At 32.7% G+C, this 115,343-nt stretch carries 114 protein-coding genes, 2 tRNA genes, 1 other RNA gene and 1 pseudogene (1 of these 118 running past the window's edge); 65 read left to right on the forward strand and 53 right to left on the reverse strand.

Translation table 11 applies throughout. The annotated features are described in order from the left end of the window. Positions 1-154, forward strand: a 154-nt coding sequence (locus D9R05_RS15750) for a T9SS type B sorting domain-containing protein (RefSeq protein ID WP_162984943.1), incomplete at its 5' end; no start/stop codon positions are given. A 1,146-nt stretch (positions 155-1,300) separates the two neighbouring features. Here the strand turns inward: D9R05_RS15750 and D9R05_RS09765 are convergent. The 4 genes from D9R05_RS09765 to gldA all read right to left on the reverse strand — a co-directional run bounded on the left by D9R05_RS09765 (position 1,301) and on the right by gldA (position 6,360). After that, positions 1,301-3,145, reverse strand: a complete 1,845-nt coding sequence (locus D9R05_RS09765) for an Ig-like domain-containing protein (protein ID WP_121667049.1) — start codon at positions 3,143-3,145, stop codon at positions 1,301-1,303. Positions 3,146-3,262: 117 nt separating this feature from the next. Further along, a complete protein-coding gene (locus D9R05_RS09770) occupies positions 3,263-3,904 on the reverse strand; it encodes a MarC family protein (RefSeq protein WP_121667050.1) in 642 nt (213 codons plus the stop codon). Between the two features lie 132 nt (positions 3,905-4,036). Beyond that, positions 4,037-5,290 (reverse strand): methionine adenosyltransferase, encoded by a 1,254-nt coding sequence (metK, locus tag D9R05_RS09775; protein ID WP_121667051.1) that lies wholly within the window; start codon positions 5,288-5,290, stop codon positions 4,037-4,039. A gap of 176 nt (positions 5,291-5,466) precedes the next feature. Continuing rightward, positions 5,467-6,360, reverse strand: coding sequence for a gliding motility-associated ABC transporter ATP-binding subunit GldA (gene gldA / locus D9R05_RS09780; protein ID WP_121667052.1), 894 nt, complete (start codon positions 6,358-6,360; stop codon positions 5,467-5,469). A 143-nt stretch (positions 6,361-6,503) separates the two neighbouring features. On the opposite strand from gldA, the gene D9R05_RS09785 reads away from it, so the two are divergent. From D9R05_RS09785 to rlmN, 11 genes are all read left to right on the forward strand, one after another. Then, entirely contained in the window at positions 6,504-7,670 is a 1,167-nt protein-coding gene (locus tag D9R05_RS09785) for an aminotransferase class I/II-fold pyridoxal phosphate-dependent enzyme (protein ID WP_162984945.1), read from the forward strand. Between the two features lie 10 nt (positions 7,671-7,680). Further along, complete coding sequence (locus D9R05_RS09790) at positions 7,681-8,763, forward strand: bifunctional 3-deoxy-7-phosphoheptulonate synthase/chorismate mutase type II (protein ID WP_121667054.1); 1,083 nt, start codon at positions 7,681-7,683, stop codon at positions 8,761-8,763. Positions 8,764-8,771: 8 nt separating this feature from the next. Continuing rightward, on the forward strand, positions 8,772-9,719 hold the full coding sequence (gene rsgA, locus D9R05_RS09795) for a ribosome small subunit-dependent GTPase A (protein ID WP_121667055.1): 948 nt from the start codon (positions 8,772-8,774) through the stop codon (positions 9,717-9,719). Then, positions 9,716-10,171 (forward strand): D-aminoacyl-tRNA deacylase, encoded by a 456-nt coding sequence (gene dtd, locus D9R05_RS09800; RefSeq protein WP_121667056.1) that lies wholly within the window; start codon positions 9,716-9,718, stop codon positions 10,169-10,171. Before rsgA ends, dtd begins: the two co-directional genes overlap by 4 nt. A 51-nt stretch (positions 10,172-10,222) precedes the next feature. After that, on the forward strand, positions 10,223-12,136 hold the full coding sequence (locus D9R05_RS09805; protein WP_121667057.1) for a DUF3857 domain-containing transglutaminase family protein: 1,914 nt from the start codon (positions 10,223-10,225) through the stop codon (positions 12,134-12,136). Between the two features lie 6 nt (positions 12,137-12,142). Next, entirely contained in the window at positions 12,143-14,089 is a 1,947-nt protein-coding gene (locus D9R05_RS09810; protein WP_121667058.1) for a DUF3857 domain-containing protein, read from the forward strand. A 2-nt stretch (positions 14,090-14,091) separates the two neighbouring features. Further along, entirely contained in the window at positions 14,092-14,418 is a 327-nt protein-coding gene (locus tag D9R05_RS09815; protein WP_121667059.1) for a nucleotide pyrophosphohydrolase, read from the forward strand. After that, positions 14,418-14,687: a hypothetical protein gene (locus D9R05_RS09820; RefSeq protein ID WP_121667060.1), complete on the forward strand. Its 270-nt coding sequence runs from the start codon at positions 14,418-14,420 to the stop codon at positions 14,685-14,687. The genes D9R05_RS09815 and D9R05_RS09820 overlap by 1 nt, the downstream gene beginning before the upstream one ends. Before the next feature lie 3 nt (positions 14,688-14,690). Continuing rightward, on the forward strand, positions 14,691-15,926 hold the full coding sequence (locus D9R05_RS09825) for a 3-phosphoshikimate 1-carboxyvinyltransferase (RefSeq protein ID WP_121667061.1): 1,236 nt from the start codon (positions 14,691-14,693) through the stop codon (positions 15,924-15,926). Between the two features lie 88 nt (positions 15,927-16,014). Beyond that, entirely contained in the window at positions 16,015-17,064 is a 1,050-nt protein-coding gene (gene queA / locus D9R05_RS09830; RefSeq protein ID WP_121667205.1) for a tRNA preQ1(34) S-adenosylmethionine ribosyltransferase-isomerase QueA, read from the forward strand. 129 nt (positions 17,065-17,193) lie between these two features. Beyond that, a complete protein-coding gene (rlmN, locus tag D9R05_RS09835) occupies positions 17,194-18,240 on the forward strand; it encodes a 23S rRNA (adenine(2503)-C(2))-methyltransferase RlmN (protein WP_121667062.1) in 1,047 nt (348 codons plus the stop codon). A gap of 118 nt (positions 18,241-18,358) precedes the next feature. Here rlmN and D9R05_RS09840 read toward each other — a convergent pair whose 3' ends face one another. Together D9R05_RS09840 and D9R05_RS09845 are read right to left on the reverse strand one after the other, a co-directional pair. Further along, on the reverse strand, positions 18,359-19,420 hold the full coding sequence (locus D9R05_RS09840) for a T9SS type A sorting domain-containing protein (RefSeq protein ID WP_121667063.1): 1,062 nt from the start codon (positions 19,418-19,420) through the stop codon (positions 18,359-18,361). A 113-nt stretch (positions 19,421-19,533) separates the two neighbouring features. Then, positions 19,534-20,589 (reverse strand): T9SS type A sorting domain-containing protein, encoded by a 1,056-nt coding sequence (locus tag D9R05_RS09845; RefSeq protein WP_121667064.1) that lies wholly within the window; start codon positions 20,587-20,589, stop codon positions 19,534-19,536. Between the two features lie 121 nt (positions 20,590-20,710). On the opposite strand from D9R05_RS09845, the gene D9R05_RS09850 reads away from it, so the two are divergent. The 6 genes from D9R05_RS09850 (at position 20,711) to dnaG (ending at position 27,336) form a co-directional block, all read left to right on the forward strand. Continuing rightward, a complete protein-coding gene (locus D9R05_RS09850; RefSeq protein ID WP_121667065.1) occupies positions 20,711-21,688 on the forward strand; it encodes a polyprenyl synthetase family protein in 978 nt (325 codons plus the stop codon). Positions 21,689-21,754: 66 nt separating this feature from the next. After that, complete coding sequence (locus D9R05_RS09855; protein ID WP_121667066.1) at positions 21,755-22,321, forward strand: RNA polymerase sigma factor; 567 nt, start codon at positions 21,755-21,757, stop codon at positions 22,319-22,321. After that, a complete protein-coding gene (locus D9R05_RS09860; RefSeq protein ID WP_121667067.1) occupies positions 22,314-23,069 on the forward strand; it encodes a hypothetical protein in 756 nt (251 codons plus the stop codon). Before D9R05_RS09855 ends, D9R05_RS09860 begins: the two co-directional genes overlap by 8 nt. A 23-nt stretch (positions 23,070-23,092) precedes the next feature. Next, positions 23,093-24,136 (forward strand): hypothetical protein, encoded by a 1,044-nt coding sequence (locus tag D9R05_RS09865; RefSeq protein ID WP_121667068.1) that lies wholly within the window; start codon positions 23,093-23,095, stop codon positions 24,134-24,136. A gap of 47 nt (positions 24,137-24,183) precedes the next feature. Continuing rightward, positions 24,184-25,194 (forward strand): hypothetical protein, encoded by a 1,011-nt coding sequence (locus D9R05_RS09870; protein ID WP_121667069.1) that lies wholly within the window; start codon positions 24,184-24,186, stop codon positions 25,192-25,194. Between the two features lie 174 nt (positions 25,195-25,368). Beyond that, the gene (gene dnaG / locus D9R05_RS09875) at positions 25,369-27,336 is read left to right on the forward strand and encodes a DNA primase (protein WP_121667206.1); all 1,968 of its coding nucleotides are present in this window, start codon (positions 25,369-25,371) and stop codon (positions 27,334-27,336) included. On the opposite strand, the gene nadE is transcribed toward dnaG, so the two are convergent. Then, positions 27,329-28,117, reverse strand: coding sequence for an NAD(+) synthase (gene nadE, locus D9R05_RS09880; RefSeq protein ID WP_121667070.1), 789 nt, complete (start codon positions 28,115-28,117; stop codon positions 27,329-27,331). The two genes, dnaG and nadE, sit on opposite strands and share 8 nt — an antisense overlap. Before the next feature lie 103 nt (positions 28,118-28,220). Between nadE and gldB the strand changes: the two genes are divergently transcribed. The 3 genes from gldB (at position 28,221) to D9R05_RS09895 (ending at position 29,892) form a co-directional block, all read left to right on the forward strand. After that, entirely contained in the window at positions 28,221-29,186 is a 966-nt protein-coding gene (gldB, locus tag D9R05_RS09885) for a gliding motility lipoprotein GldB (protein WP_121667071.1), read from the forward strand. After that, positions 29,187-29,528, forward strand: a complete 342-nt coding sequence (gldC, locus tag D9R05_RS09890) for a gliding motility protein GldC (protein WP_121667072.1) — start codon at positions 29,187-29,189, stop codon at positions 29,526-29,528. A gap of 73 nt (positions 29,529-29,601) precedes the next feature. Then, the gene (locus D9R05_RS09895) at positions 29,602-29,892 is read left to right on the forward strand and encodes a GTPase (RefSeq protein WP_240463021.1); all 291 of its coding nucleotides are present in this window, start codon (positions 29,602-29,604) and stop codon (positions 29,890-29,892) included. 2 nt (positions 29,893-29,894) lie between these two features. Here D9R05_RS09895 and D9R05_RS09900 read toward each other — a convergent pair whose 3' ends face one another. The 3 genes from D9R05_RS09900 to D9R05_RS09910 all read right to left on the reverse strand — a co-directional run bounded on the left by D9R05_RS09900 (position 29,895) and on the right by D9R05_RS09910 (position 32,026). After that, positions 29,895-30,563, reverse strand: coding sequence for an RNA polymerase II subunit A C-terminal domain phosphatase SSU72 (locus D9R05_RS09900; protein WP_121667074.1), 669 nt, complete (start codon positions 30,561-30,563; stop codon positions 29,895-29,897). A 95-nt stretch (positions 30,564-30,658) separates the two neighbouring features. Further along, positions 30,659-31,258, reverse strand: coding sequence for a ribosome biogenesis GTP-binding protein YihA/YsxC (gene yihA, locus D9R05_RS09905; RefSeq protein WP_121667075.1), 600 nt, complete (start codon positions 31,256-31,258; stop codon positions 30,659-30,661). A gap of 3 nt (positions 31,259-31,261) precedes the next feature. Next, positions 31,262-32,026 (reverse strand): alpha/beta fold hydrolase, encoded by a 765-nt coding sequence (locus D9R05_RS09910; RefSeq protein ID WP_121667076.1) that lies wholly within the window; start codon positions 32,024-32,026, stop codon positions 31,262-31,264. A 290-nt stretch (positions 32,027-32,316) separates the two neighbouring features. Here D9R05_RS09910 and mraZ point away from each other — a divergent pair, with 290 nt between their 5' ends. From mraZ to D9R05_RS10015, 21 genes are all read left to right on the forward strand, one after another. Next, positions 32,317-32,787, forward strand: coding sequence for a division/cell wall cluster transcriptional repressor MraZ (gene mraZ / locus D9R05_RS09915; RefSeq protein WP_121667207.1), 471 nt, complete (start codon positions 32,317-32,319; stop codon positions 32,785-32,787). Further along, a complete protein-coding gene (gene rsmH / locus D9R05_RS09920; RefSeq protein WP_121667077.1) occupies positions 32,765-33,670 on the forward strand; it encodes a 16S rRNA (cytosine(1402)-N(4))-methyltransferase RsmH in 906 nt (301 codons plus the stop codon). Before mraZ ends, rsmH begins: the two co-directional genes overlap by 23 nt. A 2-nt stretch (positions 33,671-33,672) precedes the next feature. Further along, positions 33,673-33,984 carry an FtsL-like putative cell division protein gene (locus D9R05_RS09925; RefSeq protein WP_121667078.1) on the forward strand — a complete coding sequence of 104 codons (312 nt, stop codon included), beginning with the start codon at positions 33,673-33,675 and terminating at the stop codon, positions 33,982-33,984. Between the two features lie 6 nt (positions 33,985-33,990). Further along, on the forward strand, positions 33,991-35,958 hold the full coding sequence (locus D9R05_RS09930) for a penicillin-binding protein (RefSeq protein ID WP_121667079.1): 1,968 nt from the start codon (positions 33,991-33,993) through the stop codon (positions 35,956-35,958). Then, positions 35,955-37,421 carry a UDP-N-acetylmuramoyl-L-alanyl-D-glutamate--2,6-diaminopimelate ligase gene (locus tag D9R05_RS09935; RefSeq protein ID WP_121667080.1) on the forward strand — a complete coding sequence of 489 codons (1,467 nt, stop codon included), beginning with the start codon at positions 35,955-35,957 and terminating at the stop codon, positions 37,419-37,421. The genes D9R05_RS09930 and D9R05_RS09935 overlap by 4 nt, the downstream gene beginning before the upstream one ends. A gap of 10 nt (positions 37,422-37,431) precedes the next feature. Further along, positions 37,432-38,664, forward strand: coding sequence for a phospho-N-acetylmuramoyl-pentapeptide-transferase (mraY, locus tag D9R05_RS09940; RefSeq protein ID WP_121667081.1), 1,233 nt, complete (start codon positions 37,432-37,434; stop codon positions 38,662-38,664). After that, the gene (gene murD / locus D9R05_RS09945; RefSeq protein ID WP_121667082.1) at positions 38,664-39,995 is read left to right on the forward strand and encodes a UDP-N-acetylmuramoyl-L-alanine--D-glutamate ligase; all 1,332 of its coding nucleotides are present in this window, start codon (positions 38,664-38,666) and stop codon (positions 39,993-39,995) included. The genes mraY and murD overlap by 1 nt, the downstream gene beginning before the upstream one ends. Positions 39,996-40,003: 8 nt before the next feature. Then, entirely contained in the window at positions 40,004-41,239 is a 1,236-nt protein-coding gene (locus tag D9R05_RS09950) for an FtsW/RodA/SpoVE family cell cycle protein (protein WP_240463023.1), read from the forward strand. Continuing rightward, a complete protein-coding gene (murG, locus tag D9R05_RS09955) occupies positions 41,236-42,342 on the forward strand; it encodes an undecaprenyldiphospho-muramoylpentapeptide beta-N-acetylglucosaminyltransferase (protein WP_121667083.1) in 1,107 nt (368 codons plus the stop codon). The genes D9R05_RS09950 and murG overlap by 4 nt, the downstream gene beginning before the upstream one ends. Beyond that, complete coding sequence (gene murC, locus D9R05_RS09960) at positions 42,343-43,701, forward strand: UDP-N-acetylmuramate--L-alanine ligase (RefSeq protein ID WP_121667084.1); 1,359 nt, start codon at positions 42,343-42,345, stop codon at positions 43,699-43,701. Next, a complete protein-coding gene (locus D9R05_RS09965) occupies positions 43,691-44,407 on the forward strand; it encodes a cell division protein FtsQ/DivIB (RefSeq protein WP_121667085.1) in 717 nt (238 codons plus the stop codon). The genes murC and D9R05_RS09965 overlap by 11 nt, the downstream gene beginning before the upstream one ends. Positions 44,408-44,419: 12 nt before the next feature. Continuing rightward, on the forward strand, positions 44,420-45,787 hold the full coding sequence (gene ftsA / locus D9R05_RS09970) for a cell division protein FtsA (RefSeq protein ID WP_121667086.1): 1,368 nt from the start codon (positions 44,420-44,422) through the stop codon (positions 45,785-45,787). A gap of 48 nt (positions 45,788-45,835) precedes the next feature. Further along, on the forward strand, positions 45,836-47,857 hold the full coding sequence (ftsZ, locus tag D9R05_RS09975) for a cell division protein FtsZ (protein ID WP_121667087.1): 2,022 nt from the start codon (positions 45,836-45,838) through the stop codon (positions 47,855-47,857). Between the two features lie 95 nt (positions 47,858-47,952). Next, positions 47,953-48,402, forward strand: coding sequence for a GatB/YqeY domain-containing protein (locus D9R05_RS09980; RefSeq protein ID WP_121667209.1), 450 nt, complete (start codon positions 47,953-47,955; stop codon positions 48,400-48,402). 18 nt (positions 48,403-48,420) lie between these two features. Further along, positions 48,421-48,494: transfer RNA gene (locus D9R05_RS09985), tRNA-Arg, on the forward strand. A 208-nt stretch (positions 48,495-48,702) separates the two neighbouring features. After that, positions 48,703-49,002 (forward strand): hypothetical protein, encoded by a 300-nt coding sequence (locus tag D9R05_RS09990; RefSeq protein WP_121667088.1) that lies wholly within the window; start codon positions 48,703-48,705, stop codon positions 49,000-49,002. A gap of 7 nt (positions 49,003-49,009) precedes the next feature. Beyond that, on the forward strand, positions 49,010-50,944 hold the full coding sequence (locus D9R05_RS09995) for a tetratricopeptide repeat protein (RefSeq protein WP_121667089.1): 1,935 nt from the start codon (positions 49,010-49,012) through the stop codon (positions 50,942-50,944). Positions 50,945-51,041: 97 nt separating this feature from the next. Beyond that, positions 51,042-51,545 (forward strand): cupredoxin domain-containing protein, encoded by a 504-nt coding sequence (locus tag D9R05_RS10000; RefSeq protein WP_121667090.1) that lies wholly within the window; start codon positions 51,042-51,044, stop codon positions 51,543-51,545. Positions 51,546-51,556: 11 nt separating this feature from the next. Next, on the forward strand, positions 51,557-52,186 hold the full coding sequence (locus D9R05_RS10005; protein WP_162984946.1) for a T9SS type A sorting domain-containing protein: 630 nt from the start codon (positions 51,557-51,559) through the stop codon (positions 52,184-52,186). Between the two features lie 78 nt (positions 52,187-52,264). After that, positions 52,265-52,621: a Na(+)-translocating NADH-quinone reductase subunit F gene (locus D9R05_RS10010; RefSeq protein WP_121667092.1), complete on the forward strand. Its 357-nt coding sequence runs from the start codon at positions 52,265-52,267 to the stop codon at positions 52,619-52,621. Positions 52,622-52,625: 4 nt separating this feature from the next. After that, entirely contained in the window at positions 52,626-53,630 is a 1,005-nt protein-coding gene (locus D9R05_RS10015; RefSeq protein ID WP_121667093.1) for an FAD:protein FMN transferase, read from the forward strand. A 1-nt stretch (position 53,631) separates the two neighbouring features. Here the strand turns inward: D9R05_RS10015 and D9R05_RS10020 are convergent, their stop codons facing one another. The 9 genes from D9R05_RS10020 to D9R05_RS10060 form a co-directional block, all read right to left on the reverse strand. After that, on the reverse strand, positions 53,632-54,399 hold the full coding sequence (locus D9R05_RS10020; protein ID WP_121667210.1) for a class I SAM-dependent methyltransferase: 768 nt from the start codon (positions 54,397-54,399) through the stop codon (positions 53,632-53,634). Continuing rightward, positions 54,399-54,977: an HNH endonuclease gene (locus tag D9R05_RS10025; protein ID WP_121667094.1), complete on the reverse strand. Its 579-nt coding sequence runs from the start codon at positions 54,975-54,977 to the stop codon at positions 54,399-54,401. Before D9R05_RS10025 ends, D9R05_RS10020 begins: the two co-directional genes overlap by 1 nt. After that, positions 54,958-55,764, reverse strand: coding sequence for a type I methionyl aminopeptidase (map, locus tag D9R05_RS10030; RefSeq protein WP_121667095.1), 807 nt, complete (start codon positions 55,762-55,764; stop codon positions 54,958-54,960). Before map ends, D9R05_RS10025 begins: the two co-directional genes overlap by 20 nt. A 33-nt stretch (positions 55,765-55,797) precedes the next feature. Further along, positions 55,798-56,340, reverse strand: coding sequence for a TlpA family protein disulfide reductase (locus D9R05_RS10035; protein ID WP_121667096.1), 543 nt, complete (start codon positions 56,338-56,340; stop codon positions 55,798-55,800). Continuing rightward, on the reverse strand, positions 56,340-57,851 hold the full coding sequence (gpmI, locus tag D9R05_RS10040) for a 2,3-bisphosphoglycerate-independent phosphoglycerate mutase (RefSeq protein ID WP_121667097.1): 1,512 nt from the start codon (positions 57,849-57,851) through the stop codon (positions 56,340-56,342). Before gpmI ends, D9R05_RS10035 begins: the two co-directional genes overlap by 1 nt. A gap of 85 nt (positions 57,852-57,936) precedes the next feature. After that, the gene (locus tag D9R05_RS10045) at positions 57,937-58,671 is read right to left on the reverse strand and encodes a M15 family metallopeptidase (RefSeq protein ID WP_121667098.1); all 735 of its coding nucleotides are present in this window, start codon (positions 58,669-58,671) and stop codon (positions 57,937-57,939) included. Beyond that, positions 58,664-59,116 (reverse strand): GNAT family N-acetyltransferase, encoded by a 453-nt coding sequence (locus tag D9R05_RS10050; protein WP_121667099.1) that lies wholly within the window; start codon positions 59,114-59,116, stop codon positions 58,664-58,666. Before D9R05_RS10050 ends, D9R05_RS10045 begins: the two co-directional genes overlap by 8 nt. Continuing rightward, complete coding sequence (locus D9R05_RS10055) at positions 59,116-59,403, reverse strand: GNAT family N-acetyltransferase (protein ID WP_121667100.1); 288 nt, start codon at positions 59,401-59,403, stop codon at positions 59,116-59,118. Before D9R05_RS10055 ends, D9R05_RS10050 begins: the two co-directional genes overlap by 1 nt. A gap of 5 nt (positions 59,404-59,408) precedes the next feature. Next, positions 59,409-59,960, reverse strand: coding sequence for a ClpP family protease (locus D9R05_RS10060; RefSeq protein WP_121667101.1), 552 nt, complete (start codon positions 59,958-59,960; stop codon positions 59,409-59,411). Between the two features lie 158 nt (positions 59,961-60,118). Here D9R05_RS10060 and D9R05_RS10065 point away from each other — a divergent pair. Then, positions 60,119-60,191: transfer RNA gene (locus D9R05_RS10065), tRNA-Gly, on the forward strand. 42 nt (positions 60,192-60,233) lie between these two features. On the opposite strand, the gene D9R05_RS10070 is transcribed toward D9R05_RS10065, so the two are convergent. Next, on the reverse strand, positions 60,234-61,145 hold the full coding sequence (locus D9R05_RS10070; protein ID WP_121667102.1) for a glutaminase: 912 nt from the start codon (positions 61,143-61,145) through the stop codon (positions 60,234-60,236). Further along, the gene (gene pepE / locus D9R05_RS10075) at positions 61,145-61,849 is read right to left on the reverse strand and encodes a dipeptidase PepE (RefSeq protein ID WP_121667211.1); all 705 of its coding nucleotides are present in this window, start codon (positions 61,847-61,849) and stop codon (positions 61,145-61,147) included. Before pepE ends, D9R05_RS10070 begins: the two co-directional genes overlap by 1 nt. Before the next feature lie 113 nt (positions 61,850-61,962). Here pepE and D9R05_RS10080 point away from each other — a divergent pair, with 113 nt between their 5' ends. From D9R05_RS10080 to D9R05_RS10115, 8 genes are all read left to right on the forward strand, one after another. Continuing rightward, the gene (locus D9R05_RS10080; protein ID WP_121667103.1) at positions 61,963-62,745 is read left to right on the forward strand and encodes a carboxypeptidase-like regulatory domain-containing protein; all 783 of its coding nucleotides are present in this window, start codon (positions 61,963-61,965) and stop codon (positions 62,743-62,745) included. 34 nt (positions 62,746-62,779) lie between these two features. Further along, positions 62,780-63,526 carry a hypothetical protein gene (locus tag D9R05_RS10085; protein WP_121667104.1) on the forward strand — a complete coding sequence of 249 codons (747 nt, stop codon included), beginning with the start codon at positions 62,780-62,782 and terminating at the stop codon, positions 63,524-63,526. 56 nt (positions 63,527-63,582) lie between these two features. Beyond that, positions 63,583-64,293, forward strand: coding sequence for a hypothetical protein (locus tag D9R05_RS10090; RefSeq protein ID WP_162984947.1), 711 nt, complete (start codon positions 63,583-63,585; stop codon positions 64,291-64,293). Positions 64,294-64,426: 133 nt separating this feature from the next. Continuing rightward, positions 64,427-64,930, forward strand: a complete 504-nt coding sequence (locus D9R05_RS10095; protein WP_121667106.1) for a DUF6702 family protein — start codon at positions 64,427-64,429, stop codon at positions 64,928-64,930. Positions 64,931-64,957: 27 nt separating this feature from the next. Then, positions 64,958-67,264: a M1 family metallopeptidase gene (locus tag D9R05_RS10100; RefSeq protein ID WP_121667107.1), complete on the forward strand. Its 2,307-nt coding sequence runs from the start codon at positions 64,958-64,960 to the stop codon at positions 67,262-67,264. Between the two features lie 88 nt (positions 67,265-67,352). Beyond that, positions 67,353-67,631 (forward strand): Sec-independent protein translocase subunit TatA/TatB, encoded by a 279-nt coding sequence (locus tag D9R05_RS10105; protein WP_121667108.1) that lies wholly within the window; start codon positions 67,353-67,355, stop codon positions 67,629-67,631. Further along, entirely contained in the window at positions 67,631-68,194 is a 564-nt protein-coding gene (locus tag D9R05_RS10110) for a phosphatase PAP2 family protein (RefSeq protein WP_121667109.1), read from the forward strand. Before D9R05_RS10105 ends, D9R05_RS10110 begins: the two co-directional genes overlap by 1 nt. After that, complete coding sequence (locus D9R05_RS10115) at positions 68,181-68,696, forward strand: DinB family protein (RefSeq protein WP_121667110.1); 516 nt, start codon at positions 68,181-68,183, stop codon at positions 68,694-68,696. The genes D9R05_RS10110 and D9R05_RS10115 overlap by 14 nt, the downstream gene beginning before the upstream one ends. Here D9R05_RS10115 and D9R05_RS10120 read toward each other — a convergent pair. The 11 genes and pseudogenes from D9R05_RS10120 to D9R05_RS10170 form a co-directional block, all read right to left on the reverse strand. Further along, entirely contained in the window at positions 68,691-69,332 is a 642-nt protein-coding gene (locus tag D9R05_RS10120; RefSeq protein ID WP_121667111.1) for an O-methyltransferase, read from the reverse strand. The two genes, D9R05_RS10115 and D9R05_RS10120, sit on opposite strands and share 6 nt — an antisense overlap. Next, a complete protein-coding gene (locus D9R05_RS10125) occupies positions 69,332-70,414 on the reverse strand; it encodes an amidohydrolase family protein (RefSeq protein ID WP_121667112.1) in 1,083 nt (360 codons plus the stop codon). Before D9R05_RS10125 ends, D9R05_RS10120 begins: the two co-directional genes overlap by 1 nt. A gap of 11 nt (positions 70,415-70,425) precedes the next feature. Then, positions 70,426-71,877: an aldehyde dehydrogenase gene (locus tag D9R05_RS10130; protein ID WP_121667113.1), complete on the reverse strand. Its 1,452-nt coding sequence runs from the start codon at positions 71,875-71,877 to the stop codon at positions 70,426-70,428. 674 nt (positions 71,878-72,551) lie between these two features. Beyond that, positions 72,552-72,983, reverse strand: coding sequence for a RidA family protein (locus D9R05_RS10140; protein ID WP_121667115.1), 432 nt, complete (start codon positions 72,981-72,983; stop codon positions 72,552-72,554). 3 nt (positions 72,984-72,986) lie between these two features. Further along, positions 72,987-73,748 carry a 2-keto-4-pentenoate hydratase gene (locus D9R05_RS10145; protein ID WP_121667116.1) on the reverse strand — a complete coding sequence of 254 codons (762 nt, stop codon included), beginning with the start codon at positions 73,746-73,748 and terminating at the stop codon, positions 72,987-72,989. A 54-nt stretch (positions 73,749-73,802) separates the two neighbouring features. Further along, complete coding sequence (locus D9R05_RS10150; RefSeq protein WP_121667117.1) at positions 73,803-75,197, reverse strand: FAD-dependent oxidoreductase; 1,395 nt, start codon at positions 75,195-75,197, stop codon at positions 73,803-73,805. Further along, positions 75,197-76,468: a kynureninase gene (gene kynU, locus D9R05_RS10155; protein ID WP_121667118.1), complete on the reverse strand. Its 1,272-nt coding sequence runs from the start codon at positions 76,466-76,468 to the stop codon at positions 75,197-75,199. The genes D9R05_RS10150 and kynU overlap by 1 nt, the downstream gene beginning before the upstream one ends. Before the next feature lie 67 nt (positions 76,469-76,535). Next, positions 76,536-77,222, reverse strand: a complete 687-nt coding sequence (locus D9R05_RS10160; RefSeq protein WP_240463025.1) for a hypothetical protein — start codon at positions 77,220-77,222, stop codon at positions 76,536-76,538. Between the two features lie 120 nt (positions 77,223-77,342). After that, positions 77,343-77,486, reverse strand: a complete 144-nt coding sequence (locus D9R05_RS15515) for a hypothetical protein (RefSeq protein WP_162984948.1) — start codon at positions 77,484-77,486, stop codon at positions 77,343-77,345. A gap of 28 nt (positions 77,487-77,514) precedes the next feature. Further along, entirely contained in the window at positions 77,515-77,673 is a 159-nt protein-coding gene (locus tag D9R05_RS10165) for a lmo0937 family membrane protein (protein ID WP_121667119.1), read from the reverse strand. An 82-nt stretch (positions 77,674-77,755) separates the two neighbouring features. Further along, positions 77,756-79,290, reverse strand: a pseudogene (locus tag D9R05_RS10170) (cryptochrome/photolyase family protein). Positions 79,291-79,352: 62 nt separating this feature from the next. Here D9R05_RS10170 and D9R05_RS10175 point away from each other — a divergent pair. Then, positions 79,353-79,535 carry a hypothetical protein gene (locus tag D9R05_RS10175; RefSeq protein WP_121667120.1) on the forward strand — a complete coding sequence of 61 codons (183 nt, stop codon included), beginning with the start codon at positions 79,353-79,355 and terminating at the stop codon, positions 79,533-79,535. On the opposite strand, the gene D9R05_RS15730 is transcribed toward D9R05_RS10175, so the two are convergent. The 10 genes from D9R05_RS15730 to D9R05_RS10220 form a co-directional block, all read right to left on the reverse strand. Next, a complete protein-coding gene (locus D9R05_RS15730) occupies positions 79,532-80,347 on the reverse strand; it encodes a DASH family cryptochrome (protein ID WP_317124597.1) in 816 nt (271 codons plus the stop codon). The two genes, D9R05_RS10175 and D9R05_RS15730, sit on opposite strands and share 4 nt — an antisense overlap. Positions 80,348-80,447: 100 nt before the next feature. Next, the gene (locus D9R05_RS15735) at positions 80,448-80,858 is read right to left on the reverse strand and encodes a deoxyribodipyrimidine photo-lyase (RefSeq protein WP_317124598.1); all 411 of its coding nucleotides are present in this window, start codon (positions 80,856-80,858) and stop codon (positions 80,448-80,450) included. Beyond that, positions 80,825-80,968, reverse strand: coding sequence for a DUF2256 domain-containing protein (locus tag D9R05_RS10185; RefSeq protein ID WP_121667121.1), 144 nt, complete (start codon positions 80,966-80,968; stop codon positions 80,825-80,827). Before D9R05_RS10185 ends, D9R05_RS15735 begins: the two co-directional genes overlap by 34 nt. Continuing rightward, positions 80,943-81,602: a flavin reductase family protein gene (locus D9R05_RS10190; RefSeq protein WP_121667122.1), complete on the reverse strand. Its 660-nt coding sequence runs from the start codon at positions 81,600-81,602 to the stop codon at positions 80,943-80,945. Before D9R05_RS10190 ends, D9R05_RS10185 begins: the two co-directional genes overlap by 26 nt. An 82-nt stretch (positions 81,603-81,684) precedes the next feature. Then, positions 81,685-81,927, reverse strand: a complete 243-nt coding sequence (locus tag D9R05_RS10195; protein ID WP_121667123.1) for a hypothetical protein — start codon at positions 81,925-81,927, stop codon at positions 81,685-81,687. Between the two features lie 117 nt (positions 81,928-82,044). Then, on the reverse strand, positions 82,045-82,443 hold the full coding sequence (locus D9R05_RS10200; protein ID WP_121667124.1) for a hypothetical protein: 399 nt from the start codon (positions 82,441-82,443) through the stop codon (positions 82,045-82,047). Between the two features lie 122 nt (positions 82,444-82,565). Beyond that, complete coding sequence (locus D9R05_RS10205) at positions 82,566-83,132, reverse strand: anthranilate synthase component II (protein WP_121667125.1); 567 nt, start codon at positions 83,130-83,132, stop codon at positions 82,566-82,568. A 180-nt stretch (positions 83,133-83,312) separates the two neighbouring features. After that, positions 83,313-83,888: a YceI family protein gene (locus D9R05_RS10210; RefSeq protein ID WP_121667126.1), complete on the reverse strand. Its 576-nt coding sequence runs from the start codon at positions 83,886-83,888 to the stop codon at positions 83,313-83,315. Between the two features lie 18 nt (positions 83,889-83,906). Further along, on the reverse strand, positions 83,907-84,539 hold the full coding sequence (locus tag D9R05_RS10215; RefSeq protein WP_121667127.1) for an NAD(P)H-dependent oxidoreductase: 633 nt from the start codon (positions 84,537-84,539) through the stop codon (positions 83,907-83,909). A 35-nt stretch (positions 84,540-84,574) separates the two neighbouring features. Continuing rightward, on the reverse strand, positions 84,575-85,027 hold the full coding sequence (locus D9R05_RS10220) for a MarR family winged helix-turn-helix transcriptional regulator (protein WP_121667128.1): 453 nt from the start codon (positions 85,025-85,027) through the stop codon (positions 84,575-84,577). A 163-nt stretch (positions 85,028-85,190) separates the two neighbouring features. Here D9R05_RS10220 and D9R05_RS10225 point away from each other — a divergent pair, with 163 nt between their 5' ends. Genes D9R05_RS10225 through D9R05_RS10240 form a run of 4 tightly spaced genes read left to right on the forward strand, consistent with a single transcriptional unit; the run spans position 85,191 to position 87,108 of the window. Continuing rightward, on the forward strand, positions 85,191-85,700 hold the full coding sequence (locus D9R05_RS10225) for a TlpA disulfide reductase family protein (protein ID WP_121667129.1): 510 nt from the start codon (positions 85,191-85,193) through the stop codon (positions 85,698-85,700). A gap of 9 nt (positions 85,701-85,709) precedes the next feature. Then, positions 85,710-86,345, forward strand: a complete 636-nt coding sequence (locus D9R05_RS10230) for a thioredoxin family protein (RefSeq protein ID WP_121667130.1) — start codon at positions 85,710-85,712, stop codon at positions 86,343-86,345. 39 nt (positions 86,346-86,384) lie between these two features. Further along, on the forward strand, positions 86,385-86,699 hold the full coding sequence (locus tag D9R05_RS10235; protein ID WP_121667131.1) for a rhodanese-like domain-containing protein: 315 nt from the start codon (positions 86,385-86,387) through the stop codon (positions 86,697-86,699). A gap of 4 nt (positions 86,700-86,703) precedes the next feature. Beyond that, positions 86,704-87,108 carry a rhodanese-like domain-containing protein gene (locus D9R05_RS10240; RefSeq protein ID WP_162984949.1) on the forward strand — a complete coding sequence of 135 codons (405 nt, stop codon included), beginning with the start codon at positions 86,704-86,706 and terminating at the stop codon, positions 87,106-87,108. Here the strand turns inward: D9R05_RS10240 and D9R05_RS10245 are convergent, their stop codons facing one another. After that, positions 87,109-87,870 carry a helix-turn-helix domain-containing protein gene (locus D9R05_RS10245; protein WP_121667132.1) on the reverse strand — a complete coding sequence of 254 codons (762 nt, stop codon included), beginning with the start codon at positions 87,868-87,870 and terminating at the stop codon, positions 87,109-87,111. It abuts the gene before it with no gap. Between the two features lie 259 nt (positions 87,871-88,129). Between D9R05_RS10245 and D9R05_RS10250 the strand changes: the two genes are divergently transcribed. The 5 genes from D9R05_RS10250 (at position 88,130) to D9R05_RS10270 (ending at position 97,233) form a co-directional block, all read left to right on the forward strand. Beyond that, the gene (locus D9R05_RS10250) at positions 88,130-88,525 is read left to right on the forward strand and encodes a molecular chaperone Tir (protein ID WP_121667133.1); all 396 of its coding nucleotides are present in this window, start codon (positions 88,130-88,132) and stop codon (positions 88,523-88,525) included. An 11-nt stretch (positions 88,526-88,536) separates the two neighbouring features. Further along, entirely contained in the window at positions 88,537-89,250 is a 714-nt protein-coding gene (locus tag D9R05_RS10255; protein WP_121667134.1) for a PspA/IM30 family protein, read from the forward strand. A gap of 2 nt (positions 89,251-89,252) precedes the next feature. Beyond that, complete coding sequence (locus tag D9R05_RS10260) at positions 89,253-89,954, forward strand: OB-fold-containig protein (RefSeq protein ID WP_121667135.1); 702 nt, start codon at positions 89,253-89,255, stop codon at positions 89,952-89,954. A 16-nt stretch (positions 89,955-89,970) separates the two neighbouring features. Continuing rightward, positions 89,971-92,061: a flotillin family protein gene (locus D9R05_RS10265; RefSeq protein ID WP_121667136.1), complete on the forward strand. Its 2,091-nt coding sequence runs from the start codon at positions 89,971-89,973 to the stop codon at positions 92,059-92,061. 309 nt (positions 92,062-92,370) lie between these two features. Continuing rightward, the gene (locus D9R05_RS10270; RefSeq protein WP_121667137.1) at positions 92,371-97,233 is read left to right on the forward strand and encodes a DNA repair ATPase; all 4,863 of its coding nucleotides are present in this window, start codon (positions 92,371-92,373) and stop codon (positions 97,231-97,233) included. Positions 97,234-97,384: 151 nt separating this feature from the next. Here the strand turns inward: D9R05_RS10270 and D9R05_RS10275 are convergent, their stop codons facing one another. Next, entirely contained in the window at positions 97,385-98,785 is a 1,401-nt protein-coding gene (locus D9R05_RS10275; RefSeq protein WP_121667138.1) for an RtcB family protein, read from the reverse strand. Between the two features lie 149 nt (positions 98,786-98,934). Between D9R05_RS10275 and D9R05_RS10280 the strand changes: the two genes are divergently transcribed. Beyond that, complete coding sequence (locus D9R05_RS10280) at positions 98,935-99,951, forward strand: helix-turn-helix transcriptional regulator (protein ID WP_121667139.1); 1,017 nt, start codon at positions 98,935-98,937, stop codon at positions 99,949-99,951. Here the strand turns inward: D9R05_RS10280 and D9R05_RS10285 are convergent. Continuing rightward, positions 99,948-102,641 (reverse strand): DEAD/DEAH box helicase, encoded by a 2,694-nt coding sequence (locus D9R05_RS10285; RefSeq protein ID WP_121667140.1) that lies wholly within the window; start codon positions 102,639-102,641, stop codon positions 99,948-99,950. The genes D9R05_RS10280 and D9R05_RS10285 overlap by 4 nt on opposite strands. Positions 102,642-102,785: 144 nt before the next feature. On the opposite strand from D9R05_RS10285, the gene D9R05_RS10290 reads away from it, so the two are divergent. Then, on the forward strand, positions 102,786-103,397 hold the full coding sequence (locus tag D9R05_RS10290; RefSeq protein WP_121667141.1) for a DUF4403 family protein: 612 nt from the start codon (positions 102,786-102,788) through the stop codon (positions 103,395-103,397). 210 nt (positions 103,398-103,607) lie between these two features. Here D9R05_RS10290 and D9R05_RS10295 read toward each other — a convergent pair whose 3' ends face one another. From D9R05_RS10295 to ssrA, 4 genes are all read right to left on the reverse strand, one after another. Next, a complete protein-coding gene (locus tag D9R05_RS10295; protein ID WP_162984950.1) occupies positions 103,608-105,029 on the reverse strand; it encodes a hypothetical protein in 1,422 nt (473 codons plus the stop codon). 187 nt (positions 105,030-105,216) lie between these two features. Continuing rightward, positions 105,217-107,760 carry an excinuclease ABC subunit UvrA gene (gene uvrA / locus D9R05_RS10300; protein ID WP_121667143.1) on the reverse strand — a complete coding sequence of 848 codons (2,544 nt, stop codon included), beginning with the start codon at positions 107,758-107,760 and terminating at the stop codon, positions 105,217-105,219. A 92-nt stretch (positions 107,761-107,852) separates the two neighbouring features. Then, entirely contained in the window at positions 107,853-109,697 is a 1,845-nt protein-coding gene (locus tag D9R05_RS10305; protein ID WP_121667144.1) for a PLP-dependent aminotransferase family protein, read from the reverse strand. 220 nt (positions 109,698-109,917) lie between these two features. Beyond that, positions 109,918-110,317: a transfer-messenger RNA gene (gene ssrA, locus D9R05_RS10310) on the reverse strand. Between the two features lie 193 nt (positions 110,318-110,510). On the opposite strand from ssrA, the gene D9R05_RS10315 reads away from it, so the two are divergent. Then, positions 110,511-111,716, forward strand: a complete 1,206-nt coding sequence (locus D9R05_RS10315; RefSeq protein WP_121667145.1) for an NAD(P)-dependent oxidoreductase — start codon at positions 110,511-110,513, stop codon at positions 111,714-111,716. Between the two features lie 10 nt (positions 111,717-111,726). After that, positions 111,727-112,596 (forward strand): endonuclease/exonuclease/phosphatase family protein, encoded by an 870-nt coding sequence (locus D9R05_RS10320; RefSeq protein WP_121667146.1) that lies wholly within the window; start codon positions 111,727-111,729, stop codon positions 112,594-112,596. A gap of 42 nt (positions 112,597-112,638) precedes the next feature. On the opposite strand, the gene creD is transcribed toward D9R05_RS10320, so the two are convergent. The 4 genes in view from creD to D9R05_RS10340 are tightly spaced (at most 56 nt apart) and all read right to left on the reverse strand, a layout consistent with a single transcriptional unit that may run on beyond the window. Beyond that, positions 112,639-113,988, reverse strand: a complete 1,350-nt coding sequence (gene creD, locus D9R05_RS10325; RefSeq protein WP_121667147.1) for a cell envelope integrity protein CreD — start codon at positions 113,986-113,988, stop codon at positions 112,639-112,641. 28 nt (positions 113,989-114,016) lie between these two features. Beyond that, on the reverse strand, positions 114,017-114,493 hold the full coding sequence (locus tag D9R05_RS10330; RefSeq protein WP_121667148.1) for a Coq4 family protein: 477 nt from the start codon (positions 114,491-114,493) through the stop codon (positions 114,017-114,019). A gap of 56 nt (positions 114,494-114,549) precedes the next feature. Next, positions 114,550-114,846, reverse strand: coding sequence for a winged helix-turn-helix domain-containing protein (locus tag D9R05_RS10335; RefSeq protein ID WP_121667149.1), 297 nt, complete (start codon positions 114,844-114,846; stop codon positions 114,550-114,552). Beyond that, positions 114,846-115,343: the 3' portion of a hypothetical protein gene (locus D9R05_RS10340; RefSeq protein ID WP_121667150.1), read on the reverse strand. 120 nt of this gene lie beyond the right edge of the window; the window shows 498 of its 618 coding nt (coding positions 121-618); the start codon falls outside the window, past its right edge — the gene reads right to left on this strand; its stop codon occupies positions 114,846-114,848. The genes D9R05_RS10335 and D9R05_RS10340 overlap by 1 nt, the downstream gene beginning before the upstream one ends.

Raw genomic sequence — 115,343 nt, forward strand, 5'->3', positions numbered from 1 at the left:
GTTAAGTCCGAGTGGTCCGGGATGGGATGGAACCTATAATGGTAATCCGGTATCGTCTAATGACTATTGGTTTAGAGTAGAGTATATGGAAACCCTGCCCGATGGTAGTTTGCAACCAAGAGAGTTTAAAGCAAACTTCACTTTGAAACGATAAAAGATAAACCTATAGAGAAAATATCTAAATGAAAAAAGCCAAACAAGAAATTGTTTGGTTTTTTTGATATAAGTGTAATTGAGAAATATTCAAGCATTATTTCATTAGAAGGGGAAATAGTAAAATAACAATTGTCCCTGTTATTTTTTTAGTTTAAATTCTACACCTTATAAAAAAAGATTTATTTACTGATGAATTTTTGAAGTAGTCTAAAAGTAGAGATGAAGTCAATGATTTTTTAAAACAACTTCAAAAAACGTAACATTTAAAAAATGCTGGAAGGGGAATTTTATGTTTTTTTAGGCTATAATAGAAATCAGAGGTCTAAAAACCCATAATTGGTTTAGTAAATATTTCTTTCGATGAAGTTTAGATCCTATTTTTTAGAGATATGTAAGTTAATCAATAGCATAATATACTGCTATTACACATCGTGAGGATGAAAAAAATATTTGGTAAGATTGAATCTGAAGTCTTTCGGATGAGTATGTTTAACAATATAAATCAAGGATTACTGAACACCATCATCGATGACTTAAACGTATTTCCTGAATACAAAACCTAAATTTGTGTGGTACATTAAACACGGAATGCTTATAGTAAAGTGGTGTATAGGTGGTTTATTTTTAATATGTTACGACCTTTGTGATTCAACTTTTGATCCCGAACAATATGCTGTGTTAAAAATAGCAAAGGGTAAAAATAAAACGGTTTTAGTATTAATTGGATATAAAGATGTGTTGCAGAAAATCAATCTTGAAAGCTATTGTACTTGCCAACTTTAAAAGATTTACTTGCTGAATTAGAAAACCGGGTCTTAATATCCGGGAAGAAGCGAAAATTTTCACCTTCAATCAAACTACTAAAACGATTAAAGATTTACAAGAAGGTCGATTATTGCCAGAAATTGTAAAATAATATTACCAATTTTATTATTTTGTAGGTATTGGTATAAAAGAAAGCGGATTAATTCAAGTTTCTAATTTAGCTGATGAATTTGTAAGTGATGTAAAAGCTAATGTTAACTTTTAGCAAAAAATTATTGTTGAAGTTTTATAGATAGATATTCCACGTAAGCGTATTCAGTTAAAGTTCTATAAAAAATCCCCGCTTTTGGCGAGGATTTTTCTGAAATTAATTAAAATTTTATTCATCTCTTAAAACGTGTATAATTCCAGTAATGCTATGTTGGTTTCCTTGGTAATCTTCATAATTGCCATTAAAATTAATATCAATGTACTCTCCTACATTACCTAAATTAGTTATATTGAATATTATATCATTGTTTGTTTCAGAAATACTTGTGCATTCCGTTAAATTAAATCCAGTATCATCAGATATGTTCCAGTCATAATAGTCATACGTTCCAGTGTATTGATTGGAGTTAAGAATTCCAAACATATAAAAGCAATTTTGACTTGAACTTGCAGAAATACTTAAATAAGGAGCATTATAATTTTGGTTTATAGCTTCAAAAGAAACTTGTATATCACTGATGGCTATAAACTCTTGAGAACCTCCATCAATTGAATATTGAATTAATTCCTGGGTGTTGTTACAAGATATTAATGTTCCTAAATTAGTTTGTGATGTTGAAAATGTATAGTTAATTTCTCCAGTAGTCTGTTGATTATCATAATCAAAGCCTTCAACTGAAAAGTTGTTGTTATTATTAGAACAACGAGTCAAATTAATATCGAAATTACCGTTAGATACTATGTCAATATAATTTTGGTTTTCATAAGTTAGTTTTACATAACCATTGGTTACGGGACTATTATTACAATTTGAAAAGGTTCCGGAAATATTTTCAGTAAGCACATCAGATGTGTTAGTGATGCTGACAGTTTCATTGCTGTTTGATGCGTACGGACCTATATTTGCATTATAAATAGGTGTAGTTGTGTTGCAGAAATCAGCTTGATAAACATTGATTTCGAGACTTTCGTTAGATGGAATTAGGCCACAAACTTCTCCATTTTGATTTGTATAACCTACTGTAGTGGGAAATAGGTATGTAGAATTGTTATGTGTTAAGGTAATAGACTGGTTGGCGATAGGGTTTCCATTGCTGTCTGTTAATGTGATGCATAAATTTACTGCTGGGAAGTCTGCATCATAATTCCAAAATGAAAAATGAGAAACTTCACCAACATATGTATTACCTTCTAAGCTAGCTTGCCCTTCTTCAATCCAGTAGCCTTTTTCTTCATTAAAATGCCATAAAGGAATTGATGATGGGGCACTATTCATCAATTCTGTATCTAAGGGGATTTTTATTTCAGCGGTAGTGCCTTCTGCTAAATTTAATTCTTCGTTATTATCTCCTTTTAACTCTACAGCAAGCATACCATAACTTTGTAATAAACGTTCTTGGTTTTCGCTGTTTGCTGCATATAACATTCCTGGCATTTGATAACGCATATCTTCTTCTGTTGGGTTTAATCTTTGTAGATAAACTCGAACGTTACCATTATATTCTTCACCAGATTCTGTTATATAATTTCCAGTTAAACTTAGTGAAGTATTATCAGGTAAACTTATTGTTTCGTTGATACCGCTTTGAATAGTTTTTATGAGATTTTCTTCTAAAAGCATAATAGTTACTTTGTTTGTTCCATCAGTAGGGACCAGTGCTCTAGAACCAGGAAAATAACCATTCTTTTTTGCAGTTACATATGCAAAACGCTCATGTATAGAAGCGTTTTTTATTATAAAAACACCATTTTGGTCTGTGGTTGTAGTAGTTGTTCCTATTTTTATAGCAACATTTTCTAGCGGTTGATGATTTTCGTCTTTTACTTGTCCTAAAAAGTCACGATTAATTTCATTTCCAAAGTTATCAGATAGATCAATAGAAGTTTCAGGAGGAGTTGGTTCGGGATCAATAATTTCTTGTGGGTTTTCACCCAAATCTAAAGGTTCATTCTCACAAGCGATAATCACTAAAATTATTGTTAGGAATAAAGGTATTTTTGTAATAGTTTTCATAATCGGTAGTTTTATAAGTTTTTGATTAGTTGGTGAAGCTTCACAGAAAACAGGCTACGTTGTCTATATTTAAAACAATTAACTTTATAAAACTCCTACCTTTTAATTTTTAAACCGTTAGGTTACTACCGGGAAAATATCTTGTAAAATCGGTTTTAATCCGCTAAAAAAGAACTCCACGGCAATGACCATTACGATTAATCCCATTAAACGCATCATAACGTTGTTGCCGGTTTCTCCCAAAAGTTTAATGATTTTAGAAGAGCTAAATAGAATAACATAAGTAACAAACATTACAAGAATTATTGTAGCTATTAACACTGCTCTTTTTTCAATACTTTCTGCATCTTGCATTAAAACAATTGCGTTGGTTAATGCTCCTGGACCGCAAATCATAGGAATGGCTAACGGCGTAATAGAAATATCGTTAATATATGTTTTTACTTTGTCTTCTTGAACTTTGATACTTGCTAATCGAGCTTGAAGCATATCCATTCCCATTAGAAAGAAAATTACGCCCCCGACAATTCTAAAACTATCCACAGAGATTCCAAAAAAACTAAATAATAATTGTCCTGAAAAAGCAAAAATAATGATGGTAATGCAAGCTACAATACTTGCTTTTTTTGCGGTATGTGTTCTATCGTGTTTATTTAAATCCTTGGTCATGGTCATAAAAATTGGCATGGTTCCTAAAGGATTTATTAATGTAAAAAATGATGTAAAAGCTAACAGCCCGAATCCGAGTAACTCATTCATAATTCCTTAATTTTAAGCGGCGCAATTACGGAATTTTTTCAGGAAAGAAAAAAAGAAAAATGAGCAAATTTTAATGAAAAAATCCTTAACAATATTTGCTAAGGATTTTTTCATTAAATAGGTTGATTATACCTATATATTAAATGCTTCTTTTATTTTGTCAACGTAATCTAATTTTTCCCAAGTAAATAATTCGACTTCTCTAGTTATTTTACCAGAATAAGGGCTTTCAAAAATTTTAGTTACTTTGCGTGGTTCTTTTCCCATATGACCATAAGCAGCAGTTTCTCTGTAAATAGGATTACGTAATTTTAAACGTTCTTCTATGGCTGCGGGACGCATATCAAAAATCTCCTTTACTTTTTTAGCAATTTCGCCATTGCTCATTTCTATATTGGAAGAATTATAGGTGTCAACAGAAATTGATGTAGGTTCTGCCACCCCAATTGCATAAGATACTTGAACTAAAATTTCATCAGCAATACCGGCGGCAACCAAATTTTTAGCAATATGTCTAGAAGCATAAGCTGCAGACCGGTCTACCTTACTTGGGTCTTTTCCTGAAAACGCACCGCCACCGTGAGCACCTTTTCCGCCATAGGTGTCAACTATAATTTTTCTTCCAGTTAATCCCGCATCACCATGCGGTCCTCCAATTACAAATTTTCCTGTTGGATTGATGTGGTAAGTAATTTCATCATTAAATAATTCCTGAACTTTTTCTGGGAATTGTTTAATTACACGCGGCATTAAAATTTCTTTAATGTCTTTATGTATTTGAGTAAGCATTTTTTCATCTTCATCAAAATCATCATGTTGGGTAGATAAAACTATTGCAACAATTTTTTGAGGAACATTATCGTCGCTATATTCAATAGTAACTTGGCTCTTTGCGTCAGGTCTTAAATAAGCAATATCCTTTCCTTCGCGTCTCAATTTAGCTAACTCTATTAACATTTTATGAGAAATATCAAGCGCTAAGGGCATAAAATTTTCAGTTTCTGTTGTGGCATAACCAAACATCATTCCTTGATCGCCAGCGCCTTGCTCTTTTTTGTCTTCCTTGTCTACCCCTTGATTAATATCTGGTGATTGTTCGTGAAGTAGAGAAATAACACCGCAAGAATCTCCGCTAAATTGATAAACCCCTTTTGTGTAGCCAATATCATTAATGACATCTCTTGCAATTTGCTGAACATCAAGATAGGTATTAGATCTAACTTCTCCAGCAAGAACTACTTGTCCAGTTGTTACTAATGTTTCACAAGCAACTTTAGAATCTTCATCAAAGGCTAAGAAGTTATCTAATAAGGTATCGCTAATTTGGTCAGAAATTTTATCTGGATGTCCTTCTGAAACACTTTCTGAGGTAAATAAATAAGGCATTTAAATTTTTTTTAACGGAATTTTCTGAAGACTGCGCGCTAAAGAAGTAGAAAAAGCTGCTTTAGCATTTTTAAGGGTTGCAATCAGTCAAATTTTTCCCTGAATTAATTGAAGACAAATTTACAAAAATCTTTTTCTTCTCATTTTTTTTAACGACTTTTTAAAGATTAAAAATTTTACTTCGTAATCTCCCGAAATAATTCTTCTAAATTTTTGTGCTTTTGATGAAGTTGAAGAATCTTTAGACCGTTATCGTGTGCAAAATCAAAAACGGTTGAACGCATATCTTCTTTTGTGTTAAAAGTAAGTTCATAAGAAAATCCTGCTGTGTTTTTTACTTCTTTTAATTTTGGTAATTTTTGAATAGCTACCATTTCTATTCGATAATCAAATTCTACTTGAATGACTTGTTCATTATTTTCAGTAAGTTGATTTAAAGCTTTATCTGTTACAATTTGTCCTTTATTTATAATGATAACGCGATCGCAGATGGCTTCAACCTCTTGCATAATGTGAGTTGAAAGGAATATAGTTTTTTCTTTCGCAATTTCTTGAATCAATTTTCTGATTTCTACTAATTGATTAGGGTCTAATCCTGTTGTAGGTTCATCTAATATTAACACTTCAGGATTGTGTAATAAAGCATTCGCTAAACCTACACGTTGTCTATAGCCTTTAGAAAGTTGTTCAATTTTTTTATTTGCCTCTGGATTAAGTCCTGTTATCTTAATGACTTCTTCTACTCGTTTGTTGGTTACGTTGTGTATTTTGGCATTAAATTGTAAGTATTCTCGTACAAACATTTCTTCATAAAGCGGGTTGTGTTCCGGTAAATAGCCAATGTTTTTTTGTAGTTGTAAGGTGTTTTTTTTAATATCGGCATTATTAATATGAGCACTTCCTTCAGTTGCAGAAATAGAACCGGTTAATATTTTCATAGTTGTAGATTTTCCAGCACCATTTGGTCCTAAAAACCCTACAATTTCTCCGTTTTTGATTGAGAAACTAATATTGTCTAAAGCTTTTTGTGTTCCGTAAGTTTTAGAAAGTTGCTTTACTTCAATTCCCATGCCTTGTTAAATTTTATTCAAAAATACGGATTTTGTTTTCTGAAGATTACTTTCCTTAAAAAAACTTAAAAACCGCTTAGATTATTTTATTTAAGGAAAATAAAATTTATCTTGAGAAAAGCCAGATGCAAAATAATTTAGTGATGAAATTTCTAACTTCAATCAACAATTCAATTCCTCGAAAAGAACGTAATTCATTTTCTTTAGATCAGATCAATATGCTAAAAAATTCGAAATATTCGTTGTTGAATTTTGCCAAAGTTAAAACCGATTTGTTACCGCCTTTTCAGTCGGTTACACAAATGCAAATGGCTACTCGACAAGAAGGAGCTTATGCTTCACAAAAGGTAAGAGGTAGTTATAATTTACTTTTGGCTTATGAGAAATTTTATGAAGATATTTTTAGTCTAAAATTTGAAACTGGAAATTTCGCCAACATAAAATCAATTAAAAATGTAGCTTTTAAGCTGTTTTTCGCTGGACTCTCTGCCGGAGATGAAATTTTGTTTCCTAACCCTGGTAATAAATTGTATGCTAATATTGCCAAGCAAGTTGGTGCAAAAGTAATTTACTACACTTTAAATGAACAAGAAAAATGGTGCGTTAATTTTCAAGAATTAAAGAAAAAAGACTTAGAAAAAGTAAAAATGATGTGGGCTGATTTTCCTAAGTTTCCTGTTGGGAGTCACCATCAAATTTCAGAAATACGGCAAATTATAGAATTTTGCAAAGAAAATAATATTATTTTGATCAATAATAATTCTCATAATTTTATTTTAAATGAAAGCCCACAAAGTATTTTTAAATACGGTTCTATTAATGATCGGGTAATAGAATTGTTTTCGTTTGCTGAAACCTTTAATATTGGCGGTTGGCAGATTGGAATGATGGTAGCTAATGATTCTTTTATAAATGATTTTATTTCTTTTGAAAATCAAATTGACGAAGGAGTTTCCTTACCCTTTGAAGAAGGAGTAATCAATGCGTTAAAATATGAAATAGAACGAAATTTTATAGGTAAGAATAATTATCAATATCAAAATAGAAAAGAAAAAATGCTTCAATTTTTTGAGGCTATAGGTTGTACGTTAATAAATGAAAACTGTTCTGGTGGATTTTTATGGGCTAAAATTTTAGCAAATAAGAAAACATCTATTCGGTTTTCAGAAGAATTGCTTAAAAAGTATAGTATTTTTGTGCAACCCGGTACCGATTTTGGAAGTGCCGGTGAAGGCTATATTTTTGTTACATTATTTGAAGTGGAATCTAAAATAGAAGAAGCATTAAATCGACTTAAAATCGATCATTAAAAATAATTTCATGAAAAACACAACCGCACTAAAAAATTGGTTAACTAAATTTGGAAACGAAACGCCATTTTTAATTGCGGGTCCTTGCAGTGCAGAAACCGAAGAGCAGGTGTTAAAAACTGCACATCAGCTAAAAAATACTAAAGCAAAGGTTTTACGTGCCGGAATTTGGAAACCAAGAACGCGTCCTGGAAATTTTGAAGGAGTCGGAGCTTTGGGTTTATCTTGGTTACAAAAGGCAAAACAAGAAACAGGTTTATTAACAGCAACCGAAGTTGCCAATCCTGTACACGTAGATTTAGCGTTAAAGCATGATGTAGATATTTTGTGGATTGGCGCAAGAACTACAGTATCTCCATTTGTAGTTCAAGAAATTGCAGAAAGCTTAAAAGGAACTGATAAAACTATTTTAATTAAAAATCCGGTGAATCCAGATTTAGCCCTTTGGCTGGGTGCTGTAGAACGTTTTTATAAGCAAGATATAGAAAACTTAGGAGTTATTCATCGTGGATTTTCCAGTTATGGTGCTTCAAAATACAGAAATATTCCTGAGTGGCAAATTCCTATAGATCTGCAGCAACAATTTCCTGATTTACCATTAATTTTGGATCCTTCGCATATTTCTGGAGATCGAAAATTGATATTTGAACTCTGTCAAACGGCTTTAGATTTAAATTATGATGGTTTCATGATAGAAACGCATCCTGAGCCTAAAAAAGCCTGGAGTGATGCCGCACAACAAATTACGCCAGCACGTTTACAAGAGATCACAGAAGCATTAACCGTTAGAAAGAAAGTTTCAGAAAGTAAAGATTTTTTAGAAGATTTAGCCACACTACGATTAAAAATAGATCGCTTAGATACAACATTAATTCAGGCCCTTATAAAAAGGATGCAAGTGGCCGATGAAATTGGTGTTTTAAAAAGAAAGCAAAATGTATCTTTGCTTCAGGCTGAACGCTGGGCAGAAATTTTAGATAAAATGATAAAAGCGGGTAATGGTAATGGATTGAGCGAAGAATTTATTTTACGCATATTTAAAGCAATTCATCAAGAATCTTTAGAACATCAACATAAAAAAATTCAGGAATAAATACACTTATGAATGGAATAGTATACAAATCAACGGGAAGTTGGTATTCGGTAAAAGGCGAAGACCAACAGTTTTATAAGTGTAGAATTAAGGGTAAATTTAGAATAAAAGGAATAAAGAGTACCAATCCTGTTGCGGTTGGAGATAAGGTTGTATTTGAAAAAGAAAATAATAGCGACGAAATTACAGGCGTTATAAAAACCATACAGGAGCGAGATAATTACATTATTAGAAAATCGGTAAACTTATCAAAACAAACTCATATTATAGCTTCAAATATAGATGTAGCTTTTTTGCTGGTTACCTTAAATAATCCCCCAACTTTAACTGCTTTTATAGATCGCTTTTTGGTAACAACAGAAGCCTATAGCATACATGCAGTTTTGCTTTTTAATAAAGTTGATACTTATACTGAAGAAGAAAAAGATGAAATCCGTTTTTTAATGGGAATGTATAAGTCTATTGGGTACGAATGTATTCCAATTTCTGCAAAAACAGGAAAAAATGTAGACCGAGTAAAAGAGGCTATGATGCAAAAAACAGCAATGTTTTCTGGGCATAGCGGTACAGGGAAATCAACTCTAATTAATCAGTTGGCGCCAAGTTTAGATTTAAAAACCGCTTCCATTTCAGAGCAACATTTACAGGGGCAGCATACAACTACTTTTGCAGAAATGTACGATTTACCTTTTGATGCCCAAATTATAGACACGCCGGGTATTAAAGGATTTGGAATTGTAGATATTGAAAAAGAAGAATTAGGAGATTATTTTCCGGAATTTTTTGAATTAAAAGAGGCTTGTAAATTTAATAATTGTTTGCATATTGAAGAACCAAAATGTGCGGTAAAAAAGGCATTGGAGGAAAATGAAATTCCTTGGTCTCGTTATAAATCATACTTGCAAATTATAGAAGGAGAAGAAGAAAATTACAGAACCGATATTTATAAATCATGAGAGTTATAATTCAACGCGTTTCTGAAGCTAATGTGAAAATTAATAAGCGGACTTCAGGAGAAATAAGAAAAGGGTTAGTCATCTTGGTTGGAATAGAGCCTGAAGATACACAAGAGGATATTGATTATTTATGCCGTAAGATTATTAATATGCGGATATTTTCTGATGAAAAGGGTATTATGAATAATTCGTTGAAAGAAGAAGAAGCTGACGCGCTTGTCGTTAGTCAATTTACATTACATGCGAACAGCAAGAAAGGAAACCGTCCTAGTTTTACAAGAGCGGCAAAGCCTGAGATTGCTATTCCTCTTTATCAAGGTTTTATACAAACATTTGAACAAGAATTCGGTCAAAAAATTCAGACAGGAGAGTTTGGAGCAGATATGGAAGTTTCGCTGGTAAATGATGGTCCAGTAACAATTTTTATAGATTCTAAGCACAGAAGTTTTTAAGTATAATTTTTTTTATATTTTTAACGCTTTATTAACAAAAGCGTTCTATTTATGAAGAGCACACTTTTAAGTTTCGTGCTAATATTTTTTTATACTCAATTTTTACCAGCTCAGGAAGAACTTTTTACTGCCAATACTTTAGACTTGAGAGTAATAAGAGATGCTAATGCGGTAGTTAGACAAGATAAAGTTATTGTTGATCTGAAGAGTCAGGACAAAATGGAAGTTTTTCATTATAGAGTAATTACTGTTCTGAATGCAAAAGGGAATAAGGCAGTAGGCGCTAGTTTGTATTATGATGACGAAAAAAAAATAACAAATTTGGAGGCTGAAGTTTTTGATGCTTCCGGTAACAGAATTCATAAATATCGCGAATATGATTTTAAGGATGAATCTTACAGCGATGGTTTTAGTTTATACAATGATGCAAGGATGAAAATTTTCCCTTATCGTCCATTATCTTATCCTTATACGGTAGCGTTTACTAGTGAAATTAAAACTAGTAATACAGCCTTTATACCCAATTATTTTTTTATTAAAAATACAAATGTAAAAGTACAAGATGCGTCGTTCAAAATAAAGTATGATGAAGATGACCATAAGTTAACTTTTAATAAGAATAATTTAGAGAATTATAGCATAAGTCAACTTGAAACGGAAGAAGGTATAAGCTTTAAAGGTGAAGACTTGCCTGTTCTTGTAGGCGAAAGTATGAGTCCGCATCATTCTATTATTTTACCACATATTAGTTGTATTTCAGAAAACTTTCATCTATCAGGTTACGATGCTTCTGGTATAAAAAGTTGGAATGACTTAGGTGAATGGTATTCTAAAAATTTGTTGCCGGGTAGAGATGAACTTCCATTAGCAACAGTTAATGAAGTTAAGGAGCTGACTAAGAATATTAGCGATACGTTAGAGAAAGCAAAAAAAATCTATGAGTATGTTCAAGAAAACATGCGTTATATTAGTGTGCAGGTAGGGATTGGAGGTTTGCAGCCTATTGCAGCCGACGAAGTTGATGAAAAAAAATATGGAGATTGTAAAGGTTTAGCAAATTATACCTATGCACTTTTAAAATCAATAGGAATTCAATCAAATTTAGTAATTATTGAAGCGGGAAATGAGAAAGTAGATTTTGAAGAAAATTTCCCTAATTTTTGGCAAGGTAACCATATGATTTTAGCAATCCCAGAAGGTGATAATTATTCCTGGATAGATTGTACGAGTAAAGATAAACCATTTGGATTCTTAGGTAATTTTACCGACGACCGAAAGGCTTTTGTTATAAAACCTAATGGAGGAGAAATTGTAAATACACCTGCGTTTTTAAATAAAGATAATTATCAAAAAACAATAGCTAGTGTTCATTTTAATGAAGAAGGAAGTTTTCATGCAGATGGAACTATAATAACAAAGGGTTCTCAATATGATAATAGAAGTTATATAGAAAATCTTTCTCCTAAAGATTTAGTAAGCCGAGATCAAAGCTTTTGGGATGAAATAAAAAACATTCAAATTAAAAAGCATGAATTTTTGAATAAAAAGGATAGTTTAATTTTCACAGAGAAGTTTGAAATAGTTGGCGATAATTTCACAAAGTTATCTTCTAATCGAATTATTTTTCCTTTAAATGTTTTAAATAGAATAGATTTTATACCTAAACGATACCGAAATAGAACTTTGCCTTTTGTAATTTATCGTGGCTATTTTGATGAAGATGAAATAGAAATATATATTCCAGAAAACTATAAAATAGAAGCCCTACCGGAAAGTAAATCATTTCAAACAGAATTTGGGACATATAAACAAGAAGTTTTACTCAAAGAAAATACAATTGTGTTAAAGAAAAGCTTGCTTATAAGAGCCGGACAATATCCAAAAGATAAATATTCGGCATATAGAGATTTCAGAAAAAAAATTGCTAATGCAGAAAGTGTAAACGCTTCTATAATTAAAAAATAATACCTAATGATTAAGACGACTATTTTATTATTTTCTATTCTTTTTTCATTTCAAATGATGGCTCAAGAAATCGAGTTCGGAAAAGTTTCAAAAGATGAATTAAGGGCTGCTAAAAGTTCTATAAACCCAAATTCTGGAGCAGAAATTTTGTACATTAATAAACAAGTACATTTTGAATCAAGTCCGCATGGTTATAACATAGTGACAGAAATTCATAAGCGGATAAAGTTTTACGACGATCAATCTGAAGATTTAGAAAATGCTACCGAAAGAATTTACCTTTATGAAGGAGATCATGAAAAAGAAAAGATCTCAAAAATAAAGGGATATACTTATAATTTAGTGGATGGAAAGATAGAAAGAGTGAAACTTGATAAGAGTCAGGTTTTTGAAGAGCAATATACTGAAAATAGAGAGTTAGCCTCTTTTACAATGCCTAAAGTTGGAAAAGGATCTATAATAGATTTTAAATACAAAATAACCTCTCCTTATTTTTTTAACCTTGATGAACTCAAATTTCAATATGATATTCCTCTAAAAAAAATGGAGGCGGATATTACAATCCCTGTAAATGTTAGCTTTAATAAAATCCCAAAGGGTGGAGTTATGGCTTCTCTTAAAACAACAACGGACTTTGATCATCGTATAAACGGTAAAACAAGAACGTATTCTTATAGTGTGTCAGATATTCCAGCTTTAGTAAAAGAAAGTTATGTAGATAATATAGATAATTATAGATCGGGAATAGTCTTTGAATTAATAGCAATTCGATTTAATGACGGAAGTGTTAAAAACTATTCCAATACTTGGGGGGATGTAGCCAGAACATTAGCTTTTCATGAAGATTACGAATATGAAATAAAAAAGGATAGAATTTTCAGAGATGAATTAGATGAGTTTTTAAAAGACGAGCAAGATTCCTTACAACGTCTATATAAGGTTTATTCTTTTGCTAAAGATCATATAAAATGGAATAAGAAATATGGTAAATATTTTGATACAAGTATTCGTAATGCTTACAAAGATCAACATGGGAGTGTTGGAGATATTAATTTAACCTTAGTTTCTATGCTCCGTCATGCCGGTTTTAAAGCAGTTCCAATAGCATTATCTACAAGAGATTATATGCGCCCTGTTTTTCCGACGGTAAATCATTTAAATTATGTTATTGCCTATGTTGAATTAAATAATAAGCGGTACTATCTGGATGCTACCGATTATTATAGTGAACCTAACATAATGCCATTAAGAGTATATAATTATTTTGGCATTTTTCTAGATACTCCAAATGAACAATGGAAGCACGTAGACCTTAATCAGCCCCCAGCAGCAAAAAGCATTAATTTGGTTAATGCTACTTTAAATGAAAGTGGAACAATTAAAGGGTCTATTAAAGAGGTAGATGAAAATCATTATGCTTATGTAAAACGAAAAGAATACTTTTCTAAATCTAAGGAAGATTATTTAAGAGATAAAGAACAACGTCTTGGAAGTATAGAAATAAATAATCACAAGGTTAATCATATAGATACAATCGGTGAAGTAGTTGAAGAATTTGAATATCAAAAAGAAAATGCATTTTCAAAAATAGGAAATGAAATAATTTTTAATCCTATTCTTATAGGTCGTTATAAAGAGTCCCCTTTTCAAAAAAGTAAAAGAAATTATCCAATAGATTTTATATACCCTAGAAAAAACAAAACTGTTATAAATATTAAAATACCAGATGGTTATAAGATTAAAGAAATGCCTAAATCAGCAAAAATTAATTTTGGAACTAATATTGGTAAGTTCGAATATTTAGTTTCAGGATCTGGGCAATTTATAAGAATATCGATTAATTTTGTGATGAATGAAAGTAGAATTAGTGCAGCAGATTACGAATCACTAAAAAAGTATTTTGATAATATTATTGAATTAGAATCTAAACAGATTACTATAGAAAAAGCTTAACTATGAATATAGAAGATGCACAATTAGCCGTAGATAACTGGATAAAAGAACATGGGGTACGATATTTTAACGAGTTGACAAATATGGCGCAGCTTACGGAAGAAGTTGGAGAAGTAGCCAGAATTATTGCGCGTCGTTATGGAGAGCAAAGTGAAAAAGAGAGTGATAAAGAAAAGGACCTCGGTGAAGAGTTAGCCGATGTTATTTTTGTGGTACTTTGTCTTGCTAATCAAACCGGAATAAATTTACAAGAGGCTTTTGATAAAAAATTAGATATAAAAACTAAGCGTGACCATAATAGACATCATCAGAATAAAAAACTGCAATAATGAATGTAAAAGAAGTAACCACAACAAAAGGTTTTTGGAAATCTGTACTAATTTTAAGTTTATTATTTATTTTAATCTATAACATTATTACATGCGGATTTAATTACGATTTTAATTTTGCTGCTTTTTTTGATGCTAAATTTAACCAAGCTAGTATTTTTCGTTTTATTATCGCTAATTTAATAGGTGGTTTTTGTTACGGATTTATTATTGTTTTTCTTCAATTTAGAGGGCGATTAAAACGAGCTGAAAAAGAACGTAATTCTTAAAAAATGAATTACGCACTGTCTTCATCTTCTCAGGAAATTCATCAAAAAATAATTCTTCCCGGCTCTAAAAGTGAATCAAACAGGTTGTTGATTCTTCAATCTTTTTTACCGGAAATTTCCCTTGAAAATTTATCAGATAGTGATGATACAGAAGTTTTAAAACAGAGTTTGTCTTGCAAGCAGAGGATTATTGATGTTGGTCACGCCGGTACAGCCATGCGCTTTTTAACAGCTTATTTTTCTATTCAACAACAAAAACAATTTTTACTTACTGGAAGCAAAAGAATGCAAGAGCGGCCGATAGGTATTTTGGTAGAAGCCTTAAAAAAGTTGGGGGCAAAAATTGAATACGATAAAAATGAGGGATATCCACCCTTAAAAATTTCAGGCAAAGAAATAGTTCAATCGGAAGTAAACCTTCAAGCTAATGTAAGTAGTCAATATATAAGTGCTTTATTATTAATTGCTCCCTTTTTAGCAAACGGACTTCAATTAATATTGGAACAAAAAATCACGTCTGCTCCTTATGTAGAAATGACAGTTAATTTATTGAAAGAGCTTGGTGCGAAAATTGATTTTCAACTTGATAAAATTTCAGTTAAACCCTTAAAAAGCATACCGAAAAAAATAAACTTTCAGATAGAATCAGATTGGAGTGCGGCTTCTTATTTTTACAGTTTTTTGGCCTTAAGTAAAAAAGGATCTATTCAGCTAAGTTACTTGAAAAGAAAAAGTTTACAGGGAGATTCTTGTCTTGTTCATCTGTATAAGAGTTTTGGAGTGAAAACTTCTTTCTTGTCGAATCAACGCATTTTATTAGAGAAAATTCAAAATTTTAATCAACCAACTTTTTACGAAAAGGATTTAAGCGCTTCTCCAGATTTAGCGCAGACCATTGTAGTAACTTGTTTAGGTTTAAGTATAGGGTGCAAGATAACGGGTTTGCATACGTTGAAAATTAAAGAAACTGATCGTTTGCAAGCCTTGAAAAATGAATTAGAGAAATTTGGAGCTCAAATAAGGCTAACAGAAACTAGTTTGTTGATGCAACCTCCAAAAAACCTAAACCAAGATGTTAAAGTTCAAACCTATCAAGATCATCGTATGGCAATGTCTTTTGCACCTTTAGTCTTAAGAACTCCTTTGGTAATTCAAGATGCAGAGGTAGTTTCAAAATCTTTTCCTCAATTTTGGAATGCAATAAAAAGACTTCAAATAGAGGTCAAAAAAAGCATCTAAAAATCTATTGCTGAAATAATTGTCCATTTACTTGACAACCGGTACCCGGAGGTTGTATATTTGCGCTTCTAAAAATTTACATATGGGAATGAAACTTTCACAGTTCGATTTTGAACTGCCTAAAAAACTTCTAGCCGAATATCCATCAGAAAATCGTGACGAATCGCGTTTAATGGTGGTAAACCGTAAAGAGCAAACCATAGAACATAAACTTTTTAAAGACCTAATAGACTACTTCGAACCAGAAGATGTTATGGTTTTAAACAATACAAAAGTTTTTCCGGCTAGACTTTTTGGAAATAAAGAAAAAACCGGAGCACGTATTGAAGTTTTTTTATTGCGTGAATTAAATTCTGAAACTCGTCTTTGGGATGTGTTAGTAGATCCCGCAAGAAAAATTAGAATAGGAAATAAACTTTATTTTGGCGAAGATGAAAGTTTAGTAGCTGAGGTTATTGATAATACCACCTCAAGAGGAAGAACCTTGCGTTTTCTTTATGATGGTTCTTATGAAGAATTCAGAAAAAAATTAAATGAATTAGGAGAAACACCGCTTCCTAAATACATAAAACGGGATGTAGAAGAAGAAGATGCAGAACGTTATCAAACCATTTATGCAAAACAGGAGGGAGCTGTAGCTGCGCCAACTGCCGGTTTACATTTTTCTAAACACTTATTAAAGCGATTGGAAATTAAAGGAGTAAACCTTACAGAAGTTACCTTGCACGTTGGTTTAGGTACTTTTACTCCGGTAGAGGTAGAAGATCTTTCTAAACATAAAATGGATAGCGAGGAAGCTGAAATTGAACAGAAAGCAGTAGATATTATCAATAAAGGAATTGATGATAAGCGTAGAATTTGTGCAGTAGGAACAACTGTAATGCGTTCTTTAGAAAGTTCGGTTTCTTCAAACCACAGACTAAATGAATTTAAAGGATGGACCAATAAGTTTATTTTTCCTCCTTATGATTTTAGCATTGCAAATTGTATGATTACGAATTTTCATACCCCAAAATCAACGTTGTTAATGATGATTTCTGCCTTTGCAGGTCACGATTTAATGAAGCGGGCGTACGAAGAAGCAATTAAGGAAGAATACAAATTTTATTCTTACGGAGATGCTATGCTTATTATTTAAGTAAGAATTTAGATTATTATAGCAGAAGGCTGTTTGGTTTAATTACTCAAGCAGCCTTTTTTTTAGCTATTTCAATAGGAATTAGTAAATTAAAAAAGCTATTTCAGCTTTAGTTTATACATTTGCATTGTGAAAGAAAAGAAAAAAGACATACGTGCATTAAACAAAAAGGAGTTACAAGATTTTTTTGTTTCTATAGGAGATAAAAGTTTTAGAGGAACACAAGTTTATGAGTGGTTGTGGAGCAAAGGAGCTCACAGTTTCGAAGCAATGACTAATATCTCTAAATCTACACGTCAGCTTTTGGAAGATAATTTCGTGATCAATCATATAGAAGTTGACGAAATGCAAAGAAGCAAAGACGGAACCATAAAGAACGCTGTTAAATTACATGATGGTTTTACGGTAGAATCTGTCTTAATACCTACATACTCTAGAACTACTGCCTGTGTATCATCTCAGGTGGGCTGTAGTTTAGATTGTAAATTTTGTGCTACTGCAAAGCTTAAAAGAATGCGTAATCTAAACCCTGATGAGATTTACGATCAAGTGGTTGCTATAGATCAAGAAAGCAGGTTGTACAATAATAGACCCCTTTCTAATATTGTTTTTATGGGAATGGGAGAACCTTTAATGAATTATAATAATGTTTTAAAATCTATAGAAAAAATAACCTCTCCAGAAGGCCTAGGTATGTCGCCAAAACGAATTACAGTTTCTACTTCTGGCGTTCCTAAGATGATCAAAAAGTTAGCTGATGACGAGGTGAAATTCAATTTGGCTTTGTCTCTACATTCAGCTATAGATGAGGTAAGAACTTCTATAATGCCTTTTAATAAGAATTTTCCTTTAGAAGATTTAAAAGATTCTTTAGTACATTGGTATTTTAAAACTAAAAAAAGGGTAACCTACGAATATTTAATTTGGAAAGACATTAATGATCGTCAAAAAGACATAGATGCATTAGTTGAGTTTTGTAAAATAATTCCTTGTAAAGTAAATATTATAGAATATAACCCTATCGATGACGGGATTTTTCAACAAGCCAATTCTCAAATAACGGATCGTTATCAAGATGCTTTAGAAAAAAACGGGATAACTGTTACGGTACGTCGTTCACGGGGAAAAGATATTGATGCTGCGTGTGGACAATTGGCAAATAAATCTTCTAAATAAAAAAGGTTGAGAAATATTTAAATAATTAATTAATAAATCCAATTACTTGATAAATAAAAAAAGCTCCGAAAATTTCGGAGCTTTTTTTTATTCAAAAATAGTTTCTTATTGCTAAGAATTATTTCTTGATAAACTTGAAAGTTTGAGTTTTTCCTGCAATTTGTACTTGTGCTAAATAAACACCAGCTTTAAAAGAAGAAACATTTACTTCAGTTTGCTGAGCCGAAATATCTTGCGTTGCTACTTGCTGCCCAAGGATGTTAAAAATTCTTATATTTTCGATAGCTGTGTTTGCTTCAATAGTTAATACGTTATTATTTATATAATGCTTAAATGTATTTTCTGTAACATTGTTAACACTAGCGTCTGGTTCAGTTGTAAATGACCAAACTGGACTATCTGGGGCATCTCCAGCATTATTTTTAGCAACAAGTTTCCAATAATATGTAGTATTGTACTGAGCTCCGAAAAAATATCTAATTAATCCAGGTGCTTCACCAGCGGATTGAAGATCAGTTTCGCTAGTACCAATAAATAACTCGTAAGATGTTGCAGGAGCTCCCGTTTGTGCGGCAGAATAAGCCATTAATACTGCGGGTTCTGGGGTTCCATTGTTATCAACACTTTCAATAGCTACATCTGTAGCAGTGTCTTCTGGTACAATTGCTTCAGTTACAGCTTCAGGTGCTACACTAATATCTTCTTCTGTAATTACTGTGAAACTCCATTCTTCCGAGCCTGTAGCGCTACCATCTGCATTTTTAGCGATTATTTGCCATGTGTTTTCTGATCCAAGCCCAACACCAGTAATATTAACACTAGTAGGAGGTGTGGTTTCACCTTCATTTGGGTTTAAAGTTCCTAATACATTTCCATTAAAAACAACATCATATGCGGTAGGTTCATCTCCAGATGTTGCAGCCTCCCAAGAAAGAGCTACAGCATAAGTAGAAACAGGTTGACCTTGTTGATTTTGGCCAATAGTTCCAAAAACATAAACGTCTGTTGCTCCATCGGCAGGAGTAGGGTTTGCTGTAGGGTTAGGAACTGCCATTGTTACATTTCCGCCATTGTTAGATTGTGGAGTAAAATTGTATCCTCCATTGGCATCTAAAAATTGCTGCGCATTCATTGTAAATACAGCTGCGATTGCTGCGATAGTTAGTGTAATTTTTTTCATTACTATAGATTTTGTTATTTATATATAAATATAAGTTATTTATGAATATAAAAGAAAAAAAAGCTCCGAAAATTTCGGAGCTTTTTTTAAAAATAATTTCTTATAATTAAAAATTATTTTTTAACAAATTTGAAAGTTTTTACCTTTCCTTCTACTTGTACTTGTGCTAAATAAACACCTGGTTTGAAAGAAGCAACATTAACTTCAGTTTGTTGAGCAGCAATTTTCTGAGTAGCTACTTGTTGACCAAGAATGTTAAAAATTCTTATATTTTCGATAGCTGTGTTTGCTTCAACAGTTAAGACGTTGTTATTTATATAATGCTTAAATGTGTTTTCATTAACAGCATCGACTCCTGCTGTACTTTCAGTTGTGAAAGACCAAACTTGTACGTTTTCTTGATCTGCAGTTCCTGCTACATTTTGAGGAACAATGGCCCAGAAATATTCTGTGTCATAGTCACCTCCAGTAACAGTTAATGCTGTATTTGATGTTGTTGTAATAAGGTTTAATTGTTCTGGACTTGCGCCAAAGAAAACCTGATATGAACTAACTTCACCACCTGTAGTTGGTGCTTCCCATGAAACTGAAATACCATTTTCGTTTTGGGCATCTACTGCTACATCTGTCGCTCCATCTTCAGGCATTGGGTTAGTAACTACACCAGGTACTTCAGGTACATCTTCTGTAGAGCTAACCTCAAAATCAAAGCCATCAGCACTCCACATATTATCAAACATAACATAATATGTTTCTCCAGCCGTAGCTAAAAACTGAACTTCTGAAAGAAGATTATTTTCAGGACTACCTTCTCCTACATAGTTAACATCATCGCTTCCAGCAGTACAAGTTAGTTCTGAACATGATCCAGAATAAATAGCAACTCTAGTATCTCCACCTTCATTTGCTACTAAGTCAGTAGTAACAGTTACCACTACATCATTAGCACCAGCAGTGTAAGAAAACCATTCAGCGAAATAATCTCCTTGAGGGATTACAGGCTGACCTTGGTTCGTAAAACAAACATCACCGGGAACTGGAGCAGTACCATCAATAGTCGTAACTGTATAAGATCCGTCAGTAATTGTTTGTGCGTCTGCACAAGTATCCTGTGCGTTCATTGTAAATGCTGCAAATATAGCAGCAATAGTTAATGTAATTTTTCTCATAAGAAAATGTTTTAAATAATTTTATTATTTGATAATGTGGTGTAAAGATAAAAAAACTATTTATTCTTAAAACCCATTTAACAAATTATTTGCAGTAACTTATTTCCTATATTTGCCAACCATGAAACCAATAGCGCAAATAAAACAGCCAATTGATTTTGAAATGGAACTCTTTGAAAAAAAGTTTTCCCTTTCAATGTCATCCAAAGTGGCTTTGCTTAATAAAATAACCCATTATGTAGTAAACCGTAAAGGAAAACAAATGCGTCCGATGTTTGTTTTCCTGGTTTCTAAAATGGTTTCAGGCGGTGAAGTTAACGAACGTACATATAGAGGCGCTTCGGTTATCGAATTAATCCATACTGCTACTTTAGTGCACGACGATGTTGTTGATGATAGCAATAGGCGTCGTGGTTTTTTTTCGATCAATGCACTATGGAAAAATAAAATTGCCGTTTTAGTAGGCGATTATTTGCTTTCTAAAGGATTGTTACTTTCTATAGACAATAATGATTTTGATTTGCTCAAAATTATTTCAGTAGCGGTTCGAGAAATGAGTGAAGGCGAATTGTTACAAATAGAAAAAGCTAGGAAATTAGATATTACCGAAGCTGTTTATTACGATATTATTAGGCAAAAAACAGCTACCTTAATTGCGGCTTGTTGCAGTCTGGGTGCCGCTTCGGTTAAACCTGATTCTGAACACGTAGAGCGAATGCGCAAATTTGGAGAGCTAATAGGGATGGCTTTTCAGATAAAAGATGATTTGTTTGATTATGGGGATGATAAAATAGGGAAGCCTACCGGAATAGATATTAAAGAGCAAAAAATGACGCTTCCCTTAATTTATAGCTTAGATAATGCTTCGGAAAAAGAAAGGCGCTGGTTGATCAATTCAATTAAGAACCATAATAAAGACAAAAAACGCGTCAAAGAAATTATTCAGTTTGTAAAAGATTCTGGCGGTCTAGCATATGCAGTTAAAAAAATGAAGTTTTTTCAGCAAGAAGCCTTTGAAATTTTAGAAACTTATCCTGATTCGTCTTATAAAGATTCTTTACGCTTGATGATGAATTATGTTATTGATAGAAAAAAATAATTTCAACTCCAGGCAACCTTTTTTAAAAAATTAGCGTCTATCTTTATAGAACACGTAATAAAAAAGGTGAAAGTAATACAATTACATACCAACCAAAAGCGACTTATAAAAAAGGCGCTTAAGAAAAATAAAGCCGCTCAAGAGGCTTTATATAATCATTACTCTCCTTTAATGTTAAGTGTTTGTAGAATGTATATTAAAGATCTTCATTTTGCTGAAGATGTGATGCTGAAAGGTTTTTATAAAGTTTTTACACATTTAAAAAATTTTAAACACGAAGGCAGTTTTGAAGGTTGGATTCGAAAAATAATGGTAAGAGAAGCTATTAGCTTTTTAAGAGTTCACAAAAAACTCTATTGCTCAGAGGAACTTTTAGCGGTTCATTCTATAGAAAATTCTGAACAATTTCAAACAGAATCAGAAGTAGATTACATTCAGAAAGAAATAGACAATTTACCCGAAGGTTATAAATTGGTTTTTATGATGTACGCCGTAGAAGGTTACAAACATAAAGAAATTGCAGAATTATTGAAGATAAGCGAAGGAACATCTAAATCGCAACTTTCTAAAGCGCGAAAGTTGCTGCAAGAGCGCTTAAAAACACAGATTAAAGAAGGGAATGCAGATGAATGAGTTTGATGAAAATATTAGTGATAAATTACGTAAAAGAACAATTACGCCTTCTTCAGAAAGCTGGTCTAAGCTTGCTGATAAATTAGAACAGAAGGACAAAAAATCAAACAGAAAATTTTGGTGGTTAGGTGTTGCCGCAAGTTTTCTGGCTGGAATTTTATTAAGCAGTTTGTTGTTTAAAACTGAAGAAATTATACCAGAAAAAAATGATGTTGTAATTGAAGAAAATTTGGTTTTACCGGAACAAAAAAACAAAGAAGAAATTAAATTAATTCCACTAGAAGTAGATCACGATTTGGTAAATGTAACTACCTCACCAAAAGAATTAAAATCAATTAAAAAAATACCAGCAAAAACAAAGCAGGAAGAAAATCGACCTAAAAATGTAGTTGCTTCAGCTGAAATTGATAAGTTGGCGACAGAAGAAAAAATAAATCCAGAAAAAGAACATCAATTATTTATTGCTCAAGAAATTGATAAAAAAGCGCAGGAAGTTGTAGATCGTGTAAAAGAATTAAGCGAAGTACGAGAGGTTACCGATGAAGAAATAGATCAACTTATTAGAAATGCGCAATTAGAAATTAGAACACGTAAAATTTTTGATGAACAAAAAAATAAAGTAAACGCGCAAGCTTTGCTTCAAGACGTTGAGGCAGAGTTAGATCAATCTTTTAGAGAACGAATTTTTGTTGCTATAGAAAATGGTTTTACGCAAGTGAAATCTGCCGTTAGCTTTATGAATCTATAATTAAAAATCTAAAACTATTCCATATGAAAACTGTTACCATCACTATTAGTATGCTCTTGGCTCTTTTTTGCATAAATGAAGCCGTTTCTCAAATCAGTCTAAATGTCAATGAACAATTCAATTTAAGTATAGAGAAATTAGAGCAGCAAAAAGACAATATCGAGAACCTTGAAAAAGATAAGCTCAAAAAAGAAGTTCGTGCTATAAACAAACGTTTAGAAGAAGGTGAGATTTCAGCAACAAAAGCGGCTGAATTAAAAAAGCAAGCTGCCGAAAAACGCGCGTTAAATATCGAAAATCAATTAACGATCATCGATGAAAATATTGCTTTGTTAGAACGTAATCAAGAGGAGATCACAGAAGATGACGAGGATTATTACACGAACATGGAATATATGAAAATTGAAAAAGTTGTAGTATACGATTCTGTTCCACGCCGCACAACTTCAGGAATTACTATGGCAGCAGGTTTTAACAACGCTATAATTGATGGGCAAAGTTTAGACTATTCTCCATATAAAATTGGTGGAAGTCGTTTTTTTGAAATCGGTTACGAGTTTGAGACGGTCTTGGTAGAAAGTGGTTTTGTGCGCTTTCGTTACGGAATCTCTTTTCAGTTTAATGGATTAAAAGCAGATGATAATAAATATTTTGTTGATAATGGTGATGAAACTATCTTAGAGGAATTCCCTCATAGTGTGGATAAGGCAAAATTAAGAATGGATAATTTGGTAATTCCGTTGTATTTAGAATTTGGAGGAACTGAAATTTGCTACAAAAAAGACGATTCATATTATTGGAAACCAGATAAAGTGAAATTCGGACTTGGAGGTTATGCTGGTGTAAATTTGAACACGATTCAGAAATTAAAATACACGGAAAACGGAGATGATAAAAAAGTAAAATTTTCAGAAAATTACAATACACGAAATATAATTTATGGTCTAAGCGCTTACATTGGTTATGATATGTGGTCGCTTTACGCAAAATATGACTTAAACACCATATTTAAGGACAACCCAATAGATCAACGAAACGTGGCTGTAGGAGTTAGATTTAGTAAATAGTCAAAATACAATATTCAATTTTTAAACCTATCTAAAGAATTAATAAGATGAAAAAACTACTTTTTTTATTGATTATTTTTTCCTCTATCGTAACAAGCGCACAGGAAGAAAAAACAAAAGCGCAAATTAAAATTGAAGAATTACAAGCGCAAAAACAAACTATAACAGAACTTGAAAAAGAAAAACTGAAAGAAAAAGTAGCTTCAATTAACGAGCAATTAAAAGAAGATGAGATTTCTGAAGATAAAGCAATCTCGTTAAAAGAAGAAGCGGCAGAGCAACATGCAATGAATATTGAAAATCAATTAGACTTAATCGATTTAAATATTGAATTGATCAAAAGAAACCAAACCGATTCAATTGCAAGAAATTCTTACATCGATGTCGGTGCTATTTTAACCGATACCAAACGTATGTCTGCGGTAGATTCTATCCCTCGTATTTTTTTATCAAGCCCTTATGTTGGTATTGGTGGTAATTCTGTCTTAAATCAGGCACAAGACGTTTATAAAGATATTGGGCTTTACGGTGTATTTGGTCTTCGCTTTACTACGGTTTTTTCAAGGCAGTCTCCGGAATTTCGTTTAAATTATGGAGTTGAGTTTAGTGTAAATACCTTAAGTGTAAAAGATGATCAATTATTTGCAGATGAATCTGATCAAGCTGAGTTAATTAATAGTCAATTGGATTTAGATTATTCTCGATTTACTTTAGGAAATCTAATATTCCCAGTTCATTTAGAATATGGGAAAACAAAAATTGATTATAGCGGAAGTAGAGCTGAATATTATTTATCAAGCGATTGGAGCTATGGAGTTGGAGGGTTTTTAGGCGCAAAGATGATATCTTCACAAGGATTCAAATATGAAGATGAAGGAGAGGAGGTTGTAAAAACTATTCAGCGATCTTTTAATACTGAAAACTTTTTATATGGTTTAAGCGCTTACGTAGGTTATGGCGATGCAAAGTTAAATATTCGCTATCATTTAAACTCTATTTTTAAAAGTTCTAATGCAAACGGAAATGTGTTTAGTGTAGGTTTGTTGCTAGGTTATTAACATGTCTTTTAACACTTGTTCTTTATTATGAAAGTTGAAGGTATATTTACTGATGCACTACTGCTCAAAAAATAGGAAGTTGAGTTTTTAAAGAAATTGAAAGGAAATGCTTTTTTAGTATTTCCTTTTTTATTTTATACTATTTTTGAACTTCAGAAAAACTTTCAAATTTTTATGATTAAAAAATCTACCATAGATCAAGTTTTTGAAACCGCTCGTGTTGAAGAAGTGATCGGAGATTTTGTTCAGTTAAAAAAATCAGGTAGTAATTATAAAGGTTTGAGTCCCTTTTCTGATGAGCGTACCCCAAGTTTTATGGTTTCTCCAGCCAAGCAAATCTGGAAGGATTTCTCCAGTGGAAAAGGAGGGAACGTAGTTGCTTTTGTGATGGAACATGAACATTTCAGTTATCCCGAAGCTATAAAATATTTAGCAAAAAAATACGGAATTGAAATTGAAGAAACTCAACAAACCGATGAAGAAAAGCAACAAGCAGACGAGCGGGAAAGTATGTTTCTTGTTAGTGAATTTGCAAAAGACTTTTTTAAGCGAATGTTGCACAAAACCGACCAAGGAAAGGCAATTGGTTTAAGTTATTTTAAAGAGCGCGGTTTTACGGCAGAAACTATTCAAAAATTTGAGTTAGGTTATTCGCCGGATACTTGGGATGCTTTAACGGCAGAGGCTTTAAAGAAAAGCTATAAATTAGATTATCTGGAAAAAACCGGCTTAAGTATTGTAAAAGGAGAAAAACAATTCGATCGGTTTAAAGGACGTGTTATTTTTCCTATTCAATCTATGTCCGGTAGAACCCTAGGCTTTGGCGGAAGAATTTTGACAAATGATAAAAAAGCCGCTAAATATTTAAACTCTCCCGAAAGTGATATCTACCATAAAAGTAAAGTGCTTTACGGAATTTACTTTGCAAAACAAGCAATAGCAAAAGAAGACGCCTGTTATTTGGTTGAAGGTTATACTGATGTTATTCAACTTCATCAAAGCGGAATTGAGAATGTGGTTTCTTCATCTGGAACTGCACTTACCACAGATCAAATTCGGTTAATTAGAAGATTAACTCCAAATATTACTATTCTTTTTGATGGTGATCCTGCAGGTTTACGAGCTTCTTTACGTGGTGTAGATTTGATTTTAGAACAGGGGATGAATGTGAAGGTTTGTACTTTTCCTGAAGGTGAAGATCCCGATAGTTTTGCAAAGAAAAATACGCAAGAAGATATAGCAGCGTACATCAATCAGCAAGCAAAAGACGTGATTAGTTTTAAAGCTTCGTTGTTAGTGGATGAAGCTAAAAACGATCCCATAAAAAAAGCGGAAGCCATTCGCGATATGGTGAGTAGTATTGCTAAAGTTCCAGATAATATTCAGCAGGAAATTTATTTGCAAGAATGTGCGCGGATTATGGATATTTCTGAAAATGTATTATATAGTTCTTTAGCACAACTTTCAGCAAAAAACCAACGAGATCAATCAAAAAAAAGCAGACAAAACACCAAACCGCTGCAAAAAGTAGGGGAGCAGCAAAATCAAGAAACTAGACCGAAGGTAAATCAGCAATTTCAACTAGAACGAAGTATCATTAGCTTATTATTGCGCTATGGAAATGAAGAAGATGAGTTTGAAGATTTTGTGCTAAAAGCTGATCAGGATGGAAATTTAGATCTAGAAGCAGAAACACAAAACGCAAAAGTTTATGAGAAAATTTTTCTGGATCTTCAAGAAGATGAAATTGAATTTACGCACGATGCTTTTAAAGAGTTGTATCATAAAATAATTGAAGAATATAGTACCAATGAGCAATTAAAAATAGACGCATTTATCAATAAAGTTTCACCGGAAGAAGCTTCAGAAATGACATCCATTTTAATGGAAAGCGAGCGTGACGTGCTTCACCGATGGGATGATCAAGATATTTTTGTAAAGGACAAAAATGAGCTTGAACCGAGAGAGGTAAATGAGACTATTTTAAACTTACGTCGATTTTTGATCAAGAAAAAAGTACAAGAATTAATGCAGCAAGTTTTAGAGCAGAAATCTACACATCATCACGAAATTCTGGTGGAAGTGAAAGAATATAAGAGTTTAGAAATAATTATTGCTCAAAAATTAAACCGCGTTATTTAAATTCATCAGGAATTTCGCAAACCGGAATTGGATTCATTTTATGCTGATTGGCACGGTTTAGTTTTTGATAGATTTTAAAAACTTCCGCTTCTCTACCCGAAAAATCTTTCGGTGTTTTTTCTAATTCATCCATTTGCATTGCCCATTCTAGTTCCGGATAAGAAGCGCCAATTTGGTCTTCATCGGTTCTGTCATCTCCCCATAAACCATCGGTTGGTTTTGCTTGCAGTATTTCTTGATTGATGTTGAGGTGTTTCGCGATTTCATAAACTTCGGTTTTTAACAAATCAGCAATCGGACTTAAATCAACACCACCATCACCATATTTTGTATAAAAACCGACCCCAAAATCTTCTACCTTATTACCGGTTCCGGCTACTAAAAGTTTTTCTAAAGCCGCAAAATAATAAAGCGTTGTCATTCTTAAACGGGCGCGAGTGTTCGCTAACGCCATAAACCGATCTTCCTCATTTTCTACTGAAGGTAATGAAACAATAAGCTCATCAAAAACTGGGGTTAAATGCGTTGTTGTGGTTTCTACATTATTGAAATTTTCTTGTAGCCAGTTTACATGATTCACCGCACGGTTTACTTGGTTTGCCGCTTGGTGAATTGGCATTTCTACGCATAGCAACCGTAAACCTGTTTGAGCACAAAGGGTAGAAGTTACGGCAGAATCTATACCACCACTTACGCCAATAACAAAACCTTCCATGTTATTTTTTTTGGCATAATTTCTTAGCCAATCTACAATATGTTGTACTACTTTTTCGGTTTGCATGCTGTTTGTTTTTAGTTGAATTAAATTACCTTTGCGCAAAAATAGCGCGAAAACATAATTAATAAAAGTCTTTGGCGTTAAACACTTGTAAACAAATTATAGGATGTTAAAAAAAATACTGTTCATTTTTGTTTTGATGCTTTTTTGGGCTTGCCAAAAGGAAAATAAATTAGAACAAGAAATAGCTAAAATTCCTGTTGAATTTCAAGTTGAGCGCTTTGAGGAAAAATTTGCTTCGTTAAATCAAGAAAATTTACCAGAACTTAAACGCGAATATCCTTTTTTATTTCCGCAGCAATTTGCCGATTCTATATGGATTAAGAAGAAAAATGATACGGTTCAGCAAGCCTTAAGTAGAGAGGTGAAAAAAGCATTTCCCGATTTTGTTGAACAAAAAAAAGAGCTAAAAAAATTATTTCAGCATTTAAAATTTTATTTTTCAGCTTTTGAAACACCTCGCGTAATCACCATCACTTCAGATGTAGATTATACTAATAAAATTGTGTTAGCCGATAGTCTGCTGCTTATTTCGTTAGATAATTATTTAGGTCCGGAACACCGTTTTTATACCGGAATTGCAGAATATATTCATGCCGATTTTAGAAAAGAACAACTCATTCCTGATATTGCTTTTACTTATGCAAAGCAATTGGTGCCACAAGCGCGTTCTAGAATGTTGTTAGCTTCAATGATTTATTACGGGAAAATTCATTACGTTTCACAAAAATTATTACCTAAAACTTCTAAAGCTGAAATTTTAAGCTATTCTTCTGAAGAGTTGACTTGGGCAGAAAAAAATGAAGAACAGGTTTGGCGTTATTTTATTGAACGCGAACTTCTGTACGAAACAGATGGTAAGTTAAAGCAAAACTTTATTAATATTTCTCCTTTCACAAAATTTGGCTTAGCATTAGACAGTAAAAGTCCGCCACAATTAGGACAGTATATAGGTTTTCAAATTGTTAATCAGTTTATGGAAAAAAATCCTGAAGTAAGCCTTAAAAAATTACTAAGTCTTGATGCTGAACAAATTTTTGATAAGTCTAATTACAAACCAAAACGCAATTAAATGAGCAATTCAACAAAAAAATCTGAAATAAAAATACAAGTAGAAGTAGACGAAAATAATGTGCCGGAAAATTTAAATTGGAGTGCACAAGACGGTGGAATACAAAATGAAGAAGCAAAAGCTATGCTACTTTCGTTATGGGATAATAAAGCGCAAGAAACATTACGAATTGATTTGTGGACAAAAGATATGCCTGTAGATGAAATGAAATTATTTTTTCATCAAACTTTAGTGGCGATGAGTGATACTTTTTATCGCGCCACGGAAGACGAAAAAATGATGGAAACCATGAAAGATTTTTGTGATTATTTTGCAGATAAATTAGACTTAAAAAAGCAATAGGCTGAGCGAGTTACTCTTTATATATAATGCAAGAAAAAGTGATTCTGCTTTAGCAGAAAGTCTTCATAAATTATTGAATCCAAAAAGTTATGCGTGTAATTTGTGTAGTTTAACGCATGGCTTTTTTACTGAAAAAAAGAAATGGAAAAATTTTAAGAAAGCGCATAAGTCTATAGAGATGCACTTTTTACACGCTGATGAATTTCAAAAAGAATATGCATCAAAGTTTGGTTATAAATTTGATTTTCCGATTGTATTAGAAAAAACCGGTTACGAATTGGAAGTTTTTGTTTCTACCAAAGAATTAAATGAAATTAAAAACCTAGAAGAATTAATTGAGCTGATAGAATTTCGGCTAAATTAATTTTATTGGGATTTAGGAATTAGAGAGGACCAATTTTCTGGATTTAATATACTCTTTAAAATACCTCCATATTCTCCATTTCTTATTAATGTTTTTCCACTTGGTTTAATTATAGCAAAACTGCCGCATAAAGTGGGTTTATCAAAAATGAGATTTCTGAGTATATTTGCTTTATCGCTATATAATGTAGGGAATTTACCTCTTTTTTCAAAGGTTATATTTTTATCGTAAAACATTAGAACAATTATATTAGGATTTTGTTTTTCAATTTTCTTTTTAAATCTTCTGTTTCTATTTCTCATTTCTCTGGCTCCTCTAGCACTGTAATTATTTGTAGAGCTTTTAGAGCATAAATCATTATAATAAGTGTATGAAATAAAAAAGGTAGTATTTTTAGGATATTTTTTTTGAGTTATTTTTTCAAAATGTTGCTTAAAATAATCGTAGTTAAGTTTCTTTTGTTGATACAGGCCTTTTAATAATCTGCAAACTCGAACAGTATCGGTAGAATAAAAATCCCAACGAACCAATTTATTTTCTTTATCTCGCCATCTGTGTTGAAAAACATCTTCCCTAATAGCTTCATTGTATTCATTTAAGTATAATCTTTTCTGTTGGGAAATCGCAGAAAATGAAATACAAAAGAATATTAGTAATAATGAAATTCGCATCTTATTTTTTTATATATTAAATATAGTTATAAAAAAGTAGCAATGCAAAAAGTGAGAAGGTGATATTTTTAATCCTAGATTTAAATATCAAATACCTATTCCAAACTTGTATTAATTTCTTCAATATAATTCAATACTTCGTCGCGACCTAATTCTTTGCTTGATGAGGTAATAAAATGTGGAGGAACTTCTTCCCAAGTTTCTAGTAATTTAGCAGCATATTGCTCAATATTATTTTCTAGCACTTTGGGTTTTAATTTATCTGCTTTTGTGAAAATAATGCCAAAGGGTAGCCCTTTTTCGCCTAACCATTGCATAAATTCTAAGTCAATTTTTTGTGGCTCATGCCGAGCATCTACTAGCACAAAAGCGCAAACCAATTGTGGGCGATTTAGAAAATAATCAGTGATAAATTTTTGAAAGGTTTTTTTTGCTTTCTTGCTAACTCGAGCATAACCATAACCTGGTAAATCAACTAAATGCCAATTTTTATTGATTAAAAAATGATTTATGAGTTGTGTTTTTCCTGGTCTGCCAGAAGTTTTTGCCAAACTTTTTCGTTTGGTAAGCATATTAATCAACGAAGATTTACCAACATTACTTCTACCAATAAAAGCATACTCCGGTAATTTACTTTTAGGACATTTGCTAACGTCACTATTGCTAACTACAAACTCAGCTGAATTAATTTGCATAGTTTATAATTTTCGGTTAACAAGCCATTTATATAGAAGCTCATTAAATTCTTCAGGATGCTCCATCATTGCCGCATGGCCACATTTATCTATCCAATATAAATTAGCATTGGGTAATAAACGTTCAAAGTCTTCGGCAACTTCAGGCGGAGTTACATTATCTTGTTTCCCCCATATAATACAAGTTGGGGTGTGCATTCTAGGTAAATCTTTTGCCATATTGTGCCTAATCGCACTTTTAGCAATAGCAAGTGTGCGTATTAATTTATTTCTATCGTTTACTGTTTCGTAAACATCGTCAACAATTTCTTTGGTAGCAACTTGGGGATCATAAAAAACATTTTCAGCTTTTTTTCTGATGTACTCGTAATCGCCTCGTTTAGGATAGCTTTCTCCCATAGCACTTTCATAAAGACCTGAGCTTCCTGTGATTACAAGTCCGGTGATTATTTCAGGGTAAAGTTTAGTAGTGAGAAGTGCGATATGACCTCCAAGCGAATTTCCTAATAAAATGACGCCTTTATATTGTTTATGATCTATAAACTCTTTGATGTATTTTGCAAAATTACCTACACTTGTTTTTAACAATGACATCGTGTAAAGCGGTAACTCAGGAATAACAATTTTATAGCCTTTTTCAGGAAAAAAATTTGCTACCCCGTCAAAATTACTCAAGCCACCCATCAATCCGTGCAGGATGATGATAGGAGTGCCTTCTCCTATTTCAATGTACTTGAATTTTCCGTCTTTTTTAATTTCTTTCTTCATCAATAAATCTTGCGGTTAGCAAACGCAAATATAGATATAATTGTACAAGTATAGGTATTTTTCGGCAAACCTAATTCTTAATCTATCAGCAAAGTTCAATTTTAGAGCAAATACTATTGTTGAAAACTAAAGCGCTTTTTCCTCCCACATTTAATCACCTATCCTGCAAAAGGCTTAGGGTTAATTCCTCATAATTAAAAAGTTGAGTTGGGGAAAACTTATCAACAAAGTGGAAGAATGTGGTAAAAAGTGGTAAAATTTTCAATATATTTGAACATAGAATTAAAGAGATGATTAATTTAATCGGTACATATGAATGTAAAATTGACGCAAAGGGCAGGTTGTTGTTGCCTTCAGCGTTAAAAAAGCAATTGTTGCCGATGCTTGAGAAAGGTTTTGTGTTAAAGCGAAGCGTTTTTCAAGAGTGTTTAGAGTTGTACCCAATGAGTGAATGGGAAGTGCTGATGAAAAGGGTGAATAAACTAAATCGATTTAAGAAAAAGAACAATGATTTTATACGTCGATTTACAGCTGGCGTAAAGATGATTGAAGTAGATGGGAATGGTCGCTTATTGGTGCCTAAAGACTTGTATGCTTTTGCCGGACTACAAAAAGAATTGGTGCTTTCATCGGCTATTAATATTGTTGAAATTTGGGATAAAAGTAAATATGAATCAGCTATTGAAGATGCAACAGATGATTTTGCAGAACTGGCTGAAGAAGTAATGGGAGACTTAGATGAACAATCAGAATTATCATAAACCGGTCTTGTTGAAAGAAACTGTTGAAGGTTTGGCAATCAAACCTTCAGGAGTCTATGTGGATGTGACTTTTGGTGGTGGAGGTCATTCTGCTGAAATTTTAAAACAATTAAATCCTGACGGGAAATTGTTTGCTTTTGATCAGGATAAAGATGCACAACAAAACGCATTTAAAGATGATCGTTTTACATTGATTCCTGAGAATTTTCGTTTCATTAAGCGTTTTCTTCGTTTACACGGGATAAGAAAAGTAGATGGAATCTTAGGGGATTTTGGAGTTTCTTCTCATCAGTTTGATGTGGCAGAACGTGGTTTTTCAACGCGTTTTGATGCAAAATTGGACATGCGGATGAATCAAAATGATCAATTGAGTGCTTATGAGGTGATCAATGATTATAGTGAAGCGCAATTAAAGTCGCTCTTTTATGAATATGGCGAATTGAAAAATTCTCCAAAATTGGCTAGAACAATTGTTTTAGCAAGAAAAGAATCGCCAATAAAAACAGGGGATGAATTGCAAAAATTGTTAACTCCTTTACTGTTTAAAGGGAAGGAGTTTAAAATTTTAGCGCAGATTTATCAGGCAATTCGTATTGAAGTTAATCAAGAAATAGAAGCGCTGAAATCATTTTTAATACAAACCGATCAATTATTAGAAAAAGGAGGTAGATTAAGCTTAATTTCCTATCATTCGCTAGAAGATCGTTTGGTGAAGCGCTACATAAGAAGTGGTTTGTTTGAGGGGCAACCGGAAAAGGATTTCTACGGTAATATTTCTGTTCCGTTTAAAAAAGTTGGAAAATTAATAAAGCCTACTACAGAAGAAATTAAAGAAAACAACCGCGCACGAAGTGCGAGACTTCGCGTTGCTGAAAAATTATAAAGATGAAAAAGGGAGTTTATGATTTTTTGAAGGGTAAATTTTTAATTCACGATGATGCCATGAAAAATTGGCGCTTCATTTTATTCTGCACGTTTTTGGCAATTATTATGATTGCTTGCTCTCATCAAGCAGAGCGAAAAGTTCATAAAATCGCTAAAATGAATAAAGAAGTTCGAGAGCTTAGAAGTGAGTTTGTAGATACAAAAAAACGCTTGATGCAAATGAAAATGGAGTCAAGTATCACTAAAAAATTAAGTGGCAGCGGAGTTACTCCATCAAATGTACCGCCACAAAAAATAATCATTCTTCGATAATACCATATGACTTCAGAAAAAAACATATTAAATCGCTTATATATTGTCGCAGGCTTTATGTTTCTGTTTGCTGTTGCGGTAGGCTTTAAGCTGATTAATATTCAGTTGTCTGAAGGTGAAAAATACAAAGAAATTTCTGCAAAGCGTGTTTTTAAAGATTTTACGATAGAAGCTAATCGTGGAAATTTATACGATTCTAATGGAAGTTTATTAGCTACTTCGGTACCTGAATACGATATTCGCTTTGATGCCTTAACTGTTTCTGAAGAAAACTTTCAAAAATATGTCGGTCCGCTTTCCGCTGAACTTTCAAAGCTTTTTGGGAAATCAAAAGCACATTACGAACGAAACTTAAGGAGAGCACGAGCTAATAAAAACCGCTATTATTTAGTGGCAAGAAACCTCGGTTATTCGCAATATGTAAAAGTTCGAGAATTTCCGATGTTTAATTTAGGTGCCTATAAAGGAGGTTTTATTGCAGAACAACGCACAGTAAGAGAATTACCGTTAGGAAAAATAGGAGAGCGAACAGTTGGTTACGGTCAAGCCGGTCTAGAAGGTGCTTACGATGAATATTTACGCGGAAGAAACGGACACCGATTAAAACAAAAAATAGCTCAAGGCCAGTGGAAACCCATAAGCGATGCAAATGAAGTAGAACCTGAAGATGGCTTAGACGTTGTGTCTACCATAGATGTAAATATTCAGGATATAGCACACCACGCTTTATTAGGTCAACTTGAGAAATTCAAAGCAGATCATGGAACTGTAGTGGTAATGGAAACCAAAACGGGCGAAATTAAAGCAATGGCAAATCTAGGAAGAACTTCTAGTGGAACTTACTACGAAAAAAGAAATTATGCTATTTGGGAAGCTCACGAGCCAGGTTCTACATTTAAGCTGATGGCAATGGTTGCTGCATTAGAAGATAAAGTAGTTGACACAAGTGATATTATTGATACAGAAAATGGAAAAGTGAAATATTTTGACCGAATAGTTCGTGATTCTCATCGCGGTGGATTTGGTGAGATTTCTGTGGCTAGATCTTTTGAGCTGTCCTCTAATACGGCATTTTCTAAATTTATTTATAAAGGTTACAAAGACAATCCGGAAGACTTTGTAAATAGATTAAATAATATGGGCTTAAACCAAAAAGTTGGTTTAGAAATAAAAGGAGAAGGAACACCTAAAATCCCTCATCCCGATGATGCTAATTGGTACGGAACAACCCTTCCGTGGATGTCTTTTGGATATGGAGTTTTATTAACGCCTTTACAAACTTTAAATTTTTATAATGCCATTGCTAACAATGGTATTATGATTAAGCCTCGCCTTATTAAAGAAATTAGAGATCGCAATCAGTTAGTAGAAGGTCACAACCAACCTATCGTGCAAAATTCTATCTGTTCTAAAGAGACAGCAAAAAAGGTGCGAGAAATGATGAAAAATACGGTGAAAAGAGGAACTGCTTCCAATATATATACTGAGGAGTATTCTATGGCAGGAAAAACAGGAACTTGTTTAACCGGCTACGGAAATGGGAAAGAATCCTCTAATTACATAGCTTCTTTCGCTGGTTATTTTCCGGCAGAAAACCCTAAGTATTCTTGTATTGTGGTTATTAGTGAACCGGAAAAAAGTATTGGATTTTACGGGAATATTGTTGCCGCTCCTGTTTTTCAAAAAATTGCAAAGAAAATTTATACAGATACACCGGTTACCGATGAGTTTAAAGATTTAGAAGTAACAAATCCTTCAGCAGAAAAAGACTTTCAGCAATATTTTGCGAAAGCTCAAAAATATGAAAGTCAAATTCCTAATGTTCAAGGAATGCCTGTTATGGATGCTGTTTCTTTATTAGAAAATCTCAACCTTCAAGTTCGTGTTGAAGGTAGCGGAATTGTGAAAAAACAATCTGTAAAAGCCGGAACAAAAATTAAGAAAAATCAAACCATAAGTTTATTAACAAGTTGATACAATTAAAAGACATATTATTTGGTGCTTCTATTCAAAAAGTGATAGGAAATACGCACGTAGCAATAACAAATATTAGTTTTGACTCTAGAGATATAGGTCTTAATGATGTTTTTGTAGCTATTCGCGGCGCGCTTGCAGATGGACATGAATATATAAAAACGGCAGAAGATAACGGCGCTTTGGCCATAGTTTGTGAAGAGTTACCGATAAAAAGAATTAGTGGGATTACTTATGTTCAAGTAGAAAACACAAAAAAAGCATTGGCGATTATTGCGGCTAATTTTTATGATAAACCTTCAGAGAACTTAAAATTAGTTGGTGTTACCGGTACCAATGGAAAAACAACTATTGCTTCATTATTGTATCAATTATTTACAAAAGCTGGTTTTACAGTAGGCTTAATTTCTACGGTGAAAATTTGTGTGGGTAAAAAAGAGTATGCTACAAAATTAACTACACCAGACTCAATCACCATCAATAAATATTTAAAAGAAATGAATAATGCCGGAGCAGAATTTTGCTTTATGGAAGTCAGTTCTCACGGCATAGATCAGCATAGAACTACCGGATTAAAATTTGCCGGTGGAATTTTTACAAATCTCTCGCATGATCATTTAGATTATCATAATTCTTTTGCAGAATATCGAGATGTAAAAAAGCGTTTTTTTGATGAACTGCCATCAGATGCTTTTGCTTTAACAAATTTAGATGATAAAAACGGAAGCATTATGCTTCAGAATACGAAGGCAAGTAAAAAAAACTATGCCTTAAAATCTAATGCCGATTATAAAGCAAAAATTATGGAAAATGAATTTAGTGGTTTGTTGTTGAATTTAAACGGAAATGAACTTTGGACTAAATTAATCGGAAATTTTAATGCCTATAATGTTTTGGCGATCTACGCTACAGCAGATTTGTTAGGTATTAGTGAAATAGAAAACCTTCGTATTATAAGCGAGCTGACTTCAGTAGATGGCCGTTTTGAATATTTTATTTCAGCAAAAGAAAAAATCACAGCAATTGTAGATTATGCTCATACGCCCGATGCGCTTAAAAATGTGCTGGAAACCATCAATACGATTCGATCTAAAAATGAAGAATTGATAACTGTAGTGGGTTGTGGAGGAGATCGCGATGCAACAAAGCGTCCGTTAATGGGTGAAATTGCCTCATCATTAAGTACAAAAGTGGTGTTTACAAGTGATAATCCCAGAACAGAAGATCCAGATAAAATTATTGAAGATGTTGAAGCTGGTGTAGAACCGCAACATCAAAAGAAAATATTGGCAGTAACCAATAGGAAACAAGCCATTAAAACAGCTTGTACAATGGCTCAAAACGGAGACATTATTTTAATTGCCGGCAAAGGGCATGAAACATATCAAGAGATTAACGGAGTACGTAGTGATTTTGATGATATGAAAATAGTAAAAGAGATACTTAACCAATTAGAGAAATAATAGCCAAAAAATGCTGTATTATTTATTTGATTTTTTAGAACAACAATACCAGTTGCCGGGAGCGCAGATTTTTAGATTTCTCTCCTTTAGAGCAAGTATGGCTATTATTTTATCGCTATCGCTATCAACTATTTTTGGAAAAAAAATAATCAATTATTTATTGGCAAAACAAGTTGGTGAAAGTGTGAGAGATCTTGGTTTAAAAGGTCAATCAGAAAAGGCTGGAACGCCAACAATGGGTGGGCTGATTATAATTTTTTCAACCCTTATTCCTGTTTTACTTTTTGCAAAACTAGAGAATATATACGTCATCTTGTTAATTGTGACCACACTTTGGATGGGAACAATAGGTTTTATTGATGATTACATTAAGACTTTCAAGAAAAATAAAGAAGGTTTAGAAGGGAAATTTAAAGTTATTGGGCAAATTGGTTTGGGAATTATCGTGGGAGCAACCATGTATTTTCATCCAGATATTACCATTAGACAAAAAGCTGCGCCAGATCAAATTCAGCAAGAAGAAATGATAGGTGAAAATACAGTAAATTACCAAGAGGCAGAAAAATCTACCAAAACTACCATCCCTTTTGTAAAGAATAATGAATTTAATTATTCAAGTTTGATTACTTGGATTAATCCTGATTATGCAAAATATGCTTGGCTAATTTTTATTCCTGTTGTTATTTTTATTGTAACCGCAGTTTCTAACGGAGCAAATTTAACTGATGGTATAGATGGGCTCGCCGCAGGTTCTTCCGCAATAATTGTACTCACATTAGGATTGTTTGCTTGGGTTTCAGGGAATATCATTTTTTCAGATTATTTAAATGTAATGAATATTCCCAATTCTGGTGAAATGACAATTTATATTACCGCTTTTGCTGGAGCTTTAGTTGGGTTTTTATGGTACAATACTTTTCCGGCGCAAGTATTTATGGGTGATACTGGAAGTTTAACTATCGGTGGTATAATTGCAGTGTTAGCCATTGCAACACGAAAAGAATTACTGATACCAATTTTATGCGGCATATTTTTAATGGAAAACTTATCGGTCGTAATGCAGGTTGGTTGGTTTAAATATACTAAAAAGAAATTTGGTGAAGGACGACGTATTTTCCTAATGTCGCCATTGCATCATCATTACCAAAAGCGGGGATTACATGAGAGTAAAATTGTTGTTCGTTTTTGGATTATTGGAATTTTACTAGCGCTTATAACCATCATCACCTTAAAATTACGATAATGAATTTAGTGATTTTAGGAGCGGGAGAAAGCGGTGTGGGCGCTGCTATTTTAGGAAAAAAACAAGGCTATGAAGTTTTTGTTTCAGATAAAGGAACAATAGCCGAAAAATATAAAAACGTTCTTTTACAGCAAGAAATAAATTGGGAAGAAAAACAGCATACTGAGAGCAAAATCTTTAACGCAGATGTGGTTGTGAAAAGTCCCGGAATTCCGGATAATGTTGCTATAGTTAAAAAATTAAAAGCAAAAGAAATTGATGTTATTTCTGAAATTGAATTTGCATCGCGTTATACTAAAGCAACCCTAATAGGAATTACCGGAAGCAACGGAAAAACAACAGTAACAAACTGGACGCAATTCGCTTTAAAAAATGCAGGATTTAATTCAGTAATGGCCGGAAATATTGGAGATAGTTTTGCTAGGCAAGTGGCTTCTGTGCAACCGGCAATTTATGTTTTAGAACTCAGTAGCTTTCAGCTTGACGGCATAATAGATTTTAAACCGCACATAGCTGTAATTACAAGTATTACAGAAGATCATTTAGATCGATATGACTATAAGTTTGAAAATTATATCGCTTCAAAATTTAGAATTACAGAAAATCAAACAAAAGATGATTTTTTGATTTATGATGCTGATAATAAGAATATTTCAAACTGGTTAAAAAACCACGTCATTAAAGCAAAAAAATTACCGTTAAGCTTTTCAAAACTAGCAGGCGACGGAACGTATATAGAAAACGAAGAATTAATAATAACAATAAATAATACAAGCTTTACCATGCCAACAACAAAAATAGCTTTAAAAGGAGAGCATAATACTAAGAATGCAATGGCTGCTTCTACCGTAGCGCAATTACTCCGTATTAGAAAACAGACTATTCGTGAGAGTTTAGAGAGTTTTCAAGGAGTAGAACATCGCTTAGAAAGCGTACTGAAAATTAATCAGGTACAATACATAAACGATTCTAAAGCTACCAATATTAATGCAACTTATTATGCGTTAGATAGTATGACTTCAGAAACTATTTGGATTGTTGGTGGTGTTGATAAAGGAAATGTTTACGAAGAATTATTGCCGCTAGTAAACGAAAAAGTAAAAGCCATTATCTGTCTTGGTGTTGATAATGAAAAAATAATTAATGCTTTTAAAAATTGTGTAGAACACATTGTAGAAACACAATCTATGAATGAAGCGGTAAAAGAAGCTTATAAAATAGCAGAAAAGGGAAATACGGTTTTGCTTTCTCCAGCTTGCGCAAGTTTTGATTTATTCAAAAACTACGAAGATAGAGGAAGACAATTTAAGGAAAGTGTAAGAAATCTTTAATCACACAAGTGGCAGAAAAACAAAAAAATACACGAATTAATATTTTCACATATCTCAAGGGCGATAAGTTTATTTGGGCTATAGCAGGGCTGTTGGCTGTTTTTTCTTTTATTCCTGTGTATAGTGCAAGTAGTAATATTGCTTATTTGTATGGTGATGGTAGTACGTTTCAGTATTTAGTTTCGCATTTTATTCATTTGTTTTTAGGTTTTGCCATTATTTACGCAGTTCATAGAATTCCTTATCATTATTTTCGTGGACTTTCAATTTTGATGATTCCGGTAGTTATTGTGCTATTATTTTACACCTTAGCTCAAGGAACCACTATTGATGGGGCAAATGCCAGTAGATGGATTAAAATTCCTATCATCAATAAAACCTTTCAAACTTCAACTTTAGCGGCGGTTGTTTTAATGATTTATGTGGCAAGGTATTTATCAAAAATTCATACAAAAAAAGTAAGTTTTAAAGAAACCATTTTACCATTATGGGTTCCTGTTGGATTTATTTTAGCTTTAATTTTACCGGCCAATTTTTCTACTACTGCGATTATTTTTGCAATGGTTCTTGTACTTGTTTTTTTAGGCGGTTATCCCATCAAATATTTGGGAATTATTGTCGCGTCAGGAGCATTGTTCTTATTAATTTTTGGACTTACTGCAAAAGCGTTTCCGGGCGTATTTCCTAACCGAGTAGATACGTGGATTAGTCGTGTAGAAAATTTTGCTAATAGCGAAGATACCGAAGCCGATTATCAAATAGAAAAAGCTAAAATTGCTATCGCACGAGGTGGTGTAGCAGGAACAGGAATTGGTAAAAGTGTGCAACGTAATTTTTTACCGCAATCTTCTTCAGATTTTATTTTTGCCATTATTGTTGAAGAAATGGGATTAATAGGTGGTTTGGGAGTCATGTTTGCTTACTTGCTTATTCTTTTTCGATTGGTTATCGTGTCTACAAAAGCACACACGGTTTTTGGAAAATTGCTAGTTATAGGTGTAGGTTTACCTATTATTTTTCAAGCACTCATTAATATGGCAGTGGCTGTAGAGCTATTTCCTGTTACGGGACAAACGCTCCCATTAATCAGTAGTGGAGGATCTTCTATTTGGATGACTTGTTTAGCCTTAGGAATTGTGTTGAGTGTTAGCGCTAAACGAGAAGAGATGAAAGCGCGAGAAGAGAAGGAAATAGAAGAAAGTGAATCAGAAAATCCGTTGGATGTTTTAAGTGAAGCAATATGAGAAAACTAAAATTCATATTATCGGGAGGCGGAACAGGCGGACATATTTATCCGGCGATTGCTATTGCCGATGAATTGAAAAAAAGGCATCCCGAAGCTGAATTTTTATTTGTTGGTGCAAAAGACCGCATGGAAATGCAAAAAGTTCCTAAAGCCGGTTATAAAATAAAAGGCTTGTGGATTAGTGGTTTCCAACGAAAACTTTCGCTAAAAAACGCCCTGTTTCCATTTAAGTTGATCAGTAGTATTTTAAAATCACATAAAATTTTAAATCAATTTGAACCTGATATTGTTGTTGGTACCGGAGGTTTTGCTAGCGGTCCTTTATTAAAAGCGGCAAACCAAAAAGGAATTCCTACCTTATTGCAAGAGCAAAATTCTTATGCAGGAATTACCAATAAATGGTTGGCTTCAAGTGCTAAACGTATTTGCGTAGCCTATGAAAATATGGAGCGCTATTTTCCGAAAGAAAAAATAAGCTTTACCGGAAACCCTGTACGACAAGATTTATTAGAAATAAATTCTAAAAGGGAAGAGGCAATTAATTTCTTCAATCTCGATAAAACCAAAAAAACTGTATTGGTTTTAGGCGGAAGTTTAGGAGCACGAAAAATAAACCAACATATAGAAAAACACATTCCGTATTTTGAAGATGAAAATGTGCAAGTCATTTGGCAAACCGGAAAATTATATTTCTTAGACTATAAACATTACGAAGCTAGTCCGCATTTTAAAATTTATGAATATTTAGATAAGATGGCTTTGGCTTATGCAGCGGCAGATATCATTATTTCTCGTGCAGGAGCAGGTTCAGTAAGCGAATTATGTGTAGTTGGTAAACCGGTTATTTTTATTCCTTCACCAAATGTTGCTGAAGATCATCAAACAAAAAATGCATTAGCAATTGCTCAAAAAAATGCGGCAATTTTAATACAAGAATCAAAACTCGATGAAGAATTTACAGGCAGATTTTCAAGTTTACTCAAGTCTGAAGATCAGCAAAGAGAACTGTCAGAAAATATAAAAAAAATAGCAAAGCCCATGGCAACAAAAGCTATTGTAGATGAAATAGATCGATTAATTATAGAGAAAAATAACAGTTAATTGAAGGCATTTAACAACATAACGCATATTTATTTTATCGGTATTGGTGGTATCGGGATGAGTGCGCTTGCCCGTTTTTTTAAACTAAACGGAAAAGTAGTTGCCGGATACGATAAATTAGAAACTGAAATTACGCAAAAACTTCAACAAGAAGGAATTGCTGTTTATTTTTCTAATCAATCGCAAGAGATTCCTGTGTCTTTTCAGGATAATAAAAAGACATTGGTAGTTTATACTCCCGCTGTTTCTAGGGAAAATCCGTTGTTTCAATTTTTTAATCAGAAAAACTTCTTGATTAAAAAACGTGCAGAAGTATTAGGAATGATTACTTCGGGAATTCCCACTTTAGCAGTAGCTGGTACACATGGTAAAACCACGACTACTGCCATCTTAGCACATATTTTGAAACAGTGCGGAGTAAAACTAACTGCTTTTTTAGGGGGAATTAGTGAGAATTATCAAACAAACTTTATTGCTGACGGGAACGAAGTTATTGTAGTTGAAGCCGACGAATTTGACCGTTCTTTTCTGCATCTAACACCCAGTATAGCTGCAATAACTTCTATGGATGCCGATCATCTAGATATTTATAAGGACGAAAAAACTCTGCAAGAAACCTTTCATGCTTTTGCAGCAAAAATAGCCAATGAAAATCACCTGTTTTATAAAGCAGGCCTACAAAATATAGATGGAAAAACTATTGGTGTTGAAGAAAGAGCAGATTATGCGGTAAAAAATATTCAGGTAAAAAATGGCAGGTATAATTTCAATCTAGAAACTCCAAAAAAATTAATTGAAAATATTGTTTTTTCTTTACCGGGGAGGCACAATCTTTTTAACGCAGCAACCGCTTTGGCAATGGCTATTAAATTTGGTCTAGATGAAGATAAAGCCGGTGAAACCTTAGCTTCTTTTAAAGGAGTAGATCGCCGTTTTACATATCATTTAAGAAATGAAAATCATGTATTAATTGAGGATTATGCCCATCACCCTACTGAGATAAATTCAGTTTATCAAGCAGTTGCAGAAATGCATCCTCATCAAGAAGTTTTAGCAATTTTTCAGCCTCATTTATTTAGCCGAACTAAAGATTTTATGAACGAATTTGCAGCAAGTCTTTCAAAATTTAATAAAGTGGTTTTGCTTGATATTTATCCGGCTAGAGAAGAAGCAATTCCAGAAGTTACAAGTGAAGTATTACTGAGTTTAATTTCAACTGAAGATAAACGTTTAGCCCAAAAAAGTGATTTGTCAGAAATCGTTAAAAAATCAAGTGCAAAAATTATTGTGATGATGGGTGCAGGAGATATTGGAGTAGAAGTAGAATCCATAAAAAAAGTTTTGCAAAATGAAGCTTAATTGGAATTACATAAAGGCTTTTGCACTTCTAGTGTTGGTAGTTTTTTTATACAGTTTTTCTGTAAAAAGACATGCCAAACGCAGCATAAAATCTGTTGAGGTTAATTTTTCTAACGGAGAAAACCTATATGTTACTGAAAATGCGGTTAATAAGTTGTTGATAGTAAATTCAGATTCATTGAAAAATGTAAGCAAAGAAATTTTAGTTTTGAATAAGCTAGAATCGCTGTTAGATAAGCATGAGATGATTGAGGATGCTGAAGTTTACTTAAGTGTAGATGGCACATTAGGAACGCAAATTACACAACGTAAACCCATAGCGCGCGTAGCAGGAAAAAAGCATTATTATATAGATGCTCGTGGAAAAAAAATGCCTTTGTCAACAAATTATTCAGCACGGGTTCCATGGGTAGCTAATATTTCGGAAAAAGAAATTGAAGAAATTTATCCCTTGCTTAAAAAGATTGAAGAAGATGAGTTTTTGACAAAGCATGTAACATCAATAAATCACCTGCAAAATGGTAATTATCAATTGAAGTTACGAACGTTGAATTTTGATGTACACTTCGGAAAAATAACAGCGCTCACAAAAAAGATAGACAATTTTAAAGCATTTTATAAAAAAGCCCATATCGATAAAAAACTCGATGCATACAAAAGCGTGAATTTACAATTTGAAAATCAGGTTGTTTGCACAAAAAAGTGACACTTTTTGACTATGGAAGATAAAGATATTGCAGTAGGACTAGACATAGGAACCACAAAGATTGTGGTGATGATTGGCCGTAATAATGAATACGGTAAAATGGAAATTTTAGGGATTGGTCGTTCCAAAAGTTTAGGAGTACATAGAGGTGTAGTAAATAATATTACACAAACCATACAATCTATTCAGCAAGCAGTGCAAGAAGCAGAAGCCGATTCTGGAATTAAAATAGATGCTGTAGTAGCGGGTATTGCCGGACAACACATTAGAAGTTTACAGCATAGTGATTATATCACGCGAGACAATTCTGATGAGGTTATTAGCGAAAAAGATATTTATACGCTTTGCAATCAAGTGCATAAACTAGTAATGCTTCCGGGAGAAGAAATAATTCATGTACTTCCACAAGAATTTAAAGTTGACGGACAGGCTGAAATTACAGAACCAATTGGTATGTATGGTGGCCGTTTAGAAGCAAATTTCCACGTAGTTGTAGGGCAAATTTCTTCAATCAGAAATATTGGTCGCTGTATAAAAAGTGCTGGTTTAGATCTTACAGGTGTAACCTTAGAACCCTTAGCTTCAGCTAATGCAGTTTTAAGTCAAGAGGAAAAAGAAGCCGGAGTCGCGTTAATCGATATTGGTGGCGGGACTACAGATTTAGCCATTTTTAAAGACGGTATAATTCGGCACACAGCAGTAATTCCTTTTGGAGGAAATGTTATAACAGAAGATATTAAAGAAGGTTGTTCTATCATAGAAAAACAAGCCGAGTTATTAAAAGTGAAATTTGGCTCTGCTTGGCCGGGAGAGAATAAAGATAACGAGATTGTATCTATTCCTGGTTTACGAGGAAGAGAACCTAAGGAAATTACCTTAAAAAACTTGTCTAAAATCATTCACTTTAGAGTAGTGGAAATTATTGAACAGGTTTATTTAGAAATAAAAAATTACGGTCACGAAGAACAAAAGAAAAAACTTATCGCCGGTATTGTAATCACCGGAGGTGGTGCACAATTAAAGCACCTAAAACAATTAGTAGAATATATCACTGGAATGGATACCAGAATAGGTTATCCTAATGAACATCTTGCAGGAAATAGTGATGAAGAAACCACTAGCCCGATGTACGCTACAGCAATTGGATTAGTGCTTAATAGTATAGAAAAATTAAAGAAACAAGAAGAAGAAATTGAAAAAAAGGAAGAAGATTCAGTTCCGGTGATGGAACAATCTTTTGATCAAGAAACTCCGGAAGCAGAAACGGAATTGGATAAAGACCCGGAAGCTCCAGAGGTAAAGTCAACATCTAAGAAAAGAAAAAACATCTTCGAAAAATGGTTTGAAGATTTTAAAGATTTTTTAGATAACGCAGAATAAAAATAGCTAAGAAAAAGAATACACTAAGAAACCGAAAATTATAGAATTATGAGCAGCACAGAATTCGACATTTCATTTGACCTTCCCAAAAACCAGTCCAATGTCATTAAAGTTATTGGCGTTGGTGGCGGAGGTTCTAACGCGATCAATCACATGTTTCAGCAGGGCATTAACGGAGTAGACTTTGTAGTTTGCAATACCGATTCTCAAGCCCTGGAAAATAGTCCGGTGCCTATTAAAATTCAATTAGGTGTTAATTTAACCGAAGGTTTAGGAGCTGGAGCGAATCCTGAAATTGGAGAACAAGCTGCCTTAGAGAGTTTTGAAGATTTAAAAACGATGCTGGATACCAATACAAAAATGGTATTTATTACAGCAGGAATGGGAGGTGGAACCGGAACAGGTGCTGCCCCAATTATTGCCAAGCAAGCTAAAGAAATGGATATTTTAACTGTTGGTATTGTTACCATTCCATTTCAGTTTGAAGGTAAAATGCGAAATGAACAAGCGCAGTTGGGAGTAGAAAAACTTCGTAAAAATGTTGATTCGCTAATTGTAATAAATAATAATAAGCTAAGAGAAGTTTACGGTAATTTAGGATTTAAAGCTGGTTTTTCTAAAGCAGACGAAGTCTTAGCAACCGCTTCTCGAGGTATTGCAGAGGTAATTACACATCACTACACGCAAAACATTGACTTGCGAGATGCAAAAACAGTGTTGAGTAATAGCGGAACTGCAATTATGGGGTCTGCTGCGGCTTCAGGAAGTAATCGTGCACAAGAAGCGATTATGAAAGCCTTAGATTCTCCCTTATTAAATGATAATAAAATTTCCGGAGCCAAAAATGTGTTGCTGCTAATTGTTTCTGGTTCTGAAGAAATTACCATAGATGAAATAGGTGAGATTAATGATCACATTCAGGCAGAAGCCGGACATAGTGCTAATATTATTATGGGAGTTGGGGATGACGAAAATTTAGAGGAATCTATTTCGGTAACCGTAATTGCTACGGGATTTAACATGGAGCAACAAAATGTTATTGTAAATACTGAAACAAAAAAAATAATTCACACTTTAGAAGACGAACAACGCGCGGTACAAAATCTTACCCCAAAAAATGAGGGTAACCTAAATGCAAACCCGGCACAAGCAGTTCCAAGAAAAGAAGAGCCAAAAAAGATAGTTCATACTTTGGAGGAAGAGCCGGTAAGAAAACAGGAATTACCTAAAAGAGAAAACCCTTCTAATGAAATGGAATTAATACCTACTTCAACCTTAATTAAGGATTTAGAGGTAGATTATGAAGAAGTGAAATACGACGAAGACGATTTTGTTATCATAGAAACTCAGGATCATGACGATGTCAGAAATATAGAAGTAAACGAGCCGGAAGAAGTTGTTTCCGCTTCAACAAGTACGGAGCCGGAAGAACAAGGAATGTTCACTTTCGACTTTCCGATGAAAGAAGAAAAGCAACAACCGGAATCTCATAATCAATCAGAAAATGAAGAAGAGCGAATTGTGTTTAGTCTAGATGATGATACTGCTAATATGGAGGTGAATGAGCCAGAAGATATTAGTGAAGCACATACATCAGACTCTTCCGCGCAATCTCAATCTTCAACTGAAGAAAAGCGTTATAGTTTGGAAGATTATATGGAGTTGGAAGACAGTTTACAAAGTGCAAAGCCTTCATCAAAACCAGCAGAGGTTCAAGAGGAAAAACCATCTTTTGAGGTGAAAACAACCCCAAAAAAAGAGGAAGCTAAAGCTGAAGATCTTAATGCTGAGGAAGAAATAGATCCGTTTAATAATCCTATTTCAGAAGATCTTATAGCACGTGCTGCAGAGCGTAGAGCACGTATGAAGAAATTCAATTATAAGTTTAGAAACAATTCTAATATAGACGAGATTGAAAAACAACCGGCTTATAAAAGAGCAGGAGTAGACTTAGATAAGGATCAATCGGAATCTGATAGGAAACTATCAAGAACTTCAATAAGTAAAGATAGCAATGATGAGACTACCTTTAGGAGTAATAACTCTTTTCTACACGACAATGTAGATTAATAAAGTTGTCGATAATAAACCCGAAGTTTCCTGAAAATAAACTTCGGGTTTTTCATTTAGAATATTTATCTTCGCTTTTTTTAAAGCAAATTAGGATGAGTTTAGAGAAAGAGGTAATGACCCAAATGAAAGCCGCAATGAAAGCAAAAGATAGCGCGGCATTAGAAGCATTGCGAGCAGTTAAAGGTGCAATTCTTTTAGCAAAAACAGAAAATAATCATCAAGAACTTACCGAAGAAGAGGAAATTAAACTTGTACAGAAACTTGTAAAACAACGTAAAGACAGTGCTCAAGTTTATAGAGAACAGAATAGAGAAGATTTGGCAGAACCTGAAGAAAAACAGATAGAAGTAATTGCTCAGTTTTTACCAGAACAGCTATCTGAAGTAGAAGTAGAAGCAAAAGTTGAACAAATAATTGCAGAAAGTGGAGCTGAAGGCATGAAGGATATGGGTAAAGTAATGGGGATAGCTTCTAAAGAATTGGCTGGAAAAGCCGATGGAAAAACAATTTCTACTATTGTAAAAAATAAATTATCCAATTAACATTATAATTGGTAATTAGGCTCCGTGGCGCAACTGAATAGCGCATCAGATTTCGGCTCTGAGGGTTGCAGGTTTGAATCCTGCCGGGGTCACAACAGCCTCCACATTTCGTGGAGGTTTTTTTATGCCAACACCTGATTAATTATTTAATTTAATAACTTTTATGTTGTTGATATTTAGTTTAATACGTTAAAGTTTAGTAAATTTCATATCGTAATTAATATTTTGAATAAATATTTAAAATTATTTATATTTTTATATCATGAAAAATTATATATTTATTTAAACACTTAAATTTTTATGAGATCAATAATTTTAATTCTTGTTTTTTTAGTTATAGTGGGCTGTAAGCAAAAGCAACATGAGAGATTAAGCACAGACAATGCATCGGTCAATTTTTCTAAAACTTCGGACTATATGTCAAAAGAGGATGAAATATACTCTTATCTATTGGTTAATGAAATACCGGAAGATTTTCCTAAATATATAAAAGGCGAAAATGAAACAGAATATAAAAAGAGATGTATTTTGTGGGCGAAGGAAAATTTAGAGCTTATAAAACCAAAACATAGACAAAAGGTTAGGAATTATAAAAAATAAGTGTTTTATGATATTAACTTCTAGGTCTACGGTAAAATTTCTATACTTATTTTTATTTTTTCTACCATTCTGTATTTATTTTAATGCTATAGATAATGAATATGCAATTGACGATAATATTGTAGTAGATGGAGTAGAAAAGGTTGATGAAGGTTTGTCTGGTATTTCGAAAATTTTTACAACTCATTACTCAACTGATGATAGACAAAACTATGGATATAGACCAATAACGCAAGTTACTTTTGCTTTAGAGAAAGAGTTTTTTAATAATCTTCCTGCAAATCAAACAATAGTAGAAAAAACAAGAAATAACAAATTAACTCAAGCAAATATTAGTCACTTTATTAATATTTTGCTTTATGCTATTACAGTAGTTATTTTATTTTACTTTTTGCAGTTAATTACAATTCAAAAAAATTTATTATTGGCTTTTTTAATAAGCCTTTTTTTTCTTCTACTCCCAATTCATACAGAACCTGTAAATAATATAAAAAGTCGAGATGAATTATTAGTCTTTATTTTTATTATCATATCATTGATTTTCTTTGTAAAGTATTCTTTAAAAAGAAATTTTCTTTTTGTTTTTCCTGCCTTGATTTTTGTTTTTCTAGCAGTTTTGTCAAAAAAATCTGGAATAGCTTTGTTAGGTTTAGTTCCGGTTGTTTTATTTTATATTAAGGGCTCTACAAAACAAATTATAGTAGCTTTTTTATCAATTTTAATTATGTTGTTTGGTGTTCTGTTTTTAAAAAATAATTTAATTAATGAAAACGCGATCCGACAAATGGAATATTTTGAAAATCCATTGTTTTTTGAAGGAGATTTATTTGATCGAATAGCAACAGCTTTTTATTGTGCATTTTTCTATTTAAAGATGATGATTTTCCCTCAAGAGCTTTCTTTTTATTATGGTTTTAGCAAAATCCCAATAGTAAATTGGTCTCATTTAGAGGTTTGGTTTGGAATCATAATTTTTTTTCCATTATCGTTGTTTGGCTTATGGAAATTAATGAAAAGAGATATACTTGGCCTAGGGATTGCAATTTGGTTAGGTACTATGATAGGCGTGTTAAATATTTTTGAACCTGTTGTAGGAGTTGTAGCAGATAGATTTGCTTATATATTTTCATTAGGTTTTTGTATTGTTGTTTCTGTTTTATTAATTAGAATTTTTAAAGTGGAATACACTAAAAGTAATATTGTTTTAAATAGTCCTAAACTTTTAATTGTAATTATAATTTTAATAAGCTTGCCTTATGTGTTTAAGACTATCGATAGGAATAAAGATTGGGAAAATTATTTAGTTCTTTATAGAAATGATATAAAACATTTAGAAAATTCGGCAAAAGCTAATGTAATGCTTGCTAATGAAGTTTCTGTATTAATAGAGAATACAAATAACTCTTATCATAAAAGAAAATTAATAGATGAAGCTTTAAAAAGCTATAAAACTGCTTTAAAAATTGATCCAAAATATGGCGCTGCTTTAAACAACTTAGCCTCTATACATATAAAATATTTTAATGATTATAATTCAGCTTTACCACTTCTATTAAGAGCTGAAGAAAATAATCGTGATGTTACATTTTTAAATATAGCTTTAACTTATTATAATTTAGGCGATTATGAAAAGGCAGTTCCGTATTTCACCAAAGCAATTGAAAGAAATCCTGACAATGAAATTTTGTATGATAACCTTTTTCACATGTATGATACGAGTAATTTAAAAAGTCAAATTTTATATAATATAGAACTAATTAACTCTGATATGAAAAATAAGAGTTACGATTTTAATATCAATATAGGTAAATTTTTATATCGAATTGGAGAATATAATATGGCATTAGTTTATTATGAAAATGCTTTAAAAATAGATCCTAAAAATAAAAAACTAACACTATTTATTGATCAGTTAAATTATTTTATCCTAAACAATACCTAGGTGTTTTTGTTTGTATAAATATTATATAAAAGTTAAATAATTAAAAAGTATTTGTTAAATGTGTTATTTTTATATTTAAAATATAAAAACATTAATCATGAAAAAAATTACTTTATTTTCTTTTTTACTACTTAGTAATATTATTTTTTCTCAAACCACCTATAATTTGGACTGGGAAATAGGAATGAATGGGGCAAATGCAAGTTTGACTATTGATGTTGGGGATACTGTTATCTGGACCTGGACAGATTCTTCTCCACATAGTGTGAGAACTTTACCTGAAAGTCAGGAAACCTTCGATAGCGGAATTTCATCTGGTGTAGGAACAACATTTTCATTTACATTTACTGAAGCAGGTATAAATGATTACCAATGTGGTGTACATACAACTTCAATGTTTGGAACTATTACTGTGGTTAGTGCAACACCGACTTGTGATGATCCTTCAAACTTAATGTCGATGAATTTAACCGACGATTCGGTTGATATTTCTTGGACAGAAAACGGTACAGCAACTGAATGGGAAATAGAATATGATCCAGCTGGATTTACACAAGGTAATGGGACATTACTTGTTGATAATGATGGTGTAATTCTATAACGATTAATTCGTTGAGTAGCAGCACACCTTACGATGTATACGTACGTTCTATATGTTCTAGTTCTGAAAGTAATTGGGTTGGTCCGTTCTCTTTCACAACCTTAGCAGAACCTTGCTTAGACCCTTCTAATCTTACTAGTTCAAATATAACAGAGAATTCTGCTGATCTTACTTGGACAGAAAATGGTACGGCAGATGAATGGGAAATAGAATACGGACTTAGTGGTTTTACACTTGGAAATGGGACTACAGTACTAGATGACGATGGTACTTTAGGGGAGACTATTTCTTCCTTAGATCAAGATACTCCCTATGATTATTATGTTCGTTCCTTGTGCGATGTTAACGAAAGTCTTTGGGTAGGACCATCTAGTTTTACAACATTATTTTTAGGTGTCGAAGATCGTTTATTTTCAAATTTTTCATTTTATCCTAATCCTGTAAAAAACAAGATTTTTGTGAATAATGATCAAAAAATTCAACAGGTAGAAATTTTTAATTTATTAGGTCAATTAGTTTTTGTTGAAAAACCTAGCTCTAAGTCGTTTATTTTAGATTTAGAGATGTTGAAATCTGATTTTTATTTATTAAAAGTAACTCAAAATGATAGGCAAAGAGTTTTTTCTTTTATTAAAGAATAGCTTGTATTAAATTTTTAGCCGATGATTTTTTCATCGGCTTTTTTATTTCTTGATTTAAATTTATAGTATTTTTGAACTATGAGTAAATTGAGTGAACAAGAGTTGCATAACTTAGCAATGAATACCGTTGGTAAGAAGCTTGAAGAGGATAGTTTTGAGTTTTTAGCTGTCAATAGTAAACTAAAAAAAGATCCTCAGTTTGTAGCGTTAAAAAATAAAAAGCTACACTTTATTATTGTTAGAGCAGTCCGGTATCCAGATAATCCAGAAAAATTTGATGAATCTTTTATGGATACAATTAAAGAACACGCTAACAAGTTTAATGCTAAAACTTATTATGCAGGAGTAGGTATTGCAAATTCTTCAAATTACGACTTACCAGTAGATCACCAAAATGATTATTTAATAAATTATCAAGGATTGCAAGAAATTTAGAAGTATGAAAAACTACATTTATATTTTAATCACATTTATTATTTTTTCTTCTTGTGATAAAAAAACTACTCCTAAAGTAATTACAGGAAATGCATTGGGTACCACTTATAGTATTCAGTTTTTTTCTACTAAGAAGTTTCCTGTTCAACAAAAGATAGATTCTGTTTTTGAAGTTGTAAATGCTTCTATGAGTACTTATATACCAAATTCAGATATTTCAAAAATAAACAAGGGTGAACAAGATATTCGGGTAGATGATATGTTTAAAGAGGTATTTTCTTTGTCTAAGAAAATACATAAAGAATCCAATGGTTTTTTTGATCCTACTGTTGGGAATTTGGTGAACTTTTATGGTTTTGGTGCTGATAAGTTTAATTTAGAAAAAAGTACTGAAAAGCTGGATTCGCTTATGCAATTTGTAGGCTTTGATAAAGTGAAATTGAATCATGATGGACGAATTATTAAAGAAGATCCGCGAATTTATATAGAGTTTAATGCCATTGGAAAAGGTTATGCCGTAGATAGAATATCAGCAATGCTTAATGCTAATAATATCAATAATTATTTAGTTGAAGTAGGAGGTGAGCTCAATACAAGAGGAAAAGACTTGCAGGCTGACAAAAATTGGTATGTTGGTATTGATGATCCATTGCAGAACGAGAAGCGTGATTTAGTAAAAATAATAAGCTTAAAAAATCGCGCAATGGCTACTTCAGGAAATTACAGAAAATATAGAATTGACAGCGTAACTGGACAAAAATACGTGCATACTATTAATCCTAAAAACGGGTTATCTAAAAAAAGTGATTTGTTAAGTGCTTCCGTTTTAGCTAAAACTTGTGCTGAGGCTGACGCTTATGCAACAGCTTTTATGGCTATGGGCTTTCAAAAAAGCAAACAATTAGCTAAACAACTTCCAGAAATTGATGTTTTTTTTATTTATGATGAAAAAGGAAGCCTTAAGAGTTTTTCAACTCCTGGATTTGATAAAGTAATTGTCAAAAAGTAGTTTAAATTTTATGACAAACCGGAATTATTTCACCGGAGGCTAGACAAAATTTCTCAATTTCTGAAATTGAAAGTTTACTAGTGTAGTCAATTTCATCTACTTTAAATCCGATACTACGCAATTTGCTGAAATAGTCTTTTCCGTAGATTCTTACATGATCATATTGTCCAAAAATTTTCGCACGTTCTTTGGGATCTGTAATTGAATCATCTTGAAAAGTTTTTTCACGATTTAAGTCTTGAGGAATTTGCAAAATTGCCATTCCGTTAGGAGCAAGTACTCTAAATAATTCCTGCATTGCTTTAGTGTCATTTGGAATATGTTCTAAAACGTGATTACAAAAAATAATATCGTAGGTGTTATCTTCAAAAGGGAGATTACAGATATCAGCTTTAATATCTGCTAGAGGAGAATTTAAATCTGTTGTGGTGTAATTTAAATGCTTTAAGTTCTTAAATCTTTTGTAGAAGGCTTGCTCTGGGGCAAAATGAAGCATTTTTTTTGGGGCGCTAAAAAAATCAGTTTCACGTTCTAAATAAAGCCAAAGTAACCGATGTCTTTCTAAAGATAGCGTACCCGGTGATAAGACATTTTCGCGTGTTTTTTCATACCCATACGGCAAAAACCTTCTGTAGCTTTTGCCGTCTATTGGGTCTGTGTATTTATTTCCGCGTAAAGCAAATGCTAAAGCAGGCTTTACATAATAACTCATTTTAATGAGTAGCGGACGGGGAATTGTGTTAAGAAACTTTTTGAAAACCTTCTTAATCATACTTTAATATCACCCCAGTTTTCTCCTGTTTTAATACGGTGAAGTTGCATTTCTGAAACACCAAATTGCTTTGCTAATACTTTTAAACGTGTTTTTCGATTTGGATCGAGTAATTTACGTTTTAAAATCGTGGCTTCTGCATAAGTCAGTTTCGTATACGTTCTTTTTCCGCTAGTACGCTTAGCAATTACTTTAGGGTTTTTGTCTTGGTGTTTTTCCCATTGTTTGCGGTTAACCCAAGCTAAATTATCTAAAGAATTATCTAGTTTATCATAATTTTTATGTATTACGAAAATGGCATCGTCTGGCTTTTCAAGAAAGGCTTTTGCCATAAGTTTGTGTACGTAAAAATTCTGCCTTTTGTCAGATTTTAAGCGTGTGTTAACTACTTTGTAGCCGTTTATTTGGCTTCCTTTTAAAATAGATCCATGCTTACTTTTTACATAATTCATTACTCTTCCTTTATTAGATAGAGCAAGTTCATATCCTTTTTCCCAGTTGTCTTCATAATAAAAACGCCATTCTTCAACTAGGTTGTTGTTCACGTAGAATGACTCATACTTTTTTAAACTCATTTTCTTCATCACTTTTTATTCCCAAAGATTCATAAATATAATCAAAGGTAGATAGCAATTGGGGGTTACCATCTACCAAGGCTACATCGTGTTCAAAGTGTGCACTTGGTTTTCCATCTTGTGTTAGAATAGTCCAGCCATCACGCAATTGTTTTATACGTTTTGTACCTTGATTTACCATAGGTTCTATAGCTACAACCATTCCTTCAATAAACTTTTTTCCTTTACCACGTCTTCCGTAATTTGGCATTTCAGGGTCTTCGTGCATGTTTCTTCCTAATCCGTGACCTACAAGTTCTCGAACTACGCCATAACCATTTTTCTCAGCATGATGTTGAATGGCGTGACCAACATCACCTACACGATTTCCTTTTTTAAATGCTTTTATGCCTTCGTAAAGACTTTCTTTAGTAACTTCTAAAAGTCTTTTAGTTTCTTTATTTACTTCGCCTACTTCAAATGTATAGGCATGATCGCCGTAAAATTCATTTTTTACAGCACCGCAATCTATGGATATAATATCGCCATCTTCAAGCGGTTTGTCATTAGGGATTCCATGAACTACTTGCGCATTTGGACTCATACATAACGAGTTTGGAAAATCATACATTCCTAAAAAACCCGGTACAGCATCGTGGTCTCTAATAAATTCTTCTGCCAATTTATCGAGGTGTAATGTTGTTACACCTGGTTTTACTTCTTTGGCAAGCATTCCTAATGTTTTTGATACTATGAGTGCGCTTTCGCGCATTAATTCTATTTCTTCGCTTGTTTTTGCTATAATCATTAACTTATATTATCAACGGTTCTTTGTACAGCCTTATTCTTCAGCATAAGGATTTGCATATTCTTTTTTAGATACAATCTGAAGAATATCTTCTTCAAAATTTTCTTGAGGAAACTCTACAAAACGATTTACTTCATTACCCTTTTTATCGAAAAAAATAATGGTAGGTACGCGGTGAACGTTTAATCCTTCTTCATAATTTTTATCGGTAGATTTTCTTCTGTTCATAGCGTAAACGCTAAGGTTATCTAAATCATATTCTGCAATATCTAAAAGTTTAAAGAGCTTAGGAACTTCTCTTCTGCTGTCTGGACACCAAGTGCCCATAAAAACCTTGATGGTGTACTTGTCTATTTTTCTTCCTATTTTCTTCGCTGTTTTGTCTGTAGGTTCATAACTATTATAAGCTTTAGTGAACCAAGATTCTGTATATCCACTTTCAAAATCATTCTTAGAAATTAACCCGGTATAATTTTTATCATTTGGTGTTAATTCTTTATGATCTGTTTGTGCATTTAATTGAAATACACTTGTTGATAAAGTTAACATTATCAGCAAGATAGTTATTTTTTTCATTATAATAATGATTTTTGAGTCATTAATTTAGGTTTTTCTATATCCATAAGCTCTAAAAGAGTGGGAGCAATATCACCTAAAATTCCATTATTTATTTTTTGTCGGTCTTTATCTATTAAAATTACAGGCACAGGATTCGTGGTATGGGCTGTATTCGGACTTCCGTCTGCATTACGCATGTTTTCACTATTTCCGTGGTCTGCTAAAATAATAATGCTATAATTTTTTTCTGCAGCTTCAACAATTTTTTTCACGCATTGGTCTACTGTCTCGCAGGCTTTTATGGCTGCATTAAAGCTACCCGTGTGGCCAACCATGTCTGGATTTGCATAGTTTATACAGAAAAAATCGATTGAGTTTTCTTCAATTTCAGGGACTAATTTATCTGTTAATTCTTCTGCGCTCATTTCAGGTTGCAAATCATAAGTGGCAACTTTAGGGGAATGAACTAAAATTCTTTTTTCTCCTTTAAATGGTTTTTCTCTTCCACCAGAGAAGAAAAAAGTAACGTGTGGGTATTTTTCGGTTTCCGCAGCTCTTAGTTGTGTTTTGCCTGTGTATTCTAGCACTTCACCTAATGTGGCTTTTAAATTATCTTTTCTGAAAACTACATTTATATTAGTGAAAGTTTCATCATAAGTAGTTAACGTCACAAAATACAAAGCTATTTTTTTCATGTTATACTCTGCATTATCTTCTTGTGATAATACTTGAGTCAGTTGTCTTCCACGGTCTGTTCTGAAATTAAAAAACAAAACTACATCTCCTTCATTTATAGTGGCTACAGGGAGTGAATTTTCTGTGAGCACAATAGGTTCTATAAATTCATCAGTAATATTTTTCTGATAATTATTTTCGATTGACTGAACAGCATTTTGGCTTTTATCTCCTTTCCCATGTACTAATAAGTCATAAGCTTTTTGAGTACGTTCCCAACGTCGATCTCTATCCATCGCAAAATAACGCCCAATAACCGAAGCTAGTTTGCTTTCTGTTTCCAGTAAAGTTGATTGTAAATTAGCTATAAAACCCTTGCCCGACTTCGGGTCAACATCTCTTCCATCGGTAAAAGCGTGTACATATTTTTTTTGAACACCAAATTCTTGTGCAGCTTTTAATAAGCCTTTTAAATGATTTATATGAGAATGAACTCCACCATCACTTGTAAGTCCTAAAAAGTGAATGGGTTTGTTGTTTTCTTTTGCATAATTAAAAGCTTGCTCTAAAGCAGGTTCGCTACCTAAAGCATCATTTTCTACGGCTTTATTAATTTTTGCTAAATCTTGATATACAATGCGTCCAGCACCTAAATTCATATGGCCTACTTCACTGTTTCCCATTTGTCCGTCGGGCAAACCAACATTCATACCATCTGTACGTAATTGCGCATTAGGATAGTGTTGTAAAAGTGAATCTACAAATGGAGTTTTTGCATTTGCAATTGCAGAAGCCTCCGGGTTTTGTGTAATCCCCCAGCCGTCTAGGATAAGTAGCATGGCTTTCTTTGACATATGAAAATTTTGGATGTAAAAGTATAAACTTAATTTACTTAAAATTATAATTTTATGCTAAAATTAAGGACTTGTAATTAAATTATTAAGGAAGAAGTACTGAATTAATCGAGCAAATATTTTCTGAGATATAAGTATTCAAAAATTCTTCCGTAAAATATTCATTTCCGGAAAGATTTATGTGTTGTAGTTTTTTCTTAATATCTAACTGTGAAAATTCTGCAAGCATTTTTTGGGAAGTTGGTTTATAAGAAAAATGCCAAGGTTCATGTTTAAATCCTTTTCGACTTTTTTTAGCTGTATAAACCAAATAAAATCCAAATTGTTCACTATGCTCATCCATCCAGTTTTTTAACTTAGTATAAGGACCATCATCATAAAAATTTTCGGTTTCTAAGACACTTTCGGGGTGGGTTGCATTGGCGTCAATAATATCAATATCGGTTCCCCAATGATGTCTGGAAGTACCTGGAATTGTAGAGTATTTTATTATTTCTTGAATATTTTCTCGCGGGTTTAATCCATCTTTTAAATTACTTTTATACTTGCTTTCCCAAATTCTTTTTTGATGAGAAAAGCTCCGGTAACTGGAAACTACGTAAAGATGAATATTCTCTTTTAAAGCTTCTGTTTTCATTTTTTCAAAAGCAGTAGCACATTCTTTTCTGAGTAAATAATGATCGCCAATTAATTCTGGGCGTTTCATTCCCATGAGTTCTTTTTTTGGAAATGCTGCGGAAAAATCTTTCAGAACGTGAAAGGGTAAAATACTCATAATGCCAAATGCAATAGATGATTTAATAAAATCTTCTCTATTCATAATTAAATCTTTTGAACATTAATTGATGATTACCGACCGATGGAATTAAAAAAACAGAGCCTTCTTTTTTAAAGGCATATTTTTCGTAAAAGGGGACTACTTTTTCACGTGCATTGAACCATAAAATTTCAGCTTTTTTTTGGAAGCAATATTTTTCAGCTTCCTTTAAAAGTATTGCTCCAATTTTTTTCTTTCTGAAATCTGGTAAAACCGCCATTCCGCGTAAGCGAAACTGAAATTTTTCTTGAAATGTATTTGAGTTATCCTCTAAAACAGACGCAATTCCTATTAATTGTGTGTTGTAAAAGGCACCTAAATGAAAACTTTCTAGAGCTTTATCTTTTTCAAAAAAACAAGTTTCTATAGGTTTTCCCGGTCGCAAAACTTGCTGCCGAATCTTGAAAATATTATCTACAGAAACTTGTTTGATTTCAATTTCTTGCATTAAGCTCTAACGTCTTGGTAAGATTTATTTTCGTCAAATTTTACTTCAGCAAAAGGGCATAACGGATCAATTTTAAACCCATTTTTACGCGCATAATTTACGGTATGATCCAGTATTTTTGAGGCAAGACCTTTTCCTTCTAATTCTTTTTTAGTTTGTGTGTGGTCTACCACCAAAATATTATGATCTTTTTTCACGTAGGTAAGCTCGCAAACAACGCCCTGTTCATCAGACATAAAAAACATGCCGTTGGTATGGTTTTCTTTATGCTTAATTGGGTAATCCATGGGTTTTATTTTTTATAGATGTTGTCTACAATTCCGTATTCTAAAGACTCTTGAGCGTCCATCCAATAATCTCTATTAAAATCTTTCATAACTTTTTCTACCGATTGGCCGCAATTTTCTGCAAGAATTTCAGCGCTTAACTCTTTTGTTTTTAAAATTTCCTGTGCCTGAATTTCAATATTAGAAGCTTGACCTCTAGCACCGCCGCTTGGTTGATGAATCATAACCTTTGCGTGTGGCTGAATAAAGCGTTTACCTTTTGTTCCGGCAGAAAGTAATATAGAACCCATTGAAGCTGCAAGCCCTGTACAAATAGTAGAAACATCACTATTTAAAGATTGGATGGTATCATAAATTGAAAAACCTGCCGTAACATAACCACCCGGACTATTGATGAAAAATTGAATATCCTTTTTTCCTTCAGCATCAAGAAAGAGTAGACGTTCCATCACATGTTTAGCGCTCTTATCGTCTACTTGACCCCAAAGAAAAACTTTACGCTCTTCTAAAAATTTAAGGTCGATTAGGTCTTGTGTTTTATTTGGCTTATTACTCATATAACGTTTATTCGTTTAAGGTTGAAATGAAGATAAAAATAGAACTTATTTTTTAAATCTCCATAGCTATTTAAAGAGGTTTTTAAATTGTTTTTCATAAAAAAGTGAATTTTTATTTGGAAAAGAAAAAGAAGAAGTTTTATATTTGTCGCCACAATGCGGGAGTAGCTCAGTTGGTAGAGCGTCAGCCTTCCAAGCTGAATGTCGCCGGTTCGAACCCGGTCTCCCGCTCTTAAAATCCTTGTCTTTTTTAGATAAGGATTTTTTTACTGATTAAAATATTGATAATCCTGTTAAAGTTGTCAATTCTTCTAACGCACGCATACCTTTTTCAGAATTTCCTTTTTCATTTAATAATGGGCTCCAAACAGCTACTGCATACTGTTGTGGGTGAACGGCTACAATTCCACCGCCAACACCACTTTTTCCGGGCAGGCCTACGCGAAAACTAAATTCGCCGGCTTCATCATAAAAACCGCAAGTTTGCATAATTGCATTTATTCTTTTTACACTATTGGGCTTTATTACTCGTTCATTTGTTTCTAATATTCTGCCTTCATTAGCAAAAATCATAAATGCTTTTGCTAGTTGTTCTGTAGACATACTTATGGAACATTGGTAAAAATAGAAGTCTAAAATTTCATCGGCATTATTTTCAATATTTCCGAGTGATTTCATATAGTTTACTAAAGCAATATTTCGGTAACCATGTTTTTTTTCTGAAGCCGCTACTTCTTCGTCATAATTGATTGTTTCATCTTGGGTAATAAGCTGCACGAATTCTAATAATTCTTTTTTGGGATTATCTAAATGGCTAATTAGAATATCTGCAATTACTAATGAACCAGCGTTGATAAAAGGATTACGAGGAATTCCTTTTTCTTTTTCTAACTGGGTGAGCGAATTAAATGGGTCTCCAGAAGGTTCTACATCTACCCGTCGCCAAATTTTTTTACCGTATTTTTTTGCTAAGGCAAGCGTAAAAACCTTAGATATACTTTGTATAGAAAATCGCTCTGAGCTGTCGCCAAAGAAAAAATGTTCGCCTGAAAGGCAGTATAAATGCATCCCAAATTTATCAGGAGAAACTGCAGAAAGCTCTGGAATATAATCGGGAACTTTTCCACCAGGATTAAACTGTTTTAACTCTTTTTCTATGACGTTTAAAATGGCTTGATAATCCATTATTGTAGGTTTTTTAATGAAGTTTCAGGTTCAATTTCATATGGTGTTTTATCGCATTGAAAAATTCTTGCTTTTAATTTTCCTTTTAAAACAATATCCTCATTAGTTACAACAAGCCAGCTTCCTTCACGTAAACCCACCACTGGAGTAGCGTTATATTCATGAAATTCTTTGATTCGTGTTTCGCGTGTTTCGCCTTTGTGGGTTGAAGTTGGATCTGGATCTAAATAATGCGGATTTATATTGAAAGGTAAAACTTCTAATGTGTTAAAATTGGGTGGATATACAATTGGCATGTCGTTGGTGGTGCGCATATTTACACCACAAATGTTACTTCCTGCGCTAGTGCCTAGATAAGGTGTGCCATTCTTAATGGATTCTTGCAAAGGCTCAATAAGTTGGTGCGTATACAATTGAGAAACCAGTACAAACGTATTTCCACCACCTGTAAAGATAGCTTCAGCTTCTAGAATGGCTTTTTTAAAATTTTCTTTTTCATGAATTCCAACTACTTTTTTATTTAAAAAAGCTAAGCCTTTTTTTGCTTTTTCTGTGTATTCTTCGTGAGTAATTCCGCCGGGTCTGGCAAAAGGAATAAATAAGATTTCAGATGCATTTTTAAAATGATCTTGTAAAGGTTCGGTTAAATAAGCTAAATAATCGCTTCCGTGAAGTGTTGATGTGCTGGCGATAATACAATTCATAAGTATAGTATTTTTTTGTAAATTTATTGTAAAGCTTTGCTTTAACAAAAGTTTAGTCGGCTTTTAGGTTTTTTATAAGATAAGTTATTGCTATTTTAACTAAAAATTCAACGATGAAAAATTTCCTATTTACTTTTTTACTTTTTTTATTTTCTATTTCTGTTTTTTCTCAAACTCCTCCACGAACACTTATTCAAGGAAAAGTGAATGTTGAAGCAAATGCCAGTGCAGATGGAATCAATGTATACAATCTAAATAGTTTGGAAGGAACAATTACCAATGAATATGGAGAATTCATGATCCCAGTGAAATTAAATGATAAGCTAATTTTTTCTGCTTTACAATATCAAGAATTTACGGTTATTATAGATAAAAGTGTTATTGAAAATAAACGTTTATCTGTTACTATAAATGAAGCTATAAATGAGTTAGATGAAGTAACCGTTAGGCCTTATAATCTTTCTGGTGACGTTAATGTAGATGTGAGGAAAATAAGAACGACCGATTTCAATGAAATTAATGAGAGTTCTGAAGAAATGGTTGAAACTTTTGGTTACGAAATGCGTCCCGATAAATATTCTGCAGTAGAAAATGATGCGATAGATAAAAGTTACTTAACTAATGGATTAAACTTTGCGAATATTTTTAGAGCAATTTTTAATGAAGATTCAGAAGAACCAAAGCATGTAGATGATATAGATGTAGGAGTAAGAAAAATGTACAATGATGAATTTTTTAAGGATAATTTTGATATCAAAAGAGAAAACATCAACGAATTTATATTTTATGCTGAAGAAAACGGACTAACTTCTGAAATGCTTCAAAAAGGAAATGAACTAAAATTAATTGATTTTTTATTAGAAAAAAGTAAAACCTACAAAGCGCAACAAAAATAAATTGCGAACGTCTTTTTAATAAGACTTACTTTTTATGAATAAATTTTACTTTTTTTTCTGCTTGTTTTCTCCTATTTATTTATTTGGTCAAGAAACATTTTTTAGTGGGAAAATTTATGCAGATTCTATAAACACTACACAAATAAACATTGTTAATTTAAGTCAAGAAATTGGAAGCGTAAATAAAATTGATGGAGTATTTTCTATAGCAGCTAATGCAGGTGATGAAGTTATATTTTCTTCTGTACAGTATCAGCCGTATCAACTTACAATTACCAAAGAAATGTTAGAAAAAGAAAATAAAATTTTCCTTTTTCTAGAAGTAAATCAATTAAAAGAAGTTAAATTGAGTAATATTGATTTAACCGGAGATCTAGCTTTAGACGCCAAGAATATGAATGTTTATGTTTTTGATCCTCGATCGGTTGGTTTACCCATGGCAGCACCTTCAAGAACTTTAGCAGAACGTCGCTTATATACAGCAAGAACTGCAGGTCCCTTAGGTCTTTTGATAAATGCACTTAGTGGAAGATTAGCTATGCTAAAGAGAATGCAAGAATATGAAAAGCTTGAAGCGTTAATTTATAAAGCAAAAAATATGGTTTCGGAAAAATTTTTAAAAATTGATCTGGAAATTCCTGATAATTATATTGACGATTTCTTATATTTTTGTGCTAAAGACAAAAGCTTTACTTCACTCGTGGTAAAAGCCAATGAGCTTAACTTTATTGCCTTTTTAACAACAAAAAAAGAACCTTATTTTACATATAAAGATTGGTAGTGTTTATTTATAGATTTTATTTCAGTTTAATTTTGTTGTTAAATGTTTCTGTTTGTTTGAGTCAAGAAACATTTTTTAGTGGGAAAATTTATGCAGATTCTATAAACACTACACAAATAAACATTGTTAATTTAAGTCAAGAAATTGGAAGCGTAAATAAAATTGATGGAGCATTTTCTATAGCAGCCAATACAGGTGATGAAGTTATATTTTCTTCTGTACAGTATCAGCCATATCAACTTACAATTACCAAAGAAATGTTAGAAAAAGAAAATAAAGTTTTTCTTTTTCTAGAAGTTAATCAATTAAAAGAAGTTAAATTGAGTAATATTGATTTAACTGGAGATCTTACCAAAGATGCAAAAAATGTAGACACTTATGTTTTTGATCCTCGATCGGTTGGCTTGCCTAGACCAAAACCAAAATTAACTACAGCACAAAGAAGAATAAAAACCCCCACCACCGGTTCAGGCTTAGTTTCAGTAGATCATATCATAAATAGTATTTCGGGCAGATTAGCAATGCTTTGGCGACAGCGAGAATATGAAATTGAAAAAAACTGGGTTCAAAAAGGCTTAGAGCAATTTCCACCGAGTTTTTTTACAGAAGAGCTAGAAATTCCAGCGGCATTTCATGAAGATTTCATGTATTTCTGTTTAACAAAAGAAGGTTATAAGAACTTTGTTACACACAATAAATTAGAATTAATCAAATTTTTTAAAAAGCAAACAGTTGCTTATAAGAAATTTAAAGAGTGGGATAAATAAGCTTTTCTTTTTTTAGCTTTTCAGCTATTAAATTCTGTATTATTGCATTTATTTTAAACGTTTTAGAAAAAGTAGTGTCTAAATACTAAATAACGCAAAAAAAAGCTCTACCAATAATTTGAAGCTGGCTTCTATGATGAAATCAAAAAAAATACTAATACTTTTTTTGTTAATTCCACTTTTGGCATTTCCTACAGCACATAAATTTTATTTGAGTGTAACAGAGGTAAATTATGCAGCGAAAGAAAATACTCTTCAAATTACTTCACGTTTATTTGTAGATGATTTTCAGAAATTACTCCAAAAGCGTTACGATGAAAATATCCAATTAATACGAGGAGAAAATAAAGACAAAGTAAATGCGTATATTACCAAGTATTTTCGAGAGAAATTACAACTTAGAATAAAAGATAAAACTTTAAAAATGAATTTCATAGGAAAACGCTATGAAGATGATTTGATTATTTGTTATTTTGAAGTCACTAATGTGAAAAATTTTAAAACTATATCGGTTTCAAATTCGTTATTACTAGACTTATTTGAAGAACAAAAAAATTTAGTTCATTTTTCGAAGAATGGCGATGTAAAAAGTAAAATGCTTCACAAAGACAAAATAGAAGGAAGAATAAGTTTTTAAATATATAATTATAATAGATTAGACCTCATGAGTAAATTTAAATTCAGCCTAAGTATGTTAGTTGCCTTATTTTCTTTTGCAGTTTTTGCACAAGAAGAAGAGGCAAAAGAACAAGAAAAAGGTCATGTAAATGAAAATAAGTTTCAGCAACTCTACCAAGAGTTTTCAACTCCAAACCAGTACAGAACTGCTTCTGGAGCTCCTGGTCCCGCGTATTATCAAAATACGGCAGATTATGAAATGGAGGTTACATTAGATGATAAAAAACAACGTCTTTCAGGTTATGAAACCATTACTTACACTAATAATTCACCGGAAGATTTAACCTATTTGTGGATTCAATTAGATCAAAATGTTCGTGCAAAAGACAGTAAATCTCCATTGAGAAATGGTAGTGGTGTATCACCAGTAACGCAACCGAGAACATTAGTATCAGATTATATGACAGAAGAATTTGATGGTGGTTTTAACATTCAAGAAGTTTCTAGAAAAGGGAAACCGCTAAATTACACTATTAATCAAACTATGATGCGTGTAGATTTGCCAGAACCATTAGAAAGTGGGGATGATTTTGAGTTCTCTATAAAATGGTGGTATAATATTAATGATCACGTAGTAAACAGAGGAAGATCTGGTTATGAGTATTTTCCTGAAGATGGAAATTATGCCTATGTAATTGCTCAATTTTTCCCAAGAATGGCAGTTTATAACGATGTAGAAGGTTGGCAAAATCAACAATTTTGGGGAAGCGGAGAGTTTGCTTTGCCTTTTGGAGACTATAAAGTAACAATAACTGTTCCAGCAGATCACGTGTTAGATGCTACCGGAAAATTACAAAATAGAAAAGATGTTTTTTCTGATAAAATGATGGATCGTTACGAGCAAGCGAAAGAATCTTTTGATAAGCCTGTGTTTATTGTTAATGAAGAAGAAGCTATACAGGCTGAAAAAGGAAGTTCAAACAAGACAAAAACTTGGGAGTTTGAAGCTGAAATGGTTCGTGATTTTGCTTTTACTAGTTCTAGAAAGTACATCTGGGACATGCAAAATGTAAAGATTGGCGATAGAGAAGTTATGGCGGTTTCATTATATCCAAAAGAAGGAAATCCACTTTGGGAAGAATACTCCACCAAAGCTGTTGCGCACACATTAAAATCTTATAGTGATCATACATTTGATTATCCTTATCATAAAGCAATTTCTGTTCACGCAAAAAATCAAGGAATGGAATATCCTATGATTTGCTGGAATTACGGAAGACCTAATGAAGACGGAAGTTATAATGATAGAACTAAATTTGGGATGATTAGTGTAATTATTCACGAAGTTGGACATAACTTTTTCCCAATGATTGTGAATAGTGATGAGCGCCAATGGGGTTGGATGGACGAAGGTTTAAACAGCTTTGTTGAATATATGGCTGAACAAGAATTTGGGGAAAAATATCCTGATGCAATTGCACCGCTAGACAACTATCCTTCACGTCGTGGTCCTGCTGAAAATATTACGAGTTATATGAAAGGGGAGCAAGATTTTATTGCTCCAATTATGAGTAATCCAGAAAATGTGTATCAACTAGGTAATAATGCCTATGGAAAACCGGCAACAGCACTTAATATTTTAAGAGAAACGGTAATGGGTAAAGAGCTTTTTGATCATGCTTTTAAAACTTATTCGCGTAGATGGATGTTTAAACATCCAACTCCAGAAGATTTCTTTAGAACAATGGAAGATGCTTCTGCTGTAGATTTAGATTGGTTTTGGAGAGGTTGGTTCTACACAACTGATTATGTAGATATTGGTGTAAAAGATGTAAAATCTTATTTTTTAACAGATAAGCCAACGAAAAAGGGGAAAGAAATTTTAGCTCGATATGGTATTACAGACCCAAGTCAAGTAAAAGCTGTTTATGTTGTTGAAGAAGGAAGTGATGAGTTTGATGAAGCGATGAAGAATAAATCGCCGTTAGAAAACTCACCAACTTTAAAGGAATATATGATGGATAATTTCTCTGAAACAGAACGTGCAACTATGGAAGTTCCAAAACATTTCTACGAAATTACTTTTGAAAAACCAGGTGGGTTGGTGATGCCTTTAATTGTTGAATATACTTATAAAGATGGAACTTCAGAAAGAGTTACTTATCCGGCACAAATTTGGAGAAAGAACGATCAAGAAGTTAGCAGAGTAATGGCAACTAATAAAGAGTTAGAACAAGTTACTGTAGACCCAGATCTAGAAACTGCAGATGTAAATAAATCAAATAACAATTGGCCTCAAGAAGATACGCCAAATGATTTTGAGAAATTTAAAGAACAACAAGCTAAAGATTAAGTAAGTTGTTTATAAATAAAATTCATTTTTAAGCTGACTTTAACGAGTCAGCTTTTTTTATAAAACAATTAGTAATTATATTTGTCTTATGATAACTCTTCCATTATTTATAAGCGGAACTGAAATAGGTTTTATAATCTTTATTTTAGTCATGGTTTTTGGTGCCGATAAAATCCCTGAAATTGCCAGAGGATTGGGAAAAGGCATGAAAACAATAAAAAATGCTACTAATGATATTAAGACAGAAATAACCAATAGTGCCGAAAAGCATTTAGATCACGGAGGCGGTAATAATATCAAGGAAGAAGTTAGCAAGGTAAAAGATGATATTGAAGAAATTACCGGTTCTATAAAGCGTAAACCTTAATGCTTGAACAATTAAAAGAATGGGATCGCGAACTTTTTATCTACTTGAACAGCTTAGGAGTAGAACGGTTTGATTCTTTCTGGATTTGGGTTACACAAGAAGAAAATTGGATCCTTCTTTACATTATTCTTTTTTTACTTATTATAAAAGCATATTCAAAAAAAGCTTCTTTAATTGTTTTAGGAGGTTACTTATCAAGTTTTTTAATCACTTTTGGGTTGACACGTCTAATAAAAGCTTCGGTAGCCAGAATTCGACCTAATAATGTAACAGAGTTACAAGAGGTTATTCGCATATTACAAGAGCCAACTTATTATAGCTTTGTTTCTGGTCATACTTCAACTTCTATGGCTATCTCAACATTTATTGTTCTTGTATTGCGCAAACACTTTAAATGGATTTATATTTTATATATATGGCCTATTTTATTCGCCTCTAGCCGAATTTATGTTGGTGTTCACTATCCCGCAGATATTGCAGTTGGTGCCTTACTGGGAGTGCTTGTTGCTTATATGGTTTATGTAGTTGTAAAAAAATATCTTCGGAAAAATGAGCATATTTAAACCTAAAATAGATAATAAGAATCTATTTTTTTATCCATATTTACAAGCGGCTACTGCAGACGAATTGTTGATTTCATTAAAGGAATCACGAGACAATACCAAGTCACTCCTTAAAGGGATTACAGCCGAACAAGCAAATTATAAATACTCACCCGAAAAATGGACTGTAAAACAAGTTTTGCATCACATTACTGACTGTGAGCGAATTTTATCCTATCGTTTTTTACGATTAAATAGAGGAGATGCTACAGAACTTTTAGCTTTTGACAGAGAATTGTTAGTTGAAAATGAACAAATATCACTTTCTGTAGAGGCTCTTTTAGAAGAGTTTTTTGCTGTGAGAAATGCTAGTATTCAATTAATTAAAACTTCAAATACAAGTTTACTTGATTTTAAAGCTCCTTATAAAGATATAGAATTAAGCCCTAGAATTTTAGGATGGATGATTGCTGGTCACAATCAACATCATTTAAATTTGTTAAAGGAAAAGTACAAGTTATAACACGCGTGTTAAACTCAAACCGTCTCTTATAGGTAGCAATACGGTTTCTACTCGTTTATCATCATTTATTAGACGGTTATACTCTAAAAGCATTTCGGTGTCTTTATCGCCCGGGTTTAACTTTTCAACCACTTTGCCACTCCATAGCACATTATCAGAAAGGATTAATCCGCCAGAATTCATCTTTGGGACAATGAGTTCAAAATATTTAGGATAATTTTGTTTATCAGCATCAATAAAAACAAGATCGAATTTTTCGGTTAATTCAGGAATGATTTTTAAAGCATTGCCAACTTTTTGCTGAATTTGATTCTGCCAAGACGATAAATCAAAATATTTTCGCTGAAAATCGTACAGCTCTTCATTTCTGTCTATTGTAATTAATTTTCCATTTTCTTGAAGCCCTTCAGCCAAACATAAAGCTGAATAACCAGTGTATGTGCCAATTTCTAAAATAGATTTTGGACGGGTTAATTTTGAAATCATGCTGAGCAGTCTTCCTTGAAAATGACCACTCAACATGCGTGGTTGTAAAACTTTTTGATGTGTTTCTCGACTTAATTTAGCTAATAATTCAGGTTCTTGTTGCGAATGCTGTTCAGCATAATTTTCTATTTCTTGCGGTAAAAAATCCATTATGATAAAATTCGGTTAAGCAACTTTTCCTCTTTTTGTTTATCCTCTCCACAAAGCCATCTAATGACATTATTTTCCCAAATATCATCAAATTCTTGTGGGCTAATAATATCTCGTTCTACCGCTAAATCTAAAATTTTTCCTGGATAAGAAGATTGTGGTTCATTTTCCATTTCACCTAGCGGATAAGGATCGTCTAAGCCCATGATAATTTGTTCGGGTTTTTGGTTTTCGACCAATAATTTTAAAGAACCGGTATCGTGAACCAAGGTATCGAAGAAAATATTTTTATGTCCTACTGATTTTCTCGGATGCGTTTTACCTTCAAATAAATCGGGTCTTCCATCAAAACCTTGTATTCTTCTTCCTAAATTAATTTGTGCTAATTGTCCGCCGTGCGCAAAGCAAACACGCATATCAGGATATTTATCGGGATAACCGTTTAAAGTTAAAAAGTGATAAGCATCGGCACATTGTGCCAACATCCAAATTAAATGAAAACGCCAAGCAGTATTTTCAAGATTTATAAATTTTTCGCCGTCGTACGGATGAACTTCTACGGCCAAATTGTATTTACTTGCCAATTCAAAAATGGGTTCATTTTCTTCATCAAAAATACAACGCCAAGTTCCGATGGTGTCCATATAGTGCGTTGGGAGACACAATAAACGCATATCTAATTCTTCAACACAACGCTCGATTTCCCATAAAGCACTTTGTACAAATCCCGGATGAACTACAAAACCACATGTGAATTTTGAAGGATGATCGTGCTGAACTTTTGCGTTAAAATCATTTTGAAAACGCAGTGCTTTTTTCATTTCTTCAACACGCAAGCCATTTCCGTAAAGTTGCGAAAGGTTTAAAACAACTGCGTGATCTATTTTAAAACGCTCCATCCATTCTAATTTTTCATCTAAGAAAAAACTAGAATCAGTTACGGGTCTACGCCAATTTTTTTGAAGCATATATTTTCGTTCGTCATCTACCCAGAAAATCTCTTTGTCTTTCATGAATTGCGGAATTTCTTCCGGATAGGGCAATAAATGTGAATGACCGTTTATACGTAATTTTCTTTTCATTTTTTTTAATTTTAGTAAGCTTCGTAACTAATGCAAATATTTTTTGGCTCGGTAAAAAACTTAAGCGCTTCAAAACCGCCTTCGCGACCTACGCCGCTATCTTTAGAACCACCAAAAGGCGTTCTTAAATCTCGATTTAACCACGTATTTACCCAAACAATTCCGGCTTCAATTGAATTGCTTAAACGCATAGCGCGATCGATATTTGAAGTCCAAATTGTAGAAGATAAACCATAGCGAACATCGTTCGCAAATTCTAGCGCTTGTTCTTCAGATTTAAAAGGCATCATAGTTACAACCGGACCAAAAATTTCTTCTTGGTTTAATTTGCAGTGATTTGATTTCACTTCAATAATTGTAGGTTCTAAATAATAACCATTTTCATGACCATCAACTTTTACAGGCTTACCGCCGCATAAAATTGTTGCTTCTTGATCTTTAGCACCTTCAATATAACCTTGTACTTTTTCTAAATGTTCTTTAGAAACCAAAGCACCTAAATCACTTTTGGCATCTGAAGGATCACCAACTTTTAATTTTTTTACAGCTTTAACAAAATCATCTTTAAATTGATCGTAGATTTTTTCTTCTACAAAAATTCTAGAACCACATAAACAGATCTGCCCTTGATTGGCAAAAGATGACTTTACAGTGGTTTTAAGCATTTTATCGTAATTGCAATCAGCAAAAATTAGGTTTGGGTTTTTTCCGCCTAATTCTAAGGATAATTTTTTAAACATTGGAGCGGCAGTTCGAGCAATATGCTCTCCGGTTTTCGTGCCACCGGTAAATGAAATTGCTTTTATCTGTGGATGCTCAACAATAGCTTGACCACAATTTGCACCTAAACCGTGAACAATATTTAAAACGCCTTCAGGAAAGTCAATTTCTTTACAAATTTCTGATAATAAATAAGAAGTCATCGGGGTAACTTCACTAGGTTTTGCAACTACACAGTTTCCTGCGGCTAAAGCCGGAGCGATTTTCCAACTGAATAAATAGAGTGGGAGATTCCAGGGAGAAATACAACCGACAACACCAAGCGGTTTTCTTAAGGTAAAATTGATGGTGTTTTTCCCTACGCTTTCATGCGCTTCACTAGCAAATTGCGTTAATGCATTGGCATAAAAACGAAAGTTGCTCATCGCTCTGGGAATATCTACAGCCAAAGCCAAAGAGAGCGGTTTTCCGTTGTCTTTAGATTCTGCTTCTGCAAGCAAAACCAATTTATTTTCAATAGCATCAGCAATTTTATGCATCCATTGGCTACGTTCTTCTAAAGAAGTTGCAGACCAAGCAGGAAAAGCTTTTTTTGCAGCCATAACCGCTTTTTCTACATCTTCTTTTTGACTATTAGGGAGTTGACTGTATACTTCGCCTTTTGCCGGATTATAATTATCGAGCCATTTATCTGAAGATGGAGTACAAAACTCTCCGTTTATATAGTTTTTTATGCGTTGCATGCTTCTTGTGGTTTTTTACAAATATAAAATTTCATGATGTATGAAGCTCCATTTTCTTAAGCTTAAATTTTTTCATAAAAATAATAATGTGAATTTTTTCTATCTTTAGAATATGAAAAAAAATACTAATCTGATTTTGTATTGGGTGAAAGTAAATTTATTAGCGTCTTTCCTAATAATTTTGCTCAGTATTTTTTTAGCATTCATAGGAGAATACTACTTTCTAAATGGAATAAATTTCTCATCTATCTATGCAACTGTACTGGTATGTGCGTTTGTATTATTGGGACTTTTCTATTTGAGGAGAAAATCAGATTGTCAACTTTTATTTGACAGTTTATGGATTACTTTTTTGGCAGGTATTGGCTCTATTTTATTTCCTGTAATTTTTCAACCTAAACTTTGTAGTGGGGGGTATTACATTGTTCCGAATAGATTCTTGATTATTACAATTATATCAATTCTTATTTTAAGTTCGTTTATACTATGCTATAAAAATAAACTGAATTTTGTATTGGTAGGGATATTTTCTTTTTTCCACTTTCTATGTTTAGAATATATTATTCCGTTTAATTATGCGATGGAAGTGGTTAATTTAATATGGAAACAATTCTAATAAAAAATCCCGTAAGAAAATTTCCTACAGGATTTAATTTGTATACTCACTTTAAAAATTAATGTCCGGCGTAAGCTTGTTTCTTATAGGCAACCACTTTAATTTCAATTAATAAATGCGGATGCGGCAATTGATGAACCGCCACCGTAGTTCTGGTTGGTCCGGTTTCAGGCTCAAAAAACTTCCCGTAGGTTTCATTATAACCTTTAAAATCGTTCATATTAACCAAGAAGCTGGTCACATCAACTACATCTTTTAAGCTCGCGCCTTCTTCTTTTAAAATACTGTCAATATTTTCTAATACCGCAGCGGTTTGTTTATTGATATCAAGATTTGTAGTTCCAAATTCGTCAACTTCAACACCTTCAAAAGAATTATCGGGTCTTCTTGAGCTTGTTCCTGAAACATAAATAAAATCACCTACGCGTTTTACGTGTGGAAATTTTCCTCTTGGTTTTGCTTTTCCTTCAATAACTTTTCCTGTACTCATAGTTTATTTTGTTTTGAATGAAACACTTCCTAACTGCTCAATATTCGCTTCAATAGTTTGATTTTTATCAAGATAAACGGCAGCTGTTGCAGCACCGGCTAAAACTACTTGTCCTTTTTTAACCACTAAATCTGCTTTAGAAGCTAACCTACTTAATTCTACGACTGATTGAAGCGGATTGTTTAATATAGCGGCTGTTTTCCCTTCTTGAACCGTTTCAGTATTAATATTTAAATCAATAGAAAGATCATTGATTTCAGTTTTTAAATCTTGCCAATCGCCAATTACATAACCGGTAGAAGAACAATTATCGGCCACCACATCTTCTAACGAAAATTTAAAATTCTCATAGCGTGAATCGATAATTTCTAAGGCCGGAGCCATTTTATCGATATAATTCGGAATGTCGTTTAAACTGATTGACTCTTCGATATCTTTACTAATTCTAAAAGCAATTTCCGGTTCTGCACGTGGATGAATCCAACGATCTAGATTGACTTCTTCATCAGGATTAATTTTCATTTCATCGGTTAAAATTCCCCAAATAAGATCGTGAACGCCCATTTGTTCCATTTTTGCGCGGCTTGTAAAGCCAAGTTTAAAACCGGTTACTTTTTCTCCGCGATCTATTCTTTTTCCAATGGAAATTCGTTGAATATCATAAGCCGCATCTAATGAAACTTCATGCGCTTCTGCCATTTGTTTGGTAGGTTTTGCCTGCCTGGCAGCTTGGTCTAAAATTTCTGCTATTTCTTGATTTGTCATGTTGTTAGAGTTATTTTATTGCGAGAAAACAGCTATAAACCTTCACTTTGTAAATTAAAACGAAGTTAAATTATTGCTTTGTAAAATGTTTTCTGTTTCTTTTTTTACGAGTTTTAGTTTTTCTTCTAGCGAAATATCATCAGATATTTTTCCATCAGAAATTAATTTCAACATTGCTTTATCTTGTGCTCGACCACGTTGCATGGCTTCTTGATAACCAATTTCTTCTTGAAAAGTTACCAATCTATATTTTGAAGCATATTCTGCTGGAAATTCTTCTTCTAAGGCTGTTTCTAGTTTTCTTTTTTGCTGAAAAATTGGCGCAGCCGTGTGTTCTTTCATTTCATGGAAATTATCGATCGCTAAATCTGCAATGGCATCGGTATCTTTTTTACGTTCTTTTTGATAGCGTTTAAAAGTTTCGTTCCAATCGCCGTTATGCTGATCTAAAATTTCATCAAAAACAACCACATCTTCAAAAGAAGCATTCATTCCTTGTCCGTAAAACGGAACAATTGCGTGAGCGGCATCGCCCATTAAGAGCGTTTTTCCGTAGCTATGCCAAGGAGAACATTTTACCGTTCCTAAAGGGCCGGTTGGATTTTCAAAAAATTCTTCAGCTAAAGTTGGCATAAGTTTTAAAGCATCAGGATAAAATTTTTCAAAATACTCTTCAACTTTTTCTGCTGAGGTTAAATTTTTAAAATTGTATTCGCCTTCTTCATAAGAAAGGAAAAGTGTTACGGTAAAACTTCCATCTAAATTTGGTAAAGCAATAACCATATTTTCTCCCCTCGGCCAAATATGCAAAGCGTTTTTATACAATTGAAAATCTCCGTTTTTATCAGCTGAAATAGATAATTCTTTATAGCCGTGTTGTAAATAATCTTGACTAAAACTGAATAAAAATCCGCGATCTTCCATCATACTTTTCCGAAGTGAAGATCCAGCACCATCGGTACCAATAACAATTGAACCGGTTTTAGTAATTTTTTCTTTTGTATTATAATCTTGAAATTCTGCGCTGCCTTTTTCTAAATTAACTTTTTTGCAGTCTTTGTTGAAGCTAATAGTTACGTTGGGCATTTTTTCAGCTTCATCTAGCAACAAAGCGTTAAGATCTGTTCTGGAAATGGAATTGATATATTCTTCTTCTAAACCACTGTAGGGCGATAAAAATGTTTCACTTTCGGTATTGTGAATCATTCTTCCGTTCATCGGAATACAAATATCCAATGCTTTTTTTTCTAAACCGACTAATTTCATAGCTTTAATTCCGCGGTTAGAAAAAGCTAGGTTTATAGATCTTCCGGCGGCGATATCGGTTTTTCTTAAATCGGGTCTTTTTTCAACTAAATCAATTTCATAGCCGCGTTGTGCTAATCGTAAAGCAAGTAGCGAACCACATAAACCTGCGCCAATAATTAGAATTTTTTCTTGCTTTTCCATTAGAGTAATTCTTTTAAAATTGAAACCATATTGTAAACATCTTCATAAGAATTATAAATAGGAGCAGGGGCAATTCTAATCACGTTAGGTTCTCGCCAGTCGGCTATAACGCCGGCATTCATCAATTTATTGAATAATTCTTTATTGGCATTTTTAACTTTTATGGAAAGTTGACAACCTCTTTCTTCAGGATTTCTAGGTGTAATAATTTCAATTTGGTCGCCTTCAATTTCTTGTAGTAAGAATTCTAAATACCCGGTAAGTTCAACCGATTTTTTTCTGATATTTTCAAAACCGGCTTCATCAAATAAATCTAAGGAAGCTCTAATTGCTGCCATCGATAAAATTGGAGGATTACTTAATTGCCAACCTTCGGCTCCGGGAATTGAATCAAATTCTTGGCGCATATTAAAACGCGTTTGTTTATTATGTCCCCACCAACCGGCAAAACGTTTTAAGCTGGAATCGTTGGCATGACGGTCGTGAACAAAACAGCCACCTAAACTTCCCGGACCGCTATTTAAATATTTATAAGAACACCAAACCGCAAAATCGGGTCCGTTCTCATGTAAATTTGGTTGAATATTTCCCGCGCCGTGCGCAAGATCGATTCCTACTTTCGCATTGTGTTGGTGACCGAGTTCTGTGATTTTTTTTATCGGAAAAGATTGTCCGGTGTAATAATTTGTAGAACCAATAAGCAATAAAGCAACCTCATCGCCGTGTTCTTTCATTATTTTTTCAAGGTCTTCAAATCGGCATAAATCTTCGCCCTCTCTAGGAGTCCATTGAACAAGGCCTTCTTTAGGATCAAATCCGTGAAAATCTATTTGCGATTCCATCGCATATTTATCTGAAGGAAAAGCATCACTTTCAATAACAATTTTGTATTTTTTTGAAGTGGGTCTGTAAAATGAAACCATCATTAAATGTAAGTTGGTAGTTAAGGTATTCATCATAACCACTTCGCTTGGGTTTGCTCCTACAATTTTCGCCATTTTTTCGGTCAAAAATTCGTGGTAAGGCATCCAAGGATGTTTAGCTTCGGTATGACCTTCTACACCAAATTTACTCCAGTCATTTAATTCTTCTTGTAAGTATTTTTGGGTGTTTTTTGGTTGTAAACCAAGCGAATTTCCGCAAAGGTAAACTTGCTCTTTTCCGTCTTTATTGGTAGGAATGTGAAATTCTTTTCTGAATTTATGTAAAGGATCTTTTTGATCTTGTTCTTTGGCAAATGCCAAAGTATTCTCATATGAAGTTGTTGTCATTTTAAAGGCTTAAAAATGGATTTCCTACAAATTTATGAATAATTTGGCAGTTGCTTTTATAATTGGATTATTCAATTTTGAGATTTGAAAAGTAAAGCTGAAAAGAGCCGGTTTTATTTTTATGCATTTTGGCAATTTTTAAGCCTTTTTTTGTCACATAATCTTCCCAAGTACTTGTTAAAGCAGCTGTTTCTTGTCCTTTTGGGAAAAAAGCCCATTCTTGAATTATAAAGTCATCATTTATATAAATCTTATAAGTGTCGCCAGGGGTGTAGCCTTTTTGCTTATTGTAGTTTATACTGACTTCAGTTAACTTTTTACTGCTGATTGGTGCTTCTATATTTTGTTGAACAGTGTGGGTAAAGCCTTCATCCCAAACTAATTGAAAAGGAAAAAGTAACCAGTATTTATCATTTACAAATCCTTTGTCGGTTTTAAGCTCTGTACCTGCGATACTGTTTCTAGTGTACATCATTGTGTCTTCTTTAGACATCATTTTTACTTGGTTTTTTTTAGGCCACCATTTCCAGGAGCGCTCATAATGATTGGTATCTCTATCTACATTAAATGTATATTCGAGAGAGTTTATATTTTTCCAATTTTGATATCCGTGGGCATTTGCAATTTTTTCGAGTATGGAAAATTCTTTTGCAGGTGTATTTTTTTCAGGAGCTTTTTCTGAAGTTTTTTCAGTATTATTTTTACAGCTCATCAATGCAACAATAATAATGGAAAGGAAAATTTTAATTTTCATAAGATGAATTTTTAATCATAAAAAAAGGTTGTCTTAAAAGTAAGCAAACAATGCATTAAAATAAAATGCCAGCCAACTTTTTAAAACAACCTTCTGGTTTACTAAGAAATGAAGTCTAATTTAGTCTACAATATCTTCGGCTTCATCGCCTACTTCATCTGCAGCTTCTTCAATTTCATCTCCAGCATCTTTGTCTTCTCTGCAACTTGTAAATGTTGTTGCTAACGTTCCCATACAAAATAGGATTAAAAATAATCGTTTCATAAATTTAAGTTTAGTTAGTAATTAAGTTTTAAGGTTTTCTTCCTGTTGCTAATCTATAAAGAATTCCGATAATGGCAAGGACTAAAAGTATATGAATTAAACTTCCTACGGCTTCACCGAAGCCAAAATACCCGATTAGCCAGCCAATTATAAGAATTACCACGATAAGCCAAATTAAATCTCTCATAGCTTTTGTTTTGATTAGTCGTGTTAAATGTATGGAGAATAGAATTTATCAAGTAAGTCTTTAACGTTCAATTAACTAAGATTTAGTATTGATTTGGGTTTTTTATAATTTTCTGGGCTCTTTCTTGATGTTTTTTTAAGGTTTCCGGGTTCATTTTATTTAGCAAACTCATCATCATATTCATACGCTGGTTATCTTTAAAATGTTCTTTTTTCTCCGCCAAAAAATTCCAATAGAGTGAATTGAAAGGACAAGCTTTTTCGCCTTGTTTTTTATTGACATTATAATGGCATTTTTTACAATAATTACTCATTTTATTAATGTAGCTTCCACTGGAAACATAGGGTTTTGTAGCTACAATTCCGCCATCGGCAAACTGACTCATTCCTCGTGTGTTGGGCATTTCTACCCATTCTATTGCATCAATGTAAATTCCTAAATACCATTTGTCAACTTCATTAGGATGAACTTGAGTAAGTAGAGCAAAATTCCCCGTGATCATTAAACGTTGAATGTGATGTGCATAGGCTTCCTCTAAACTTTGCTTTATAGCGTGATGCAAACAATTCATTTTGTGTCTGCATTCCAATAAAAATCTGGTAATGAATTTTGATTATCCAATTTATTGCTTCTTCGGTACCCGGGCATTTCTTTCCAATAAATTCCGCGCATATATTCACGCCAACCTAAAATTTGGCGAACAAAACCTTCTACTTGAGTAATATCGATTTCTTCCTTATTTTCATGATAGGTATCAATTACTTTTTCAATAACTTCTTTTGGCGAAAGCATTTTAGAATTCATAGCAAAAGAAAGCCGAGAATGAAAAAGATAGGATTGTTCGGTATGCATCGCGTCTTGATAATCGCCAAAATAGGGAAGGAGGTTTTTGCAAAAATAATTCAGAACTTTTAGCGCATCAGGACGAGAAGTTGGCCAATTAAAATTTTTCTCCTGAATAGTTCCAATAGTTTTAATCTCTTGCTGCTGAATTTGTTTCACGATTTTTGAAACATCTTTCCTAAACCCTTTTTCGTGCGGAATTTCAGGATCTCCTTTCCATTTTTTACGATTGCTTTTATCGAAATTCCATTTTCCGCCTTCCGGATTTTTTTCATTTTGCATGAGAACGGAATGTTTTTTACGCATATCGCGGTAAAAATATTCCATGGTCATTTCTTTTTTGCCTTCGTAAAATTTGGCTAAATCGGTTCGGGAAGTAAAAAAATGTTCGGTATCGAAAACTTCAGTTTCAATTTCTAAATCGGCACAGAAATTTTTCAGTTGTTCATCTAAACGATATTCATCGGGTAATTGATATTCAAATTTTTCAATTTCATATTTATCGATCAATTGCTGAAGATTTTCAACTAAATCCTGTTTGTTTTCTTTCGCATCAACTTCATAATAAATTAATTGATGTCCATTTTCTTTTAAGTGCTGATAAAAATTCCGCATTGAAGCAAAAAAAGCCACTATTTTTTGAATATGATGCGTTACATAATCGGTTTCTTGACGCATTTCTGCTAAAAAATAAATGGTATTTTTATCGGTTGAAGAAAACCAGGAATGTTTATAATTGAGTTGATCGCCAAGAAGAAGTCGAAGTTTTTTCATATTTTTATGATTGATTAGTGTAACAAAAACAACATTTATTCTTCATATAATAAACTACCATTATGAAAAAATCTTATTACTACACTTTTATGGTGTTTTGGCTAGTTGGGTTAGCTGTATCGGCTTTTATTTTTGATATCTCAAAAGATATTTTGATTTACGCTTATATTATTGGCCAGGGCTTACTTATTGGTTTTATGCCGGGTATTTATAAATACAAGAAATCTTCTTGCTCAAAGGCTTAAAACAATTCTCTTTGTCCGCCTAACCAAGTTTGTTGATATTTTTGATCAGGATCGTAACGTTTTGCCTGTGTTTTAATATTAAATTTTCTATCGCGAGGATCATTGCCAACGCCGCTATTATACATCCAGTTTCCCCAATTGCTGTGGACATCGTAATCTAGTAGTAAACTCTCAAAATACGCGGCACCAATTCGCCAATCTTGTTGTAATTCTTTAGCCCAAAAACTGTTTACATTTTGTCTGCCGCGATTGCTCATAAAACCGGTAGCAGCAATTTCTTTCATATTTGCATTTACAAAAGGCTCTTTAGTTTTTCCATTAATCCATTCTTGAAGCATTTTTTTGTCATTATTCCAATCGAGATTTTTGTTTAAAATTCCACCAAGCTGAAAAATTTTATTGCCGTGTTTTAATGAAATATATTTAAAATAATCGCGCCAAATTAATTCGAAAATTAGCCAATATGTACTTTGATTTTTTTTGATTTGTTTCTCAAATTTTTTAACCTCCCAATAAATTGTTTTTGCTGAAATGCTTCCGTTTGCCAACCACGCCGAAAGTTTAGAACTATAATCTGCACCCACCAAACCGTTTCGCGTTTTCTTGTAATATTGAAGCTGACACGTGTCCCAAAAATAATGCTGAATTCTTTTTAATGCTTCATCTTCTCCGCCTTTAAACGGAAATGCACTTCGCGAATCTTGTTGAAAGTCTTCTAAGCCTAAATTTTCTAAGCTTGGAATTTTAGTGGTATTTACTTCTAAGAAATCTTTATCTTGTGGTTGAGGTGAGTTTTTCCGGAGGACGAACATTTACATGATATTCGCACTTTTTTCTAAAATTGGTAAAAATTTCCGGGATATTTTGAAAATTTTCATACGGAATATCGTCTGGATGAAATAAAAACTGATTCTAGCTTTCCGTAAATTTTACTTTCGGTAAAATCTGTTCTACTTTTCTTTGAACATTGATCTCTTCTTGTGTCCATTCTCTTTGCAGAAAAACTTCTTCAATTAAATATTTTTCAGCTAAAGATTTAAAAACATCTTCAGGATAATCGTGATAAACAAGTAAATTTACATTTAGCTTTTCTTTTAAATTTTGCTGAAGGTTTTTTACAGTTTCTAGTAAAAATTTAGCTCTAAATTTTCCAGTTTTTTTAAAGCCGAATTCAGTTTCTTCAAAATGTCTTGGATCAAAACAATAAATTGCAATCACTTTTTTTGAAGTCTTCATTGCGTTGGTAAGCGATGAATTATCTTGAATTCGTAAATCATTTCTAAACCAAACTACGTGACAGTTTTGTTTTTGTTTTTCTGACATTTTTTACTGCAATATTTTACATTTTCCCAATCGCGTTCCCATTTTTTTCGCCAAGAAAATTCGCGTTGGCAAACCGTACAAGTTTTAGTGGGAAGGTTTTCTTTTTTCATCTGTAATAGAAGTTACCTCCTCATTAGGTCTAGCATAAGCAAAACGGTCTAGAAGTTGGGTTTCTGCATATGCATCTAATCCATTTATGGCTACGCTTTGCGCTTTTTCTAAATCTAACCAACCATCATTTTGTTGAATATTGTCTTCGTAAAAAAGATGCTCGATTTCGCCTATAATTAATCGGCAATTATTCTCTTTAATAAAATAGTAGTTTACCATTTTACAGCCAATTTGTATTTTTGCTTCTTTTACAAATGGCGGATAAAAACTTTTTTTATATTCTTCTGTTAAATCGGTTTTATTGAATTCAGAAATTTTACCGTCGTATTTTGCAGAGGTATGATGCGCATCTTTAATAATATCTTTATGAATGTGGTTTACCGTAAATTGTTGTGTAGAAACCAAATTGTCATATGTATTTCTGTCAACCGAAGTCGGCCGTAAAATAAAGCCAAGTAAAGGAGGATTACTGCCCAAATGAATTACTGAGCTAAAAATTGCGACGTTGGTAATTTCGTCTTTAGATTTTGTGGCAATTAAGTTAGCAGATTTGTAACCACTTAAACTGTTGACTAAATTTACGCGATATAATTTCTCGAGATCTTCAATTTTTTCTTTGTTGAGATAATTCATGCTTCAACTTTTTACTTTAAAGTTAAGGCTTGAAATAACCAATAAAGTTAATTTTAAACTAAAAGATTGTAATAAACATGCTTTATTGATTTTCTAATTTATTGATGCGCATCTCATAATCTTCCATCGATTCTCTAATGGCATCTACATTATCTGAAGCTTTTTGGTGTGCTTTTTCCATAGCTTTTTCAAGATCTTTATCGGGATGCTGAAATAAATCCGTAATTACATGATTAATTTTATCAATAATACTTTCTTGGCTGTTTTTAATATCTTCTAGCTTGTTTAAAGTTGATCGCATTTGATCTAATTTTTCCTGATCCATTTTGGTTTAAATTTTAAGTTCTCTTTTAAAATAGGCATTTTTTCACGCCTAAAACCGTAGTTAACCAATATTTAGGATTTCTTTATCATCTGCTTAATTAGAAAATTACTGGGAATATTAATTACTTTCTGCCCAAGAAATAGCTTCGTATAAGGTGTCAAACTTTCTTATTTTTCCTTTAAAGAATTGTTTTTCAAATAAAAGATTAAACCTTGCTGAAGGATTGCTGTCTACTACAACATAGGTGTCTATTCTTCTTTTGGTTTTAAAGACTCTTAGCCAAATAGTCGGGTCTATAGAATAGCTATTTATTTTATTAGAAATGTAATGCGGTTTAAAATTAATTGGATAAATGCGGTTTGCAATGTCTAAGATGATCTTTGCTTTGGGCCAGTCAAAGTTTATTCCTTCAGAAATTTCTGCGAGTACAAAATTTTGAAAATAGAAAAAATTACCAAATTCAAATTCATGAATCTCAATAACTTCTTTTTGATATTTAGTTTCGCTAATTTGCATTATTACTAAAGCTATGCATTTTTCTTTGAAGAGCAATAGCAAATCAAAATTACTAATGCAGAAATTGATGCTCAATTAAAGCTTGTAATATTCTACAAACAGTTAATAAAATCGAGCAAAAGTTAGCTCTCTAACCAGTTGTTTATGAGTTGTTTTCCGTTTTCGGTAAGAACAGATTCTGGATGAAATTGAACGCCTTTTATATTAAAATGACGATGTCTTAAGGCCATTACAATTCCGTTTTCATCTAGCGCAGTAGCTTCTAAAACATCGGGTAGTTTATGATTTACAACCCAAGAATGGTAACGCCCAACGTTAAATTTTTTCGGGAAGTTTTTAAAAAGAATTTCATCTTCAACACAGGTAGAAATGCTTGAAGCCACACCGTGATAAACTTGATCTAAATTGATTAAACTGCCGCCAAAAGCTTCAGTAATGGCTTGTTGACCAAGACAAACTCCTAAAATAGATTTTTTTGCCCCGTATTTTTTTATGATTTCTGAAAGAATTTTACGTTCACCGGGAATTCCCGGTCCGGGTGATAAAATTATCTTGTCAAAATTTTCTATTTCATCTAAGAAAATAGCATCATTTCTTTTTACGATAACTTTTTTATCAAAAGCTTCTACATAATGAACAAGATTATATACAAAAGAATCGTAATTATCGACAACTAAAATTTCTTCCATTTTCTAAAAATAAAAACTGCTTCAAAAATACAAGCTTTATTGGTACCGCCAAAGGGAGTTACACTCTAAAGTTTGGCTTAGAATTTAAAATTTTTTTCAACCAATTTCTCAGGGACTTGTCCGAAGATAGCTCACTTTGTTTTGAAGCAGTTTTGTTAGAATCTAAATAAGTTTCTAGAATTAGAATTTTAAGGTAATATCTAATTCAAATTCATCATAAATAGTGTTATCTCCTAAATTATCGAAGAAACTTCCAGAACCATAACGGATTCCGTATTTAGTACGGTCAATTGTTAGACTGGTTGTAGCAGAATTACTGTTCATAGTTAAGTCAAAGTTTACAGGTTTTGTTTTTCCTTTAATGGTAAGTTCTCCACTAATCCCGTAAACGTTTCCTTTTTTGGCCGCATTTTTAATTTCTAAGGTTGCTTCTGGATAATTCTTTACACCAAAAAAGTCGTCAGAATTTAAATGTCCTTCTAATTTTCCTTTGCTTTCTCCAGATAGATCGGTAACGTTAATGCTAGTCATATCCATTACGAATTTTCCGCCGGTAATTTTATCACCATCCATCATAAAGTAACCATCTTTCAACTGAATTGTACCTTCATGAGAACCTGTTAATTTTTCTCCGGTCCATTCAATTTTACTTTCGTTTACATTTACTTTTTTCTTTTCCATGGTATTTGCTTTAAAAGCAATTAAGGTTAAGATTAAGGTTGTTGCGCCTAGCGCTTTTAATACATTCTTTTTCATGATTTCTGTAGTTTAATATTAAATAGTTGTAAATAATTCTTCGTTAGATTTTCGTACTTTTTTTAGGTGTTGCGTTTGGTCTTCTTCACTTCTATAACCAATGGCAGCAATGACAGCAGTTGTAAGTCCTTTTTCATTTAAGTTTAAAATCTCATCATAAGCTTGCGGACTAAAACCTTCCATTGGGGTAGCGTCTATTTTTAAATCTGCAGCGGCACTCAATAGATTTCCTAAGGCAATGTAAGCTTGTTTAGCAGCCCAAATTTTCTGTTGATCTGGTGGTAGTTGCAAAGTGGTATTCTGAATCATAGATTTTAATTGCTCTAAATTTTCTTCAGGAATATTTCTGGTAACACTAATGTTTTCGATATAATTATCTAAGTGCTGTTGCGTTACTTCTGTATAAGAAGCAATAACAAATAGTTGAGAGGACTCAGTAATTTGAGGTTGATCCCAAGATTCTTTTCGCAATTTTTTTCTTATTTCAGAATCTTCAACTACAAAGATTTCATAAGGTTGCAATCCGTAAGAGGAAGCCGATAATTGTAAAGCTTTTTTTATGGTTGCTAAATCTTTTTCGCTTACTTTTTTTGTTTCTTCGTAGCGCTTTGTAGCGTATCTCCAATTTAAATTCTCAATATATTTTTCCATAATTATTGTATATACAAATGTTTGATTAAATTTTTTTACTCTCTAATTTTATCTAATAAATTGTTTAGTGTTTTAATTTCAGAAGAACTTAAGCCTTGTAAAATGGATTGTTCGCTTTTATCAACTTTCGGATCAATTTCTTCTAAAAGTGCTAGGCCTTTTTTAGTGATAAACATTTCAATTTTTCTTCGGTTAGCCTCGCAAATTTGTCGCTCTACAAAGTCCTTTTCGACTAATTTATCAACTAGGCGAGTGGTGTTGCTCATTTTACTAACCATGCGATCTTGAATGGTGCTTAAATTTGCCGGTTTTCCTTTTTGACCTCTTAAAATACGTAATACATTAAATTGCTGCATAGAAATACCAAAAGGCTTTACAACGAGAGCCATTGTTGTTGAAACTTCATTAGTTGTCATAAGAAGATTGATAAGTAACTTCTTATTTTCAGGAAGTTTGACACTGGTTTTTATGCGTTCTTCAATATTCATGTTGTTACAAAATTTGTATATACAAATGTAAGGTATTATAGAATTACTATAATTAAATATTTGTTAAATTTTCTAATCGATAAAATGCAATTAGCGCTTTTAAATTTAAACTCCTGTTAAATAACTTGACAAGCTGCTGATTTTATGATTAGTTTTACTGCGTATGAGAGAATTAAAAATGCAGTTTTTACTGCCTATATTTTTTTGTCTTTTGTTTTTAGCTTGTAAAAATGAAGGAGAAAAGACGACAGATAAACAACAGGATAAAATTGAAAGCGTAAATTTTAACGGGTTCAAAAAAAACCTCAATAAAAATGATAATAAATTATATGTAATCAATTTTTGGGCAACTTGGTGTAAACCTTGTGTCGAAGAAATGCCATATTTATTGAGGTTAGAGGAGGAAGAGGAAGTTGAATTAATTTTGGTTAGTTTAGATCTTCCAAAAATGAAAAACTCGCAATTAAAACCTTTTTTGAAGAAAAGAGGAATAAATTCTAAAGTAATTTTGCTAGACGATCCCAATAGTAATCAATGGATCCCGAAGGTCAATCCAGATTGGGACGGCGCTATTCCTGCAACGCTAATCTATAAAAATGATACATCAAAATTTATAGCTCGACCTTTTGCAAATTATGATGAGCTTTTAACCGAGGTTAAAAAAATAATGTAATAAAATACTATGAAAACTCTTAAAATACTTACCGTTCTTGCCTTATTAATTGTTATTTCAGCTTTTGGTTTCCAAAGCGTTTTTAATGATGAGGATTCAAACTCTTCCGCAGAGGGTTATCAAATAGGAGATGTTGCTGAAGATTTTAGTTTAAAAAATATTGACGGGAAAATGGTTTCATTAGCAGACTTTAAAAAAGCTAAAGGTTTTATAGTCATTTTTACAACCAATCACTGTCCGTATGCAAAAGCTTATGAAAGTAGAATTATAGCCTTAGACAAAAAGTTTAAATCTAAAGGTTTTCCTGTAATTGCAATTAATCCAAATGATCCTCAAAAAAATGAAACCGATAGTTTTGAGAATATGCAAATAAGAGCCAAGCAAAAAGGCTTTACTTTTCCTTATTTATTAGACGAAGGTCAAAAGGTTTATCCGAAATATGGAGCTACAAAAACACCGCATGTATATATTTTAGAAAAGGAATCCAATAAAAATATAGTGCGTTATATTGGGGCAATTGATGATAATTACCAAGATGAAAATGCTGTTAAAGAACGTTTTGTGGAGAAAGCGATTACAGCATTATTGAAAAATGAAGAAGTAAAACCTAAAACCACAAAAGCTATAGGTTGTAGCATCAGATAATTTTTTAATCGCTATTTTTGCATAAAATTAATAAAAAGAATGAAAGATATAAATCAAGAAGAGTGGAGAGAGCTTACTGCTAAAGATGAAAGTGCAGAAATTTTAGACGTTAGAACTCCAGAAGAACACGACGAAGGTTATATTGCAGATGCTAAATTAATTGATATTCAGCAACCTCAAGTTTTTATGGATGAGGTAGAAAAATTAGACAAATCTAAAAACTACTACATTTATTGTCGTTCTGGTGGAAGAAGTTCTCAAGCTTGTCAAATTCTAGATCAAATGGGATTTGAAAACACCTATAATTTAATTGGTGGTTTCTCTAACTGGGAAGGAGAGCGAAAAACTTCATAAAATAATGTCTATTAAAAAACTTACCTTATATTTAACTACGGTAATTTTTCTTTTTTCTATCGCCTGTAAAGATCAACCAAAAGAAGATTTATCAACTATACAGATGGTTTCTCCCAATGAAATGGAAGAACTCATTAAAATTGAATCTACTCAATTAGTTGATGTGCGAACAGAAAAAGAATTTGCATCGGGTCATATTGAAGGAGCTCATAACATTGTATATGATGAGCACTTTATTGAGAAGTTAGCAAGTCTAGATAAATCTAAACCTGTCGCAGTTTATTGCCATTCAGGAGGTAGAAGTGAAAAATGTGCGAAAATTTTAAAGGAAGCTGGCTTTAAAAAAATATATGATTTAAAAGGTGGAATCACCCAATGGGTTTATCATAAAAAAGATACTATAAAGTAATTATAGTTTATTTTTTAGTTTAGTTAGTTCTTGTTCTAAAAACTGAAATTTTTCTTCCAGGTTTTCAGCACTATGATGTTCAGGAATCCTTTTATAAAACACATAACGTATTTTCCATAATTCTTTTACATCCTCTATTTTACAAGTAATATCGTTTATATTTTTATGGTCTGCCCGAAGTATAAATTTATTCTTTGTAATATATAGTCTCCTTAAAATCAGGTCATCATTAATCAAACCAAGAACAATATTGCCATTGTTTAATTTTTTATAAATATCTTTTGGTATAAATTCTCCAATAACAATATCTTTAGGGTAAAGACCTCTATCGTGGTTGGTCATTTCTAAATTGATAACACTATAAGCTCTAAATGTTTTAGAAGGATTGATTGGAAGATGTAATGAAGGCAACTCATCAATAAAAACTTCATTTTTAAAATTAGAAATATAAGCTTTACTATTTTTTTCAGTTATGCAGGGAACAGTTGTAAATTTTTCTTGAATTCCGATGCCTTCTTTAAGAGAAAAATCTCCCTTAAATCTTAAAAGGTGATTGACCGTTAATTCTTTTGTTAGCAAATCATCTATTGTGATGCTAAAATAATTAGCTATTTTTATTATTGTTTCAATTCGAGGTTCGCTTCTTTGTTCCTCATAAGCTCCTAGCGTTCCACGTTTTAAGTTGAAAAGATCCGCGAAAGCTTGCTGACTCATATTTTTTACATTCCGTATTTTCCTAATATTTTTACCAAAAAAAGACATATTTAGCTAATTTTATTTGCAATTATAATTTTTATTAGTATATTTACCTAACATTATTAGCTAATATACATTTTTTTGCTAAATATTTAGGTTTAAATTTTATTTAAGCTAAAATAATTAGCGTTAACTGTTAATTAAATTTTAAAACTATTCATTATGTTAACCGTAATTTTAATAACTTATGCCAAATTAATTTTCATCTTTGAAAATAGTCAATTGCTATGTCACTTATTTCAATAACCTATAAACTTATTTGCAGATGAAAGATCATTTTCAAATTACAAAAAACTATTTATTAGAATTGAACTTCAATATAACTTATGAGAATCGTGATGAGGAACTTATTGTAGTTCAAAAGGAAGCTTTTGGAATCAAAAACTTGATTTTAGGTGTTTCCCCTCCAGTTTTAATAATGGAACAATTTGTATTCAATATTAATAATCAATCTGATAAAATTTTTAAAAGTCTTCTTCAAAAAAATAGAGATATTATTCATGGAGCCTTTGTTCTTGATGAAAGCGGAAAGCGAGTGATTTTTAGAGATACCCTTCAAATAGAGAATTTAGACCTTAATGAGCTTGAAGGTTCATTAAATTCATTAAGCTTATTGATGAGTGAATATTCAGACAAAATAATAGAATTTTCAAAATATTAAAAACTACCGTTATGAACATTTTTAGACGATTATTTAAAATAGGTCAGTCAGAAGCCAATTCTACCATTGACAAGATGGAAGACCCTATTAAAATGACTGAACAAGGAATTAGAGACATGAAACAAGACTTAGAAAAGAGTCTAGAAGCTTTAGCTCAAGTAAAAGCATTAGCTATTCGAGCAAAAAATGATCAGGAAGAACATCAAGATAAAGCGGAAGATTATCATAATAAAGCTATTTTAATCTTGAAAAAAGCCGAAAAAGAACAGATGGAAAAAGAGGAGGCAGATCGTCTTGCTAAACAAGCTTTATTAAAAAAAGAAGAATCACAACAACACGTAACACGTGCTAAAGAAGAAGTGAAAAAGTTCAATGAATCTATTATTCAACTTGAAAATAATATTCAGGGAATTAAAGCCAACATCAGTAACTGGGAGAATGAACTTAAAACTTTAAAAGCCCGCGTAAAAGTATCAAGTGCAACTAAGAACTTAAACAAACAAATGGCAGAAATTGATAGCTCAAGCACGGTTTCTATGCTAGAACGTATGAAAGAAAAAGTGGCACAAGAAGAAGCTTTAGCAGAAGCTTATGGCGATATTGCAAATGCATCTAAATCGATAGATGAAGAGCTTGAGAAAGCTGCAGATAGTTCTGAAGCAAAAGCCGATGACGATTTATCTAAACTTAAAGAACAGTTAGGACTTAATAACAAAGACGCGTAACATTGAACGATTTATTCAATATCATATTTTCTGAAGTAAACCTGGTACTTACCTGCTTACTTATCTTGCTTATCGCTTACTGGATTTTAACCATGATTAGCGGAATTGATTTTGACTTAGATGTTGATGTAGATATTGATGTGGATGTAGATGCCGATGTAGGGATCGAAGGTGGAAATATGGATTTTCAAGATGTTTCTAATGCCGAGGTTCATAAAGATACAGTCGTCGGTAAACGGCGACAGCCACTTAAATGGTGGCAGGTTTTTTTAATTTATTTCAATTTCGTCGGGCTGCCATTTATGTTCACTTTTACATGTTGGGTTTTTGTTTGGTGGTTTATTACCGTGTTTACCACAAGTATTACTTATACTTACGATTCAAGTTTCGGTTTTTTAATAATGATTTTAGCCTTTATTCCGGCGCTTATTATTACAAAAATCATTACCACACCGTTCAAGAAGTTCTTTAAAAATCTAAATAAAGATGGTGATAAAGCAGTTGATTATATTGGTAGACGTGGCGTGATGCTTTCTACCATTACTGAAGAACGAATGGGGAATGCCGAAGTGATTATTGATGGCAACTCTTACAATATTTATGTGAAATCACTCGATGGATCAACAATAGCCTATCATCAAGAAATTTTAATTATCAACAAATCGAACGATAACAATTATTTTTTAGTACAAACCTATAACTAATTTAACTTAATTTATTATGGAAGGAATTTTACCTATTATCGGGATAGGACTGGGATTAGTCTTATTCTTAATCGTGATATACTTTGCTATAATCGCGATGTTTTACAAAAAAGTTCATCAAGGTCAAGCGCTTATTCGTACTGGTTTTGGAGGAACAAAAGTAGCAACCGACAAAGGGCTGTATGTAGTACCGGTTTTTCACCGTGTTGAAATTATGGACGTTTCGGTAAAGAAAATTCAAATCGAACGTCAGGCACACGAAGGTCTTATCTGTAAAGACAATATGAGAGCAGATATTAAAGTCGCTTTTTTCGTTCGGGTTAATAATGACATTAGCTACATTAAAAAAGTAGCACAGACTATTGGTGTTGCTAGAGCTTCTCGAATAGAAACTTTAGAAGATCTCTTTGAAGCTAAGTTTTCTGAAGCTTTAAAAACCGTCGGTAAAAAGTTTGAATTTATCGAACTTTACGAGGCGCGTCGAGAATTTAGAGACGAGATTGTTAATATTATTGGTACAGATCTTAACGGCTACACCCTAGAAGATTGTGCGATAGATTTCTTAGAGCAAACTCCTGTACAACATTTAAAAGCAGATAATATTTTAGATGCAGAGGGAATAAAAAAGATCACCGATCTTACCGCTGCTCAAAATGTAAAAGCCAATTTAATTAAACGTGACGAAGAAAAAACCATCCGTAAACAAGATGTAGAAGCACGGGAAGCTATTCTTGAACTAGATAAGCAACTGGCTGAAAAAGAAGAGTCTCAAAAGCGTGAAATTGCCAACATTAAAGCAAGAGAAGGGGCCGAAACACTAAAAGTGGCAGAAGAAGAGCGCTTAAAGTCTGAAACCGCCCGTATTGCTACCGAAGAAAAGGTGAAGGTTGCAGAAGAGAATATGAACCGTCAAATTATTGTAGCAGAGAAAAATAAACTACGTACCGATGCTGTGGAAACGGAACGCGTAGAAAAAGATCGTTTGCTTGAAGCTACAGAACGAGAACGTGTGGTCACTTTAGCTCAAATTGAAAAAGAAAAAGTAGTTGAAGTTGAGAAGAAAAACATTCAAGATGTCATTAGAGATCGTGTGATGTTAGAGAAAGGAGTAGTTGAGGAGCAAGAAAATATGAAAGATATTGAAGCCTTTAAAACTGCCGATCGTGATAAGAAAGTAAAAGTAACTAATGCCGAAGCTCACGCACAAGAAGAATTAATTAAAACCATTAAAGCTGCTGAAGCTCAAAAAGAAGCGGCAAAACAAAAAGCAGAAGAAATTAATATTGAAGCGATGGCTCGTAAAGATGCCAGTGAAAAAGAAGCAGAAGCCAGAAAAACATTAGCCGAAGCTCAAGCCAAAGAAGAAGCGATTATCGGTATGTCTGAGGCTCAGGTAATGCACGCAAAAGCAGATGCTAATGAGCGTCAAGGAATTGTAGATGCTTCTATTATCGAGAAAAAAGCGAAAGCAGAAGCTGCCGGTATCGAAGCAAAAGCGGAAGCTTCTAGAAAAGAAGGAAAAGCTGAAGCTGAAGTTATTAAAGAAAAAGCGTTAGCAGATGCTGCCGGAATTGAAGAAAAAGCCGCTGCAATGAAAAAACTTGACGGTGTAGGTAAAGATCACGAAGAGTTTAAATTACGCTTAGATAAAGAATTGCAAATTGATTTAGCCAATATAAATATTCAAAAAGATATTGCTGATGCCCAGGCACAGGTTCTAGGTGACGCTCTGAAACAAGCGAAGATTGATATTGTTGGAGGCGAAACGATGTTCTTCGATAATATTGTATCGCAAATTAGTCGAGGTAAAGGTATAGATAGACTGGTCCAAAATAGTGAGAACATTCAGCAGGTAAAAGATTCAATTTTGGGAAGTGATGATATTAAAGGTAATTTATTAGAAAAAGTAAGGGAGTTTGCTGCCAAATATGGAATATCCACAGAAGATTTAAAAAACCTAACCATTGCGAATCTTTTAATCGATTTAAAGAATAGAACTAATAGTGATAAAGAACATACAATGTTCAATAATTTATTTAATCTGGCTGAAGGCTTAGGATTATCGAATAAGACCATTGGAGCTGTAGGAAAAGAGCGTTTAAGCTAAACTAAAATTAACCTACAAGGTTTAGAAAATCTTGTAGGTTTTTATAGAAGATTACAATCATTTTCATGCTGGATTGTGATTTGCTTTCAGTTCAAGTCATTCGGCGAAACTCAATACGAGCGGAGTCGAGAACTATATAGCACCTAAAATTGAGTGTCACCCTGAACTTGTTTCAGGGTCTCATTTAGATGATTTCAAAATGAGGATTTGATGCTGAGTCAAGCTCAGCATGAAGTTCATTTTAAATACAATTCAATTTCTTTTTAATATTCAGAAGGAATCACACTAACCTCTTGTTCAAAAATTACTATGCAAGAAGAAGAACAAAACAACCAAGCCTTAGACGGCGGTACTTACGAGATTATAAAGAGCAGATTGCAAAAGCAGAAGCAAGAGCTTCAACAGCGGTTGCAGCAACTTAACGAAAACAGAAAAGAAGTTTTCGGTTCTTTGGAAACTAAACTCATCGCCAATAATCGCATCAATACAGAGAATAACTGTATTGCCAGAGATATCGTTTCTATCGATGAGCTTTGCATTTTCGGCTATAATGTTCATTTTGGTTTACGAACTGAAATCACATTAGAAGATGTCTTCAGTATTTATCAATATAAAGATCAGCAATTTGAGCCGGTATCATTAGCATTGATCGAAAATGATACCTTTCAGACTGATTTTACCAACCTTTACAAATATTACAGAAATACCATTTTTTCCAAGTTTGCCGTTATTGGTAATTACTTGCATATGGTTTTTCAACTGAGTGATAGTGTAACCGATATTAAAACCTTTAAATGGTTAATTAAGGATGGGAAGTTAAACTACATTGATAATCGAAGTGAGCACGAATATAAATTTCCGCAGCAGCATGAATTCAATTGGCAACAAGCTGGAAGAGACGAACAACGCCACGGTGAACACGCTCACATTTCTATTTTAGATAGAGTGTTTGTTGAAACCATTGGCGGCGATCTCACCATTAAAATTGAAGATAATACCAACGACGGAAAAGGAATTTATAACGAGCCTGTAGAATACCAAGATCAAACCTTAGATGACGGTCAGTTTAGGTTTGCTAACTTGGGTAATCTTATTGTGTTAGAGATTAAACCTTTTCAAGAAGACGCTCGTTATTTTGTTTACAATCATAAATTACAAGAAGTTCAAAAAATAGATAGCATAAAGGATGCTGCTGTTTTACTACCCGATGAACAAGGAATAATTTTCCCCAACGGGTATTACTTGCAAACCGGGGAATATCAGATTTTTGATAGTGACACGCAAAACTTAAAATTTCAAAAGCGAATAGCTTCCCCAAATGGAGAAGATTACCTCTTTGTGTTTTACGCACAAGATCGTGGGATGTATGTGTTAATGTCTTACAATGTGATCGAGCAAACCGTACAAACACCTATTATTTGTAACGGATATACCGTTCAGCCCAATGGTGAATTATGCTATTTTAAAGGGGAAGACGATCAGACTAAGCATCATATGGTGCAAATTTGGCAAACGCCATTTTTAAAAGGTGATATTATGCCTTCGCAGCATCAAGACACGATGTTGTATAAAATTGGTAATAAAGACATTGTTCGTGCGATGGCCGAAGCACAAGAATTAATTAATCTCCTGAGCAAAGAAGATAATTATAGCGGACTTTATGACGACGTAGCCAAGCTTTCTAAAGACATTTTAGACGCTTATTATTGGCTATCTGAAGAAGAAACGCAACAGTTAAATCTTCCTTTAGTTGAAATTAATAAAGCTGCAAATTCGGCAATCGACGAGTTTGAGAAAGTCGTTCAGCTGAAGCGAAATGCGAAAAAAGAAACCGAAAAATTCACTAAGAAAGCAGAAGAAGTTTTTTCTAAAGTAAAAAGCACTTCGTTTAAATCTATCGAAGATTTTGTGAAGCTTTTAAATCAGATGCGGACCTTAAGAGGGGAAGCGATTGGTTTGTATGAAATTAGGTATATCGATGAAAAGTTCATCAAATCTATTGAAGAAGAAATAGCAACATATACCGAGAAAATTTCTCAGCGTTGTGTGCAGTTTTTATTAGACGATAAAGCCTTAGCTCCGTATCATCAAAAAGTTGAAGAAAAAGAGCAAACACTCGATCGCATAGAGAAAGTTATCGACGCCAAAAAGTTAGAAGAAGAAGTCAATCAAATTGCGCAAGAGTTAGAAATGCTTATTGAAATTGTTTCTAACCTCGATATTGAAGACACTTCACATTCAACTAAAATCATTGATAATATTTCGTTGATTTTTGCAACACTCAATCAGTTAAAAGCAGCGATTAAAAACAAGCGCAAAAATTTAGGCAGTAAAGAAGCCAAAGCCGATTTTGCAGCGCAGTTAAAATTGATTGATCAGAGCATTATCAATTATTTAGATATTGCCGATACCGTAGAAAAAACCGATGATTTTCAAACTAAAATTTCAATTCAGTTAGAAGAGCTAGAAGGTAAATTTGCCGATTTTGATGTCTTTATTACCCAAATCATCGAAAAGCGAGAAGAAGTTTACAATGCCTTTGAAGCTAGAAAAAACTCGATTACAGAAAAACGTAATAAGCGAAGTTTAGCGCTAGAAAATGCTGCTGAAAGAATTTTGAAAGGAGTAGATAAGCGAGCCTTAAATTTAGGTTCTGCGAACGAGATCAATGGCTATTTTGCATCTGACTTAATGGTGAATAAGCTTCGGGACATTATTCAGCAATTAAAAAATTTAGAAAATTCTGGTCGAGCAGAAGAGATCGAAACCAAATTAAAAGTTGCTCGAGAAGATGCGTTACGTAAGCTAAAAGATAAGTTAGAGTTATATGAAGACGGCGACAACGTCATCAAATTTGGGAAACATAAATTTGGAGTAAACAAGCAAAACCTCGATTTAACCATTGTTTACCGAAATAATGAATTACAATATCATTTAACAGGAACAGATTTTTACGAAGAAGTCACTAATTCAACCTTATTAAATTCCAGAAGTCTTTGGGATCAAGAGTATATTTCTGAAAGTGATGAGGTGTATCGAAGTGCGTATTTAGCCTATAAATTATTCCGCAGTTTACCGTTTTCAACTTTAGTGAATGCAAACGCAGAAGAGCTGTTGAAAATTGTTCAAGAGCAAAGCAGTAGCAATTATGCTGAAGGTTATGTAAAAGGAGTTCACGATCGTGATGCTGTCGATATTTTGTCGGTTCTGGTTCGTAAACATCAAGAGTTAGGTTTGCTTCGTTTTTCACCTAAAACCAGAGCACAAGCACATTTTTTTTGGCATAGTTTACCTGAAGAAATTCAACAGAAATTTAATGAAGCTTTAAAATCTTCAGGAGAAGTGTTGAGCTTTTTTCCGGATACCAAAGAATACGATTTTTTATTGCAGCAATTAGAAAAAGAAATCTTGCAAGTTGCTGAGAATTCGGTGTTGTTTTCTTCAGAAAGTAGCAAAGCGATGGCGAGTTATTTATTTGAAGAATTGCAAGACGACGATCAGTTTCAAATTAGTGGAGATGCACTGAAAATGAAAGAAGATTTCATGAAGACGCTTCAGCAAAAACAAGCCGATCTGAAATTTAAAAATAGTTATGAAAAATTGGATGAGCTGGAAGCTAAAATTCAGCTGATCCGACAATGGGTGAAATCTTTCCTTAGAACTTCTTCCACTAACTATGATGAAAACTATTTAGATGAAGTGGTGAGCGTGATTTTATTTTCCGATGATTCGGTTGAAAAAGTAAAACACATTCCGGCAAGCGAAAGCATTCAAAATTTAAAAGGAGATCATCCAAGTTTAAAAGAAGGTGAATTTCAATTTAATTACCATCAATTCATTGAAAATTTAGCGGAATATATTGAAGAAGTAGTTCCGGCATTTCAGCAGTTTAAAAAAGCAAAACATGAGATTACTGAAAGTTTAAAAGAAGAATTGAAGCTGGAAGAATTAAAACCTCGCGTATTAACTTCTTTCGTAAGAAATAAACTGATCAACGAAGTGTATTTACCGCTTTTTGGAGATAATCTCTCCAAGCAATTGGGAACCGTGGGCGACAATAAACGGACGGATAGAATGGGGATGTTGCTATTAATTTCGCCACCGGGTTACGGTAAAACTACTTTGATGGAATATATCGCTAACCGATTAGGATTGGTATTTATGAAAATTAACGGGCCGGCAATTGGGCACGAAGTAACTTCGGTAGATCCTGCAGCAGCCAATAATTCTGCAGCGCGAGAAGAATTAAAACGCCTGAATTTAGCTTTTGAAATGGGAAATAATGTGATGTTGTATTTAGATGACATTCAGCATTGCCACCCCGAATTTTTACAGAAGTTTATTTCACTTTCCGACGGAACTCGAAAAATAGAAGGAGTTTACAAAGAGAAATCTAAAACCTACGATTTACGCGGAAAGAAATTCTGTGTGATTATGGCAGGAAACCCCTATACCGAAAGCGGAGAAAAATTCAGGGTCCCTGATATGTTGGCAAATCGAGCCGATATTTATAATTTAGGAGATGTAATTGGGGATACTTCAGATTTATTCAAGTTGAGTTTGATAGAAAATGCACTCACCTCTAATACAACTTTGCAGCAGTTAAGCAGTAAGAATTTTGACGATATTTATAAGCTGATTGATCGTGTAGAAAATAACAATCCTGAAATTCAATTAGAAGGTAATCATACACCACAAGAAATTCAAGATTACGTTTCTGTATTAGAGAAAGTCATTACGATAAGAGATACCGTATTGCGGGTAAATGAAACCTACATCAAATCTGCTGCGATGGAAGACGAATACAGAACAGAACCACCATTTAAATTACAAGGTTCTTATAGAGATATGAATAAATTGATCGGAAAAGTGGTGCCAATTATGAATAAAGAAGAACTTTCTACTTTATTACTGTCTCATTATGAAAGTGAATCGCAAACCTTAACTACTTCCGCAGAAGCAAATTTATTGAAGTTTAAAGAACTTCGGAACAATTTAAGTCCGCATGAAAGTGAGCGTTGGGAAACCATTAAAGAAACTTTCGTAAAAAACAATAAGTTGAAAGGCTTAGGCAGTAAAAACGAAATGGCACAAATGCTAAATCAAATGATGGCGTTTACCGATAATTTGGAAGGAATTAAAGATGTTTTAGAAAAAGGATTAAAAGACTAATTTTAAAGAGGACGTCTAAAAAGTCTATTTTTGTCAACCTGAACTTGATTCAGGTTCTCATACTGGTTTGTATTTCAGTAATATGAGATTCTGAAATAAATTCAGAATGAAGCTTTTTTTACCTTTTTAGACAGCCTCTATCTTTTTAAGATTAACCTTTTCTTTTCTTCTTCCTTCTACGTTTTCTCCAAGGAGCATTTTTCTGCCAATCACCTGCCATAATGCAACCATAGGGATTTACTTCGTCAATTACAGCGCCAAGCTTAAATTGACTCATTTGTGCTCGTACGGTTGAAGCAGATTTGTAAGCAGTTGGTAATTCAGAAATATCAATTTCATTTGAAAAAAACCGAATATCTAAGCCTTTAGTTTCATTTTTAAAAATTTCCTCATCGGTTAGGTGAGCGAGATTTCTTTTGTGCTGAGATCGACTCATATTTCTACCTGCACCATGTGGTGCAAAACCTAAATTATTATCATTAGTATCCCCTTCAACAATTAAAACCGGTTCAGCCATATTTAAAGGAATTAATCTTGGACCTGTGATATCCGGCATATACTTACTATCTAGTGGTGTAGCTCCTTTAGCGTGATAGAAAGTTTCTCCGTCTTTAAAAACAAAATTATGCTCGTTCCAAAATCTATTTTGTTTTTCTGTTTCAGTTTTTTCTAGAATTGCATCATGAATAAGTTCATGGTTTAATTTTGTCCATTTTCTGATAATTTGCAATGCTTCCCAATATAATTTTCCTTCTTCAGTATCATACGGGATCCAAGCATTTTGTTTTAATGTTTCAGGAGAAATTAATTTTCTAAAACGTTCGGCAATGTGCATTCCCTGTTTATACAATCTTGCTCCTGGGCCTCTAGAACCGTGATGCGTAATTAACATGGTGTTGCCTGTTTTTTCGGAAATTCCAACATATAGAAAGTGGTTACCATCACCTTGCGTTGCTAAATGTTCTTGAGCGATCGATAATGATTTTTTATCATTTAAAAACATGTTAGCTTTAAAAGCTTGTTCTAATTCCTCGGTCATTTTAAATTGTTGTCCTCTTGGCCTTCCACCGGGACCAAAGTGAGTTGATTGTTGAGCAATATCTAGAACAGTTTTAGGATTTGTGTTTCCAAAATCGGTTAGCATTACAGAACAGCAAATATCTGCGCTATGCATTCCTGGATGGATGGCATTTTTAGTAGCTACCACTCCTCCTACAGGAATTGTTCCTTCAGGTCCGGCTGGGCAAGCATCAGGCATTACAGATCCAGAGACAACCGTTGGCGTTTTCATTAGTTTTTCCATAGTTGCTCTAACCTTGGTTACATTATCAATTTCTTGTTCATTTTCTGCCTCTAAATTAAAACTGTATGGAACTGGAGATTCTAAAAGTCCTATTTTTTCCGGTAATCTGAATTGCTCCAAGTAATTTTCCATTTCAGATTTACTTAAATTATTTTCGTTAATATATTCTAGAGCTTCTCTATACCATTTTGCTGGTGGAAATCCCATATTGATTAAATCGTTTCCGGTGATTTTTTCAGTTTTTCTCATTTTAAATAATTTTTAAATTAGCTCCGTTACCTCCTCGTGTAACGGAGCGCTAGTTACAGGTTCGAACTCCGTCTTAACTACAATACAAATATTTATTGTTAACTGCGCAATCTTTTTGCGTAGTTTTGTTTTTCTTAAATTTTATTTTTATGGCAGTTACAAAGAATGCTCTAATACGGTATAAAACCATTGATAAATGCCTGCAAAATCATTACCGAAAATGGACATTAAATGATTTGATTGAGCAATGTTCTGACGCATTATATGATTTTGAAGGAAGAGCTGTAAATGTAAGTAAACGTACCATTCAGTTGGATATTCAGTTAATGCGAAGTGATAAATTGGGTTATAATGCTCCGATTGAAGTATATGAAAAGAAATTTTACAGGTATGGCAATCCAGATTACAGTATTACCAATATTCCGTTAACCGAAAACGATATGAATATTCTAACCGAAACAATGAATATGCTTAAACAATTTGAGGATTTTTCATTGTTTGGTGAATTTAAAGGAGTATTGCATAAATTAGAAGATAAATTATATTCAGAAAAAAATCATCAGCCTTCAATTATTCATTTGGATAGAAACGTAGAGCTACAAGGTTTAGAATGGTTAGATGAATTATACCAAGCTATTTTAAAGCAAGTAGTTTTAAAAATAATATATCAATCATTTAAGGCTATATATCCTTCAGAAATTATATTTCATCCGCATTTGCTAAAAGAATTTAATAACCGATGGTTTTTAGTAGGTAAAAATAGTACAAGTAATAAGGTGTTAACATTAGCTTTAGACCGAATTTTAGGAATAGATTACGACTTTAAGACAGCGTATATTTCAGCAGATTATAATACCGAAGAATATTACAAAGATACGATTGGAGTAACTGTTTTAGAGGAAAGAAATTTAACCGAAATAATATTTAAAGTAGATGATAAAAATGCTCCTTATGTTAGGACTAAACCTTTTCATGCTTCTCAAAAAATAGTAGATAGGCATAAAGATGGAAGCATTACCTTTAAAATGAAAGTTCATCAAAATTTTGAGTTGGAGCGGCTTTTTCTTGGTTTTGCAGAAACCTTAGAAGTTCTAGCGCCAAAAAAATTAAGAAGAAGAATAGCCTATAAATTAAAAAAAGCCGCAGAAAATTATACAATGACTTAATAAATAAATTTTATCAGCTCTTTTATAGCTTTTTGCCGATCTTTTTTCCAAAAGCTATAATGGAGCGGTAAACTTTTTATCCCTGTTCTACCTAAAGTTTTGTAACGCTCTAAATTAAAAGCTTCTCGGTATTTTCCCGGATAACCAATTAAATCGATAAAATAATTTTTCTCGCGGTGGGTCACTAAAATATCTAATAAGCTTCCGGCTACCGGATAGCCACATTTAATTTCTTCAATTCCTTCTTTTTTTAACGCTGCAACCACTTCGTTTTGAAATTGATCTGTTGAATTTTCTTCAGCATTAAAATGAATAAAATTTTCGATAAAATCTAAGTATTGATAAAATAAAGAATCTTGTTTTAACTGATTTTTTTCTACCGAAGTAATTATAATTTGAAGTGATTTTGCACGTGTAATTGCTACATTTAAAACTTCTGGTTTGTTGAGGTGAATGTAAGCAGAATGATGCGTATTGGGACAAACTCCAAAAGTCATGAGAATAATTTCACGTTCTGAACCTTGAAAATTATAAGGCGTTCCGCATAAAACATTAAATTGTTTTAAGGTTGAAAGCTCGTAATGTTCTCTTAAAAGTTTTTTAAGATGAGTAACTTGACTATTAAATGGCGAAATAATTCCGATAGAAGGTTTTAGCTTCACTTCTTTATAGTTTTTAATAATCGTATCTAACTGCTGTAAAACTTGTAGAGCTTCTTTTTCATTTATTCCTTTTTTATTTCTTTCTCCATTTACGTTAATCAGATCGATTTGTTTTTCATTAGTATGATTTGGAGTAGATTTTAAAACTTCTAATTGTCCATCGTAAAATTGACGATTGCTAAATTCGATTAGCGAAGGTGTAGAACGAAAATGTTCTCGCAAAAAACTGATTTGATTTTGATGTTTCGCTTTCGCGATAAAAACGTCTAACACACTTCTATTGCGATAATCGAAAATTTTGTCTTTTGGTAGTTTGTATTTTTTCTGTAAATTAAATTGCTGAGCTTTGGCTACAAAAGAATAATGCCGTAATTGATTTGGATCTCCTGCAATTACTACACGTTTAGCTCTATATAAAGCAGGTAGCGCAGAAGCAATGTCGCACTGTGTAGCTTCATCTATAATTACCAAATCGAAACTATCTTTTTTTAAAGGTAAAACGGCATTAAGTTCAGATAAATTAGCAAGCCAAATAGGAAAAACTTTTAAAACGTGCTCGAAATCTACTTGCTGAAGAATTCGCTTATATTCAGAAAAACTTGAAGAATCCAAGGCGTCGAAAAATTGTGAAATTTCATTGCGATAACGATGAGCGTTATTTTTAATGTTAAGTGCAATTTTTCGTTTAGAATATAAACTGACTTCTTTTTCTAATTGCTTTAAAACTTGATTAATTTCTTTAAAAATGAACCATAATTCTTCACCGTTATAAGAAATTCTATTCAAATAAAAATTTTGCCATTTTTCCCAGAGGTTGAGTTTATTTAAAAATTCTAGATCAGAGCGTCTTAGTTCTTCTTCAATATAATCTTCAAATTCCTGTTCAAGTTTAGCTAGTTTGTTAGAAAGATTTTCAATTTTATTAAGGTCAAAATCTTTTTGTATTCTTGCTGAAATCCCACTTAAATATCGTTTTATTTTTGCTCTTAAGCTTACTTTATAATTATGACCGGTCGTGTGAATTAGATAATTTTTCAGCTTAAAATCCTTCTCTAACATAGTTCGTAAAACTTCAACCGCTTGTTTGGTTTTAGAAACCACTAAAACCGATTGATTATTTACGACAGCATCAGAAATAATGGAGGTAATCGTATAGCTTTTACCGGTTCCTGGCGGACCTACAATTACGGAATTTGAATAATGATAAGCATTTTGCAAGGCTGTATATTGTTCGGCATTTAAACGCGTTTTGTAGAAACTTTTTTCAAAAGGAAATTCACGTAAATTACTACTTAAGAGATTAGTTAAACTGGAGTTGAATTCGGCTTTTTTTGCCATTTCTTTCAAATCATTTAAAACCCGTAAAGAAGATTCAGACTTTTCAACTAAAATAGTTCCTGCGGCGGGGACAATTTGAAAATTATCACTTTCAATTTTTTCAGAAGAAAGATAGCTTCTTATTTTTTGAATTGACCAAACCGTAGGAAATAACAGTAATTCTTCAGTTTCTAAATTTGCTACGTATTTGTCTATAAAACTTTTTAAACCAATATAATTATGATTGTTAATGCGTTCTGAAAGTCGGCGAATAAATTCGTCTTTATCAATAATTTCTTCATTCAGTTCTAGTAAACTTAGCGCCGATCTGTTAATCTCAAAATTTTCATGTTCTATTTTCAAAAACTTTTCTTCATCTAGCGTTTCAATACTTGCAGGAAAAAGTAGGAGTGGAGCGCAAACTCGATTATCTTTAGTTAACGGATTTTCATTTTTACCCAATACAAAAAAACAGCCGTAAAACAATTTTTTCTCTAAATTGTAAAGTTCCATTTCCTTTTCTAAAGCCAAAACTTTTTTATTTGTGTATGGTACTAAAGGAAAATTTTCATAAAGTAATTCTTCCTTGGTTTTCGCGAACCACTTGTAAGTATATTTGGCAGAAAGAATATTGTTTATGGTAAACTCTTTATAATCTAATTGATAGCAACTTCTATAGTAATTGAAAAAATCTTGCGCGTTAAAATTCACTTATAATATAAATTTTGATGACGGAATATACAAATCTTAACAAAACCACCGTAAGGAGATAGAATAAAAAGTTTTTTAAATTTTTAATGACTTTTTTATTGATAATAACTTCATTAAGTTTATAAGATTAATGAACAAGAAAATATGAATAGCGAAACTCCAGGAATCTCCATTCAAATTCCGGTAAAAATAAAATTAGAAGCCATAGAAAAAGTGCTTCGGGAAAAATTAGTCGGTTTTAAGATTCAAAAAGAAGAAGTTGATAGTAAACAATTTGGAGAAGTTCTATCCTTAAACTTACTTCCGGGAAAGTCTGGATATGATTTAGGAATTCAGCTAGAAGTTTTAATGAAAACCCTCTTGTTTAAGAACAAGAAAATTAATTTTAGTTTTCAATTAAAATTTGAATATGATAAAGAACTTCAAGAATTAGATATTAAAGAATACAAGGTAATTGGAGAACAAAAATATTGGCTGACCAATAAGGCACTTAAAGTAATTACTGATTTTATTTTTAAAAAGAAATTATCCAGTCAGTCAAAATTATTCTTGTCACCTAAAATTTCGGAATTACTTGATCAACTCAATAAAAAGCTTGAAAATATAATTGAAGTTAAAAAAGGAATTAGCCTTTTTGGTAGTATTGATAATTTTAAAGTAATTGACCTCTATTTCAAAGAAATTGGCTTGGTCGTATTAATCAATTTTGAAGGAAATATGGCGGCAGAAGTTTCTGAAATTGAATTACCCAATTAAAAAATTAATATTTTTTAAATCTTTTTAAAAGTAAAGAATATAAAAAATCATTAAGAAAAACAGAAAATGAAAAAGAGGCTGTCTAAAAAGTCTACTTTTATCAAACTGAACTTGATTCAGGTTCTCATATTTATTCGTATTTCAGTAATAAGAGATTCTGAAATAAATTCAGAATGACGCTTTTTAATCTTTTTAGACAGACTCTTTTTTTTACTCTTTTAAATCTTCACTCTTAATGTGAAAAGAATCAGTTTCTTTAGAATAATAGAGGTAACGAGTTGAGTTTTGTGTAAAGGCTAATGTCGCGTCTTTAATTTTTCTATCGTCGTCTAAAGGCTTAATATAAATTTCTTTATCTATTTTCTTTCGCTCTGGTTTAGCTTCGCCTGTAGAAACTGAAAAGTTTGTATCGATTAAAAGTTGAAATGATTTATGTTCTTTTTTGATGTAAATATTTTCGTTATCAGAATAATAAGAAGCATTAGGACCGTAATTCATCATTTGCATTTGTTGATGCTGTTGCATCATTTGGTGTTGAAACATCATTTGTTGATGAATAAACCAATGATGGTACCACCAATTGTAGTTGTAATTATAAGTACGAGTATCTACATAATCTATGGTAACAAGCATTTTTTTATCTTGAGTAGTATTTACCGTTCCTGTTAAACCATTACGATTACGTGAAGAATCTTTAATAAAATCATCTAAAACATCTTTATCAATAGTATTTTGCAAACTTTTTCTAAGGCTATTATCCATCAATTTGCTACCCGTATTAACATCATAAGATTGTAAACTGATATCTTCTTTATCGTTTATAAATAAAAAGCTTTTGTCCTCATAAATATAAGAGTTTACATCTTTTACTTTATCAAAACCACTAATTTCAATATCTTGAAAATGAGGTTCTTCTTTTTTATCCGGATTTAATTGAAGCGTTTTGTAAATGTCTTCAGATGTATAGTCAAAAACAAGTTTATTATTACTGAAGTATAATTTGGACTCGTGAACAGATCCGTTTTCTACAAACTCTTTTGTGTTGATAACTTCCGGTTTTTCATCAAAAATAGTTTCAAAATCCTCTAAATATTCACCTTCAAAATTATAATCAACTTCAGAACTTGTATCACTGTTTTTTATCGTTACTAATTTTAATTCCGGATTATCATCCTCTCTATTTATTAAAATACTTTTATTAGTTAAGCGAACTACCAAATAACTATTTTTAAAGGGCTGTTTACTACGTTTTTGAATGTTATTTTGCGTATTGATGTCAATAATATGCAGTTCGTTTTCATCTTCACCTTTTGCGCTAACTAAAAGTGATAAGTTTGAACTTCCTTTTTCAAAATGATAAGAAACAATAGTTGGTTCTTCCATAAAACTTACTTCATCTAAAGCCTTAATTCGATGATTTTGATCTATAAAAAAAGGTTTAATACGGTAATCGTCTTTATTTTTATCTTTAAAAACAATCATATGCACAGAAAATTCTTGATTGATATCGCCGGAAAATGTACCGATTAATTTTTGTTTTTTCTCAAGTTTAAAAGTGATTTCATCGGTTGCGTATAACAATCCGCTTGAAAATACAAGCAAGGAAAGAAATAATAGAGTAATTTTTTTCATATAATAAATTAGTTAAAATTATTGAGCTTACTAAAATAGAAAAAAGTATTGAAAACTAGGACTTTAATTTAAAAACACTAAAATTTTGAATATTAAACTAGTGTATAATATTTGCTAATAAATTAAATATTGCTAGTTAAGGCGAAGGAAACTTTTTTCTTATTTTAATTTGTATAAAATCATACAATTAAATTTGTCCATTTAGCGTTTTTTTTAGAAATGGAGCAGTTTTACTATGTTTATTTTTAGAAACTTCATTCGGTGTGCCTTCTGCGACTATTTTACCTCCTTCGTCTCCGGCTCCAGGACCTAAATCAATAACCCAATCACTTGCAGCTATTACGTTCATATCGTGCTCTACTAGAATTACAGTATTCCCGGCATTCACTAATTTTTCGAGTTGTAACTGTAATTTTTCTACATCGGTAGGATGCAGTCCTGTAGTGGGTTCATCTAAAATATAAAGCGTATTTCCCCGGCTTAAGCGTTGAAGCTCAGTAGCAAGCTTTATTCGTTGCGCTTCTCCACCCGAAAGTTCCGTTGCCGACTGTCCCAAACGCAAATAGCCTAAACCTACTTCTTTTAATACACGGAGTGAACGACTAACCCGATCTTCTTGTTCAAAAAATACAGCAGCTTCGTCCACGGTCATTTCAAGAACTTGGGAGATATTTTTATTTTTATAGGTAATTTCTAAAGTATCAACATTATAGCGGGCTCCATCACAAACAGGGCAAGGAGCGTAAACACTTGGTAAAAATAAAAGTTCTACCATCACAAAACCTTCACCATTACAATTAGAACACCGACCTTTACCAACATTAAATGAAAAACGTCCAGCTTTATAGCGACGTGATTTAGCTAGTTTTGTTGAAGCAAACAACTTTCTTACTACATCAAATAAGCCTGTGTACGTTGCAAGATTAGAACGGGGAGTTCTGCCAATAGGTTTTTGATTAACTACAACCATACGTTTTATAGATTCAGAACCTGCTACTATTTCGCCTTTTAATTTTGTTACATTCTTTTGTTGTAAATCATCTTCTGACTCTTCATCTTCTGTTGGAGAACTTTTTCCCAGTTGTGTAGCCATCAATTTGACTAATAATTGACTAACCAAACTGCTTTTTCCTGAGCCTGAAATACCGGTAACACTTGTTAATACGCCCAAAGGAAAAGATACCGAAAGGTTTTTTAAGTTATTTCCAGTAACTCCGTTTAACTTTAGCCAATTAGATGGTTTACGAAAGTTATTTTTATTAAGAGGAGAATTGTTAAATAAATGTTCTCCGGTTTTGGAATTCGTGATTTCTTTCAATCCAGCCGGCGGACCGCTGTATAAAATATCTCCACCGCCTTCTCCAGCATTTGGTCCTACATCTACAATCCAATCTGCATGGCGAATTACATCTAGCTCATGCTCTACAATAAAAAGTGAATTACCGCTAGCTCTTAACCTGTCCAAAGCTTGTAGTGAAGCTTTAGTATCTGCAGGATGCAAACCTGCAGAAGGTTCATCTAAAACATATACGACACCAAATAAATTACTGCGGACTTGAGTTGCCAATCTTAAACGTTGATGCTCTCCTGGAGAAAGTGTAGGTGTACTTCGTTCTAAGGATAAATAACCTAAACCTAACTCTAATAGAACTTTCAATCGTGCTACAAAATCTTCTGCAATTCGTTGTGCGACTAAGGCTTTTTCTTGCTTATTTTTAACTGATGTAGAAAGAGTTGAAGCAGTACCGTTACTATAAGGAGTGAAAATAGAAAGCAATTTTTTTAATGGTAATCTTGAGATTTCAGCAATGTCATAATCTGCAAAAGTTACAGAAAGTGATTCGTGACGTAAACGTTTCCCTTTACAAGTAGGACATTCGTTGCTTAACATATATTGAGATACCCGTTTTTTCATCAAATCACTTTTAGTATTTGCATAAGTATTCAATACGTAATTTTTGGCACCAGAAAACGTTCCCATATAGCTAGGCTCTTCGTTTCTTTTGATGGCAAGTTGAACTTCTTCTCGATCTAAGCCCGGATATACGGGTACCTGTGGTTTTTCATCAGTAAATAGGATCCAATCTCGATCTTTTTTAGGAAGATCTTTCCAAGGAATATCAACATCAAAACCTAAGGTAATTAGAATGTTACGAAAATTTTGTCCTAACCAAGCTTTAGGCCAAGCAGCAATAGCTTTTTCCCGAATTGATAAGGAATCATCAGGAACCATGCTCTGTTCTGTTACTTCGTAAACCCTCCCAAGTCCGTGACATTTAGGACAAGCTCCTTCTGGTGTGTTGGTTGAAAATGATTCGGCATATAAAATAGGTTGTCCTTCTGGGTAATTTCCTGCACGGGAATATAACATTCGTAACAAATTAGACAATGTAGTTACAGAGCCAACCGAAGATCGGGTAGAGCCAGAACTTCGTTGCTGTTGTAATGCAACGGCAGGAGGAAGCCCTTCTACTTGATCTACTTCAGGTATAGGCATTTGATGAAAAAGTCGTCGTGCATAAGGTGATACAGATTCAAGATATCTTCGCTGTGCTTCGGCATATAAAGTACCAAAAGCAAGTGATGATTTACCTGAGCCAGATACTCCCGTAAAAACAACTAGTGCATCACGAGGAATTTCTAGGTTTATATTTTTAAGATTATGTTGACGTGCTCCGCGTACCGTAACGAAACCATTTTTATGCGAATTGTTTCTTTTTGATTGTCCCATGGGGGTTGAAGAAACAAAAAAATATCAAGAATTGATAGTTGATTTTTTTAAAATTATGATAAAAAATAGGGAGGCGATTAGCCTCCCAAAAGTTAAATACTTTCAACAAATTCTGAAAAGACTTCTTTATGACGTTCAAGATCTAAGTTTCCAGAAACAGAAACGCGAACAATATAATCTTTATCACCTTCTTTGGTAGTTCCTTGTGTAGAAGTTGCCGGGACGGTCCAATAACAACCTTTTAGCTGTCCGTAACTTACGCAAAATTTACTTTCCTCAGGGATTTCGGTAATCATTAAATTGATTAATTGTAAGTTTAATCGTCTTTTATAAGCTTCTTTTTCTTCAGCCGTGTTTCCTTTGGTAGGGAGGTCTAATGAGAAAACAGAAGGTGTAAAACCTTCATTTGCTAATTCTTCTGAAACAAAATTGATTTTAGCTTCGGGTAAAGTTTTATGGATAAAGTTTACAAATTCACGCGTATTTTTATAAGCATTTTTAATCCGTTGATTTATAGACGGTAATTGTTTTGCTAAAATTTCATACTGCAGCGCTGTAGCTTCATTATCACAAAGGTTGAGGTTTATTTCTATATACTCTAACAAAGCTTCGGTTTTAGTATTTCCTACACAATAACCAGCAGTACAGAGTCCGCCACTAGGAAATTTAGATCCGCTAGCATAAGAAATAGCTCTCATTGTTGAAAGCTTATCGCCTTCACCTAAAAAATGTACATCTGGACAAAAAGTTTGGTCTAAAATAAAAACAGGATCGATGGCAGTTGTTCCGGTTTCAGTTGTACGTTTGGCATTTAAGACGTCTTGAAGTTTTTTAAGATCCGGAACTTCAACTCGTGGATTTGTAGGAATTTCTGCAATAATGTATGGAACAGCATCTTGCTTAGCAACTTCGTTTAACACAGTATCTATACTTTGTACCATATCGTTATCACCATCCACTGGCAAATCTACTACAGTAACATTATCTAAGCAATCAGCAACTCTTCTGGCTTGGTCGTTTGTACCTCCATAACAATTTGGAGGTACAATAAATTTAATTTTTTTTCCTTTATAATTTTCCGTAGCAAATTGCGTGAGTCCCATCATAATAGCGTATTGCATAGATAAACCACAAGAAGCTACTAATGCTTTTGAATTTGTATTGGTAATTTTATTCAATAAAGTAGTGACTTGATTTTTATTTGCAGGCAAGTCACTTTTTTGAGGCGATAAAGAAGTGTTTTCTATTAATGCTTTTAAAGCAATATGACAATTATCAGGCGTCATAGAAATTGTTTCTCTTCTTCTAACATGTTGAATAGCTGAAATGTAAGAAGCATTTTTATTTGTATTTACAATTAAAACACTACCTAAGTCAGCTTGCAAATTGATGTAAAAGTCAATATTTGAATTAAGCTTAACTTTATCTACTTTATCATTTTGGGAAATAAAAATTGTACTTCCATCAAATGATGAAACATCGTTTAGACTTTCAACTTTTTTTACGTCAAAATTATATCCATAAACGCGTTGTATTAGCTCGGTATCAAAATAATCAGGAAGTTTATCAGTATAGACAATTTGTGTGCTTTTATTATCTAATAAGTTTTTTCTTAGAATAGCTAAAATGGGAATTGTCTTTGATTGAAAACTGATGACATTTTGCGGATCAAGCTTGTGTAAATTAGCAATTGTCCATTCTAAAATACAAGATAAAGGGTGCCCTAATCTGATGTAATCGTAAGCAGTAGGTAATTTATGGAGTGCTGCTGTTTCAGAATTATTTTTTTTATATAAGTTTTCAAATTCTTCTAAAAATTGCGTTTTAGCTAATTTTTCATCATAAATATCCAATCGGTGAGTGGTAAGCTTTAGCCAGTCAGTTGGCATATTTACGAGTACTTCTTTTATATAATTGAACATTTTATCTTTTTCCATATTTATCGACTTTTAATAGGGCGATAATATACATGAATTAGATTTTTATTAAAATGTTATAGGGTGTTTTTCTCAAGTCTGATGCAAGTAAAGGAATAAGTTTTGTGCTTAATTTTTACAGTCTTGTCCAAAAGAATTAGAAGATATAAAAATTCCATGGCAAGTTGATAAAATAAAAAAACCGTAAATATTTAAAAATTAAACATTTACGGTTTTTAAAAAGTGGAGTCGGGGAGACTCGAACTCCCGTCCAAACAAGCAATTCAATAGCTTTCTACACGCTTAGTCTTCGTTTGGTTGTCGATGCAAGACCGGCCGAAAACCACCAATCTTACACGTATTCTCGCTTAAATTTCAAAACTGCATCAAGACCCTGCAGTTTCTATATTTACTTTATCGGTGCCTCAAATGTGAGTGCCGTAAATCAAGGCGCTCACGAGACATCTTGGCTCCCTGTCTTACAGGGACTAAGGTATCCTACTATAATTCAGATTACGCAGCCAAGGCGTAGTTATTCTCGCCGTTTAAAAAAGTCTGAAATATGAGATTTACGAGCTATATTCCAGCGCTCGGCGTGCTTACCATTCAATTAGACTCGCTGTCAAAACCAAATCGACCCCAGTAAAAAAAGAACTTTTAAAAAATCTTGGGCGTTCCGTCTGCCTTTTTAGGCATCCGGCGGGCTATCCGTTACAATTCCTCATCTCTATCGAGATTCCGGGATTTTCACTTCTATCCCTAACACAAGTGCAAAGCTACAAAGAAAATCATATATTTACACAGTAATCTAACTTCAAAAGCTATACCATTTGTATGAAATTAGGAATAATTAAAGAAAGAAAAACTCCACCTGACAGAAGAGTCGTTTTTTCACCCGAAAAATTAACAGTATTATTAGATAAATTTCCTGAAACAGATGTGACTGTAGAAAATTCTGATATTCGGATTTTTTCCGATGAAAGTTATAAAAAAGCAGGATTAAAAGTTTCAGAAGATTTATCAACTTGTGATGTTTTGCTTGGCGTAAAAGAAGTTCCTATTTCAGCATTAATTCCACGTAAAAAATATTTTTTCTTTTCGCATACCATAAAAAAGCAACCTTATAATAGAGAACTTTTACAAGCTATTTTAGAGAAGAAAATAGAATTGTATGATCACGAAACAATTACAGACGCCAGAGGAAATCGGTTAATTGGTTTTGGTCGATATGCGGGTATTGTAGGCGCTTATAATGGATTTAGAGCTTTAGGTTTGCGCGACAATTTATTTGAATTACCCAAAGTTGAAAACTTACCAGACTATAAAAGTTTAATTCAGCAGCTTCAAAAAATTGAATTGCCAATAATTAAAATAATTTTAACCGGAAATGGAAAAGTAGCAAATGGAGCAAAAGAGGTTTTAGAACATTTAGGAATTAAAGAAGTTAATGTACAAGATTATTTAGTTAATAATTTTGATGAACCTGTTTTCTGTAAGATAGATGTATTAGATTATAACAAAAGAAAAGATGGAAAAAACCTTGATCGGTTCGATTTTTATAACCATCCGGAAGAATACGATTCTGACTTTATGCGTTTTGCAGCTGTATCAGATATGTTTATAGCCGGTCATTTTTTTGGCGATGGAGCCCCATTTTTATTTACGAGAGAAGATGCAAAAAAGGCTGAATTTAAAATTAACTTAATTGCAGATGTTAGTTGCGATATTGATGGACCGGTGGCTTCAACAATTCGTCCTTCAACAATTGCCGATCCGTTTTATGGATATGATCCAGTAACAGAAAAAGAAGTTGCTTTTAATGCTAAAAATGCAATAACTGTAATGGCGGTAGATAATTTACCTTGTGAGTTACCAAAAGATGCGAGCGAGGGTTTTGGAGAAATGTTTTTAAAACACGTAATTCCCGCATTTTATGATAATGATAAAAATGGAATTTTAGAACGTGCGCGTATGACTTTCAATGGGAAATTGACACCACGTTATTCATACTTGCAAGCTTTTGTAGAGGGTAAGGAATAAAAATTTTACTATGAAAAATCTATGTTATATACTTATTGTTTTTCTTGTTTTTCTTGTTTGTCTTGGGTGTAAATCAACACAGCAGCTTACAAGTGCACCAGCAGGAGAACTAAATGTAATGACTTATAATATTCGTTATGGTGCAGCTAAAGAAAAGAAAGAGATTAATAATTGGGTGTCTAGAAAAATGATTTTAATTAATCAGCTAAAAAAATATCACCCAGATATTATGGGTTTGCAGGAAGTAGTAGACGAGCAATTAACATTAATTTCTAAAAGTTTATCAAACTATAAAAGTGAGGCCACAAAAAGAAATACAAAAGCCAACGGCAGTTCAGAGCCTATATTTTTTAAAGCAGATAAATTTAAAAAGTTAGACGGTAATACGTTTTGGCTTTCTGAAACGCCTTTGCAAATGTCTAAAGGTTGGGATGCTGCAGAAAAAAGGGTTTGTACTTATGTTTTATTAAAAGATAGGCAAAGTGAAAAACGTTTCTATGTTTTTAATACGCATTTTGATCATAAAGGTAGGAAAGCACAGGTAGAAAGTGCAAAGCTAATGGTTCAAAAAATTAGAGAAATTAATACAGAAAATTATCCGGTCATAATTCTAGGAGATTTTAATGCGCAGTATTATCAAGAGCCTTATAAGATTATAGCTAATAATTTTAAAGATGCTGCAAAAATTAATCCTGAACAAAATTTAGGACCCAAAGGCACATTTAATTGGTTTAATGCCAACCGATCACACCCTTATCAAATAGATTATATTTTTTTTACTGAAAATGTGCAATTAAGACGATATGAGGTTATAGAAGATGAATATGAAGATACTTACCCATCTGACCATTTTCCTATTTTGGTTAAATTAAAATTGTAAAAAAAGCAGGCAGTTTTTTTGCCTGCTTTTTTTTTTATAAAACTACTGTTCATTATTCCAGTCAATTTTTCTTGAAGCAAACATTACACTTGCTAAAATTAAAAATAATCCAATACTTCCTATTAATAATGCATAATTTTCTAGTTGGATAATTACATAAATAAATCCGTAAATAGCAGTAAGACTGATAAAAATTAGTAGCGGAAACTTTATATTTTTAAAAATAAAGCGGGCATAAATTCCTATTAATAATACTACTGCAGTCCCCGCTATTAAGTAGGCTTTTAAAAACGAACTATGTTCAGAAATAGATAACAGTAATGTGTAAAACATGACTAATGCTAAGCCAATCATTAAATATTGAAATGGGTGAATATAAATTTTACTTACAATTTGAATGAGTAAAAAAACTAGAAGCGTTAAACCAATTACCAAAAATCCATATTTTGCTGTACGTTCGTTTTTTTGATATTCATCTACCGGAATAATAAAGTTTGTTCCAAAAGCAAACTCATTTAAATTGGGTAGTTTTTTTATAAAAAGCTGCTCAAATTGTCGGTTAATTTGTAGAATTTTCCAACTAGCTTTAAAACCATTTTCTGAAATTTCTCTGCTACCGTCTTCGGGTAAAAAATGCCCATCAAAACTTGGTGAAGCCCAATTCGATTGCATATTAGCTGTGGTGGATTTCCCTACGGGAATAAACTTTAAACTCTCACTTCCGTTGATTTGTAAATTGAATTGAAAAGGGATGGTTTTTTCTTTTAAATCAATTACATTAAGCGTATTGCTTTGCAGCGTTTTTAAATACGCTTTGTTATATTTCGGAAGTAAAGAGAGTTTTTCTTTCTCGCCTAATTTTATTTCAACTTGATTTCTAATTCCTTTTAAATTAGATGTCTTTAAAATTAAACTGGCCTTTTCCCATTGCAATTGGTCTTCGGTTATATCTTCTTTTGCTAAATCAGGTAAGGTGAAATTCCCCCCAACTGTCAAATCTGTTGTAAAAACAACCGATTTATAGATGCTTCGTTCTAAGGCTTTAGCATCGACATTAGAGTTTATTGCTAAGTTTTCCGGTAAAATAAAAATAGCCTCTTCGTGTTTTACCTTTTCTATATCTTGTTCTTTGGTTGTCTTGTTGTAGTGTGTTTCTTCTGTGTAGTAAATGTAAGGAATTTTTAAAATTGGTCCAGAGAGTAAAATATCATTACCCCATTTGTTATTAATTTCCGTAATAACCTCTTCTTGTCTTTTTGAACGTTCATTAATTAAATCTTGTACAAAACTCAGCGGAATTAATAATACAAGAATTAAAATACCTACAACCAGCATTCTTGCAGTAATTGAAGTTTTTAACCAATTTCCGAATTTACTTTTTTGCTTTTCCATAATAATGTGTTTTAGATTTTTGTGAATATTATATTGATGTGGATTTATTTTTCTGAAAAATTTCAGCCCTAAATTCGTTGTAGTTTTTTTGAAGCAACTTTTTATAATCAAAATGATGAAAAGGCTTTGCGTCTTTTCCTTTTAAAAAAGATTTATAATAAAAAGCGAAGTATTCTGGAAGAATGAAAGTTCCTAATATAATAGCCCCAAACATATAGGGGCTTTTTTTACCGTTTCCTAAACACAAATATTGTAGGGCAATTTCTTCTTCAACTGAAACTCCATATTGTGTTAAAGTGTGGTAAGCATCGTGGCGTTCAACTTTTGGAATAAGCTGAAAATGATGTTGATTTAAGAATTCGCCTAGCTTATGCCCAAAACTTTCTGAAGGATATAGCAATAACTCTTGAACACTTACACACCAGGGAATATGATTCTTTTTAAACCACTTTGTGTAAATTTTTTTAGAAAATTCAAATAGCCATAATACAAGTTTTTTTCTCATTTTCAACAATTTTAAAGTACTTTGTATTTCAAAGTTAATAGATAAAAAAAATAGGGTTAATTTTTTCTTTTAATTATTTCTTCTAACGCATCAATATGTTTTTGAAACTCCTTTTTTCCGAGGCGAGTGGCAGCATATTGTGTGTTTGGTTTTCTATCAATAAACGATTTTTGAACCGATAGATAGTTCGCTTTTTCTAAAGCTTTTATATGGCTCGCTAAATTTCCATCGGTTACTTCTAATAATTCTTTTAAGCGTTTAAAATTTACGTTTTCATTTACCATAAGAATAGACATAATTCCCAGGCGTACCCGATGATCAAATAGTTTATTTATATTTTCAAGTAAACTCACTAGGCTGATTTTTGTTCGTTAACATACATTAGGCTTCCATAGATAATATGAAGAATACCAAAACCAAAAGCCCAAAACCATAATCCGTAACCGGGAAAGATTGCACAAATTATACCGGCAATAATTTCAGCATAACCTAAATATCTAATACTACCCAATGTATATTTTGAAGCATTTACAAGTGCTAAACCGTAAAAAATTAACATTAAAGCGGCACTGAGTCCGTAATGTTCTTGTCCTAATTTTATGAGAATATAAATTCCACCAGTTGCTAGGGGAATTAAAAAGTTTAGCAATAATCTTCGGGTAGTTTGATCCCAAATTTTCTCATCGTTTTTTCTCGCCTTTCTCAAGCTAATAATAATTGCGGTTGCGATACTTAAAAAAGCAACTAAAGCAAGATCTATTAAAACAAAACGAAAATCTGCCGATCTTGTTGAAGCATTAATATAACTAGATTGATTTTGAAATAGAAAAACATAAGCAAAAGCGGCACC

The organism is Mesonia aquimarina (assembly GCF_003667275.1).
In the GTDB taxonomy this organism is placed as follows: domain Bacteria; phylum Bacteroidota; class Bacteroidia; order Flavobacteriales; family Flavobacteriaceae; genus Mesonia; species Mesonia aquimarina.

Coding starts and splice junctions, on each gene's coding strand:
- D9R05_RS09765 (WP_121667049.1), bottom strand. CDS start 3,145: ATGAAAACTATTACAAAAATACCTTTATTCCTAACAATAATTTTAGTG.
- D9R05_RS09770 (WP_121667050.1), bottom strand. CDS start 3,904: ATGAATGAGTTACTCGGATTCGGGCTGTTAGCTTTTACATCATTTTTT.
- metK (WP_121667051.1), bottom strand. CDS start 5,290: ATGCCTTATTTATTTACCTCAGAAAGTGTTTCAGAAGGACATCCAGAT.
- gldA (WP_121667052.1), bottom strand. CDS start 6,360: ATGGGAATTGAAGTAAAGCAACTTTCTAAAACTTACGGAACACAAAAA.
- D9R05_RS09785 (WP_162984945.1), top strand. CDS start 6,504: ATGAAATTTCTAACTTCAATCAACAATTCAATTCCTCGAAAAGAACGT.
- D9R05_RS09790 (WP_121667054.1), top strand. CDS start 7,681: ATGAAAAACACAACCGCACTAAAAAATTGGTTAACTAAATTTGGAAAC.
- rsgA (WP_121667055.1), top strand. CDS start 8,772: ATGAATGGAATAGTATACAAATCAACGGGAAGTTGGTATTCGGTAAAA.
- dtd (WP_121667056.1), top strand. CDS start 9,716: ATGAGAGTTATAATTCAACGCGTTTCTGAAGCTAATGTGAAAATTAAT.
- D9R05_RS09805 (WP_121667057.1), top strand. CDS start 10,223: ATGAAGAGCACACTTTTAAGTTTCGTGCTAATATTTTTTTATACTCAA.
- D9R05_RS09810 (WP_121667058.1), top strand. CDS start 12,143: ATGATTAAGACGACTATTTTATTATTTTCTATTCTTTTTTCATTTCAA.
- D9R05_RS09815 (WP_121667059.1), top strand. CDS start 14,092: ATGAATATAGAAGATGCACAATTAGCCGTAGATAACTGGATAAAAGAA.
- D9R05_RS09820 (WP_121667060.1), top strand. CDS start 14,418: ATGAATGTAAAAGAAGTAACCACAACAAAAGGTTTTTGGAAATCTGTA.
- D9R05_RS09825 (WP_121667061.1), top strand. CDS start 14,691: ATGAATTACGCACTGTCTTCATCTTCTCAGGAAATTCATCAAAAAATA.
- queA (WP_121667205.1), top strand. CDS start 16,015: ATGAAACTTTCACAGTTCGATTTTGAACTGCCTAAAAAACTTCTAGCC.
- D9R05_RS09840 (WP_121667063.1), bottom strand. CDS start 19,420: ATGAAAAAAATTACACTAACTATCGCAGCAATCGCAGCTGTATTTACA.
- D9R05_RS09845 (WP_121667064.1), bottom strand. CDS start 20,589: ATGAGAAAAATTACATTAACTATTGCTGCTATATTTGCAGCATTTACA.
- D9R05_RS09850 (WP_121667065.1), top strand. CDS start 20,711: ATGAAACCAATAGCGCAAATAAAACAGCCAATTGATTTTGAAATGGAA.
- D9R05_RS09860 (WP_121667067.1), top strand. CDS start 22,314: ATGAATGAGTTTGATGAAAATATTAGTGATAAATTACGTAAAAGAACA.
- D9R05_RS09865 (WP_121667068.1), top strand. CDS start 23,093: ATGAAAACTGTTACCATCACTATTAGTATGCTCTTGGCTCTTTTTTGC.
- D9R05_RS09870 (WP_121667069.1), top strand. CDS start 24,184: ATGAAAAAACTACTTTTTTTATTGATTATTTTTTCCTCTATCGTAACA.
- dnaG (WP_121667206.1), top strand. CDS start 25,369: ATGATTAAAAAATCTACCATAGATCAAGTTTTTGAAACCGCTCGTGTT.
- nadE (WP_121667070.1), bottom strand. CDS start 28,117: ATGCAAACCGAAAAAGTAGTACAACATATTGTAGATTGGCTAAGAAAT.
- gldB (WP_121667071.1), top strand. CDS start 28,221: ATGTTAAAAAAAATACTGTTCATTTTTGTTTTGATGCTTTTTTGGGCT.
- gldC (WP_121667072.1), top strand. CDS start 29,187: ATGAGCAATTCAACAAAAAAATCTGAAATAAAAATACAAGTAGAAGTA.
- D9R05_RS09900 (WP_121667074.1), bottom strand. CDS start 30,563: ATGCGAATTTCATTATTACTAATATTCTTTTGTATTTCATTTTCTGCG.
- yihA (WP_121667075.1), bottom strand. CDS start 31,258: ATGCAAATTAATTCAGCTGAGTTTGTAGTTAGCAATAGTGACGTTAGC.
- D9R05_RS09910 (WP_121667076.1), bottom strand. CDS start 32,026: ATGAAGAAAGAAATTAAAAAAGACGGAAAATTCAAGTACATTGAAATA.
- mraZ (WP_121667207.1), top strand. CDS start 32,317: ATGATTAATTTAATCGGTACATATGAATGTAAAATTGACGCAAAGGGC.
- rsmH (WP_121667077.1), top strand. CDS start 32,765: ATGAACAATCAGAATTATCATAAACCGGTCTTGTTGAAAGAAACTGTT.
- D9R05_RS09925 (WP_121667078.1), top strand. CDS start 33,673: ATGAAAAAGGGAGTTTATGATTTTTTGAAGGGTAAATTTTTAATTCAC.
- D9R05_RS09930 (WP_121667079.1), top strand. CDS start 33,991: ATGACTTCAGAAAAAAACATATTAAATCGCTTATATATTGTCGCAGGC.
- mraY (WP_121667081.1), top strand. CDS start 37,432: ATGCTGTATTATTTATTTGATTTTTTAGAACAACAATACCAGTTGCCG.
- murD (WP_121667082.1), top strand. CDS start 38,664: ATGAATTTAGTGATTTTAGGAGCGGGAGAAAGCGGTGTGGGCGCTGCT.
- murG (WP_121667083.1), top strand. CDS start 41,236: ATGAGAAAACTAAAATTCATATTATCGGGAGGCGGAACAGGCGGACAT.
- D9R05_RS09965 (WP_121667085.1), top strand. CDS start 43,691: ATGAAGCTTAATTGGAATTACATAAAGGCTTTTGCACTTCTAGTGTTG.
- ftsA (WP_121667086.1), top strand. CDS start 44,420: ATGGAAGATAAAGATATTGCAGTAGGACTAGACATAGGAACCACAAAG.
- ftsZ (WP_121667087.1), top strand. CDS start 45,836: ATGAGCAGCACAGAATTCGACATTTCATTTGACCTTCCCAAAAACCAG.
- D9R05_RS09980 (WP_121667209.1), top strand. CDS start 47,953: ATGAGTTTAGAGAAAGAGGTAATGACCCAAATGAAAGCCGCAATGAAA.
- D9R05_RS09990 (WP_121667088.1), top strand. CDS start 48,703: ATGAGATCAATAATTTTAATTCTTGTTTTTTTAGTTATAGTGGGCTGT.
- D9R05_RS09995 (WP_121667089.1), top strand. CDS start 49,010: ATGATATTAACTTCTAGGTCTACGGTAAAATTTCTATACTTATTTTTA.
- D9R05_RS10000 (WP_121667090.1), top strand. CDS start 51,042: ATGAAAAAAATTACTTTATTTTCTTTTTTACTACTTAGTAATATTATT.
- D9R05_RS10010 (WP_121667092.1), top strand. CDS start 52,265: ATGAGTAAATTGAGTGAACAAGAGTTGCATAACTTAGCAATGAATACC.
- D9R05_RS10015 (WP_121667093.1), top strand. CDS start 52,626: ATGAAAAACTACATTTATATTTTAATCACATTTATTATTTTTTCTTCT.
- D9R05_RS10025 (WP_121667094.1), bottom strand. CDS start 54,977: ATGAGTTTAAAAAAGTATGAGTCATTCTACGTGAACAACAACCTAGTT.
- map (WP_121667095.1), bottom strand. CDS start 55,764: ATGATTATAGCAAAAACAAGCGAAGAAATAGAATTAATGCGCGAAAGC.
- D9R05_RS10035 (WP_121667096.1), bottom strand. CDS start 56,340: ATGAAAAAAATAACTATCTTGCTGATAATGTTAACTTTATCAACAAGT.
- gpmI (WP_121667097.1), bottom strand. CDS start 57,851: ATGTCAAAGAAAGCCATGCTACTTATCCTAGACGGCTGGGGGATTACA.
- D9R05_RS10045 (WP_121667098.1), bottom strand. CDS start 58,671: ATGAATAGAGAAGATTTTATTAAATCATCTATTGCATTTGGCATTATG.
- D9R05_RS10050 (WP_121667099.1), bottom strand. CDS start 59,116: ATGCAAGAAATTGAAATCAAACAAGTTTCTGTAGATAATATTTTCAAG.
- D9R05_RS10055 (WP_121667100.1), bottom strand. CDS start 59,403: ATGGATTACCCAATTAAGCATAAAGAAAACCATACCAACGGCATGTTT.
- D9R05_RS10060 (WP_121667101.1), bottom strand. CDS start 59,960: ATGAGTAATAAGCCAAATAAAACACAAGACCTAATCGACCTTAAATTT.
- D9R05_RS10070 (WP_121667102.1), bottom strand. CDS start 61,145: ATGGATTATCAAGCCATTTTAAACGTCATAGAAAAAGAGTTAAAACAG.
- pepE (WP_121667211.1), bottom strand. CDS start 61,849: ATGAATTGTATTATCGCCAGCACATCAACACTTCACGGAAGCGATTAT.
- D9R05_RS10080 (WP_121667103.1), top strand. CDS start 61,963: ATGAAAAATTTCCTATTTACTTTTTTACTTTTTTTATTTTCTATTTCT.
- D9R05_RS10085 (WP_121667104.1), top strand. CDS start 62,780: ATGAATAAATTTTACTTTTTTTTCTGCTTGTTTTCTCCTATTTATTTA.
- D9R05_RS10095 (WP_121667106.1), top strand. CDS start 64,427: ATGATGAAATCAAAAAAAATACTAATACTTTTTTTGTTAATTCCACTT.
- D9R05_RS10100 (WP_121667107.1), top strand. CDS start 64,958: ATGAGTAAATTTAAATTCAGCCTAAGTATGTTAGTTGCCTTATTTTCT.
- D9R05_RS10105 (WP_121667108.1), top strand. CDS start 67,353: ATGATAACTCTTCCATTATTTATAAGCGGAACTGAAATAGGTTTTATA.
- D9R05_RS10110 (WP_121667109.1), top strand. CDS start 67,631: ATGCTTGAACAATTAAAAGAATGGGATCGCGAACTTTTTATCTACTTG.
- D9R05_RS10115 (WP_121667110.1), top strand. CDS start 68,181: ATGAGCATATTTAAACCTAAAATAGATAATAAGAATCTATTTTTTTAT.
- D9R05_RS10120 (WP_121667111.1), bottom strand. CDS start 69,332: ATGGATTTTTTACCGCAAGAAATAGAAAATTATGCTGAACAGCATTCG.
- D9R05_RS10125 (WP_121667112.1), bottom strand. CDS start 70,414: ATGAAAAGAAAATTACGTATAAACGGTCATTCACATTTATTGCCCTAT.
- D9R05_RS10130 (WP_121667113.1), bottom strand. CDS start 71,877: ATGCAACGCATAAAAAACTATATAAACGGAGAGTTTTGTACTCCATCT.
- D9R05_RS10140 (WP_121667115.1), bottom strand. CDS start 72,983: ATGAGTACAGGAAAAGTTATTGAAGGAAAAGCAAAACCAAGAGGAAAA.
- D9R05_RS10145 (WP_121667116.1), bottom strand. CDS start 73,748: ATGACAAATCAAGAAATAGCAGAAATTTTAGACCAAGCTGCCAGGCAG.
- D9R05_RS10150 (WP_121667117.1), bottom strand. CDS start 75,197: ATGGAAAAGCAAGAAAAAATTCTAATTATTGGCGCAGGTTTATGTGGT.
- kynU (WP_121667118.1), bottom strand. CDS start 76,468: ATGACAACAACTTCATATGAGAATACTTTGGCATTTGCCAAAGAACAA.
- D9R05_RS10160 (WP_240463025.1), bottom strand. CDS start 77,222: ATGAAAATTAAAATTTTCCTTTCCATTATTATTGTTGCATTGATGAGC.
- D9R05_RS15515 (WP_162984948.1), bottom strand. CDS start 77,486: ATGAAACGATTATTTTTAATCCTATTTTGTATGGGAACGTTAGCAACA.
- D9R05_RS10165 (WP_121667119.1), bottom strand. CDS start 77,673: ATGAGAGATTTAATTTGGCTTATCGTGGTAATTCTTATAATTGGCTGG.
- D9R05_RS10175 (WP_121667120.1), top strand. CDS start 79,353: ATGAAAAAATCTTATTACTACACTTTTATGGTGTTTTGGCTAGTTGGG.
- D9R05_RS15730 (WP_317124597.1), bottom strand. CDS start 80,347: ATGTTCGTCCTCCGGAAAAACTCACCTCAACCACAAGATAAAGATTTC.
- D9R05_RS15735 (WP_317124598.1), bottom strand. CDS start 80,858: ATGTCAGAAAAACAAAAACAAAACTGTCACGTAGTTTGGTTTAGAAAT.
- D9R05_RS10185 (WP_121667121.1), bottom strand. CDS start 80,968: ATGAAAAAAGAAAACCTTCCCACTAAAACTTGTACGGTTTGCCAACGC.
- D9R05_RS10190 (WP_121667122.1), bottom strand. CDS start 81,602: ATGAATTATCTCAACAAAGAAAAAATTGAAGATCTCGAGAAATTATAT.
- D9R05_RS10195 (WP_121667123.1), bottom strand. CDS start 81,927: ATGGATCAGGAAAAATTAGATCAAATGCGATCAACTTTAAACAAGCTA.
- D9R05_RS10200 (WP_121667124.1), bottom strand. CDS start 82,443: ATGCAAATTAGCGAAACTAAATATCAAAAAGAAGTTATTGAGATTCAT.
- D9R05_RS10205 (WP_121667125.1), bottom strand. CDS start 83,132: ATGGAAGAAATTTTAGTTGTCGATAATTACGATTCTTTTGTATATAAT.
- D9R05_RS10210 (WP_121667126.1), bottom strand. CDS start 83,888: ATGAAAAAGAATGTATTAAAAGCGCTAGGCGCAACAACCTTAATCTTA.
- D9R05_RS10215 (WP_121667127.1), bottom strand. CDS start 84,539: ATGGAAAAATATATTGAGAATTTAAATTGGAGATACGCTACAAAGCGC.
- D9R05_RS10220 (WP_121667128.1), bottom strand. CDS start 85,027: ATGAATATTGAAGAACGCATAAAAACCAGTGTCAAACTTCCTGAAAAT.
- D9R05_RS10225 (WP_121667129.1), top strand. CDS start 85,191: ATGAGAGAATTAAAAATGCAGTTTTTACTGCCTATATTTTTTTGTCTT.
- D9R05_RS10230 (WP_121667130.1), top strand. CDS start 85,710: ATGAAAACTCTTAAAATACTTACCGTTCTTGCCTTATTAATTGTTATT.
- D9R05_RS10235 (WP_121667131.1), top strand. CDS start 86,385: ATGAAAGATATAAATCAAGAAGAGTGGAGAGAGCTTACTGCTAAAGAT.
- D9R05_RS10240 (WP_162984949.1), top strand. CDS start 86,704: ATGTCTATTAAAAAACTTACCTTATATTTAACTACGGTAATTTTTCTT.
- D9R05_RS10245 (WP_121667132.1), bottom strand. CDS start 87,870: ATGTCTTTTTTTGGTAAAAATATTAGGAAAATACGGAATGTAAAAAAT.
- D9R05_RS10250 (WP_121667133.1), top strand. CDS start 88,130: ATGAAAGATCATTTTCAAATTACAAAAAACTATTTATTAGAATTGAAC.
- D9R05_RS10255 (WP_121667134.1), top strand. CDS start 88,537: ATGAACATTTTTAGACGATTATTTAAAATAGGTCAGTCAGAAGCCAAT.
- D9R05_RS10265 (WP_121667136.1), top strand. CDS start 89,971: ATGGAAGGAATTTTACCTATTATCGGGATAGGACTGGGATTAGTCTTA.
- D9R05_RS10270 (WP_121667137.1), top strand. CDS start 92,371: ATGCAAGAAGAAGAACAAAACAACCAAGCCTTAGACGGCGGTACTTAC.
- D9R05_RS10275 (WP_121667138.1), bottom strand. CDS start 98,785: ATGAGAAAAACTGAAAAAATCACCGGAAACGATTTAATCAATATGGGA.
- D9R05_RS10280 (WP_121667139.1), top strand. CDS start 98,935: ATGGCAGTTACAAAGAATGCTCTAATACGGTATAAAACCATTGATAAA.
- D9R05_RS10290 (WP_121667141.1), top strand. CDS start 102,786: ATGAATAGCGAAACTCCAGGAATCTCCATTCAAATTCCGGTAAAAATA.
- D9R05_RS10295 (WP_162984950.1), bottom strand. CDS start 105,029: ATGAAAAAAATTACTCTATTATTTCTTTCCTTGCTTGTATTTTCAAGC.
- uvrA (WP_121667143.1), bottom strand. CDS start 107,760: ATGGGACAATCAAAAAGAAACAATTCGCATAAAAATGGTTTCGTTACG.
- D9R05_RS10305 (WP_121667144.1), bottom strand. CDS start 109,697: ATGGAAAAAGATAAAATGTTCAATTATATAAAAGAAGTACTCGTAAAT.
- D9R05_RS10315 (WP_121667145.1), top strand. CDS start 110,511: ATGAAATTAGGAATAATTAAAGAAAGAAAAACTCCACCTGACAGAAGA.
- D9R05_RS10320 (WP_121667146.1), top strand. CDS start 111,727: ATGAAAAATCTATGTTATATACTTATTGTTTTTCTTGTTTTTCTTGTT.
- creD (WP_121667147.1), bottom strand. CDS start 113,988: ATGGAAAAGCAAAAAAGTAAATTCGGAAATTGGTTAAAAACTTCAATT.
- D9R05_RS10330 (WP_121667148.1), bottom strand. CDS start 114,493: ATGAGAAAAAAACTTGTATTATGGCTATTTGAATTTTCTAAAAAAATT.